Here is a 114,105-nt window from a genome sequence, read left to right as displayed (position 1 = left end):
CGTACGCCTATTCGATTTTGGGCTTGGGTTAGCACAAGGCAGCGTATTGGCGGGCCTACCGCATGTGAGTAGGAACCGCATCAATGCATGGACACCTGGATACGCTGCACCTGAGGTGCTGGCAGGCCAGCCGTTATCCGCCAAGGCTGATATATACAGTGCCGCGTGTGTGATCTATGAGCTGGCGGAAGGTAAACGCCCCTATCTTAGGCACACGGCAGCTGAGGGGCCTGGGCAGAATCGGCCTGAGCCCCGACGGCCCAAGCACCTTCCGCCCCGTTGCTGGTCAGCCCTGCGTAGGGCATTGGCGCCAGACCCTGCACAGAGAGCGGTCACCGCCCTGCAACTACACTGCGCGCTCTCCGCCCCAGCCTGGCATTTGAAAGGGTACTGGCACTAACACAGGTTATTACTACGCCGTACAAACACGGCGACCAGTCAAACCCCATCCTTCGGAAAGTCCGCCCCAACGCTGACCGCCTTAAAGTCCTCGATCTGCTTGAGCCGTGCTTTGCGGTCTGCCACCACTGCGTCATACCCCCAACTGCCCAGTACCAGGTGACGTGGCGGGTTCGGGTTTTGCGTCAGCTCGATCATTGCCTGCCCTGCACGTACCGGGTCGCCCGCCTGGGTGCCGCTCGATTGCTTGGTGGAGTCCAGGCGTTTTGCGGCGGTGTCCTTGTAGTCTTCGATACGTGACGGGGTCTGCTTCAACGAGCGGCCCGCCCAGTCGGTACGGAAGGGGCCGGGCTCTACGCACGTCACTGCAATCCCTAAGGGCGTGACTTCGGCGCTCAGTGCATCGGAGAAGCCTTCAACGGCATGCTTGGTCGCGGCGTAATAGCCGGAGCCGGGGAAGCCAATCAAGCCCGCCACCGAGGTGATGTTGATGATATGGCCGCTGCGCTGTTCGCGCATGATCGGCAGCACTTCGCGAGTGACTGCAAACAGCCCGAACACGTTGGCCTCGAACTGCGCACGGATTTCCGCGTCTTCGCCTTCCTCAATCGAGCTCTGATAGCCGTAGCCTGCATTGTTGACCAGCACATCGACCCTGCCAAAGCGGGTCTGCGCAGCGGCGACGGCGGCTTCTACCTGATCGGCCTTGCTAACGTCCAGGTCCACCGTCAGTACCTGCTCGCCGCCCAGTTGAACCAGGTCATCCAGGCGCGACCTGTCCCGAGCAGTGGCTACCAGGCGCCAGCCACGTTCAATGATGAGCTTGGCCAGCTCATGGCCAAAGCCGCTGGAGCAGCCGGTAACGAGCCAGACTGGGGTATGTGTTGTACCGTTCGACATGTCTTCCTCCATCAGTAGGGTCTGATAGGTGCGACAGGTCACTCTCGCGGTCGTTTCGTGAAAGGTGTGACCCTGGGTCAGAAGGGCAGGATTGGGCAAGTCGAGCAGGAGCAGCTAAAAGGTATTGAGCTGCAGAAGAGCATCTTGAGAAACGGCCAGCCCGTAGATCAAAGGGCCTGACATGCCCTTGAGCTGCGACTGAAACATTTCAACATAATTCGTTACAAGTCCAAGTTGTACGACATCATATGTATTGTGTTCGACTGTGGTGTCCCTAAAAAAACAACAATTGGAGATCACACAATGCCGAGCACTCCCTCCGCCGAAGGGCAGGTCATAGCACCACCGCAAAGCCGCCTCGCCCGAATGCTCAAGCTACTGGGCCCTGGCATTATCGCCGTGCTGTCGTGGTTAGGCGCGGGGGACTTGATCACCTCTTCCGTTGCGGGCGCGAACTACGGCTACGCCATGATGTGGGTGCTGGCAGTGTCGCTGCTGCTCCGGTACTTGATCGTCAACATCATCGCCCGCTTCCAGCTCTGCAATAACCAGGGCATGACCATCCTCCAGGGGTACGCCCAACTCAACCCTTTCTTTGGGTGGTTCCTGCTGGTGTACGCCTTGCTGATGGGGCATTTGATGAATGCCTACATGATCAAAGGCGCTGGCGAAGCCTTGGCCATGCTGCTGAAGATCGACTACCCGCTGCTGTGTTCTGTGGCCGTGGTGATTGCGGTCTGGATGCTGGTCGGCCGAAATATCTATTCGCTGATCGAAGGTGTGATGAAGGTTCTGCTGGCCGTCATGACGCTGGCGTTCATTGCCTTGGCAGTGATGTCCGGGCCGGACGTGACGGGCATTATCAAGGGCACCATTGGCTTCAGCATTCCGCCCGATGAGGGCGTGCATGGTGCCCTGTTGGTCGCCGTCTCCGTGATCGGTGCGGTCGCCGGCTCCGTTGCCAACTTCGTGCACCCGTACGTGATGCGTCAGAAGGGCTGGGTCGGCCCAGAGCACAAGCGCATTCAGCGCAACGACCTGCTGTTTGCCGTGTTCGTTGGCATCATCATCAACCTGGCAATCTGGATCGTCGGCGCGGAAATCTTGCGGCCCAATGGCATCGAGGTGAATACGCTGTCAGACCTGGGCAAGGCCCTGGAAATGTTCTTCGGCCCCATCGGCTGGTATGTGTTCTTCATTGGGGTGTTTGCCACGCTGTTCGCCAGTGTCTCCGGCAAAACAACTGCATTTCCCATGTTGATTACCGACGCCTTCCAGCACGTCAGGCCCGAGCGCCGCGCACGTTACGGCAAAGAATTTCACCACGACCCGATGCACAAATGGTTCATGTTGTTCATCCTGGTTACGCCACTGATCTGGTCGATGCCCGGCATGCCCGACTTCGTCACGCTCACCATTGGTGTAAGCGCGTTGAATATCATCGGCCTGCCTGTGATTTCTTTGGGTTTGCTGATTATGTCTAACCAGAAGTCCCTGCTCGACAAGCAATACCGCAACAACATCCTTGAGAACATCGCCCTGGTATTCGCAACAGGCCTCGCGCTATGGGTCGCGTTCCAACTGGGTGTGGATCTCTTTAGCTGATTCGCGTTTGTAGCGAGAGCAGGGTTGGGGGAGGGCTCGCTGTGATGGCGGGCCTTTTTTGTTCAGGTTTTACTAGGTTGAGTGTGAGCCTCTTCGAAGAGCATCATCTAGGTAAGCTGCTGGAACTTTTTAATGAAAATGGTCCACTCACTTGGCTTTTCGGAGTCTCGTGAACCATGCCTGCACCTATTCCCAATCTAAAGCATTCAGGGCTGCATCCTCATGTTGAGGACGCCTCCAAGCCACTGCAACATAAAGATATTTCTGTTGCTCCGCACCTTGTGCGCGGGGCCGGAGTGCGATTATCTGGTAAATGGTTAGATCAGCAAAAAGCACGTCTAAGCCCACATCAGCAACAGCTTTTGAGTACAGCACTGGCTGCGCTGAGCGGGCAGGAGGCAGTTAACGACATACGCCAAGATGACCTGGGTGGCCAGTTTAATTTGGCTCGCCCCAGCTATGCCGCTGCGAGTGTTTATTTTCAGCGAGATGAACAGGCACCGGATATTCTAGGTTTCATCAATGTGAAGGATTGCCAAGGCAATTCGTTACTAAAGATAGGTCGGGAACGTTCTGTTGCTTCGGCTAACGCAGCCCTTGAAAAGCTGCCGAGCCTTGCTAGTGAATCTAGCATTCTTGCCAACTCTCGACATGATCCCAAGGCTGCCTGGCAGAAGGCTATGTTCATAGTGCCGTTTTTCACCACTAGCGGTGAAAAAGCCAAGGTGGTAGGCGAGTATGTAAAAATGGATAAATCACGTTTTGAAGTCAAGAATAGTAATGGTGAGGCCTACGCTGTCCTCAAGCGTTCTCAACTAGATAGTGGTGAGCTTATATGGATGCTGCCTGAGCATGCGTCTATCGTCGGTGGAGCGGTAGGAAGTAGCTCCAGCCCTAGCGAAAGCTCTTATACACATAGTAGAAATGCTGTACTGAATGCGCTTTCTTTGATTCAGTCCCGTAGAGCTTCGAACATCCAAGCGGCCACGCCGCCATCGGCTCGGCAGGCCATTTACATGGTGAATGCCGTGATAGAAGTCATTCGTGAGAAAGTTTATTTAAAGCCGGGCAATTTGCAATCTAGTAATAAATACAATCCAGGTTTGGCAGGAGAAACACATAGAGTTGATCAGGCAGCAGATGCATTGGAGATTTCTAACAGAAACCCCGACCCGGTTGCCGCCGCATTAGAGGGGCGGGCCCACAACTGCGGGACGCTGGCGCATATTGCCCAGAGCATTCTGAGCGTGTTGGGCTTTAAAGCTGAGGTGTACGAGGAATTCGCCTCTGTCAATCATGCGGTAGTCATATGCAAGGCAGGCGAACTTGACTCAACTTCCCTGCCACTTAATATGAGGGCATGGCCTGCTGATGTATATATTTGCGACGCCTATTCTGCAATAGGGTGCTCAGCGCCTGATTTTGCCCGGGCAGCTATAGGCAGGATGAATGAATGGGCCGCTGCTGGCGAAAAACTCTATGTGGAGTGCGAGGAAGAGTCCCAGTCAGGTTGGATGGCAGCGAATGATTCACGCTGGATTGGAGGCCTCTTGGCTCCAAGGGAAGATTGGAGCGCTTATCGCGATTAAAAGATTAGTGAGGCACGGGCAAGTAAGGCAACGGCAGGCCCTTATCGGTCAGCACACAACAATCTCATAGGCCCTCACCGAAGAAAATCAACCAGGAATAACAGGGCGAACGGGCCAGGCAAGCGGGCCAAGGCTAACGCCTGCTCAGCCTCGTCCAGTTTCAATAGGTCTGTCATGGTTGATCCTTTAGTGGGATTTGCGACTACAGGCGTTCATTGGCTAAGCCGTGAGATCACGTCGTTCGAAAGCATGACGTCGGCATACTCACCGCCGAGTATCGCCAAGGTCAATTCATACACCGTTGTAGCATCCCAAGCCTTTCCATCAGCCCCAGCGACAGGCACGGCTGTCGTAGCGTCTGAGGGCAAGATGATGCTGTAGCCGAGTGCTTTTCCGGCACGGACGGTGGCATCCATGCTGTTGTGAATCACAACGCCTGTCAGCACCAGTTGCTTTACCTGCATACCTTTCAAGGCAGCGTCCAGGTCGGTGCCGATGAAGGCGCAGTTTTCCTGCTTGGTGATGACGGTTTCTCCCTGTATCGGCGCAACCTCTTTTTTTATGTTGTTCCACAGGCCATGAACGTAATAGCTGGACGTCGGCATCTGCTCATCATGCTTCACATGAATAACCGGCCAACCCTGTGAGCGCCAATGGGCGAGAAGACGTTGGATTACCGCTACATACTCAGGATTATTTTTGCCATCCCAGTTGGGCCAATCAATGGCCTCTTGGACGTCCAGAATAACGAGCGGGGTAGGGTCAGATTCATAGCTCATGTGAGTTGTCTGCTGGGTGAGGTTGTAAGTTGAGTGCTGTTAGCCATCGTGTGCAAGCCGACAATCGTACCTCTCCATCTGCCCGCGAGGCTTGGCTTCAGCGGGATTTTTTATTTGCATACGAAGGCGTGCGCAAAGGCGAGCGAGTCACTCGGCTTTCTAGATTGACTTATACGTTGTATTTTTCTGAATCATTTCAAATAAATTCTGCGCTACATGCGACAGCACTCGTCCACGACGTTTAGTCAAGCCCAGAGTGCGAGAGACCTGCGGTGATTCCAAGGTAATTGCACGCAATGCTGAGTGCGCGCCAACGGGGATTGCCAGCAACGGTACCGCTGCAATGCCGAGCCCGGCCTCAACCATATCCACCACGGTGCGTACATGGCGCGCCTCGTACACTGGCTGGGGCAAAACAGGGAATTCTGTAAGAGCCATGTCCATCAGAAAGCGATTACCGCTGGCCTTGGCCACGGCAATGAAGTCATATGTTTGAAGCTCCTTCCAGGTCACGGATATACGATGTGCCAGTGGATGATCATGCCGGCAGGCAACTACAAAACGCTCCTTGAAGAGAGCGTGAAAATCGATATTCATTTCCTGGGCACCAATGTAGTTGATGCCAAAGTCGGCTTCTCCTTTCACTACGCTTGTCAGGGCATGGCTGGCCCCCTCATCGATGACACGTACCAGAACCCTTGGGTAAAGAATTCGGTACTGACTGAGTACTTCTGGCAAGAAATGCATCACTGCCGTGGGCACACAAGCGATACTGACTTCTCCGTAAAGTTGATGGGAGCCGCCACCGATAGCCTGCAAGGAGGATTCAAAAAGGTTCAGGATCTCCCGTGCCTTCCGAGCGAAATCGCGTCCAGCAGTAGTCAGGTCGACGTGTCGCGTAGTGCGTTCGATCAAGCTCACGCCCAGACTATTTTCCAATTTGGCGATACGCCGAGACAAAGCGGGCTGTGACAGGTGCAGGTCCAGCGCAGCAGCGCTGAAGCTGCTACGTTCGGCAACAGTCACAAACGAACGCAAATCGCTTATGTCGATTTTATGTGCGCCGTGCATAAATTCATCCAATAGTTGCAATTAACAGATTCACTATGCTGCCTCATGATTGTTAGCACTGCCATACCGCTATGGCCTAACAATGACAATCATAAGGAGCACTGGCATGGACTCATTTGATCGCCGCAGTTTGCTTAAGGCTGGGGCCCTTGCATCAATCGCGGCTGCCACCCCGCGTCTGACGTTCGCTGCGCAGGAAACTCAGACTAGCAGCCTTTCTCCGCAGGTTAATAAGCTGGAAACGCCTGAGGTTACTCGTATTTTGGCGCGTTACATCGTGGGCGCGCGATACGAAGATCTTCCCGCCAATGTGCGCAAGGAGGGCGTGCGCACGTTACTCAACTGGGTAGGCGTTGCCGTGGGCGGCTCGCATCATGAAACCGTGCAGCGGGCGATTGGGGCGCTTATGCCTTTTTCTGGGCCGCCCCAGGCTAGCCTGCTTGGCCGCTCCGAGCGTTTGGATATCATGAATGCGGCTTTTATAAACGGCGTTGCCAGTCATATTTTTGATTTCGACGATACGCACTTAAAGACCATTATTCATCCCGCCGGGCCAGTAGTTTCGGCCATCCTCGCCCTGTCGGAGTATCAACCTGTTACCGGAAAGGAGTTTCTGAACGCGCTGGTATTAGGGGTTGAAACGGAGTGCCGCATCGGTAACTCGGTTTACCCCGAACACTACGATGTAGGCTGGCATATCACCGGTACCGCCGGCGTATTTGGCTCCGCCGCCGCCGTAGGCAAAATTTTGGGGCTGACTGAACAACAGATGGTCTGGGCGCTCGGTCTGGCGGCATCGCAGCCGGTAGGACTGCGCGAGTCGTTTGGGTCGATGAATAAAAGCTTCAATCCTGGCCGGGCCGCGAGCAATGGCCTGTTCGCCGCGCTGCTGGCTCAGAAGGGCTACACCAGCTCGGATGGGATGATCGAAGCCAAGCGCGGCTGGGCCCATACTATCAGTACCAAGCAAGACTTCACTCAAATCACTGAAGGTCTTGGCACTCGCTATGAGTCTTTGCTCAACACCTATAAACCCTTTGCCTGCGGCATCGTCATTCATCCAGCACTCGATGCTGCGATTCAATTACGTAATGAAAACAAGCTCGATCCTGACCAGATCGCTCGCGTGGCGTTAAAAGTCCACCCGCTTGTACTGGAATTGACTGGCAAAAAAGATCCAAAGATCGGCCTGGAAGGTAAGTTCAGCATCTACCATTCGGTAGCAGTGGCGATTATTCAAGGCGCCGCCGGCGAGCGTCAGTACAGCGACCAGGCGGTACGGGACCCCGCCGTCATTGCGCTCCGAGACAAAGTGATCGCCACGGTCGATCCCAGCATCAAGCCCCAGCAGGTCGACATGACTATTACTCTCAAGGACGGGCGGACCCTTCACAAGTTTATCCAGCACGCCATCGGCAGCCTGGAAGTGCCCATGACAGATAAACAGTTAGAAGCAAAATTTGTGGACCTTGCAAAAGGAATATTGCCTGACGAACGTGTTCAGGCGCTCATCGCACTCTGCTGGGACGTAGAGAAGCTGGACAGTGCTGACCGCATCGCTAAAGCAGCAACAGTTGCAGCCTTATAATAATGACCGGCTTGGCGCTAACAGGCGCCGAAGGCCTGGAGGTTTTATGTCTCATTCCACATTGTGGTCGCGCCGCCGTATGCTGCAAGGCAGCATGGCATTAAGTGCAGGATTAACACCTGTACGTTGGTTATGGGCTGACGAAAAAAATGGTGATATCACCGCTCAGCTCGCGCGATACATGGTTGCCTCGCGTTCCATGCCCCTACCCGTCGATGTCGCTACGGCTTGCAAAAATCACATATTGGACACGTTTGGCGCCATGTTGTCTGGATCACGTATGCGCCCAGGCCAGTTGGCCACTGCCTATGTGCAGAGCCAAGGCGGTACGGAGCAGGCAAGTGTGGTGGGATCGCACGTACGAACAACTATGGTCAACGCGGCATTGGCTAACGGCATGTGCGCACACTCCGATGAAACCGATGACTTCGAACCCGTGACCAAGGCTCATCCCGGTAGTTCGGTAGTGCCTGCCGCACTTGCAATGGCGCAATATCAACATCGTAGTGGCGAAGCATTCATGCGAGCCGTGACGCTGGGTTACGACACAGGCTGTCGGCTGTTGATGGCCCTGGGGCCAGACAGCGTGCGAGCGTCACATCGAAGCGCTGAAGGCACCTCTGCAACCTTTGGCGCTGTAGGGGCGGCGGCTGCCTTGGCCGAGCTGGACGAGCAGAACACACGTTTTGCCTTGTCATACGCGGCGCAGCAGGAGTCCGGTTTGTGGAGCTGGGTCAAAGACAAGGACCATATTGAAAAATCCTTCGATTTTGCCGGCATGGGCGCGCGCAATGGCGTACAAGCCGTCACCATGGTGCAAGCTGGGATGACCGGGGTGGCTGATGTGCTGGACGGTACTCATAACCTGTTGATCGCACTTTCTGCCAAACCACAGCCGCAGCAGATGCTCGCAGGGTTGGGCAGTCGATTCTTCATCACCGAGACGGCCATCAAGACGTATTCGGTGGGCTACCCGATCCAGGCCCCGCTCGATGCTTTATTGACCCTTCGCAGGGAGCACAATCTGACGGCTGATCAGGTACGGCATATCGAAGTCAAGGTCCCCAGTGACGCTTTCGGCATCGTGGGCGACAGTGCGATGCCTGATGTGAACTGCGCGCACATGGTCGCCGTGGCCTTAGTTAAGGGCGAGGTGTCGTTCACAGATAGCCACGACACCGCGCTTATGCGCGATCCGGAGATGATGAAGCAGCGGGCCAAGGTCGCTGTAGCGACTGACAAGGCATTAGACGATCCAGCAGCGCCTCGGGGCGCTATTGTGACGGTGACGCTCACGGACGGTCAGTCATTCACACATCACACCCGGTTCCCTTCCGGCACGCGCGAGAACCCCTTGAGTGTCGAATCAGTAAATGCCAAGGTGCGTGATCTGATAACCCCCGTGATAGGGCAGGACCGTAGCGAAAAGCTGATCGACCGCATCAATCACTTGGAACAGGTCAAAGACGTTGCTAGCTTAAGTGAGTTATTGCTCCCGCTTGGTTGAGGTACGGCGGTCGTTTGCCATCCAGCGTCAAACAGGCTGATTAGGCTACTGCGTCAAAGCCAAGTCACAGACCCATTGGGCGATCCATGGGTCGCCTGCTATGGATCATCCACGACGTACTCATACCGCCTAATTCAGGCAAATAGATCCGCCCCAGGAAGTCGGCCAGGCACGCCCGTATTGGCCGCATGCAGGCTTTCTGAGAATCCCGCTGTCTCAAGATCTTCAAACCGCTACCGTGTAGCTGCCCAGGGTCGCAATTGCACCTCCCAGACCCACCGCAACAAGCCTATGAATCGACATCCGTAGGCTTACATTTGGTCGTCAGAATGTCCTGCCGGGATGCGTGCCGATAACAATGTAGGCTCCACACGGTTCTTCCCGGCCCGCTTGGCTTTGTACAGTTCAGAATCCGCAGCCTTGAGCAAGGCACCCTGGTCGGCACCGCTCAAGGTGGTACAGGCCACGCCGAAGGAGCCTGTCACGTTGAACGACTGCCCCAGCTCGGTAACGCTCATGGTTTCTAGCGCATCGCGGAAGGCTTCGGCGCGAACCACTGCGTTTTCCAGCGAGCAGTCGGGCAGGATCACCATCAGTTCTTCGCCGCCAAACCGACAGGCGATATCCGAGGCCCTCAGTGACCGTAGCAGTAAAGCCGAGGTGGCCCGCAGCACAGCATCGCCGGCAGGGTGACCGTAGCGGTCATTCAAGGCTTTGAAGTTGTCCAGGTCCAGCATCACGATACTCAGGCACGTGCTGCCGCGCCGGGCGCGGGCCAGTTCACGCTCAAGCGTCTCTTCCATGAAGCGTCGGTTATACAAACCGGTGAGCGGGTCCTTAATGGATTGGGTCTGCAGCACCTGACGCATTCTGCCGTTGGCCAGTGCCAGCGCGGTCTGCTCGGCAATGGCTTCAGCAAATTGCAGGTTGGCACCGGACGTATCACTCATCGCGGCCTGGCGAATATGCAACAGGCCAAGCACCTCGCCATACGCCATCAGGGGCAGGCACCAGTGCACGGTCTCATCCGCCTCTTCTTCATTGGAGTAATGGTCGCAATGAAGGTCATGGCGATCTTCGGAAATGTGCCAGCGGCCTCGGCGTATCGCCCAACACTCTTTAGGGGTCAGTACCTCCTGCGGTTCGCGTTCTTGGCCCCAACTCGCAGCGCGCTGCAAAACGTCAGCAGAATTGCGGTAGAGGAAAAACGTGCCCGTGCTTGCTGTCAGCAGCTTGTGGCAGTAGGTACTGGCGAGTTGAAGCGTTTCCTCTTGGCTTAATTCGGTTTGCAGTAGCCTGGCCATCTCGGCGAGCAGGCCGATTTCCTTATTACGCTGCTCAAGGCGCTCCAGGCTCTGGCTCAACTTCGTACTTGAATCGATGGCAGCCGCTGCCGACTCGGTCTGGCGCAGAACGGTGCTACGCATGGACATATAGATAAACCGCCCAAGGGCCAGCGTGAGTAAGAAGCTCGCCACCGAGATGACCACGGCCCATCGCAGGTTGGTATGCAGTTGGTCATCCAGCACCGCGACCTTCTGCGTTTCCTCGAAGATCAAATCAGCGCTGATGGTGCGAACCTCATCCATCAGCTGTTTGCCACGGCCGGAACTTATTTCTTCCGCCGAAGCGTCGAACCCTTCCTCTCGCCTCAGCGTCACGACCTTATCTAAATGGCTCATTTTCAAGGCGGCATGTTTGAGCAGGTCATCGAGCTTGATGACGTGTTGGGGCGCCGCGTCCTGATAGCTCAACCGCAACTTCTTGATCGCCAGAGGCAATTGTGATTCAGCAATGTAGTACGGCTGCAAGAACACCTCTTTACCCGTCAGCACATAACCTCGCTGGCCTGTTTCCGCATCCACCAGCAAGCCTTGCACGGTACGCACGTTGCCTACCTGGTCTTCAACAAGGTTGCGCTCCACGCGTGTCTGGTTCGTCCAGAACAACGTGAATGGCCCAACCGCAGCGGTGATGGACATCACCAGGATGGCGGCACCGGCGGCAAACAGCAGGGTAGTTTTACGATGAGGCATAAGGGGGCACTCGCAGCGATCTCAAGGTTATCGGCCGACCGGCGAAAAAGGCGAGGTGTGCCAATACAAAGCCGCCATAAAAAAGCCCCGGCACACGGCCAGGGCTCTTGGTTTACTGCACAACGCTTACTTGTAAGCAGCCACGGCCTTGGTGATTTCGGCGCGAGCGGCGTCGGCGTTGCCCCAGTCCTTGAGTTTTACCCACTTGCCCGGTTCCAGGGCCTTGTAGTTCTCGAAGAAGTGCTGGATCTGCTGCAGCAGCAGGGGTGGCAGGTCGGTGTATTCCTTCACGTCCTTGTACAGCGCGCTCAGCTTGTCGTGAGGCACGGCCAGGACCTTGGCGTCACCGCCGCCTTCGTCGTCCATCATCAACACGCCAACCGGGCGGGCGCGGATTACCGAGCCTGGCACGACCGGGTACGGGGTAACCACCAGCACGTCCAGCGGGTCGCCGTCGTCGGCCAGGGTGTTGGGAATGTAGCCGTAGTTGGCAGGGTAGAACATCGGCGTGGCCACGAAGCGGTCCACGAACAGCGCGTCGCTGTCTTTGTCGACTTCATACTTGATCGGCGCGTGGTTGGCCGGGATCTCGATAACGACGTGAATGTCGTTCGGCAGGTCCTTGCCGGCTGGGATCTTGCTGTAGCTCATCAATAGTGCTCCCGTTAACAGTCGGATCGTTGGGCCAATGTCTGGCAAAAGTGGCGGGATTATAGGCACATCCCGAATCAGGCGCCACGCTAGGACCACCGCCTGGGCCCACGGTTGCACCTGCTCGGCAATCAGTGGCTACCTCTGGGAGCGCGGCACGTGTGTGCTCTTGGCGCCCGAGCGCGCCCGCACCAGGCCCACGATCATCGGCAGGAAGGATAGCGCCACGATCGCTAGCACTAGCAGGGTAAGGTTGTGCTGGATGAAGGGCACGTTGCCGAAGAAGTACCCCAGTGTCACCAGGCTGCCCACCCAGGCAATGCTGCCCATCAGGCTAAAGCCCAGGAAGCGCGGGTAGGGCATGTGCGCCACGCCTGCCACGAAGGGGGCGAACGTGCGAATGATGGGCAGGAAGCGGGCCAGCGTGACCGTTTTACCGCCGTGGCGGTTGTAGAACGCATGGGTGCGGTCCAGGTAGTCTCGGCGAAATACCCTGGAATCGGGATTGGAGAAGAGTTTTTCGCCCAGGGTGCGGCCCACGATGTAGTTGGTGGTGTCGCCCAGGACAGCTGCAGTCATTAACAGGCCCGCCAGCAGGAAAGGGTCCATGCCACCCCCAGCCGCGACGGCACCGGCAATGAACAGCAAAGAATCCCCCGGTAGGAACGGCATCACCACCAAGCCGGTTTCGCAGAAGATCACCGCGAACAGGATCAGGTAGATCCAGCTGCCGTAGTGGGTTACCAACTGGTTCAGGTAAACGTCCAGGTGGAGAATAAGGTCCAGCGGGTTGAAATCCATATACACCTGCGTGTGCGGCCAGAACGCCAAAAAAGCGGGCAGTATACGGGCCTGGGTGGGCCAGTAACAGGCACCCTGGAACAGGGTAGTGCCCCGGGCTGCGTGCCCCGGGCCGCCAGCAAGCTGGGCTGCTACAAAGCGTTATAGCGACCGAGCCCAACAGAGGGTGAGGCCCGGCCGGCCTGCTACGGCGTAGGGTTAGAAAAAGCCTAGCGGGTTGATGTCATAGCTCACCAGCAGGTTTTTGGTCTGCTGGTAATGGTCGAGCATCATTTTGTGGGTTTCGCGCCCTACGCCTGATTTCTTGTAGCCACCGAAGGCGGCATGTGCCGGGTACAGGTGGTAGCAGTTGGTCCACACGCGACCAGCCTTGATAGCGCGGCCCATGCGGTAGGCGCGGTTGATGTCGCGCGTCCATAAGCCGGCGCCTAGCCCAAACTCGGTGTCGTTGGCGATGGCCAGCGCTTCGGCTTCATCCTTGAAGGTGGTCACGCTCACCACAGGGCCAAAGATCTCCTCCTGGAACACCCGCATGCGGTTGTTGCCCTTGAGCAGGGTGGGCTGGATGTAATAACCCGTTGCCAGGTCGCCCTCCAGCTTCTCTACATGGCCGCCTGTCAGCAGCTCGGCGCCTTCGTCCTTGGCGATTTGCAGGTAGGAGAGGATCTTGTCGAACTGCTGCTCGGACGCCTGCGCACCCACCATGGTCTCGGTGTCCAGCGGGTCGCCGCGCTTGATTTGTTCAATCTTCTTCATCACCTCGGCCATGAACGCGTCGTAGATGGATTCCTGTACCAGCACGCGCGATGGGCAGGTGCACACTTCGCCTTGGTTAAAGAACGCCAGTACCACGCCCTCGGCGGCCTTTTCGATGAACGCAGGCTCGGCCTGCATGATGTCTTCGAAGAAGATGTTCGGGGACTTGCCACCCAACTCCACCGTGCTGGGAATGATGTTCTCCGCCGCACACTTCATGATGTGCGAGCCCACCGGGGTAGAGCCGGTGAAGGCGATCTTGGCAATCCGCTTGCTGGTGGCCAGGGCTTCGCCGGCTTCTTTGCCGTACCCTTGCACCACGTTGAGGACGCCGGGGGGCAGCAGGTCGCCAATCAGCTCCATCAGCACCGAGATCCCTAGCGGCGTTTGCTCGGCGGGCTTGAGTACCACGCAGTTACCCGCGGCCAGGGCAGGGGCGAGTTTCCAGGCGGCCATGAGAATGGGGAAGTTCCACGGGATGATCTGCCCCACCACGCCTAGCGGCTCATGGATGTGGTACGCCACGGTGTTGCCGTCAATCTCAGCCGCGCTGCCTTCCTGGGCACGCAGGGCGCCGGCGAAGTAGCGGAAGTGGTCAGCAGCCAGGGGAATGTCCGCGTTCAAGGTTTCACGCACCGCCTTGCCGTTGTCCCACGTCTCGGTAATCGCCAGCAGTTCGAGGTTTTGCTCGATGCGGTCGGCAATTTTCAGCAGCACTAGCGAGCGGGCCTGCACAGAGGTTGCACCCCAGCCATCAGCGGCCGCGTGGGCAGCGTCCAGTGCTTTTTCGATGTCTTCGGCGCTGGAGCGGGGAAATTCAGCAATAGGCTGCCCGTTCACGGGTGAAGTGTTGGTGAAGTACTGGCCGTTGACGGGCTCTACGAAACGGCCACCGATATAGTTGCCGTAGCGTGCCTTGAACGAAACCGTCGCGTCTTCGGTGCCGGGGTGTGCGTATCGCATAAAGTGTCTCCATGGGTCTTATTGTGTGGGAGGAGCCTCTCTAGCGTAGAGCAAACCGCTGCCCGCGGCATTCTCCTCTATGGCGCCGCTGCGGCAGCCCGAAGGCCCGGTGCGCAAGACGCACCGCAAAGCTGGCCGCACCCGCTCAGCTTGCGGGTGAAATTCTTCGTGGCCTGGGCTACCCTGCCTCGACGTTTTTCGAGGTCCACCATGCATATCCACATTCTCGGCATTTGCGGCACCTTCATGGGCTCGCTGGCAGTGCTCGCCAAGGCGCTGGGGCACCGGGTCACCGGCTCCGACGCCAACGTCTACCCGCCCATGAGCACGCAGTTGCAAGCCCAGGGCATCGAGCTCACCCAAGGCTACGACCCTGCGCAATTGAGCCCCGCCCCGGACTTGGTCGTGATTGGCAACGCGCTGTCCCGCGGCAACCCCGCCGTGGAGTATGTGCTCAACCAAGGCGTGCCCTACGTGTCTGGCCCCCAGTGGCTGGCCGATCATGTACTGCAAGGCCGTTGGGTGCTAGCGGTGGCTGGTACTCACGGTAAAACCACTACTAGCAGCATGCTTGCCTGGGTGCTGGAACACGCTGGCATGGCGCCGGGCTTTCTGATCGGTGGCATTCCGCAGAATTTCGACGTATCCGCGCGGCTTGGTGATACCCCGTTCTTCGTAGTGGAAGCGGACGAATACGACAGCGCCTTTTTCGACAAGCGCTCCAAGTTCGTTCATTACCGCCCGCGTACGGCGATCCTGAACAACCTTGAATTCGACCACGCCGATATCTTCCCGGACCTCGCCGCCATCGAGCGTCAGTTCCATCACTTGGTGCGTACCATCCCCAGTGAAGGGCTGATCGTTCACCCCACCGCCGAAACCGCCTTGGCAAAGGTCGTCGAGATGGGCTGCTGGACGCCGGTACAGACCACGGGGGAGGGCGGTCAATGGCACGCTCGCTTGCTGAGCGAAGACGGCTCGCGGTTTGAAGTGCTCTTCGAAGGCCAGGTGCAAGGCGTGGTGGCCTGGCCGCTCACCGGCCAGCATAACGTGGCCAACGCCTTGGCGTGCCTTGCGGCGGCGCGGCATGTGGGCGTCGTACCTGCCATGGGGATCGAAGGCCTGTGCCACTTCCGTAACGTGAAGCGGCGCATGGAAGTGGTAGCCGACGTAAATGGCATTACCCTGTACGACGATTTCGCTCACCACCCGACCGCCATCGCCACCACCCTGGACGGCTTGCGCAAGCGCGTGGGCAGCGCACAGGTGATCGCGGTGATCGAGCCGCGCTCCAATTCCATGAAGCTGGGTGCCCACCGCGACGGGCTGCCGGGCAGTGTGAGCCAGGCAGACCAGGTTATCTGGTATGCCCCGCCTAACCTGGGGTGGGATTTGGCCAGCATTGTGGCGCCTGGTCAGGTGCCCACGCTGGTGGCCGATAGCCTGGACGCAATCATCGCCAAGGTGAAGGCCGAGGCCGCGCCGGGGGCTCATGTGGTGATCATGAGCAATGGCGGCTTCGGCGGCTTGCACGGCAAACTGGCGGAGGCACTGCAATGACCGGCCCGGAACGCATTACCCTGGCAATGACTGGCGCGTCTGGTGCGCAATATGGTCTGCGCTTGCTGGACTGCCTGGTGCGTGAAGACCGCGAAGTGCATTTTTTGATTTCCAAGGCCGCGCAGCTGGTACTGGCCACCGAAACAGACGTCACCTTGCCCGCCAAGCCTCAGGCGATGCAGGCGTTCCTGACCGAGTACACCGGGGCCAGCGCCGGCCAGGTGCGGGTCTATGGCAAGGAAGACTGGATGTCTCCGGTCGCGTCGGGGTCAGGCGCGCCAGCGGCCATGGTGGTGGTGCCGTGCTCTACCGGCACCCTCTCGGCCATTGCCACGGGCGCCTGCAACAACCTGATCGAGCGCGCGGCGGACGTTACTTTGAAGGAGCGCCGCCCGCTCATCCTGGTGCCACGGGAGGCGCCTTATTCCACGTTGCACCTGGAGAACATGCTGAAGCTGTCGCGCATGGGTGTGGTGATTGTGCCAGCGTCGCCGGGGTTCTATCACCAGCCGCAGACCATCGACGACCTGGTGGACTTCGTGGTTGCGCGGATTCTCAACCTCTTGGACATCCCTCAGGACATGCTGCCGCGCTGGGGTGAGTACCACGTGAGCAACGATGAGTAGCGCCCGGCGGATGTTGGTGCTGGTGGGGGCCTTGGCCTTTACCGGGGCCAGTGGCTGCGCCAGCGTTAAAACCCTGGATGCTGCCAAGGCCGGAGCGCCGCTGATTTATTCAGGCACGCGCCTGGATTGGTACGCGTTGCAGGGCGGTTGCTGCCCCGTGGACCACTTTGGCACCGAGGCCCCCGCCTGGCCCGCAGCAGACCTGCCCGCCAGCGCCTTACTCGACACGCTACTGCTGCCCTTTGCATTGCTGGCGAGCGTGGGCATTGGCTATCAAGCCCATGGCGGGCTGTAGCGCGCCTGCAAACCTGGGTGTGGAGCTCAGCGCCCCAGTTTGCGTAGCTCGTCGGACTCTACTACCCGTACCCCTTCGCCTTCTTCCAGGGCCAGCCGCCACAACGCCCAGGCCAACTGGCAGGCCTCTATGCCGTGGTACTTGCCGGGAATCAACTTCGACAGCGGCGCAGCAATCTGTTCGGCCAGGCGCGGCTCCGCGCGGGCGCCTATCAGGATGGAGGGCCGTGCCAGGGTGAGTTGTGGCCAGCCCTGTTCACGCAAGGCCTGCTCCATCTCGCCTTTGACCCGGCTGTAAAACACTGATGATGCAGGGTCGGCGTCTATGGCGCTGATCACCAGCAGGTGGCGCGCGCCCAAGGCTCGGGCCCGCTGTGCGAAGGCCAGCACCAGGTCATGGTCGATGGCCCTGAAGGCGTCTTGAGAGCCCGCCTGCTTGATCGTTGTGCCCAGGCAACAGAAGGCGATGTCCACAGGCCCTTCGAGGTGGGGCAGCAGCCCCCCAAGTTCGCCCATGGGGTTCTCCAGCCGGGCATGTTCGGCCAGTGCGCGGCGGGTAGGGGCTAGCACTCGGCTGACCGTCGGCTCATTCAGCAGGCGGTCCAGCAAATGCTCGCCGGTGAGCCCCGTGGCGCCTGCCAATAGAATGCGTTGTGGTGTCAGGTACATCGTGCGTCCCTCCTGGCCCTCAATGGCTACGTGCCGTTTGCTTGTTGGCCCCTTGGCCAGCGTTACCGCTGTGCAGTGCATCGCTTGCTTGTTGCCGGCGCAAGCGGTGCCAGTGTTTCAACACACCCTTCGGGGCCCACATCTGAGGCTGCGAAGGTTCGAAATTTTCAGCCTGCTCGCGTTGCGCCACGATGGTGGTGGCCTGCGCGAATGCCATCTGCAAATCATCAGTAGTGGTCAGCGCTTGGGCAAACAGCGCATCACCGAAGTAGGTGAAGTCCGCCTCTTCCGAGCAGCCGAACGACACACGGTCTGGGCGCGACGCGGTAATCACCAAGGTACGCTCATTTTTCAGCGGTTCGATGAATCCGCCCGAATAACAGGCCGACACCACCACGATTTTGTCTCGGTCCTTGAGGGGCGCCAGCAGCGTAGCCATGTCCTGGGCCGACAGGTCGCCCAGCTGTAACCTAGGTTGTTCAAGCACCACTTCATGCTCCGGCGTGCCATGGCTGGTGAGGTAAATGAACACCAGGTCCTCCGGGCCGCTGCGTTTGGCTAGTGTGTCGATGGCCCGCGCAAAGGTCTCGCGTGTGGCCATCACGCGGTCTGTAAAGTGATCGCGATGATTGACGAGGGTAATGCCGCCCACCGCGCCAAAGCGGGTGGCGAGCAAGTCGCTGACATAATCGGCCTCGCGCATGAACACACTCTGCTCGCCGTCTCCACCCAGCGTAAGGCTATAGAGTTCAACGGCAGGCGTGGAGTTCGGCACCCCTTTCAAGGCCTTCTCGAGCAGGGCCCCTTGGGCCAACAGCCCTTGTTCGAGCGGGTCTGGCAGGGCGCGATCGTGCTCGTCGCGAACGCGGCGCCCATCCAGCCAGTAACCGGCCTGTCGGCTGCCATCCGCTAGGGTCAAGGTGCCTTTGCCCTGGTACGCATCGTTGATGAACCCACCTATATACAGGCTGCCGTCGGCTGAAGACAGCTGCCCCTCACCGTAGAAGTGCCAGTCTACGAAGTCGCCCTGATAATGGCTGCCGTCGTTGGCGAACAGGTCACCGGGGCCGTTGGGCGCGCCTTCCTTGAACTGGCCGATCCACACATCCCCGGCCTGGGTCTCATAGCGGCCATGACCATCGAGGCGGCCGTGGCGGAATTCACCCATGTATTTGTCGCCGTCACCGTTGCTGAACGTACCGCGGCCTTCCAGTTGGCCATCCACGAAGTGACCGCTGAACTGATTGCCATCGGCGTCCGTGCGCACGCCTTCACCATTGGGCTGGCCGTGATCGAAGTCACCTTGGTAGCTGCTGCCATCATCCAGGTCGAGGTGGCCGGCCCCGGCGTATTGGTCATTGACGAAGCCGCCCCGGTAGCTGCGCCCTGGCTCCTTGAGCAAGCCTTCACCTTCTCGCTTGCCGCGCTTGAAACCCCCGGTATAGGTAGTGCTGCCCACGGTCATGGTGCCTTGGCCGTCGAACAGGCCTTGGAGGAAGTCGCCTCGGTACACTTCGCCATTGGCGCCGTGCCACTCGCCACTGCCGCCCCACTGGCCGTCTTTGAAGGTGCCGACGTACCAGCTGCCATTGGGGTAATCCACGCGGCCCTGGCCTTGCAGCAACCCGTCCACCACCTTGCCGTGATACTGGCCACCGTCCGGCAACCGCGCGTCGGCGGGCAGCAAGGGTTTGCCTTCGCCGCACGCGGCAAGGAGCAGACACAAGGCAAGTGGAGCAAGTAAGCGCATGGCAAGGTCCGGGCAATCAAGGCGCCGAGTATGCCGTACAAACTCGCGCGGGATACAGCCTTGGACGGTCGCTTCGCGCAGCCTGTCACATGCTCGGCCCAACACAAGCCTGGCTCACGCACTTGACAGGGCTATAATACGCGCCGGTTCGCAGCTCCACGGGCCACGTGCACCCAAAAACGCTGAGCGATGGAGGCAGCGAATGTTATTGAAAGGGTTAACCTGGCTGATCGTGTTTCAACTGATTGGCACAGGCATCCACACGTTATGCCTGCCTATTCTTCCCGGCCCGGTCATAGGGTTGCTGGGCATGTTGGGTTGGCTGATCTACAACGGCGAAGTGCCCGAATCGGTTGAGATGGCGGCCTCGAGCCTCTTGCGCTACCTGCCTCTGCTGCTGGTGCCACCCGCCGCTGGGGTAATGGTGTATGCCGCGCTGATCGCGCAGCACGTTTGGGCGATCGTTGGTGCGCTCATGTTGTCAGCCATCGCCTCGGTTGCACTGGCAGGGTGGCTGATGAACCGGCTTATGGCCCGTCGCCTCAAGCAGAGCGGGGTGGATAATGCTTGATTGGCAGGGCGCTGTGGGCGCCATCATCCATCATCCTTTGTTCGGAATTGGCGTCACCTTGGCGGCATACCAAGTGGCTGCTGCCCTCTATGAGCGCTCCCGGTTGGTATTTTTGCAGCCCGTGCTGGTCTCCATGCTCCTGGTGATCGGTGTGCTGGTCGTATGTGGCGTAAGCTACCCCGAATACCGGCATGGCACTGAAATGCTCGCCACCTTGCTGGGGCCGGCCACCGTGGCGCTGGCCGTGCCGCTTTACTTGAACCTGCGCCGTATTCGCCAGCTGTTATGGCCTACGGTGGTCACCTTGGTGGTGGGTGGAGTGTTTGCCACAGGCTCAGGGATAGTACTGGGCTGGTGCTTTGGCGCCGACCATGAAACCCTCATGACCATGGCGCCAAAATCGGTAACCTCACCCATCGCCATGCTGGTGGCCGGGCAGTTGGGCGGTGTGCCTGCCCTGGCCGCTGTATTCGTGCTGGCTACCGGGGTAATCGGCGGTATCCTGGGGCCAGGTATCCTGGGGCTGCTCAAAGTGCAGGCACCTGAGGCCCGAGGGATCGCGCTGGGTATCACGGCCCACGCCGTTGGTACGTCCGTTGCGTTGCAGGAAGGGGAAGCCTGTGGCGGGTTCGCGGCGCTGGGCATGAGCTTGATGGGTGTGGCAACTGCGGTATTCCTGCCGTTGGCGGTGAGCCTGTTCGTATGAGGAAAGCCTGATGAAACTGCCGTTATTTCCACTCAACACCGTGCTGTTTCCTGGCTGCGTTCTTGACCTGCAGCTGTTTGAAGCACGCTACCTGGACATGATCGGCCGCTGCATGAAGCAAGGTGAAGGCTTCGGCATCGTCTGCATCCTGGAAGGCAGTGAGGTAGGTGAAGCCGCTACCTCACACGCAAGCCTGGGCTGTGAAGCGAAGGTGCTGGATTTCGAACAGCAGAATAACGGCCTGCTGGGCATCCGCATCGAAGGAAGGCGCCGCTTCGAGGTAGAGCGCGTAGAGGTGCAGCCCGACCAACTGATCGTCGCCGAGGTAACGTGGCTGGAGTCGCCGCCGGATACGCCCCTGCAAGACGACGACGCCGATTTGCTGGCCCTGCTGTCTGCGCTGGCGGAGCACCCCATGGTGGCAGGCCTTGGCATGGGCGACGCACCCGCCGGGCGCAGTGCCCTGGCAGATCGCCTGGCTTACTTATTGCCGTTTGAAAACCGGGACAAGATCGCGATGCTTGGAATCGACGACCCGGCCGCCCGCCTGGAGGCTATCCACGCGCTGTTGGAGCGCATGCAGGGTGAGCTTCAAGGTTAGGCCGAGGCCTGCACGCTCATGCCTGGCCTCAATAGGCATAGCGGGTGAGGGCGTTGGCCATGTCATGCCATGTGAGCCAGCCGAGCAGCAGTACACAGGGTATTAGCACCAAGGCCCATGTACGCAACCTCAAGGGCTCTAGCTTATGAACGCGCAGGGTAATCGCCAGGCCTGCAGTGCAGACGAACACCGCGAGTAGGGCCCCTGCCAATACGTCGGTGGGCCAGTGCGCACCCAGGTACACCCTTGACGACGCAATGGCCAGGGCGGGGATGCAGCCCATGAATATCCAGGCCATGCGCATGCGCGGCGGCTGACCCCGGCTGGCCAGTATCGCCAGCACCAGAAAGAACGCGAACGACGCAGAGCTGTGGCCGCTGGGCATGCTGTAGGTGGTAAGCGGCGTGCTTAGTACCTCGGGGCGGGTACGGGCGAACAGCCACTTGAGCGAGCCGTTGCCCAAAGCGGTACACAGCAGTACACCGCAGGCGAACAGCGCGTGGCGCCATTGCCGGGCGACCAGCAGCATCACCGTAAGCACCACCGCAGCCAGTAACTGGGTGCGGAAATCCCCTAGCCGGGTAACCGCTACCACGATAGGGTCCAGCGCCTGGCTGCGGTGTTCCTGTACCAGGGTCATCACCCCTTGGTCGAAGTGCGCCAAATAGGGCCAGCCCAGAAAGACCGCCATCAACGCCACGAAACTGGCAGTGCTGGTGAGCAGAGTGGCACTGGAGTGGCGCCGCACGTTGCTGTTGATAGCCAGGGCGATCAGGCCTACGAGGCCAACGGCGACCACTGCCGTCTGCGGCCAGAACCCTGGCGGCAATGGCAGGCGCACCGCAGCCCCGGTCATCCAGCCTGGCAGCAGGTACGCCACTGACCAGCCGGCAGCGGCCAGCAAGCTGACCAGAATAAACCTGGGCAGGGGCATTTCCAGCATGCCCGCCACCATTGGTAGCATGGGGCGTAGAGGCCCGATAAAGCGCCCTACCAACAGGCTTGCTATGCCATACCGCTGGATAAAACCCTCAGCCCCGGTGAGCCATTGGGGGTGGGTACGCAGCAGGGGCAAGCCGCGGATGTTTTGCTGCAAGCCCCGGCCGATGGCATAGGAAATGCCGTCGCCCAATAGCCCACCCGCGTAACCCAGTAATAGGGTGTCCCCAAGGCTCAAAGCGCCACCCCCGGCCAGCACCGCCACAGCAAACAACGCCACGGTACCTGGTACGATCAGCCCGGCAATGGCCAAGCACTCCACGCACGCGACAAGGAAGACGGTGGCGCCCAGCCACTGTGGGTTGGCAGCGAGCCATTGGTTCATTTCGCCCAGCCAGGCATGCATGGTCAGTTTCCTTGGGTCAGCAGGTAATAGTCGCGCCCTTCGACCTGGCCCCGACGTAGCGGATTGCGGGTACAAAAGCGAGCATACTCAGCATCGACAAAGCGGTACGGCAAATGTTCGTCGCGCCCGATGGGAATGCCCAGGCGTGTCGTCTGAATAACTGTTTTCACTGCGTTGCCTACGTCTTCGACGTAAAGCCCCTCAGGGTCGAACCGCTGCGCATTCCACCTCGCCACCTTGAGCCCCAAGGCACGACACAGCAGCGTCTGGCCAGCGCACAAGCGCGCCGGTGGGCGCGGCTGGCCTTTGGCGTCGGGGTTGTTGAGGGTCATGCGGGCCAGGGCGTTTTCGTCACTGAGTGTGTCTACCCAAGGGAAGCCTGACTTGATCAGCACGGCATTGCCGGGGCCCTGGGCGCTGAGGTTCAGGGAATCCCCGCCGCGTGCGTAGTACATATAGATGTGCCCACCGTCCAGGAACATGGCGCGCCGGCTTTCGGTGTAGCCTAGCGAGGAATGGCTACCTTTTTCGCGCTGGTAGTAAGCTTCGGTCTCGATGATGCGGGCAGCGAGCCACTGCTCGCCCTGGCGATGACGAATGACCTTGCCCAATAGGTCGCGTGCCACCTGCTGGGCATCGCGATCGAAAAAGGAATCTGGCAGGGGAGTGGTGGCTGGCAGGTTGCCCATTCGTGTAGCCCTCTGAATCAAAGGCGAATCATAGCAAGTGCCAGGGTAGGGTTTCAGCGTGCCATTGGCGCTTGTTTGTAACCATCTGCCCGTCACCGCTGTTAGTCGTTACCCGTCACGGCTATAATCAGCGGCTTTCCTCTTTTCCAAGCCGTGGAATCATGACTGAGCCAGTCCTCGACTACATGCACCGCCTCGGGCACGCCGCGCGCGAGGCCGCGCGGGTGATCGCGCGGGCCAGCACCAGCCTCAAGAACCAGGCATTGCTGGCCACCGCCGATGCGCTGGACGCTGCTCGCGAGGCGCTGGCAGCGGCCAACCAGCTCGACCTCACCCATGCCCGCGCCAACGGCCTGGCACCGGCGTTGCTCGATCGCCTGGCGCTTACCCCTGAGCGCATAAACGGCATGATCGCTGGCCTGCGCCAGGTCGCGGCCTTGCCCGATCCCGTCGGTGCCATTCGTGACATGAGCTTCCGGCCTTCGGGCATTCAGGTTGGCAAGATGCGCGTGCCGCTGGGCGTGGTAGGGATCATCTACGAATCCCGACCAAACGTGACCATTGATGCAGCCAGCCTGTGCCTGAAGTCCGGCAATGCCACTATCCTGCGCGGCGGGTCTGAGGCCATCCACTCCAACCGTGCGATTGCCGCGTGTATCGGCCAAGGCCTCCAGGCCGCCGGCCTGCCCGCCACCGTCGTGCAGGTCGTGGACACCACCGACCGCGCCGCCGTAGGTGCGCTCATCACCATGCCCGAGTACGTGGACATCATTGTTCCCCGTGGCGGCCGTGGCCTGATCGAGCGCATAAGCCGAGACGCGCGGGTACCGGTGATCAAGCACCTCGATGGCATTTGTCATGTGTACGTGTCGGCCCAGGCTGACCTGGCCAAGGCCCAGCGCATCGCGTTGAATGCCAAGACGTACCGCTATGGCATCTGCGGCGCCATGGAAACCCTGCTGGTAGATGCTGCAGTCGGTTCGGCGTTTCTGCCGCCGATGGCGGCCCAGTTCCAGGAAAAAGGCGTTGAGTTGCGTGGCTGCGAGCGCACGCGTCAGTTCATAAGCGCGGTACCTGCCACCGAAGACGACTGGCACACCGAATACCTCGCGCCTGTGCTGTCCATTCGGGTGGTGGATGGGCTAGATAACGCCATCGATCACATCAACCGGTACGGTTCGCACCATACCGATGCCATCGTCAGCGAGCACCAGGGCGAGGCGCGGCGTTTTCTTGCAGAGGTGGATTCCGCCTCGGTCATGCTCAACGCGCCTACCTGCTTTGCCGACGGCTTCGAATACGGGCTGGGCGCAGAGATCGGCATTTCTACCGATAAGCTGCATGCTCGCGGGCCGGTAGGTCTCGAAGGCCTTACTTGTGAAAAATACGTCGTGGTGGGTGATGGCCACCTGCGCGGCGAGTCGAGCGGTCATTGAGCGTTGAAACCCAGGCGCCGTTGAAGGCTTCGATGTCTGCGCCCCAACGCATCGGCCTACTGGGTGGCACATTCGATCCTGTGCACATCGGCCACCTGCGCAGCGCGCTCGAAGTGGCAGACATGCTCGGCCTCGACGAGCTACGCCTGGTGCCCAATGCCCGCCCGCCGCACCGGGGCCAACCCCAGGTCAACCCCGAGCAGCGGCTGTCCATGGTCGAGCAGGCCGTGCAAGGGGTACTGCCCCTACGGGTCGATGGTCGAGAGCTGCTGCGTGAGCGACCGTCCTGGACCATCGACACCCTTGAAGCCGTGCGGGCCGAATTGGATGACGGGGATCAACTGTTTTTGCTATTGGGCTGGGATGCTTTTTGCGGGCTGCCTACCTGGCATCGCTGGCAAGAGTTGCTCACGTACTGCCACATCACGGTGCTGCAACGGCCGGATGCCGACAGCGAGCCGCCCGATGCCCTGCGTAACCTGTTGGCCGCTCGCGCGGTCAGCGCCCCCGCCGCCCTTCAAGGGCCGGCGGGGCAGATTGCTTTCGTATGGCAGACACCCCTGGCGGTGTCCGCTACCCAGATCCGCCAGCTGCTGGCCAGCGGCAAGTCGGTTCGTTACTTGGTGCCGGACGCAGTATTGGCCTATATCGAGGCACACGGGCTTTACCGTGATGCCAATTGACCGGGCCGTCGCGGACTATCCCGCGCCCCGACTACACGAGTTGATGAGTTTTATATGAAGAAGCATTCAATGAAGAGCGAAGAACTGGTCCAGCTGGCAACGGCTGCCCTGGAAGACATCAAGGCCCAGGACATCCTCAGCATCGACGTGAAAGACAAAACCAGCATCACGGACTTCATGTTGATCGCTACCGGTACCTCCAACCGCCACGTCAACTCGATGGTCGAGCACGTGCGCGAGAAGGTCAAGGCACAGGGTGTGCAGCCCCTGAGTGAAGAAGGCAAGGGCGACAGCGACTGGGTACTGCTAGACCTGGGCGACGTGGTGGTGCATGTGATGACGTCTGCCGCTCGCCAGTTCTATGACCTGGAGCGCTTGTGGCAAGGTGCCGAGCAGAGCCGCGCCCAGCATGCGCCGGATTACACGAATTTCGACCCGCACACGCCCGAATAAGGGCCGTCATGCGTTTGCGTCTGATCGCCGTTGGTTCTCGAATGCCCAAGTGGGTAGAAGAGGGCTGGCAGGAGTATGCCCGCCGCTTGCCCGCCGAGCTGCCACTGGAGTTGGTCGAAATCCCCCTCAATACACGGGGAAAGAACGCCGATGTGGCGCGCTTGATGCGCCAGGAGGGCGAGGCCATGCTGGCCAAGGTTCAGCCGGGCGAGCGCGTGGTCACCCTTGAGGTGCACGGCAAGCCCTGGAGTACCGAGCAGTTGGCTACCGAGCTTGAGCGTTGGCGGCTCGATGCGCGCACGGTTAACTTCATGGTAGGCGGGCCGGAAGGCCTGGCGCCTGAGGTGTGCGCCCGAGCGGATCAACGCTGGTCACTGTCGGCGCTCACGTTGCCGCATCCACTGGTGCGCATCCTGATTGGCGAGCAGGTCTATCGGGCATGGACGGTATTGTCCGGCCATCCCTACCATAAATAAGCCTTTAAAGCCCTCGTCGATGTCCCAGCCGATCCGCCTCAAGGACCACGAAAAAGACGCCCGCCTGGTGCGAGGCCGCGTTGTCGTGGGTGCTGTGGTGGTGGTCGCCCTGATCGCCGTTCTCGTGGCGCGCTTGTACTTCCTTCAGGTGGTTCAGTACGAGTACCACTCCACGTTGTCTGAAAACAACCGGGTACATGTGCAGCCCATTCCGCCCAGTCGTGGGCTGATCTATGACCGGAACGGGGTCATCATTGCCAACAACCGCCCCAGCTTTAATTTGAGCGTCACGCGAGAGCGTGCCGGGGACTGGGAGGGCATCCTGGACCGCATCGTCGAGGTGCTGGAGCTCGCGCCCGAAGACCGCGCCCTGTTCGAGAAACGCATGCGCCAGGGGCGGCGCCCGTTTGAGCCGGTGCCGGTCATGCAGGAGCTGACCGAAGAGCAGATTGCGCGCATCGCGGTAAACCAGTTTCGGCTCCCAGGTGTAGAAGTGGTGGCTCAGCTCACCCGGTACTACCCTCAAGGGCAACATTTTGCGCACTCCGTCGGCTACATGGGGCGCATCAACGAGAAAGAGCTCAAGTCGCTGGACCCGGTGAACTACAGCGGCACCCACCAGATCGGCAAAACCGGCATCGAACGCTTCTATGAGCCTGAGCTCCACGGCCAGGTGGGGTACGAAGAAGTAGAAACCAACGCCAGGGGCCGCGTATTGCGAGTACTCAAGCGCACCGATCCCGTTCCGGGCAAGGATATTGTGCTTACCCTCGACATCCAGCTGCAACAGGCTGCCGAAGCTGCATTGGGCGGGCGTCGGGGCGCGGTAGTCGCCTTGGACCCACGAAATGGCGAGGTGCTTGCCATGGTGAGCCAGCCAAGCTTTGACCCCAACCTGTTCGTGACCGGCATTCCGTTCAAAGCCTATGCGGAGCTGCGTGATTCCATCGACCGGCCCCTGTTTAACCGAGTGCTTCGAGGCCTGTACCCGCCAGGCTCGACCATCAAGCCAGCGGTAGCCATCGCCGGCCTGGACAGCGGCGTGGTCACGCCGTCTACGCGGGTGTTCGACCCGGGCTATTACACCCTGCCCAACTACGACCACAAATATCGCAACTGGAACCGCAGCGGGGACGGGTTCGTTGACTTGGACACCGCCATCATGCGGTCCAATGACACGTATTTCTATGACCTCGCCCACAAGCTTGGGATCGATCGCCTGGGTGACTACCTCAAGCGCTTCGGGATTGGGCAAAAGGTTTCGCTGGACATGTTCGAGGAATCCCCCGGCTTGATGCCTTCTCGTGAATGGAAGCGCGTGACCCGTCGCCAGGTATGGTACCCAGGGGAAACCTTGATTCTGGGGATTGGCCAGGGTTACATGCAGGCCACGCCGCTGCAGTTGGCCCAGGCCACGGCATTGGTGGCCAACAAAGGCCGGTGGAATCGGCCCCACCTGGCCAGGACCATTGAAGACAAGCCGCCGGTAGACCCTTCACCCATGGCGGACATCGTGTTGCGCGACCCTAGCGACTGGGCGCGCGTTACCCATGGCATGGAGCAGGTGATGCAGGGCGCGCGCGGTACCGCCCGCAAGGCCGCCCTGGGTGCCATGTACCGTATTGCGGGCAAGAGTGGCACCGCGCAGGTGGTTGCCATTCGCCAGGGCGAGCGCTACGACCGTAATAAATTGCAAGAACGTCACCGGGACCACGCGTTGTTCGTCGGCTTTGCGCCTGCCGAAAATCCGCGCATCGTGGTAGCCGTGATGGTCGAAAACGGCGAGTCCGGCTCAGGGGTAGCGGCCCCTGTGGTCAGGCAGGTGCTGGACGCCTGGTTGTTAGGCCCCGATGGCCACCTCAAACCTGAATACGCCAGTGTGACGGCCCCGGAGACTACGGCCCGTGAAGAATAACTTTGATCGCATTCTGTCCAGCGAGGACGTAATGCGGCGTCGAGCGACGTTCCTGCAGCGCATTCATGTGGATGGGCCCTTGCTGGTGCTGTTGCTCACCTTGGCCACGGGCAGCCTGTTCGTGCTGTATTCGGCCAGCGGCAAGAGCTGGGACTTGCTTATCAAACAAGCGTCTTCATTTGGTATCGGGCTGGTGTCCATGTTCGTCATCGCCCAGCTGGAGCCGCGCTTCATGGCCCGCTGGGTGCCGCTGGCCTATGTGTTGGGCGTGGTCTTATTGGTAGTCGTCGATGTCATGGGGCACAACGCCATGGGGGCAACGCGCTGGATCAACATTCCAGGGGTAATTCGCTTCCAGCCGTCGGAGTTCATGAAAATCATCATGCCCGCCACCATCGCCTGGTACCTCTCCAAGCGCACCTTGCCGCCCCACCTTAAACACGTGGCTGTTAGCCTGGCGCTCATCGGCGTGCCGTTTGTGTTGATCGTGCGCCAACCCGACCTGGGCACTTCGCTGCTGATCCTGGCCTCCGGGGCGTTCGTGCTGTTCATGGCGGGGCTCCGCTGGCGCTGGATTCTCAGCGTGATCGCCGCCGCCGTGCCTGTGGCCGTGGCCATGTGGTTCTTTATCATGCACGACTACCAAAAGCAGCGGATCCTCACATTCCTGGACCCTGAAAGCGACCCATTAGGTACAGGCTGGAACATTATCCAGTCCAAGGCCGCCATCGGTTCGGGCGGGGTATTTGGTAAAGGCTGGCTGTTAGGTACACAATCGCACCTGGATTTTTTGCCCGAAAGCCACACTGACTTTATCATCGCTGTACTAGGCGAAGAGTTCGGGCTGGTCGGCATCTGTGCGTTACTGCTGATCTACCTCCTGCTTATCGGTCGCGGGCTGGTCATTACCGCGCAGGCGCAGACCCTCTACGGCAAATTGCTGGCGGGTAGCCTGACCATGACCTTCTTCGTGTATGTATTCGTTAATATAGGCATGGTAAGTGGCCTACTGCCGGTAGTTGGCGTGCCCTTGCCCTTCATTAGTTACGGCGGAACTTCGCTCGTGACGCTACTGTCAGCGTTTGGGGTTTTGATGTCGGTCCATACCCATCGCAAGTGGATCGCTCAGGTTTGATTAAGGTGATGATTTCAATGCAAGCAATGCGTAGCTGGGTCGCTCGATACGCTCCTTGGGTCGGCCTGGCGGGCATCCTTGGCACGCCAGGCACTTCGGTTGCCGGTGACTATGAAGGCTCCCCCCAGGTGGCACAGTTCGTGGGCGAAATGACCCGCGACTACGGCTTTGCCGGCGAGCAACTGATGGGGTTGTTCCGGGAGGTCGAGCGTAAGCAGGCAATCCTTGATGCCATTTCCCGGCCCGCCGAACGAGTGAAACCTTGGAAAGACTATCGCCCGATCTTCATCACTGATGCACGCATCGCGCGCGGCGTTGACTTCTGGCGCCAGCATGAGGCTGCCCTCACGCGTGCCGAGCAGGAATATGGCGTGCCCGCACAGGTGATCGTCGCGATTATTGGCGTCGAAACCTTCTTCGGCCGCAACACAGGTAACTACCGAGTGCTCGATGCCCTCTCGACCCTGGGCTTCGACTATCCTCCCCGTGCAGACTTCTTCCGCAAGGAGCTGCGTGAGTTCTTGCTGCTGGCCCGGGACGAGCAGGTTGACCCTGCTACCTTGAAGGGCTCCTATGCCGGGGCAATGGGTCTGCCACAGTTCATGCCCAGCAGTTTCAGGGCCTATGCAGTAGACTTCGACGGCGACGGTCATATCAATATCTGGAGCGACCCGGTCGATGCCATTGGCAGCGTGGCCAGTTACTTTTCCCGGCACGGCTGGGTCAGTGGCGAGCCTGTGGTAAGCCGCGCAGATGTACGCGGCGGGCGTGCCGACGAGGGCCTAAGCCCTGGTCTGGACCCTACGAAAACCGTTGGGGAGTTGCGAGCCCTGGGGTGGTCGAGTCATGATGCGCTGCGCGATGACCTACCGGTGGTTGCGTTCAAGCTCGACGGGGACGCAGGGCCCGAGTACTGGATGGGCCTGAAGAACTTCTACGTGATCACGCGTTATAACCGCAGTGCGATGTACGCCATGGCGGTCCATCAACTGTCGCAAATGCTGGTCCAAGCACGGGGCACCAATTAATGCGGGCTTTGCCGTTTCGCACACCACTGAAGCTGGCGTTCTATGGGGCAGCGGCCGTGCTCGTGGCAAGTTGCTCAAGTAGCCGTGCGCCGGAGCCTAGCTACACCTACTCCAACACCAACACGACGGTGCGTGCTCAGCCTGGCCTGGACATCAATCGGGCCCACAAGGATGGCGCACCTTGGTGGGACGTAGACGTTTCCCGCATTCCAGATGCGGTGCCTACCTTGCACACCGGGCCTTACAAGGCCAACCCGTACACAGTGCTTGGCAAAACCTATTTTCCGATTCAACAGGCCAACAGTTATAAGGCGGTAGGTACTGCCTCTTGGTATGGCACCAAGTTTCATGGCCAAAACACCGCCAACGGCGAAGTGTATGACCTCTATGGCATGAGCGCTGCCCACAAAACCCTGCCGCTGCCCAGTTATGTGAAGGTCACCAACCTCGATAACAACCGCAGCGTAATCCTGAGGGTAAACGACCGAGGCCCCTTTTATTCCGACCGCATCATCGACCTGTCCTATGCCGCCGCCAAAAAACTGGGCTATGCCGAAAACGGCACGGCACGTGTGCGGGTCGAGGGCATCGACCCTCAGCAGTGGTGGGCCCAACGCGGCGGGCAGGCGCCCATGGTGCTACAGCAGCCAGCCACCCAGGTAGCCCAGGCACGGCCGGCGTTTACGCCCAGTGCCGGTACCATCGAACAGTACACGCCACCCCCACAGCAACACGCCGTGGCCACGGCACCGGTCGTCCTCGACCCAAAAAAAAACGCTTCTGCGCAGGCAACTGGCCTCTATCTCCAGGTGGGCGCCTTCGCGAACCCGGACGCTGCCGAACTGCTCCGTTCGAAGCTCAGTACCATGGTAAAAGCCCCGGCGTTTACCAGCCCTACGATTCGCAACCAGCAGACGCTCTATCGCGTGCGGCTGGGGCCGATCGGAACTCAGGATGAAGCCCAGCAAGTGCAGAACAGCGTTCGCCTGGCCAACCTCGGCTCGCCGAGCATGGTGACGGCTGAATGACCAGCGGGTCAGCCTCGCTGAGTGCCCGGCGCGCGCGGGGCTACCAAGGACGGTTACACGTAAGCCCTGACAAGGCTTTAAGATTTGCCCTCAGGGCCTGTGCCATCAGTAATCTCGAGAGACGGATGAACATCACCAACTTTGCCAAACGTGTATGCCTGCTAGTCCCCTTGCTGCTGTCCCCAGCGGCCTGGGCCATCGACCAAATGGTCCCCGCTGCGCCTCAATTGGCGGCGAAAGCCTATGTGCTGATGGAGGCGTCCAGCGGCAATGTGCTGATCGATAACAACGGCGACGAGCGCTTGCCGCCGGCCAGCTTGACCAAGCTCATGTCGGCCTACATCGCTACCCTGGAAATCCGTCGTGGGCAAATCGGCGAGAACGACCTGGTAACCGTCAGCGAAAACGCCTGGCGTACCGGCGGCTCGCGGATGTTCATCAAGGTGGGCTCGCAGGTCACGGTCAGCGACCTCCTGCACGGGATTATCATCCAGTCCGGTAACGATGCCACCGTGGCCCTGGCGGAGCACATCGCAGGCAGCGAAGATGCCTTCGCCGACATGATGAATGCCACTGCCAAGAAGCTGGGCATGGACAACAGCCACTTCATGAACCCCACGGGCCTGCCTAACCCGGATCACTACGCCTCTGCCCACGACATGGCGACCCTTGCCCGGGCCATCATCCATGAAGACCCGGCGCACTACGCGATCTACTCCCAGAAAGAGTTCTTCTGGAACAACATCAAGCAGCCCAACCGTAACCTGCTCCTGTGGCGCGACAAGACCGTCGATGGTTTGAAAACCGGCCATACCCAGGAAGCGGGCTACTGCATGGTGGCGTCTGCGGTCCGTGATGGCACCCGCTTGATCGCCGTGGTCTTCGGCACCAACAGTGAGCAGGCGCGTGCTGCTGAAACCCAAAAGCTCCTGACCTACGGCTTCCGCTTCTTCGAAACCCAAACCTTCTACAAAGCCGGTACCGAGCTGAACAAGGCCCCGGTATGGAAAGGCACCACCAACGAAGTGAAGGCAGGCCTGGCTGAAGACCTGACCATGACTCTGCCACGCGGCCAGCTGAAAAACCTGCAAGCCAGTATGACCATGAACCCGCAACTTACGGCGCCTATCGAGAAGGGCCAGGTAGTGGGCAAGGTCGAAGTGAAGAACGGCGACAAAGTGGTAGATACCAAAGACCTCATCGCTCTGGATGCCGTGGAGGAGGGTGGCATCTTCCGTCGGTTGTGGGATAGCATTCGTCTATTCTTCTACGGCTTGTTCAACTGACGCATCGTCGGTTACACCTCCCCAGTCCCTGACTGCGGGAGGTGTAGCTTTTTTCCACGGCTTGATGAGGCCGTCATTGCCATGACAGACACCGATGTAAAGTCTCACATCATTGAATTTCCGTGCCCCGATTACCCGATCAAAGTGATCGGCGACACCGGGGTAGGGTTCAAGGATACGGTCATCGAGATCCTCGCCAAATACGCCAAGGTGGATATAAACACCCTGGCGGAGCGCCAAAGCAGCAATGGCAAATACACCACCGTTCAATTGCATATCGTTGCCACTGGCCAGGACCAACTGCGCGACATCAATAGCGCGTTACGTGCTACCGGTTTCGTGCATATGGTGCTGTGATGCAGGGTTGCCTGGGCTTTCGTGAGCTGGGCGTCCTGCCTTACGAGCCGGTATGGCAGGCCATGCGCCGCTTTACCGACGAGGCCCGCGAGCGCAAGCTAGGGGACGAAGTGTGGTTGGTGCAGCACACACCTGTGTTCACACAGGGCCAGGCAGGCAAGGCTGAACATGTACTGATGTCGGGCGATATCCCCGTGGTGCAGGTAGACCGCGGGGGGCAGGTGACCTACCACGGGCCGGGGCAACTGGTGGCGTACCTGATGCTGGACCTGCGAGAGCGTGGCTTTGGCGTAAGGGATTTGGTAAGCCGCATCGAAAACGCACTCGTGGCGTTGTTGGCCAGCTACGACGTGCCGGCCCAAGCCAAGCCCGATGCCCCCGGGGTGTATGTACAAGGCGCCAAGATCGCATCGCTGGGGTTGCGCATCCGTCACGGTCGGTCCTTCCATGGCCTGGCCCTGAACGTCGACATGGACCTGCGTCCGTTCCAGCGAATCAACCCGTGCGGCTATGCCGGCCTTGCCATGACGCAACTGGCCAGCCATGCGCCCGGGGCAGCACTCTCCGAGGTAGGTACCCGGCTGCGAGCGCAGCTTGTCGAACACCTCGATTATGTTGAGCAGACGACCCTCACGGGCGGAATCGACTGAATATGACTATTGCGCAAGACACCCTCGCCACTCCTGAGGTGGCCCTTCCCAAGCCTGCTGCGCCTAAAAAGGTCGAGGCTGGTGTGAAGCTACGAGGCGCCGAGAAAGTCGCCCGGATTCCGGTAAAGATCATTCCAACGGATGAGTTGCCCAAGAAGCCTGACTGGATTCGCGTGCGTATTCCGGTGTCACCGGAAGTCGACCGAATCAAACAATTACTGCGCAAGCATAAGCTGCACAGCGTGTGCGAGGAGGCCTCCTGCCCAAACCTGGGTGAATGCTTCTCCGGCGGTACCGCGACCTTCATGATCATGGGTGACATCTGTACCCGCCGTTGCCCTTTCTGCGACGTAGGGCATGGCCGTCCCAAGGCACTGGATGCAGACGAGCCTCATAACCTGGCTGTTGCTATCGCTGACTTGCGCCTCAAGTACGTGGTAATTACCTCGGTGGACCGCGACGACCTGCGTGACGGTGGTGCTCAGCACTTCGCTGACTGCCTGCGCGAAATCCGTAAACTGTCGCCAGGGGTTCAGCTCGAAACGCTGGTACCTGATTACCGTGGCCGCATGGACATCGCGCTGGACATCACCGCCCAAGAGCCGCCAGACGTCTTCAACCACAACCTTGAGACCGTACCGCGCCTCTACCGCGCCGCACGGCCGGGCTCCGACTACGACTGGTCCCTTACGCTGCTGCAGAAATTCAAGCAGCGTGTGCCTCACGTGCCGACCAAGTCGGGCTTGATGCTGGGCCTGGGCGAGACGGACGAGGAAGTCATCGAAGTGATGCACAAGATGCGTGAGCACGACATTGACATGCTTACCCTTGGGCAATACCTGCAGCCCTCGCGTAGTCACCTGCCGGTTCAGCGCTTCGTCCACCCGGACACCTTTGCCTGGTTTGCCGAAGAAGGGCAGCGCCTGGGCTTCAAAAACGTCGCTTCTGGCCCACTGGTACGATCGTCCTACCATGCGGACCAGCAGGCGCATGAGGCGAAGATCAAGCTTTGATCGGGCAGCGATCAACTGCTTCCCTGGGCACGCCCATACCGGCGTTGCACCCAGGGGACTGCCTGGGATTGATTGCCCCGGCGGGGCCTGCAGAGTTCGACCGAGTAGCCGCCCACGCCTGGGCACAGGCGCAAGGGTACCGGTTGCATATTTTCCCCGGCGTTGCGCGCACCACAGGCTACCTGGCGGGCAGCGACGACGTACGCCTCGCAGACCTGCACGCTGCGTTTTCAGACCCGTCCATCAATGCCATCCTGTGCGTGCGTGGCGGCTACGGCAGCCCACGCCTGCTCGACCAGATCGATTATTCGCTCATTGCGGCCAACCCCAAGCCGTTCGTGGGCTACAGCGACGTGACCGCCTTGCACCAAGCCCTATGGCAGGAGGCTGGCTTCGTGAGCTTTCATGGGCCGATGATGCGCCCAGATCTGCTTATCCCACGCCAAGCCCCTACGCACGCCCTGCTGCTGCAATGGCTACGGGGTGAGCTGAGGGCTGGGGATGTGATCGCGCACCCTGCCCAGTGGCCGCTCAGCACGTTACACGGTGGGGTTGCCCAGGGCCGCCTGGCAGGGGGCAACCTCACCATGCTCGGAGCCTCGCTCGGCACGCCATGGGCGCTTGATACCAGCGACGCCATTCTGTTCATCGAAGATGTGAACGAGCCCTTGTTCCGCATCGACCGCGTGCTCAACCAATTGCGCCTGGCTGGCAAATTCACCGGGCTGCGTGGCGTGCTGGTAGGGGACATTGCAAAGGTCGAGCCTGGGCCGCTGTTCGAGCTGATACAGGCCACCTTTGCCGAGTTGGATATTCCGGTGTTGGCAGGGTGGCGCAGCGGCCACTGCGACCCTAACCTGACGCTGCCACTGGGCGCCCAGGTGATACTGAACGCCAACAGCCAACAGTTGATACTGGCACAGGACGTTACACGTTAAAGCCCTGTGCCCGGTTGCCCGCCCCTACGGCTTGGCTTGCGCCACGCCGCTTTCGCGTAGGCTTTCCAGTAGCTTATGGGTAGGGTAACCATCGGCCGGCCAGCCACGTGTTTGCTGTGCGGCACGGATAGCCTTGCGGGTATTGGCCCCGATAATCCCGTCAGGCGCCCCCGCGTCAAACTGTGCAGCGCTGAGCAGGGTCTGCAGCTCTATACGCTCGGAACGGCTTAAAGGCAGGTCATCCTTTGGCCAGCTCCCCTGAACATAACCCCCTGATGAGAAACGTTGGGACAGCAGGCTCACGCCCAACGCATAAGAAGAGGAGTTGTTGTATTTGAGAATCGCCCGGAAGTTATCCAGTACCAGGAAGGCCGGCCCCCGATAGCCCGCAGGCAGAAGCAGGTTGGCGGAGGTTTGACTCAGGTTGGCGGGCAACGTGACGCCGGCCGGTAGTTTCACGCCTTGTGCCAGCCACTCGGACACCGGCTTGCGCAGGCTGCCGTCAGCCAGTGCGTAATCGAACCCCGAAGGCAGTTGAACCTCCATTCCCCAAGGCTGACCGTGCTGCCAGCCTGAGGCCTGAAGGTATTGAGCTGTAGAGGCGAGGGCGTCCACGGCACTGTTCCAGATATCCCGACGGCCATCGCCGTCGAAGTCCACCGCATGGGCGTTGTACGTGGTAGGGATGAACTGAGTCTGGCCCATGGCGCCTGCCCATGAGCCCAGCATGTGGGCAGGGTCGATGTCGCCGTTTTGCAAAATCTGTAAGGCGGCTACCAGCTGCTCCTGGGCGAATGCTGGCCGGCGGCCTTCGAACCCCAGCGTGGCAAGGGACCGAATAACTGACTTATCACCCTGGAACTGGCCGAAGCTGCTTTCCATGCCCCATACCGCCACCAGTGCTTGCCGGTCTACGCCATATCGCTGCTCGATGCGTTGCAGGGCGTCGGCATATTGGCCCAGCAGGGCCTGGCCTTTGCGAACCCGTACTGGCGAAATGGCGCTGTCGAGGTATTCCCAGACCGGCCGGCTAAACTCAGGCTGACTACGGTCGGCGTCGATGACTGCGGGGTCTGGGCTCACGTCATTGAAAGCGGTGTCGAACACGTCGCTCCGGATCCCCGACTGCAAGGCATGAGCCCTGAACGCCGCCTGCCATTGCTCGAAGCTTTGCATAGGCTCTTGCGTAGCAGTTACTGCCGTGGCTGCGGCGGGTGTGCCCGGCAACGCATCGGCCGCCGTGGGTGTTTCCGAACAGGCAGCAAGAAAAAACAGGCTGGAAGCGACAAGAGCTCGGCTAGAGCGGCGACGGCAGATACGGCGAAGAAACATGCAAGTGCCTAAGCATTCGAAAAAGGTGGCAAAACCTTAACACGGCACGGGGTTAGGCCGCCAAGGGCCTATTGCGCCGCCAGTGGAAAGCGCTGGCCTGCCATCAAGAGCGTAAGCCGCGAAAGCCCGGCCCAGACCGAGCCAGGCGCCTGCCCTTTGATTTGGGCATCCAGCGCCTGAGCATCCTGTAACAATTGATTCCAGCGTTGCGAAGGGTACCGGCGCATGGCCTTGCCCACCACGGGGCGGCGCTTGTCCCACACCGGGGGCTTCATCTGGCTGAAGGCTTTATCCAGCGGCACGCCTTGGCTGAACAAATAGGCCACGCTGGCCAGGGTTCTCAGCTCGCGGGCCAACGCCCACAAGATCACCGGCGCCTCGACACCTTCCCCCCGAAGCCCCTCCAGCACGCGCAACGCATGGGCTGCATCGCCGCCAAGGATGGCATCTACCAGCCCGAAGACGTCGAAACGAGCGCTGTCCGCCACAGCCGCCTGAACGATGTCCAGGGTCACCTGATTACCATCCGCCAACAGTTTGAGCTTCTCTATCTCTTGCGCCGCTGCCAGCAAGTTACCTTCGACGCGAGCGGCAATCAGCTCCACCGCTTCGGGTGCAGCGGCCAGGCCGGCCTGCGCCAACCGTTGGCTGATCCACTGGGGCAGGTGATGAGCGTCCACCGGCCATACCTGAATGAACTGCACGTGGGGGGCATTGATCAACGCGGATGCCCACTTGCTCTTCTGGGCGCTGCCGTCCAGCTTGGGAAGGCTGACCAGCAGGAGGGTGTCATCAGCCGGGCGCCGGCAATACTCTATCAAGGCCGCAGCGCCTTTATCACCAGGCTTTCCAGCCGGAAGCCGCAGCTCCAGCAAGCGCCTCTCCGAGAACAGAGACAGGCTGGCGCTAGCCTGAAGCAGGCTGCCCCAGTCGAAGTTGGCATCGGCGTTGAACACCTGGCGCTCGTCAAAACCTTGCTGGCGTGCGCAAGCGCGTATAGCGTCGGCGGCCTCTTGGCACAACAAGGGCTCGTCGCCACTGACCACATAGATCGCGGCCAGGCCCCCTTGCAAATGCTTGCCCAACTGGGCCGGCGCAAGTTTCATTGCGTGGCCCCTGTGCGGTTGATGCCAGGCCTCAACGGGTAGGCAGTTGCATGGGCGACTGCTGCGGCGTTGCGTCGCGAATGCGTTGAGCTTCGGCCTCGGCAGCGGCTTGGGCCTGAGCCTTGGCGTCTTCCTCGGCTTGACGCTGCTGGAGCTGGGCAGGTGTCAGTTGAGCCAGGCGCAGCAGCATGCGCTGGATCAGCTCACGACGCATCTCGGTACGTACGCGGCTGGATTCCTGGTCAGAGCCGGTCAGGTTGTTGCTGTCGTGCACGTACACTTTCTGCACGTCCATGTGGTCATCCAACAGCACCCGTTGCTGGTCACCGGTGATGGTGTAGGCCAGGCGCAGGCTGAGCTCTACTTCAGAGGCACGTGACGTACCGGTATAGGTGGCATTGCGGCTGTCTTCACTCTCACGGGTAAGCGTCAAGGTATAAGGTGCGCTGCCGTCGACTTTCACGCCATTACGCTCAAGCGCCGCGCGCAGGTCCTTGACAGTAGGGCCGTACGCATCACGGGCCTGGACGTTCATTTCCTTGACGGCCATTTCGTTAGTGCCGGTGCCGCGAAGGTGAAAGCCGCACGCACTTAGCAGCGTGGCCAGCCCCAGTACCAACAGGTTACGTTTGATCATGCTTGTTGCTCCTTCAAACCTTTTTAGCCGACGCACCCTGGAGCGCCGAAGCGCCCAGGGCCGGGATCAGTTAGCGACGATGTTGACCAGCTTGCCAGGCACCACGATGACCTTGCGAATGGTCTGGCCCTCGGTGAAGCGCAGCACATTCTCATTGGCGCGCGCCGCCGCTTCGACCTCCTCACGGGTGGCATCGGCGGGCATGTCGATCTGCCCGCGCAGCTTGCCATTCACCTGAATGACCAAAGTGAGGGTGCTCTGTACCAGCGCAGCTTCATCGTGGATAGGCCATGCTGCATCAATCACAGCACCAGTGTGGCCCAGGCGCTGCCACAGCTCATGGCACACGTGTGGCGTGATCGGCGCCAGCAGCAGGGTTACGGCTTCCAACCCTTCATGAAGCAGCGCGCGATCCTGCTCGCTGGCCTGCAGGGCTTTTTCAAGCACGTTCATCAAGGTCATCACCTGGGCAATGGCGGTGTTGAACTTGTGGTGCAGGCCCACATCCTGGCTGGCTTGGCGGATGGCCAAATGGATAGCACGACGTACCACCTTCTGCCCATCGTTGAGCGTTGCGCTGCCCAGTGGTGCTGGCAGGCCCTGGCTGACGTGGGCCTGAGCCAGGCGCCAGACACGCCGCAGGAACCGGTTGGCGCCTTCAACGCCGGTATCAGACCATTCAGCGCTCATGTCGGGCGGCGAGGCGAACATCATGAACAGCCGGCAGGTGTCCGCACCGAACTGGTCGATCATCGACTGCGGGTCTACGCCGTTGTTCTTGGACTTGGACATCTTCTCGGTGCCACCGATCTCGACCGGCAGGCCGTCGCTGCGCAACCGGGCGCTAATGACCTTGGCCTTGGCGTCGCGGTCCAGCTCCACATCGGCAGGGTTGAACCAGGTTTTGCCGCCGTTGGCTTCGGTGCGGTAGTAGGTTTCAGCGATGACCATGCCCTGGGTGAGCAGATTCCTGAACGGCTCGCTGGAGCTGACCAGGCCTTCATCGCGCATCAGCTTGTGGAAGAAGCGCGCGTACAGCAGGTGAAGGATGGCGTGCTCGATACCACCGATGTACTGGTCGACAGGCAGCCAGTGGTTGGCCGCAGCCGGGTCTACCATCCCCTCTTGATAGTGGGGCGAGGCGTAGCGGGCGAAGTACCAGGACGACTCTACGAACGTGTCCATGGTGTCGGTTTCACGACGCGCCGGCTCACCGCAGCGAGGGCATTGGCATGCATAAAACTCGGGCATCCTGGCGAGCGGCGAGCCTGCGCCGTCGGGCACGACGTCTTCCGGTAGCACCACGGGCAGTTGGGCTTCGGGGACCGGTACATCGCCGCAGGCGTCGCAGTGAACGATCGGGATCGGGCAGCCCCAGTAACGCTGGCGGCTGATACCCCAGTCGCGCAGGCGGTACTGCACGCGAGACTGCCCCAACGATTTCTTCAGCAAGGCCACTTCGATGGCGTCGAACGCACCCTCGAAGTCCAGGCCGTCGAATTCACCGGAGTTGATGAGCTGGCCGTGCTCGCCATAAGCAGGCTGCCAGGGCGCGGGCGTCATGTCGCCGGCGCTGGTGCGTACCACAGGCTTGATCGGCAGGCCGTATTGAGTGGCGAACTCAAAGTCACGCTCGTCATGGGCCGGCACGGCCATGACCGCGCCATCGCCGTAATGCATCAGCACATAGTTGGCAACCCACACCGGCAGGTACTCACCGGTCAGCGGGTGCTCAACGCGCAAGGTGGTAGCACGGCCCTTTTTCGCCTGGGTCGCTACGTCTGCTTCGGCCACGCTGCCTGCCTTGCATTCAGCGATGAAGGCTTGGAGCTCAGGGTCGTTCTGGGCGGCGAGGGTGGCCAGCGGGTGTTCGGCGGCCACGGCCACGTAGGTAGCGCCCATCAGGGTATCGGGGCGCGTGGTGAAGACCTTTAGTACGCCTTCTTCGCCAATGGAGGCCGAATCGTAGGGGAAGCGCACTTCCATCCCCTTGGATTTGCCGATCCAGTTGCGCTGCATGGTCTTGACCTGCTCCGGCCAGCCCGGCAGGTCATCAAGGCCCTGCAACAACTCTTCGGCGTAGGCGGTGATCTTGAAGTAGTACATCGGGATTTCCCGCTTCTCGATCACTGCACCGGAGCGCCAGCCCTTGCCGTCGATGACTTGCTCGTTGGCCAGGACGGTTTGGTCTACCGGGTCCCAGTTCACGGTGCCGTTCTTGCGGTAGATCACGCCTTTTTCGAACAGGCGAGTGAACAGCCATTGTTCCCAGCGGTAGTAATCGGGCTTGCAGGTCGTCACTTCCCGCGACCAGTCGATGGCCAGGCCCAGGCTCTTGAGCTGGGTCTTCATGTACGCGATGTTTTCGTACGTCCATTTGGCCGGGGCAACGTTGTTCTTCATCGCGGCGTTTTCTGCCGGCATGCCGAACGCGTCCCAGCCCATGGGCTGCAGCACATTCTTGCCGAGCATGCGCTGGTAGCGGGCGATCACGTCACCGATGGTGTAGTTGCGCACATGCCCCATATGCAGCTTACCGCTAGGGTACGGGAACATGGACAGGCAGTAGTAGGTCGGCTTGCCGGGCTCTTCACTGACTTCAAAGGACTTTCGCGCGTCCCAGAAGGCTTGGGCGGCGGCTTCGATTTCGCGAGGCTGGTAGTGTTCGTGCATGGCTACTTTTGGCTGGGGAAGTGAGTGAGTCCGGGCTCCGGCTGACGTATGCCGCGGCCATCGATCCAGTGTTTTGGTGAACGCCGTAGCATACATGACCCCCGGCGGGCCTGTGAAACGCTATTGCTGCTGCGTTTCCGTTGGTCGCGGCGACAGGCTGCCGTGGCACGCGCCGCTAAGCTATCGGGTGGGCACTGAAGTTTCGTCAGCACAAGGGGGAACGGATGGTAGAAACACACCTCGCGGCCGTCAACCCGGAGCTTTGCGAGCGCTTGATCGACCGCCTGGGGCTGGCCATGGACGTGGCGCGCACGTCGGTGCACCTGCGCCATGAAGCACCTGCGGAGTTAGAGCTTACGGGGTTGAGCGCTGCCGAATTCGATTGGCTTAGCGCTTATCTGCATGCTAACGCCGCGCCCAAGAAGACCCCCAGCCCACGACCGGAGCGTGAATTCGGGGCTAATGTCTGCTGGCTGAAAGACCGCCGTCGCCGACGTTAGCCCTGGTAGGCAGGTGGCGCACCGGGCAGACCTGTTAGGCTTTGGGGCTCTGCCTAGGAGGGTGCCCCATGCTGTCGCGTTTTTTCATCAAGCAGTTGTTGTTCCCACCAGGGATTTTGATTCTGTTGTTGCTGTGTGGCTGGCTACTGCGCCGTCGGGCCCCGCGCTGCGCCAACGCCTGCATGATCCTGGGGCTGGTAGGGTTGGTCGTGATGAGCTTACCCGTGGTAGTGCGGTCCAGCGCGCAGGCCTTGGAGACCGAGCCGCCACTGCCCGCCCAGGCATGGGCCACACTGGCGCAGAGGGCTGAGGCTATCGTGGTGCTAGGCGCTGGGCGGGAACGCGGCGACCCTGCCTGGGGAGGCGAGGATCAGCCTACCGGCGTAGCACTGGAGCGGCTGCGCTATGCCGCCCGCCTGGCCAAGGCCAGCGGTCTGCCTGTATTGGTTTCAGGCGGGTTGCACTACGGTGCGCCGCCCAGCGAAGCGCAGATCATGGCGCGTTCGCTGAGCGATGATTTTGGTGTCAGCACTCGCTGGCTGGAGCCCCGCAGCCGAACCACATGGGAAAATGCCCAGTTCAGTGCCGAACTGCTCAAGGCCGAGGGGATAGAGCGCGTCGTGGTGGTGACCCAAGCCTGGCATATGCCGCGCGCGCGCTGGAGTTTCGAGCGCGCAGGGTTGCAGGTCGTCAGTGCACCGGTAGGTTTTTTAGGGGGCAGCAGCGAGCGCCCGCTAGGGGGGTGGTTACCGGATGCCAAGGCCTGTTGGCAGACTGGCCAACTGCTGAACGAAGCAGTGGGCCAGCTGGGGTACCGTTTGTTTTACTGAGCCTTTGGCGCAGGTTGGCGCCGGTGCCAGAGTGCCCAGGCAAAGATGAGCGTACACAGGCCGATCAGGGGCCAGGAGCGCCAGTGCAGGTAGGGTGTAAGGCCACCCATGGGCACCACATCACCGTACATCACGCCCACTTCGAACGAGGGGAGCTGCTGGGTGATACGCCCCTGCGGATCGATCAGTGCCGTCACGCCACTGTTGGTGGCCCGGATCATCCAGCGGCCAGCTTCCAAGGCCCGCATTTTTGCCATTTGCAGGTGCTGCAACGGGCCAATAGAAGTACCGAACCAGGTGTCGTTGCTCACCGTCAGCAGCAGGTCGCTTCGGGCAGCCATACCCGCAGCGAACTCCGGGTACACCACCTCATAGCAAATAAAAGGCGCTATCTGGTACCCCTTGGCCTGTAGCAAAGGCTGCTCCGCGGGGCCTCGGGCGAAGTCTGACATCGGCAGGTCGAAGAAGGCGATCAGGCCCCGCAACAGGTCTTGCAAAGGCACGTATTCACCGAACGGCACCAGCTTTTGCTTGAGATAAGTGCCTTCGCCACTGCCGACCACGGTGATCCCGTTGTAATACCGACGTTGCTGATCCACTTCCTGACGAATAGGCACCCCGGTAATCAGCGCAGACTGCCGGCTGTTGGCGAAATCACCGATGCGGTCCAGATAGCCTTGGGCACTGTTCAGCAGCACGGGGACTGCGGTTTCTGGCCAGACCACCACGTCGGTACGCCGCGCATTCAGGGTCAGGTCACGGTACAGCGCCAGCTGAGCATCGATCTGGGCGGGGTCCCATTTAAGGCTCTGGGCGATGTTGCCCTGGATAGCCGCCACGCTAAGTGGGGCACCAGCAGGTGTTGTCCAGGCCTTGCCATTAAGCAGTTGCGACACTAGCCATGGCGCAATCAGCAACGCCAGCGCTGCCGTCAACCCTGCACGCGTTGCCCGAAAGCGCGGCAGGTTGCACACAATAGCGGCCGTCAGGGCCAGGCAGAAAGAGACCAGCCACAGCCCCCCGACGGGTGCAAGGCCTGCCAGCGGCCCATCCAGTTGACTGTAACCCATGTACAGCCAAGGGAAACCGGTGAGGAACCAGCCCCGGAACGCTTCCTGACCTACCCAGAGCGCAGCGAACCCCAAGGCGTCGGCCAGGGGAGCAGGGTTGCGCCTTACCCAGCGCGCCCATACCCAGGCAGGCAGCGCGAAAAACAACGCTACGCCGGAAATGAAACCGAGCATCAACAGCCCTGCCAGCAGCGCCGAGGCGCCGCCGTAGGTGTGGATGCTCACGTAGATCCAGCTGGTGCCGGCCGCAAAGGTACCAAAGCCGTAGCACCAGCCGCGCAGCAGCGCCTGGCGAGGGGAAAGTTGGCGCAAGCCAACATAGAACAAACCCAGCGACACCAAGGCCAGCGGCCACAGGTCAAAGGGTGCCAACGCCAGTGTAGTCAGCGCGCCGGCTACCACGGCCAGCAGATTACCGGGCCAGCCGGGGTGGGTGATCCAGCGCATGGTCTTCCTTAGCGGTTAATCGGGGTGAGTCGCAGCAAGTGTATCCGCCGGCTGTCGGCGTTGAGGATGCGGAACCGGTAGTTGCCGATCTCGGTGGTTTCGTTACGCTTGGGCAAGTGACCAAACGCGCTCATGACCAGACCGCCGATGGTATCGAATTCTTCGTCTGAAAAATCGCTTTCAAATGACTCGTTGAAGTTTTCGATGGGCGTCAGGGCTTTGACCAGGAAGTCACCGTTGGGAAGCGGCTTGATGTAGCTGTCTTCTTCCACGTCGTGCTCGTCTTCGATATCGCCGACGATTTGTTCGAGCACGTCCTCAATGGTCACCAAGCCTGCCACGCCGCCGTATTCGTCGATCACGATCGCCATGTGATTGTGGTTGGCGCGAAATTCGCGCAGCAGCACGTTCAGGCGCTTGGACTCAGGCACGAAGGTAGCCGGGCGCAGCATGTCCTTGATGTTAAAGCCGTTGGTGTGGCCCTGAAGGATCAGCGGCAGCAGGTCCTTGGCAAGCAATACGCCCAGGACTTCATCGTGGTTTTCGCCCATCACCGGGTACCGCGAATGCGCGGCATCGATGACGGCAGGGAGAAAGTCCTTGGGGGCTTGCACGGCCTTTATGGTAATCATCTGCGAGCGCGGCACCATGATGTCCCGTACTTGCAAGTCGGCCACCTGGATGGCGCCCTCGACGATACTCAGGGCTTCGCTGTCCAGCAGCTTGTTGCGGTGGGCTTCGCGGAGAAGCTCCAGCAGCTCTTGCCGGTTCTTTGGCTCATGGGCAAAAGCCTGGGTGATTTTTTCCAGCCAGGACTTCTGCCCGTTGCTCGATCGATCTTCGCTCATGGCGTTGTTACTCGTAATCCTTGATAAAACAGCTTAAAGGGAGGCTAGGCCGGGACGGTGTCGAGATAAGGGTCCGGGTGGCCCAGCTCTGTGAGCAGGTTGCGCTCCAGGCTTTCCATTTCTTCGGCTTCCTGGTCATCCAGATGGTCATAGCCCAGCAGGTGCAGGCAACCGTGGATGACCATATGCGCCCAGTGCGCCTCAAGCGACTTGCCTTGCTCTATGGCCTCGCGTTCCACGACCGCCGCACAGATCACCAAGTCACCCAGCAACGGAATGTCCAGCAGGTCATCGGGTACATCGGCCGGGAATGAGAGCACATTGGTCGCGTAGTCGCGCTGCCGATAGGTGTTATTCAGCGCTTGGCCTTCAGTTTCGTCTACCAGGCGCAGGGTGAGTTCAGAATCTGCCGTGCGCTGACGCAAGGCTAGCTCACACCACTGGCGAAACTGCACCTCTCCAGGCACAGGCCTGGAGCAGGCGTTTTGAAGGTCGAGCTCAACCACGCTGGCCGCCCTCGTTGGGTTTGGCCTCTTCGAAGCGCTCGTAGGCCTCGACGATGCGCTGCACCAGCGGGTGACGCACCACGTCCTTGGGCTTGAAGTGGGTGAAGCTGATCCCTGGCACGTCTTTGAGTACGTCCATTACATGGGCCAGGCCCGAGCGCGTGCCCTTGGGCAAGTCCACCTGGGTGATGTCCCCGGTGATCACCGCCGTGGAGCCGAAGCCGATCCGGGTCAGGAACATCTTCATTTGCTCGGTGGTGGTGTTCTGGCTCTCATCCAGGATGATGAAGCTGTTGTTCAAGGTGCGCCCGCGCATATACGCCAAAGGGGCGATCTCGATCACCTGACGCTCGATCAGCTTGGCCACGTGTTCAAAACCGAGCATTTCGTACAAGGCGTCATACAGTGGGCGCAGGTAAGGATCGATCTTTTGGGCCAGATCGCCCGGCAGGAACCCCAGTTTTTCACCCGCCTCAACCGCTGGGCGTACCAGCAGGATGCGCCGTACCTGTTCGCGTTCCAGTGCGTCCACGGCGCAGGCCACCGCCAGGTAGGTTTTGCCGGTACCTGCCGGGCCAATGCCGAAGTTGATGTCGTTGGCCAGGATAGCTTTGACGTAAAGCTGCTGGTTCACGCCACGTGGGCGGATCATGCCTTTGCGCGTGCGCAAGGTAACCGCCACTTCGTTGTTGGCCGGATTGCCTAGCGCTTCTACGGCGGATTCCTGCAGGAACAGGTGCACCATATCGGGTGACAGCTCTGTGGCCTTGGTTTCACGGTAGAGGCGGCGCAGCAGTAACTCTGCAGAATGGGTAGCCTCAGGCTCGCCGATCAGCTCGAACTGATTGCCCCGGTTGCGGATTTCTACATCCAGGCGTTGCTCAAGTAAGCGTAGATGCTCGTCGAATTGGCCGCACAGGTTTGCGAAGCGGCGAGCTTCAAAGGGTTCGAGGGTAAAGCGATGGGGTTCTATGGGTGCGTTCAAGGTCGTTTTAAGGCCGCTCTACGGCGAAGGGAATTGAAGCCAAGGATAACCCCGCTACAAAGAAGGTGAAAGCGCAACGCGTGAGGCTGGCGACCGAGGGTGCTGGTAGGCCTGAAAACCGCCCGTTACCCTCGATGGGCACCATGCTATGATCGCGTCCCTCTTTTCACACCCCATATGCCCACCGCCCACGATGACTAAGCGCGACGCTCCTATCTTTAAAGTGATTTTCCTCAACCAGGGCCAGGTGTTCGAGATGTACGCCAAGCACATTTATCAGAGCGAACTCTGGGGTTTCCTGGAAGTGGAAGAGTTTGTGTTCGGTGAGCGCAGTCAAATGATCGTTGACCCGGGCGAAGAAAAACTCAAGACGCAGTTCGAAGGGGTAGTGCGCAGCTTCGTGCCTGTGCATGCGGTTATACGGATCGATGAGGTAGAGCGTTTGGGCACTGCCAAGATTTCCGATGCGAAGGTGACCGGCAACGTGATGCCGTTCCCAATGCCGGTGCCTGACAAGTAAGCGTCAGCCCTCATGCAGCCGATGGTGGCCCTTCAGTGTGCGGCGCCTACGGCAGTGGCGAGAACGGCGTGCGCCCGTCTGCGGTCTGCAATTCCAGCAAGTATTTGCGGAAAATCTGCCCCAGTACCTGGGTCGCGCGTTCCAGGTCCTCAGGGCTCATGCTCGCCGTGACTTCGTCTGCCGCATCCAGCGCATCCTCGGCGCCGTTGACGGCCGCCATCTTCAAGACGATATAGGCCTGGATGTTATTGGCAGGTACGCCTTCGCCACGGGTAAACATCAGCCCCAAGTGGTACTGAGCCTCGGCATGCCCTTGTAGCGAAGCCTGTTCGAAGTAAGTAAGCGCCTGGTTAAGGTCGCGCTCGGTCTGTTTGCCTTCGTAGTAGAACCGGCCCAGCTCGTATTGCGCCTGAGCATCGCCGCCAGACGCCGCCTGCTGGCACTCCGCGACTGCTTGAGGCAGGTTGGGCGGCGTGCTGTCCAGGGTGCAGCGACTCGGCGCGGGCACTAACAAGGCGTTGCCACCTGCGTGGGCCAGGAGCGGCTCAAGAAGCAACAGGCAGCCCATGGCGAGGGCGCGGCCGGTGCGGTTCATGGGAATCGATTTACCTCTAAGCGGGTGGGGCGGGCCACCCTCGCGAAAACAATGCGCACATTATGAAATAAGCCGGTCGCACCTTACAAAGTCTTTACTCGGATTTTTCTGTAGTGCAACGCGAGTGCAACGCGCATTGGCCGCAGCCCTGTATGCCTGCCCAGTAGGCAGGCAGCACTTATACGGCTTAGAGCTTGGCGAATGCGCGCTCGGCGGCATCCAGGGTCAACTTGAGCTCCACCTCGCCATGGGCGATGGAGGTAAAGCCGGCCTCGAATGCACTAGGCGCCAGGTAGACGCCGCCGTCCAGCATAAGATGGAAGAAACGCTTGAATCGTTCCGCATCGCTGGCCATGACGTCCTGGAAGGTCACGATGTCGTCCGCCCCGCTGAAGTACAGGCCGAACATACCACCGGCCTGGGTAGTGACGAAGGGAATCTGCGCCGCGTCAGCGCGTGCCTGCAAGCCATCGAGCATCGCGCTGGTGTAGGCGGTTAGCTCGTCATGGAAACCGGGGCGGCTGATGAGGTTGAGGGTGGTCAGGCCTGCAGCCATGGCCAGTGGGTTGCCTGACAGGGTACCCGCTTGATACACCGGGCCCAATGGGGCGATGTAGGACATGATTTCGCGCTTGCCGCCAAAGCAGCCTACGGGCATGCCGCCACCGATGATCTTGCCGAAGGTAGACAAATCCGGGGTCACGCCGTAATGCGCTTGAGCACCACCCAAGGCAACCCTGAAGCCCGTCATCACTTCATCGAAGATCAGCACCACGCCATGGCGGTCGCACAGGGTACGCAGCCCTTGCAAAAAGCCAGGCGCTGGCGGCACGCAGTTCATGTTACCTGCCACCGGCTCGACGATAATGCAGGCCACTTCGTTACCGCAGTCGGCCAGAGTTTTCTCGACCTCGTCCAGGTCGTTGAATGACAGCGTAAGGGTATGCCGTGCAAAGGCAGCCGGCACGCCTGGGGAGCTGGGTACGCCCAGGGTCAGCGCGCCGCTGCCGGCCTTGACCAACAAACTGTCGGAGTGGCCGTGATAGCAGCCCTCGAACTTGATGATGCTGTCGCGCCCGGTAAACCCGCGTGCAAGGCGAATGGCGCTCATGGTCGCTTCGGTGCCTGAGCTGACCATGCGGACCATTTCCATGGAAGGCACCAGTGAACACACCAGGTCCGCCATGTGGGTTTCCATTTCGGTGGGGGCACCGTAGGACAGGCCATGTTCGAGCTGGTCGCGCACAGCCTGGAGCACATCGGGGTGGCTGTGACCCAGGATCATAGGGCCCCAGGAGCCTACGTAGTCCACATAGCGCTTGTCGTCTTCGTCGGTGACATAGGCCCCGGCGGCGTGTTTGAAGAACAGTGGTGTGCCACCCACGCTTTTGAACGCGCGAACGGGGGAATTCACACCACCGGGGATGTGTTTCTGGGCAGCGGCAAACAAGTTTTCGGAACGGGACATAGTGATTTCTCTATAAATCGAATCAGGCGCTGAACAGTGCATTGAATGCACGGGCGCGGCGGGTGACCTCGGCGGGGGTCTCGGCCGCAAACAGCCCGTGCACGACTGCCAGCAGGTCTGCGCCCCGCTCAAGCAGCGAAGGCGCGTTATCCAACGTAATGCCCCCGATGGCGCACACCGGCAGCGCCAACTGACGCTTGGCCTCGGTGAGCAGGCCCAGGCTGGCGGGCGGCGCGTCGGGCTTGGTAGCGGACGCGAAGAAACGGCCAAACGCGACGTAACTGGCGCCCTCGCTAGCGGCGTGATGGGCCAGCGCCAGCTGATCGTGGCAGGTCGCGCCGATAATCGCCGCAGGGCCCAACAGTGCGCGCGCCGGCGCCAGGGGGCCGTCGGTTTGCCCCAGGTGCACACCGGCGCCCAGCCGCGCCGCCAACGCTACATCGTCATTGATGACCAGGTGCGTGTCATAGGCTTCGCATAGGCGCGCCAGGGCGTCGGCCTCGCGTAGTCGGCCAGCCTCATCGTGCCGCTTGTCACGGTACTGGAGCAGGGTTACCCCCCCGTCCAGGGCTGCTTTCACGTAATCGAGAAAATGACCCTCAAGCAGGTGAGCGTCAGTGATGGCGTAAAGCCCGCGTGGTGTCATGTCAACCCTTCCCAATCGGTAAGCCTGCCGGGCCCGGCTCAGGAGCAGAAATCGAGCGGCAACCGTCGCGGCACGTACTGGCCCTGGCCCAGGCGCTCAGCGTCACGCAACGTTCGCCAGGTGTAATCCAGGGCAGTTACCACGGCGCTTGGCAAATGCTCGCCCAAGGCGAGGCGGCCCGACAAGGCGCTGGCCAAGGTGCACCCTGACCCATGATAGCTGCCCGGCAGCCGCTGGCAGGTGCGCGTGGCGCGTACGCCGTCGCGGCCGTACAGCCGGTTATGAATGGCGCTTTCATCGCCATGCCCGCCGGTGATGAGTACGTTGTGGCAGTGCAGCAACAAGACGTTGGCACACTCATCGGCAGAGCCTTCAGGCAGCTCGGCGAGGATGCGTGCTTCAGGCAGGTTTGGCGTGGTGATGGTGGCCAGGGGGAGGATATGCTCGCGGATGGCATAGCCTACTTCGTCCTTGCCCAAACGCCCGCCGCCGCCCGCGCGCAGTACCGGGTCACAGACCACCGGTACGCCAGGGTTGGCACGGATCAACTCGGCGACCGTGTCCACCATCTCCAGGGAGCCCAGCATCCCCAGCTTGATGGCGGCAATGGGTGAGTCGGCCATCACGGCCTGTGCCTGGGCCAATACCCACGCGCGGTCGAGTACGCGGAAGTCGATCACGTCTACCGTGTTTTGCACGGTCAGCGCCGTGACGGCAGGGGCAGCATGGCAGCCTTGGGCCAGGAGGGCTTCGATGTCGGCCTGAAGGCCAGCGCCGCCGCTCGGATCGTGACCTGAGAGGCAGAGAACGATAGGGCGAGAAGTGTAGGTATTCATGGGGGCGAGCTTATCACCAAACCGCCACGCAGGGGTGCGCAGCACACGGCCTATGGTAGGATGCGGGCAAAATTGATAACAGGTTGCCAGCACGTCGCGCCCTATGAAAGTAGGCTGTTTTTCGACGGTTGCCAGCGGCCTAGGCTGGGGCTGCATGCGCTACCTTTTTCTTTTGATGCTGTGCTGGTTGCCCTCACTGGCCACCGCGCTCGAGTTCGACGACAGTATCCGCACGCTCCCTCTGGGGCATGCGTTGTCCTACTTCGAAGACAAGACAGGCACTGCCAGCCTGGATCAGGTCATCAACCAACCCTTCGTGCCTAACACCACTGACGTGCTCAACGCGGGTTACTCCAGCTCGGCGTTCTGGTTGAAAGTGGACTTGCGCTACGCGCCTCGCCAAGACGCCAGCGGTGCCCGTCTCTGGTTGCTTGAACTCGCCTACCCGCCCATGGATCACGTAGACCTGTACCTGCCGGACGGCCAAGGCGGATGGCGCGTGGAGGCGCGTACCGGCGACGAACTCCCTTGGGCAAGCCGGCCCATCCGGCAGAACAACTACCTGTTTAACCTGGCATTCAAACCAGGGGAGGCGCGCACCGTACTGCTGCGAGTGCAAAGCGAAGGTTCGGTCCAGGTGCCTTTGTCGCTGTGGGCCGGGGATGCCTTTCTGGAGGCCCAGCCGGAGCGGTTTTATACGCTTGGGCTGATCTACGGCGTACTGCTGGTGATGCTGGTCTACAACCTGTTCATCTACCTGAGCGTGCGCGACACCAGTTACCTGTACTACATCCTTTATATCGCGTCCTTTGGCCTGTACCAGGTCTCGGTCAACGGTGCGGGTATACAATTCTTCTGGCCCAACAACCCCTGGTGGGCCAACGCTGCTACACCCTTCCTTATTGGCGCTGCGGCCTTCTGGGGGTGTCAGTTCTCTCGCTCATTCCTGCGCACTGCCAGCCATGGCCGGTGGCTTGACCGCCTGCTCAGGCTATTGATGTGGGCGGGCGCCCTGGTCATGGTCACGTCACTCATGGCCAGCTATGGCCTGGCCTTGCGCTTGGCCACGGCCCTGGCGTTGACTTTCGCTGTGGTGATCTTCGGCGCAGGGATCATTGCCTGGCTCAAGGGGTTGCGTCAGGCGCGGTACTTCATGATCGCCTGGTCGGCCTTCCTGATCGGCGGCATCGTCAACACCCTGATGGTGCTGGGGTTGCTTCCCAATATGTTCCTGACCATGTATTCAAGCCAGATAGGGTCCGCCTTGGAGGTCGCCTTGCTGTCCCTGGCGCTGGCCGACCGCATCAACGTGATGCGTGACCAGCAGGCCAAGGTACTGCTCGATGCAGGCCAGAAACTGGAAGCCTTGAACCAGCAGTTGTCTGAAAGCAACCGGCTCAAGGATGAGTTTCTGGCCACCATGACCCATGAGTTACGTACGCCCATGAATGGCGTGATCGGCTCGCTGGAATTGATGCAAACCCTGCCGCTTGCGGAGGAGTTGGCGACCTACCAACAGACCGCTTCGCGCTCGGCCCGCGACATGATGCGCATGGTGGACCACCTGCTGACCCTCACCGAACTGCAGGCCGGCCGGCTCACGCTGCGACCCGAGCCCTTCCGCGTGCAGGTGTTGCTCGACAGCCTGCACATGCAGTTCAGTGGCCAGGCCACTGACAAAGGCCTGAGCTTGCGTATCGAGGTGGTGCCAGGCGTGCCCGATGTCGTGATTGGCGACCTGAAGAAAATGGCGCTGTGCCTGGGTTGTCTGCTGGATAACGCGATCAAGTTTACCCGCGAGGGCAGTGTGACGTTGCTCATAGAAGCCACGGAACACCAGTACAGCGAGGTGCGCGTTGCGTTTCGAGTGATCGACACCGGCATAGGCCTGGAGCACGCCAGCGACGCGCTGTACCAACAGTTTTATCAAGCGGATGGCTCCACTACCCGTGAGCACGGTGGGTTAGGGATCGGGCTTGCCATTTGCCGAGGGCTGGCCACATTGATTGGCGGCACCCTGAGCCATCAGTCACTGCCCGCCCAAGGGAGCTGCTTCGAGTTGAGCGTCAATCTCGGCATTGAAGATACACCGGCCCCGCGCTACACACCGCTCGGCGGCCACAGTAAGGGTTGGCAGCCGGCACACTGCACGTTGGTGCTGATCGAGAGTGAGCGGGTGGATCAGTTGGTGATCCGCGCCATGTTGCTGCGCATGGGGTATCAAGTGCGCAGCGTTGACAGCGAAGCCACTGCGGTGGCCGTGCTGCAGGCACAGCCCCATGCGGCATTGTTGCTGGAGGGCGGTGCCTCCCTGGAGCCGGTGCTGGAGCAGGCGCGGCGTCTCCGTGAAACAGCAGGCCCGGTGTCCCTTCGCCTGCTGGCAGTGGTCGATACCACCCCCAGCGTTGAGCGTCGACGGTGGCTGGACGCCGGCGTGAGTGCGGTGATTACCCGCCCGGTTCGCTTCGAAAGCTTGCAAGCGCTGTTGGCCGAGGCCCTGTCCGTACAGCCCGTGCAACTGACACCCAGCCTAAATCCGCAGTAACCCTGGATCTACCTCGCGCCAGGCCCCTGGCTCCAGCCCTTCGAGGGTAAAGGGCCCAATGGCCACGCGGACGAGACGTAAGGTAGGCAAGCCCACCGCTGCGGTCATACGACGAACCTGGCGGTTGCGGCCCTCGCGGATAACCAGTTCCAGCCAGGCCGTAGGCACACTTTTGCGAAAGCGTACGGGCGGCTGTCGTGCCCAGAGGTCGGGCGTTTCAATCTGCCGTGCCTGCGCAGGCAACGTCGGGCCATCGTTGAGCACCACGCCTTCACTCAGTCGCGTTAACTGTTCGCTCTGCGGCTCGCCTTCCACCTGTACCCAATAGGTTTTCGCCAGCTTGTGTTTAGGGTCGGCAATGTGCGCTTGCAAGCGCCCGTCGTTAGTGAGCAGTAACAGCCCTTCACTGTCACGGTCCAGGCGGCCCGCAGGGTAGACGCCAGGCAGGTCGAGGTAGTCTTTGAGGGTCGGGCGGCCTTGATCGTCGCTGAACTGAGTCAGTACGTCGTACGGTTTGTTGAGCAGAATAAGGCGAGGCGTGACGGGCGCAGGCTTGGCCAGGCGGCGGGGTGGAACACGGCGGGTAGGGGCGGGCATGGGGGCAACACCGATTGCAGCGGGGCCGATAGCATATCAGCCCCGCTGGCCTCGATCAGCGGAAGGGCGGCTCGTCGAAGCTACGTAGCTTGCGTGAGTGGAGGGCGTTGAGTTGCGTACGCAGTAAGTCCAGGGCCGCGATCCCGATCGTCAGGTGCTGGCTAACTGCGCGGTTATAGAACGCATTGGCCGAGCCCGGCAGCTTGATTTCACTGTGCAAGGGTTTGTCGGAGACGCACAGCAAGGTGCCGTACGGTACCCGCAGCCGGTAGCCCTGAGCGGCAATGGTGCCGCTTTCCATGTCCACGGCAACCGCCCGCGACAGGTTAATCAGCGGGCGTTCCTGCGCCCAACGCAGCTCCCAGTTACGGTCGTCATAGGTGAGCACGGTGCCGGTGCGCAAACGCTTTTTCAGCTCGTCGCCGCGCTCGCCAGTGACCTGGGCAGCCGCCTCCTGCAAGGCCAGCTGCACCTCGGCCAACGCCGGGATAGGAATGTGCGGGGGCACCAGGCGGTCCAGAATACCGTCGCGGCGCATGTAGGCGTGGGCCAGTACATAGTCGCCAATGGTCTGAGAGGCCCTCAAGCCGCCACAGTGGCCGATCATCAGCCAGCAGTGGGGGCGCAATACTGCCAGGTGATCGGTGATGTTCTTGGCATTGGACGGGCCAACACCAATGTTCACCAGGGTGATGCCGTCCCCGTCCTCAGCGATCAGGTGGTAGGCAGGCATCTGGTAGCGGTGCCACACGACGGTGGCAACCATGGCCTGTGCCTCGTCGTGTGGCATGCCTTTTTCGATCACGACGTTGCCAGGCATGACCAGGCGCACGAAACGCGGGTCGGTGTGCAGCTGTTCCAGCCCGTGGGCCACGAACTGGTCTACGTACCGGTGGTAGTTGGTCAGCAGCACCCACGGCTGTACATGGCGCCAGTCACTGCCGGTGTAGTGCACCAGCCGGCGCAGGCTGAAGTCCACTCGGGCGGCATCGAACAGCGCTAATGGCAAAGGGTCGGCATTGGCCCAGTCGTACAGACCGTCGGCGATGTTGTCAGTGGCCGCCGAGAGGTCGGTACTGGGGAAGACCCGCGCCAGGGCGGCGGCGGTGATGCCGGTGCCGGCCAGCTCATCGCCCTGTTCCACCACATAGGGGTAAGGAATGTTCTGCTCGCTTACGCCCACCTCCAGCTGTACGTCGAAATCACGCATTAGCGGCACCAGTTGTTCCAGCAGGTACTTACGGAAGGCCGCAGGCTGGGTCACTGTCACGGAATAGGTGCCCGGCAGCTGTAACTTGGCATATGCGCGGGTGGTGCTAGGCACTTCACCGTGGGCCTGGTAGTTCAGGCGCAGTTCGGGATAGCGAAACAGTGCCCGTTCGTGTTGATCGGGCTCGGTCCGGTCTTTCAAGTAACGCTTGAGGGCCTGGCTGAGTGCGACGGTTGCGCGCTCATGGAGCCAGGCCAGGCGGTCCACAGCCTGTTCGGGGGTGGTAAAGGCTACGAATGCATCGGTGCTCACAGGCGGGTCCTTCTCTTCTGGCAAGCAGTCATCTTGCCTGTTCCGAAGGTTTTTAGCAGCCTTATGCGACATGCGCGTGACGGCGTTTAAGTGCGCAAGTGCGCCAGTGGCAGCTCCGAACTGGCCAACACCTGGTTGAGTACAAAACTGGAGCGCACGCTGGTCACGCCTTCAATACGGGTAAGGTGCCCAAGCAGCAGTTGTTGATAGTGGTCCATGTCCTGCACCACCACCTTGAGTTGGTAATCAGCCTCCATTCCAGTCACCAGGCTGCACTCCAGTACCTGCGGCAAATTACGCACAGCGGCCTCGAAGTTCTCAAAGCGCTCCGGCGTATGCCGGTCCATCCCGATAAGCACGTAGGCCGTGAGATTAAGCCCTAGCTTCTTGCGGTCTAGCAGGGCTACCTGGCGGGTGATATAGCCATCGTCCTCCAGTTGCTTGACCCGGCGTGAACAGGGCGAGGGCGACAGGCCAATACGCTCCGCCAATTCTTGGTTGGAAATCCGCGCGTCGCGTTGCAGCTCGGCGAGAATATTCAAATCGTAACGGTCCAGTTTGCCCATCAAGGCTGCTCGCAGTAGGTGAATTGCGGAGGATTATCCACAAACGGTTTTAAATTGCGCAATAGCCACTCGTAACCGCAATCTTCGCAATCCTGTGCTGCGGCTGTCGCTATATGCTTTACCTCAAGATCACCGCCCGGACATGAGTCCACTGCCCGCCGCCCAATCAGGCCGCGTGCGGCCACCGCCCCCATAGGGGCGAGCTGGCCACCGGGTCGACGCTGGCTCAATCAGGCTGGCGGTTGTGAGCCGTTGCCACAAGCGACGTGCCTGGGCTGTAAGGGAGGCCGAGGGCCTGATGCCAGTCAGTTATGCTGACTGGCATTTTTGTGTGCGGGGCAAAAGCGAGGCGGCTGTAGTAGATGTTTCTGAGCAAATGCTAGAGAGGTTCTCCTTCCTTGATGTTCATTATCGTGTCAACTTTTGCTCTGACGTACGGTACGTCTGGCGACAAATGAGACCTGATGAACTCAGCGACTTCTTCTTTCTTACCTCGCTTACAGAAGATATTTTCGTTCCAAACCTCCCAGCGTACATTGACGGCTTCACGGTTTTCGACGATAGCAAGCTGCGTTATCTCGTGCCATTCCATGACCGCAGTACCGTATTGGCTTTGCAGCTGCTGGTAAGTCTCCGAGTTGGCCATGGACAGGTAGCTAAGTGTCATACCCGCGGGGCCAACCAATGCGCCGAGCAGGAAGATAGGATCAATAGCGGCCAGGGCTAGGAATGTGAAAAGTGTGAGTACGGTTGTGACCTTCGCTAGAGTGAGGTGCCATTTCGGGGCGTCTTTCCACTCGCAGTGCTCCCACCCGCTTTTTGAAAAGCGATAGGCAAAGTTTGTGGTTTGGCCTAAGCCATACCACAGTAATAGAGTAGGCATCAGGAAAAAAATAATACTCCATAGCATACGACCGAGCACAGGCCCCCCTTCATCTATCGTGTACATAAAAATAGCGAAGGCTAGCGCCATAGAAGCCATTACGAAAAAGCCAATATTGGCGACAAAGGTACTGTAATTACGCGCACGCAGGGTCCAAGCCAGTAGCTCCGGTTCATCAGCGTATTTCCAACTTAGCTGAGGAGGTAGGGGGATAGGTTTGTCGAGGTTGAACATGTATAGGCTCATCGTGAATGTTTAGATTGAAGCGCGGGTTGTTAACAGCGCCGCGCTTCTAAGGGCGTGCTAGAGAGGTTCTCCTTCTTTGATGTCCATTATCGTGTCAACTTTTGCCCTAACGTATGGTACGTCTGGGGATAGGTAAGACCTGATGAATTTAGCGACTTCTTCTTTTTTACCGCGTTTGCAGAAAATATTCTCATCCCATACTCCCCATTTGACATTAACTGCTTCACGATTTGTGACAATGGCAAGCTGTTCGATTTTTTGCCATTCCATAGCAGCATGCCCGTATTGGCTCTGAAGCTGTTGGTAAGTCTCCGAGTTGGCCATGGACAGGTAGCTAAGTGTCATACCCGCCGGGCCCACCAACGCGCCGAGCAGGAAGATAGGATCAATAGCGGCCAGGGCCAGGAATATGAAAAGTGTGAGTACGGTTGTGCATTTCACCAAGGTGAGGTGCCATTTTGGGGTGTCTTTCCACTCACAGTGCTCCCACCCGCTTTTTGAAAAGCGGTAGGCGAAGTTTGTAGTCTGGCCTAAGCCGTACCACAGTAATAGAGTAGGCATCAGGAAAAAAATAATACTCCAAAGCATACGGCCGAGCACAGGCCCCCCTCCATCTATCGTGTACATAAAAATAGCGAAGGCTAGCGCCATAGAAGCCATTACGAAAAAGCCAATATTGGCGACAAAGGTACTGTAATTACGCGCACGCAGGGTCCAAGCCAGTAGCTCCGGTTCATCAGCGTATTTCCAACTTAGCTGAGGAGGTAGGGGGATAGGTTTGTCGAGGTTGAACATGTATAGGCTCATCGTGAATGTTTAGATTGAAGCGCGGGTTGTTAACAGCGCCGCGCTTCTAAGGAATGCTAGAGAGGTTCTCCCTCCTTGATGTTCATTATCGTGTCAACTTTTGCTCTGACGTACGGCACATCTGGCGACAGGTGAGACCTGATGAACTCAGCGACTTCGTCTTTTTTACCGCGCTTACAGAAGATATTTTCGTTCCAAACCTCCCAGCGCACATTGACGGCTTCCCGGTTTTCGACGATAGCAAGCTGCGTTATCTCGTGCCATTCCATAACCGCAGTACCGTATTGGCTTTGCAGCTGCTGGTAAGTCTCCGAGTTGGCCATGGACAGGTAGCTAAGTGTCATGCCCGCCGGGCCCACCAACGCACCGAGCAGGAAGATAGGATCAATAGCGGCCAGGGCCAGGAATATGAAAAGTGTGAGTACGGTTGTGCATTTCACCAAGGTGAGGTGCCATTTTGGGGTGTCTTTCCACTCACAGTGCTCCCACCCGCTTTTTGAAAAGCGGTAGCCGAATTTCGTGGTTTGGCCTAGGCCGCAATTCCATGTGAATAAAGTTGGAAGTATGAAGATTAAAAAGCTCGATAAGATCCGCCATGGTTCGCTTGTTCCTTCGAAAGCGGAATAGCAAAAAATCCCAACACTCATATTAAATAGGGTGAGTATTGAAAAGCCGATATTGGCGACAAAGGTACTGTAATTGCGCGCACGCAGGGTCCAGGCCAGTAGCTCCGGTTCATCCGCATATTTCCAACTTAACTGAGGAGGTAGGGGGATAGGCTTGTCGAGATTGAACATGTTTAGTCTCACTTGGAGTTCACCGGCACGCTGAGCGTCAATGCCTGAATAATTCGTTGAAGCTCGGGTTTTCGCAGTACGCTATCGCTTGTGCTCGCAAGTTCGTTGGTAAAGGCAGTGGTCATACGGTCTGCCTCACCGGAATGCTCGTCGATGGCCAGGCGGAAAAAATAACTATGGGGGTCTTCCTTTACCGTTCCCCTTGGGTACCTCACTTCAAGCTCCAGCGTAAGACGTGGAAGGGTGGTCCCTATCCACACTTGCCATACACGGTAGTCATGCTTATCGGTGTACTCGAAGTCCGCGTTTTGTGTACTTGAGCCCGGTGAACTTGGCAGTTTTCCAAGACGCTCAGGGTCTACCCAGTTGCCGGTCAGGAACTCGCGGCGCAGGTGTTCAGACATTTTCTGCAGTTGACTGTGGCCAAGGTTGTGGCCGTTGACTAAGGCGGGGCGCAGGTCGACGGTAGTGCCTACCAGGCACTTTGGAAGCTGGACCTGTACCCAGAAGCCTTTGGGCATCTCATAGCCATTCCCCCAGCGGTACACAACGGCTCTGCCCAGTACGCTAGGCCGCTGTAATGTTTCCACCAAGGCCTGCATCTGTCGGGCATGGCCGCCGTGCCCCTGCCAGTCAGCCAGGGGGCCTTGCCCCCAGTCGCACCGGTACAGCCACAGGCGAAGGCCTTCGCGTTTGTAACGGTTGGCCAGGACAGAGACCAAGAGATAAGCGATGCCCAGCAAGGCAATGATGATGGTTACCGGCGTGGACATCAGCCAGCCAAAGGTGAACCAGTAACCAAATGCAGCGCCCCCCAATTGGAGAGTTGCGCCCACAGACATTACTGCTACTACACCTAACTTCCATTTCAGCAACGTAGCTTCATCCGCCCCTGAAGCCCGACTAATATCCTCAGTCAGCTGCCAAGCCTCCAGCCCTGCGGCAATAGCCCCTAGCGCGGCCCATGTCCCCGTTCGTACCAACAGGCCTTTGGAAATATTCGCAAACTCGCTAGCCATTGCAGCTTCTGCACTTTGCCCACTCGCAGCGAAGCCTTTGGCTTTATCCAGCCACCTCGTATACCCCGCCTGTGCCACCCGCAGGGATTTGTCCTTGAACTCCATCACCCGTACCCCTGCCCGGTTCCATGCTGGCCCCACCCACAACGCTGCGATGGCATTGGCGGCGTAGGCGCTGTTGGCGCCCAGCGTGCGTAACTCGTCGGCGGTGAACAGGCCGTCGTTGCTCACCTGCTGGGCAGTGTTGTGGAGGTTCCAGAGGTTGAGCGCCATGGCGAGCACTGGCAGAACCGTGCCGAACTCCAAGGCGTTCCAACGCGTGAGGGCGTGCCTGTACCCCGAACTCTGTTTCAGTTGAAGTTGGCTGCTCACCTCGGCCTGGCCCAGGTCACCCAGCAGGGCATTGAGTTCGGGCAGCGGTGTGTTGAGTTGGCTGAACCCGGAGACGCTGGCGGTGATCTGTAGGGGGCGTTTGAGGAATAGGGCTTCCTGCTGCTTGTTGAGGTAGTAGCGCTGAATGCGCGCGGCCTGCTGGTCGTGGGCAGGGGCAGGGCGGTGCAGGACGGTGTCGAGGCTGTTGATTTTGTTCTGCAGGGTTCTGAGCTTCAGCGTCCAGGCCTGGTGCTCGCGTGCGTAATGGGGGTTGAAGATCAGGCGAGTGCCGCTGGACAGCTCGGTGGAGATCAGCACGTTGGGCAACGCCATCCCCAACGCGTTGGTGTGGGTCATGGCGCCCATCAGGATTGAGCCCATTCCATGCCAGGCAGCCCTTGCCTGGTTATTGGCCACCTGTAGCAAGGTGGTAAAGCTGGCCTTGGCCATCTCGCTCATGGCCTGGTACAGCGCGCTGTCGCGCACCCGTGGCAGGTCCAAAACTGCTTTTAGTTCATTGGCGCGGGTGCTCAGGTTGGCGGCGTCGCTTGCGTTACTCAGGTTCAGTGCAGGTGCGGTGCTGTCCAGGGTGCCATGGGCGCCGAAACGCTGCGCCACGGCCTTGAGCAGCTCGGCAATTTCAGGGTTGAAATTGAACCGCGCTAGGCCGAACAGCGTGGTCGGTTGCGCGCTTTGGCGCTTTAACCACACCTGCCCACTTTCGCACTGGCTCAGCCACAGGTAGGTGTCGTGGGCAGTGTCCATCAAGGCAGCGGATTGTGCAGGGTTGCAGGTGTCGTGGAACACGATGTCGCCGTAAGGGGCAAGCGCGTCTAGCCAGGCTTGCAGGTCATCTGCGCTGCGGTCGCAGTGGGCCTGGAGGCGCTGCCCTTGGCGCAGGGTCTCGTTTAGGTAGCGCCGTGCCTCATCAAAGCGCACGTCGCCACGCCACCAGTGCAGTTCGCCAAATTGCTTGAGGCTCTTCTGCCACCGCGGCCCCTCCGGCAGGCTCCCCCATATGGCCCTGAACCGCGCTTCGGCGTCTTTCACAGGGATCAGGCCATCCTCTGGGGCGGTGGGTACCTGGGGTTTCATGTCCTCGTGGGCTTGGAGCACCAGGTACAAGTCATCCGCATACGCCTGCCGCTGTACCGGGTCCTTGAGCGTGGTAGGCGTCAGTGCCTCGGTGTCGATCCCGCACAGTTGCTCCACCACTGCAGCGCTCTGCATCCGGTGCTGGTGTTCGTTTTGAAACTGCTGCAACTCCTGCACCCGGCCACTCAGGCTCATGGTCAGGTCGTCGATCAGGGCCAGGGGGTCGTCCAGGGCCAGGAACAGGGCGGTGTCCTGGTCAGGTACGCCGCCGCGAACCCAGCACTCTTCGACCCCCGCCTTGAACGGCCCATCCGGCGCGGTGGGCTCCGTAGGCAGCAGGGTGCTGGTGAAAAAGGGTGGTGTTTCGCCGAAGGCGAAGATGTCCGCCACGCACCGGCTCAGCTCGGTAATCATCGCGCCGTGCGGCACGCTGGCCTCGGTGCAGAACTGGGGCAGGCTCAGGCGTCTGGTCCAGTGCGCCTGCTCGGGGTGCTGGCGAAAGCGCTCGCACAGACGCCAGGTCCACTGCACCGGCGAGTAGGCCATGCGCAGCTGGCTGCGGCGGGGGTACAGCACGTAGGGCAAGGGCTCGCCGGGGTTGTGGCGCACGTCCTGATTGAGCTGGGCGTCGGTCCATTCGTGGCGGGTGAACTGGTGGCCCGTCACCTCGTACTCGTGGAAGGTCTCGTCGGTGCTGTTCCACACGTACAGCCAGCCGTCACGCAGTTGGCGCAGGGTGTAACTGCGGGTGACCAGCGCTGGCAGGTGGCTTGCCCAGCCTTTAGGCAGCGGGTGCGGGCCCTGTGGGCTGCCGGGCTGGCTGGGGGCTTCGTCCAAGGCATAGCGCACCGGGAAAATCGCCACCTCCGCCGATTGAAGTGGGCACAGGCCCATGCCGAAGGGGGCATTGCTGAAGGCTTGGTTGCGCCTGGCCCGGTGCAGTTGGGCGCGGTATTCAGGGTCGTTCATTGGACCTCCTTGGTCAGTTCGTTGCACAGGCAGGCTTTGTCCAGATGCTGGAGATAAGGCAGGCGAGGTAAGTGGGTATGGCCAGCACCTGTGGGTTTACGTCTGTGGATAAGTTGGTTACGTGTATTCAGCAGTAAGTGCTGCTCTAACAAGGAACATGCCACGAGGACGCGCGGCCGCAGGAAGTGAGGGGGTTAAGCCAGGACTGATAAAAATGACTACGGGGTTCAGCGAGTAAAACGTTTAAAGTTGCGCAATTAGTTGCGGGAAAGTATGCAAGTAATTGCGCACTACCTACGATGCCTTGATTAACAAGAGCTTCCAGTAAGTACCCACAGCGTTATTCACAGCGGGCTGTGCAACTTATTGCCATAGTTGTGGACAGGGTACGTCAAGCCCTCGGCCCTGCGGCTAAGCAGGCACACGTGATCGCCCGTCATGCCTGCATTTAGGAAATGCCCTTGCTTGCCGATACCCTGGCGAAGCGGTCACTGAGCGGGCCGCGAACCGCTTAGGGTTTTTCCAGTCCAAGCTGGGTGCCCGCACCTCCATGAGGAATGCCATGAAAACCCGCAGTTGGTGCCTCGCCAGTGCGTCCCTGTTGTGCCTGTGTGTCGGCACTGCCACGTTCGCGGACAATAATGCCAGTGACCAACTGCGAGGTAGCGCACCCAGCGGGCAGAGTGGTGGTGGCCGGCCTGCGCCAGAGCATGGCGGAGGAGGGCAAAACCCAGGGCGCCCGGGTAACCCCGGCGGTCACTACGGCGGGCCCAGCCAGCCATCCCCACGCCCCCCGCAACAACAGGGCCCGGCCGCCAGCCGCCCTAACCCTTACCTGCCAGACAAGTACCGGGCAGATGACTATCGCCCTGACAATTACCGGCCTGAGCCCAACCGCCCAGGTTTCAATCGCCCTGACCCGAACGATAACGACTACGGCCGCCCGGATAACCGCCCTAACCCTGGCTGGCATGGTGGCCCCAATGGTGGGCGTGAGCCGCCCACCAGTAGCCTGCCCCTTCAGCCCAAGCCTGACGAGGTACGCCAGACCGAGCCGCCTCTGCGTGGCAGCTATCCCGACCTGCCCAGGCAGCATGGCAACCGCCCTTGGGGTGACGGCCAAGGCTGGGATCACGGCCCAGGGCGATATGGCAACGGGCGGGGCCCCGGCCCGCAATACCGGCCAGGCCACCGCATAGACCGTTTCACCGACGACCCGTACCGCGTGCCCTATCGGGGCGGTGACTATTACTACTCCAGCGGTTACTGGTACCGCCCCAATGGGCCGGGGTATGTGGTCGTAACCCCGCCCAGGGGCATACGGGTTCGTTACCTGCCGGACTACGCCACACGGGTATGGATCGGCGGCGGCATGTATTACCAGGCGGCCGGCACCTATTACCAATGGGTCAACGATTCGCAGGAGTATGTGGTGGTCGACACGCCGTCGGCGCCGATCCAGTCGCAGCCCCAGCCGGTTCCGCAGGGCGGCGCGGCGCCCAGTGGGTACGACGTGACGTTTTATCCGGCCAACGGCCAGACGCCCTCGCAAATCGAACGCGACCGCTATGACTGCCAGCGTTCGGCGGCCCAGCTAACAGGATTTGACCCCGCAACCGCCACATACGCGCCGTCTGACCAAGTGGTAGGCCTGTATCGCCAGAACATGGCGAACTGCTTGGCAAGCCGAGGTTATGAGCTTAACTGAGGCCGGCTGACGGCGTCTTCCGGGTCTGCGTGTACCAGCACTTCGGCCTTGGGGAATTGCGCGACGATGGCCGCCTCAACCTGCTCGCACAGCGCGTGAGCCGCCGACAGGGTAAGCCGGCCCGGTAGCTCCAGGTGCAACTGCACAAACCAGTGCTGGCCAGACATCCGGGTGCGCAGGTCATGTGCGCCCAGTACGCCAGGCACACCACAGGCCAGCGCCAGCATCTGATCGGCAACGTCTTGTGGCAGCTCCTGATCCATCAGGATGGCCGTGCTCTCTTTACCGATCTGCACCGAACTCCACAGGATGTAAAAGCCAATAATCAGCCCGAACACCGCGTCCAACTGAGGGTAGCCCAGGTTGGCCAGCAGTAGCGCCACCAGGATGCTGCCGTTGAGCAACAGGTCGGAGCGGTAATGCAGGGAGTCAGCCCGCACGGCGGTCGAGCCGGTTTCGCGCACGACCTTGTGCTGCAGCATCAGCAGCCCCACGGTAAGGATCAGAGACAGCACCATCACCGCGATGCCGAGGCCCGCTTCGCCCAAAGGCTCGGGGTTGCGCAGGCGGCTGATGGCTTGCACGGTAATCAGCACCGCACTCAGCCCGATGAACAACGCCTGCCCCATGCCTGCCAAGGCCTCGGCTTTGCCGTGACCGTAACGGTGGTCTTCATCCGCAGGCCGTAGCGAGTAATGCACGGCCAGCAAATTGAGGAACGACGCTGCGCCATCGAGAATAGAGTCGGTCAAGCCTGCCAGCAGGCTGACCGAGCCGCTCAAATACCAGGTCACGGCCTTGCACACAATCAACACCGTCGCCACCCCGAGAGAGGCGCGAGTGGCCAGGCGTAACAGGCGGCGATGGCGCGCGTCGACGCTCATGGGATCAAGCGGCCGGGCGCAGGCCAAAGGCGGCCAGCTGCTCCACGCTGCCGTGGTGCTGGATCAGCCGCGGGTCGTCCAGTGGCAGGTGCTTGCCCAGCTGGGTTTCCAGGATGGCTTGCAGGCGCTTGTTATCGACGCTCCCGTCAGGGTTTACCGCACCTTTGAGCAGGTCTGGCGACACTTGGGCGTGCGCACCGCCTGGCAGGTAGATGGCGCCTGTGGCGAAGTCCACGCCGAACGCGATCAGGCCGGGGATGACGTAGAACAGGATGCCCACGGCATCGAGCACAGCAATGACCGGGTCAATCTTGCCATCGATTTGGCCACGGCGATCTGGCCAGAACAGCGTGCCGCAGGCAGTGAGCTGAGTCATGACCGAAATCACCAGAACACTGCCGATCACACGAGATGGTAAACGCATGAATTTCTCCTGGAAGTAAAGGGCTCAACCCTCTGCATAAGGGCCATAGCCGACAACTACGACCCTGGCTGGGCCGTTGCGGTTCGCAGTTATACGCTGCACGCGGTGAAGGAGCCAGGGCTAAGGACTCGGCAACTCTGAGCATAGCCCACTCCTCATCAGGTTCTAGAGAGGTTGGCACGCGGTTCTCGCCAGTGCCGCACGGAGAAGGCTATGAGTCCGAGCCTGCTTGCCCTCTATAATCGCGCCTCTGCCGCGGGAGTTACCATGAGCGTTTTACCCATCGAGGCCGCCCTTCCGGCCCTGCTTCAAGCCCTCTCTGATCGCGACGAAGTCGTGCTTGAAGCGCCACCGGGCGCGGGTAAAACCACGCGCGTGCCACTGGCGTTACTGACGCAGCCTTGGCTTGGTGGTAATACCATCCTCATGCTTGAGCCTCGCCGGCTGGCGGCGCGAGCGGCCGCGGAGCGCTTGGCCAGCCAGTTGGATGAACCTGTAGGCGAGACGGTGGGCTATCGCATTCGCCTTGAAAGCCGTGTAGGCCCACGCACCCGCATCGAAGTGGTCACTGAAGGCATCCTGGCGCGCCGCCTGCAGGACGACCCTGCGCTGGAAGGCGTCGGCCTAGTGATTTTCGACGAGTTTCACCTCAGAAACCTCGACGCCGACCAGGCCTTGGCCCTCACGCTTAATGGCCGGGAGCTGTTTCGCGACAAGGGTTCGCTCAAAGTGCTGCTGATGTCGGCCACGCTTGAGGGCGAGCGGCTCTCGCGCCTGCTCGACGACGCGCCCATCGTTACTAGCCAGGGGCGGATGTACCCCGTAGCGACCCACTGGGGCAAGCCATTCCAGCCCGGTGAGTACCTCGAGCCGCGTGTAGTTGCAGCCTGCCTTGATGCCCTTGAGCAGCAACACGGGAGCCTGCTGGTGTTCCTGCCAGGGCACGCCGAGATCCGCCGCGTGTATCAAAGCCTCCAGGAGCACCTCAGCCAAGGTGGCCTGGCGCAGTCACAATCTGTACTGCTGTGCCCGCTCCACGGTGAACTCGACCTGAACCAGCAGCGCGCGGCTATTGACCCTGCGCCACCGGGAACGCGGAAAATCGTGCTCGCCACTAATATTGCTGAAACCAGCATCACCATCGATGGGGTGCGCGTGGTGATTGACGCAGGCCTTGAGCGGGTACCGCGTTTCGATCCACGCAGTGGCATGACCCGGCTCGACACCCAACGCCTCTCCAGGGCCAGCGCCACCCAACGCGCCGGGCGAGCGGGGCGGCTTGAGCCAGGGGTGTGTTATCGCTTGTGGTCTGAAGCGCAGCACGACCAACTGGCCGCGTTCAGTGCACCAGAAATTCTTCAGGCCGACCTTGCCGGGCTGGCCTTGCAGCTGGCGCGCTGGGGCGTACAGCCGGCTCAGCTCAAGTGGCTCGATGCCCCGCCCACCGCAGCTTTTTCTCAGGCCTGTGAACTGCTACGCCGGCTGGGCGCCCTGCGGCTTGATGGGCAGCTCACCCAGCACGGCCAAGGCATGGCAGACCTCCCGGCTCATCCGCGTATCGCCCACCTGTTGCTGCGCGGGCATGATCTGGGCCTGGCCGCCCAGGCCGCTGACATCGCCGCGCTCTTGGGCGAGCGTGACATCCAGCGTGGCGGGGGCGCCGACCTGCACGGCCGCCTTAGCCTGTTGTCAGGGGAGGCGCGTGCGCAGCGCAGCGAACACAGTGGCGTCCAGCGAGCGAAACAACTGGCGCGCCAGTACCGCTCGTTTTTGCGCGGCACTCCGGCCCAGGCAGTTTCAGCCCCTGAGCACCCTAAATGGGTGGGCTGCCTCCTGGCGCTCGCCTACCCCGACCGCATCGCTCAGCAACGCCGGCCCGGCGGTGGCGAGTACCGGCTGAGCAACGGCCGGGCGGCGATGTTCTCCGAGCCCGACGCACTGATGAAGCACCCATGGTTGGTTATTGCAGACCTGGGCAGCCGCCAGGGGCAGCGTGAGGAGCGTATTTACCTGGCCGCAGAGCTTGCGCCTGCGCTCTTCGAAACAGTGCTGGCCGATCAGGTTACCCAAGTAGACGAGCTGGAGTGGGATGAGCGAGAGGGCGTGTTGCGTGCCGAGCGCCAAACCCGCGTTGGCACGCTTGTGCTGGCTACCGCGCCGTTGGCCCACCTGGATGAAGGGCTGCGTAGCCAAGCGCTGGTCAATTACGTGCGCCGTAAAGGCCTGGAGTTACTGGCCTGGACAGCCGAACTGCGCCAATGGCAAGCCCGCATCGCACTGCTGCGCAGCCTGGACCTGCAGCAACAGGGCCACAGTGAATGGCCCGACCTCAGTGACGCCACCTTGCTGGCGACCCTGGAGGGCTGGTTGATGCCCTACCTAGGGAACGTTAAGCGGTTGAGCCATTTCGCACAGCTCGACGTGTCGTCGATCCTACGCAACCTGTTGCCCTGGCCGCTACCCCAACAGCTTGAAGCCCAGGCCCCGCAAACCCTCCAGGTGCCTTCCGGATCGAACATTCGGATCGACTACAGCGAGCAACCGCCCATCCTGGCCGTACGCTTGCAAGAGCTGTTCGGGCTGGCGGACACGCCACGCATCGCCAACGGCCGGCAAGTGCTCAAGCTGCACCTGCTGTCCCCCGCGAGGCGGCCGGTGCAAGTGACGCAGGACTTGGCCAACTTCTGGCGCACCACCTACAGCGAGGTAAAAAAAGACCTGAAGGGCAGGTATCCCAAGCATTACTGGCCAGAAGACCCCCTCGTGGCCGAGGCCACTGCGAGGGCCAAACCGCGGGGGACGTAGGTTAAACAATGAAGAGTTGCCTGATTGCGCATCGAGACGTTCTATCAAGCTCCAGAGAAGCGTCCGCGTTTCCTGGTCTATGTCTGACGTATGCATTGGTGTGCTAACGACGCAAAGCCTCTCTAGCCGCAGATCAGGTCGATACAGGTTTCAAGGGTTCGTTTTCTAATCAAGATGTGAAGGCTGATTGGCGCACGTATACCTGCCCGTCAAATAACAACCGGGCTGTTCGTACTAAACCGCACCCGGCAAGTTGCCCATTTATCACACGTAGATGTACGCTGAATTCACCTGTTGGATGCTCTACTGACAACTGCTGCTCATCCAGGTCAGCCGTTCGGGCGAGCCCCTCTGCAACTGTTCCTTTGACAAGGCAGGCGGATGCTACGCTGACCGCGCCAAACACCCCAATCGAGGCATGACACTTATGAGGGATGAAGCTGCGGCTACTGATTGCCCCACCCGCAGCTGGGGGCGCAATCAGAACCATTTTCGGCACTGTGCGGTGAGTGACATCGCCTAGGTTCATCCGCATTCCAGCCTGTAGGCGGATAGCCTCTACACGACGTTTCAGGTCGAAGTTAGCATCCAGGCTTTCACAACTTTCATACCCGGTACAGCCAAGATCGGCAGCACGGATAAGCACCACGGGCATGCCGTTGTCGATACACGTCACTTCGATATGGTCGAACTGATCAATAGGGCTACCTGTTGGCAGCAAGGCCCCGCAGCTTGAACCCGCAATATCATTAAACTCGACAACAACCGGTGCAGCTGTCCCAGGGACACCATCAATCTTGACATCGCCGTCGTAATTCACAGTGTCGTCCGGTGTTTGAATAATCGCGGTTGCAGTTTGCCCGGTATTTTCCATAAAAATGCTAACAGCAGTATGTTGTCCCTGAATGGCTACCAAGCCGCGCTCAATGGCAAAAGGGCCAACGCCAGAAAGAATATTGCCGCAGTTTTGCCCGTAGTCCACGCGCGCATCACCCACCGCGACTTGGGCAAACAAGTAGTCAACGTCCACACCTGGTCGATGCGAGCGCCGGATAATCGCTACTTTGCTGGTCAATGAGTCCGCGCCGCCAATCCCGTCAATCTGTCGCACGTCTGGCGACCCCATGGCTGCTAGCAGTACGCTGTCCCGTATCTGAGAATCGGCCGGTAGGTCATCCGCCAGAAAGTAAGCGCCCTTGGAAGTACCGCCGCGAATCAGCAAGCAAGGAATACGGGCCTGGGCCATCGATCAGTCCTCCAGTTGCTCAAGCCTGTCGACGTACTTCAGGCCTTTCTCTGCTAGCCGTTCACGCATCTTATAGATGTCCAGCCCTAGCTCACCTGCCGCCAGGCGCAGACGCTTTTGCTCTTCGAGGTCTGCTCGTTTGCGGCTACTGTCGACGACACGACCCAACTCTCCACGGCGGACCACTACAACCCCATCATCATCGGCCAGGACCACATCACCCGGGTTGACCAGTTGCCCGGCGCAGACCAAAGGGATGTTTACCGAGCCCAGGGTTTCTTTAATAGTGCCTTGAGCGTGAACTGCTCGAGACCAGACGTGGAAACCCATCTCACGCAATGTTTTCGTATCACGAACGCCCGCGTCGATAATCAGACCGCGAACACCGCGGGCCTGCAGCGAGGTTGCGAGAAGGTCTCCAAAAAAACCATCGGTGCACGGAGAGCTTGGAGCCACGACCAGAACGTCGCCAGGGTTACATTGCTCAACTGCCACATGGAACATCCAGTTGTCACCGGGCGCGACAAGCACGGTTACTGCCGACCCACTCATGGCGATGTCACGCTGTATTGGACGAATCTCGGAGGCGAATAACCCTTTGCGACCTTGCGCTTCATGTACTGTAGCGACGCCGTATTGGGTCAACTCATCGATAAGAGCTGGATTGGCGCGTTGAATGTTCCGTACCACAACGCCAGTTTTACCTACCAGGTTACTCATCCCAGATTCTCCGTTACGCGCGGGAAGATACTTTCATACCCCTCGCCATAAATGATGTCCTTGTTAGCGGTAATACCGATGTTGCGTTTAGCCTGCACGCCGCGCTGTAAAGCCACGCGGGTATAGTACTCCCACAGGTGCTCCTGGCCTGCCATGCACTGGATCGCAGCGTACTTTTTGTCCCATACGGAGGTAATGTCCAGCAGCACGTCGGGCTTCCACTCACACTGTTCAGGTTGGTGAGGTTCGAAACTGTAAACAGGAGGTGCGCCCACGATTTTTTCGCCTGGCTTGTAGCCTTCGGCCTGGGCAATGATTCGCGCTTCCTGAGCCAAATGTATCGCCAATGGATGATCGTAGTTGTAAGGGTCTTTTAACGAATGACTCAAAACGAACTCAGGTTGTACCTTCCGGAATACATCGGCCAGACGAAATAGCGTCTCTTTGTCGGCTCGCATCGGGTAGTCGCCAATGTCGAAAAACTCAACGGTAGCGCCCAGAATGTCGGCGGCCGCTTGAGCCTCCTCTCTTCTGGCTTCCTTCACCCTGCTCTCCGTCATATCAGCCCCTTTTCGCCAAAGCTTTGCCGACTCACCCCGTTCACCAAATGACAAGCAAACGATATGCATGGCATACCCCTGTGAAGCATGCAGTGCGATGGCACCGCCGGCACGCCAGACAAAGTCCGCCGAGTGAGCGCTCACGACCAGCGCGGATTTTTGGATTGTATTATTCATAACGGGCAGGCTCCCTTATTCGTCTGTAGAGATGCTGACAGGCTTGCCAAAAGGGGACTAATGCGTAAGGCTGGTGCATCCATGCGTTTTCTTTATTGAAGATTCTTCAGTGGCGAGGCGGAAATGTTAGAAACAACACTTCCACATTTGATGCAAATTCGAGCATTTATCCGCATTGCCGACGAGGGAAGCGTGTCGCGTGCGTCTGAAGGCCTGTTGCGAGCGCAGTCTGTCGTGACCCGTGCAATTCGCGATCTGGAACAAAGCCTCACGGTGCCTCTGTTCGAACGCCATGCCAGCGGCATGCTACTTACCCCTTATGGCAAGGCCATTTTGCCGCGTGCCCGGCGAGTCATGTTGGAGCTTGAGTCGATACCCGCAATACTTGGACATGCGCCCCACGAGCCGCTTTATCTTCTAAATACCCGACGCTTGCAGATTTTCGTAAAGCTATGTGAAACGCAGCACATGCAAACAGTCGCGCGGTCCTTCAATCTCACTCAGCCGGCGATTAGTGCGGCGCTGAGAATGTTGGAAGATGGCGCTGACAAGTCCTTGTTCGAAAGAACCGCCAGAGGTTTGCGACCCACCCGAGCCAGCAGTGAAATTCTCTATCCGATACGCCGAGCCTTGAATGATCTACGCCACGTTCGTGCCGATGTGGCCATGGTCAAAGGCTCTCTTCAAGGGTTGGTCACGGTAGGCGCGCTACCGTTGGGGCGCACGCGTGTACTCCCGGAGGCTTTCATCCGCTTGTTATCCGATCACCCTGGCATTCGAATTTCCACAAATGAAAGTCCTTTCAATTTGTTAGCCTTGGAATTACGCGCCGGGGATGTGGATTTCATCTTTGGTGCGCTGCGTGGGCAGGATTACGCGAGTGATTTACATGGCGAAAAATTGTTGACTGAAGAAATGGTTATCTTGGCTGGGCGTAACCATCCGTGGTTGAGTCGACCCGTAAGTTTGGATGATCTGAGTAAGGCCAGATTGGTACTGCCGAGAGCCGATACACCAGCCAGGCTATTGCTGGAAACCCATTTCGCCCAATTGGGCCGAAAGGCGCCAGAACCCGTCGTAGAGACGGGTGATATGGCAATTATCAGAGGGCTACTTATGCGCTCGGACCTGTTGGCGATCGTATCCGAGCACCAGTTGGAGTACGAAATCGCTTCTGGTGAACTGCAGCGGCTGAATTTGCAGCTACAGGACACCCACCGTTCCATCGGGCTCATATACAGAACCAATGGCCTGCATTCACCTGCTGCGGAAGCACTCATCAAAAAAATCCGCGAGGTAACTCAAGAGGTACAGGACAGCAGTTAAAGTACTTTGGTCGGCGTCTTTCCAGCCACTGAGTACATTACCTGCTGATTCCGAGTTTTCTGGAATTCATCCAAGGTCATTCCTTTCATCGCCGCATAGATGTGCAAATTGGAAATACCAATAACCGCACCTAGCTTTTCCAGTAAAAAGAAAATGACGCCATAGTGAATCAGGCCTCGCCAATCCCGGGTTTGAACCAACTGTTGCTCTTCTTCGGATAATTGATGCTCGTCGAACAGTGCCTGCGGCTCCTGGAGGAACCGCTCGCGCCAGCACGGATCAATAAGGTTATGCAGAAAACGATTCAGTCGATAACCTTTATGGCTACGCTCCAGCGTGAACGGGTAGGTGCCTTGAAGTTTCTCCACGCCCGCCAATTGGTGGTTAATGTGATCGCGGTGACGCTGCATTGTGTCCACGGACGCTTGGCGAGATTGATTCTCCAAGAGCAGTGTAGCGATTCCCGTCATGGACGGCAGATAGTAATCCTTATGCAAAACCTTGACATTGGCCGATAAGGCTCCACGCATGATAAGCCACGTAATTACTTCCGAACCCTCCATGCCGCCCAGCGTGGCATATTCTGCAAGGGTAATTTCAGTAAGTCGCTCTGGATCATTAACGAACAGATCGACGAACTGCTCGTCCCACTCCGGGTTGTTGAAGCCACAGCGTTCGCCGTGCACCTGATGCGAAACCCCGCCCGTGGCAACGATCGCGACACTCAAGTCGTCCGGGAAGCTCTCGATGGCTCGGCGCAATGCTTTACCGAGGTTGTAACATCTCTTTGCTGAGGGAATCGGAAATTGCAGCACGCCAACCTGTAATGGGACCACTTCTACCGGCCAGCCATCCTTAAACTGCATAAGCGCGGACATCGGTGAAAATAGGCCGTGATCCACTGGTTTATCACGGAAAAAAGACATGTCGAATTCATCAGCCATCAAACTGTTACCAATGTGACGTGATAAGGCTGCATGTCCACCAATTGCCGGGAGGTCGCGCCTACCTCCTCCTTCGTCCGCTACCTCATAGCGTTCATCCACTCCCAGCGCAAAGGCGGAATAGTGATCGAAAAAGAATGAAGTGACGTGATCGTTAAAGATGTAGAAAAGCACGTCTGGCCGCTTATCGGTCAACCAACGCTTGATGGGCTTGAAGCTTTCAAAAATGGGCGACCAAGCAGCTTCTTCCTGTTTGTCATGATCGACAGCGAAGCCGATCGTCGGCGTATGTGAAACGGCTAGTCCGCCGATGATTCGAGCCATGTCAGGCCTCCGGGATTAAAGGTGTAACCCTGCGCGCTTAAGACGCTGGGCATGTTTAATGGCCCAGTTGAGCGCTCAACCGGCCCGAATTTACTTTAGGCCCTGTCATGATGGCGATAGCGGCCAATACGGCAGGGATACCGAGTACGGCAAAAATCACATTCATTGGCAGTCCCAGGCTTAACAAGGCGCCACCACTTAAGGATGCCAGGATACCGCCTGTTCTACCTACGCCTAGCATCCAGCTAACACCCGTCGCTCTAAACTCGGTTGGGTACTGGCCAGGCGCAAATGCATTTAGCCCTGTTTGTGCACCATTGATACAGAACCCGGCAGCGAATACCAACGCGCCCAGTGCGGTGTCCCCCACTTCAACAAAACTCAATGCAAAGGGCACCGCTTAGGTATGCGACAGCAATAACGGCTTTAGGGTTGAACCGATCCAACGCCGCGCCTACGAGGACAATGCCAATAAGCCCTCCAAATTGAAACATGGCTGTAACGATGGCAGCTCGCTCAAGGCTCACTCCGGCATCTTTGATCAACGTAGGCATCCAGCCGGTCAAAAGGTAGATGACCACTAGCCCCATGAAATACGTACACCACAAACTCAGGGTACGGCCACGGTAGTGAGGGGCAAACAAGCGCCCGACCGCATTCCCTGATTTTTTGTCCGATACAGAATTTTTTGAGAACACTACCGTTTCCGGAAAGGCCCCACCCATGCGTCGCAGTACTGCCATGATACGCGGCCTTGGAAATTCGCGGTTGATCATTAGGTCTACGGATTCCGGCAGTAGGAAGTAGAGAACCGGCAATAGCAGGATCGGCAAAATTCCCCCTAGCAACAGTACAGCGTGCCACCCAAATTGAGGAACCACCCAGGCAGAGACAAACCCGCCTGACGCCGATCCTAGACCGAACCCCATGAACATCAACGTAATTAATAAGCCGCGGAGACGCTGGGGGATATATTCTGATAAAAGCGTCGTGCTGTTTGGCATTGCCGCACCCAAGCCAAGGCCGGTTAGAAATCGTAATGCAGCCAATTCTATTGGCGTAGTGGCAAACGCACTTAGGCCGCTGAAAACAGCAAAAGCGGCGACCGAGCAGAGTAGCACACGTCGACGTCCAAAACGATCCGAGTAGGGGCCTGATACAAGCGCGCCTACTGCCAGACCCACCATCGCGGCTGCCATGATGGGACCAAAGGCTGCACGCGAAATACCCCAGTCCTGAACAATGGATGGTGCGATAAAACCCATGATTGCAGCATCTAACCCGTCAAACGTAACGATAAGAAAGCATAGGATCAGGATCATCCACTGATAGGATGTAACGGGACGCCCATCGATCCACTGCTTGATGTCAACGGCAGAACTGTTCATGGATTTGCCTATTATTTATTATTGAGGTGAGTCTGCTTTCGTGATAAAGGCCTTATCTGTAGCCATATTTTAAAATCAAATGTGGCCAGGCTTCGTGTGTCAATTTTTTAGATCAAAAATCGCTTTTATTTATTGGCCATATGTATGGATTCGTTACTTGGGTATAGAGCGTCTACCAGGTGCTGCCAGTTGAAGGGCTCCTTGTAGCTGATTCGCTGAGCCGCCATTGCGTCGACCAACCCCCGCTGAGTTGCGACGATGGCTTGGCTCATGGTTGGCGTTACTCCAACATCCGAGGCGGTCTTCGCTACTTCTTCCATCTCCTCTGCACGCCGTCTGCCGTGCTCGGCAACCCGGCTAATTAAATAATGCGGCTGTGCGGCATTCCACCCCATCTCCGGGAAGCTCTTATGCAGCGATGCGAGCACCATCTCTTCGGCGTCATATTTCCGCGCAGTGGAGAGACACTCGGTGGTAAGTGCCTCCAGGCCCTTGATCATAATGCTCCGGCACATCTTGATAGCCGATGCGACCCCTATGCGATCAGCCACGACTCGGGCGTTGAAACCTAGTGGCTCAAGCCATTCTGCCAATACGGCCGCTTCCTTGCCGCCGAGTAAAATTGGCGTTTGTAGTCGCTGAGGCGGGACCGGGGCCATAACCGCCGCGTCTATGTAATGAGCACCGCTAGCCTTCAGCGCTGCCTCAGCGGCCTGCTTGGTCGTGGGTGCTACAGAATTGATATCCATGAACAGCTGACCCGGTTGCAGTACGTTGGCGAGCCCCTGTGCAACGGACAATGCAGACCCTGCGGTCACCGCCGAAATCACCAGCTGTGCATTCTGAACAGCCGAAGCAGCGGATTCACAGACTTCAACTTTAGCCATTTCCGCCTTCGCGTTGACTGTATCGCGCCGGGCCGGGTCGTCGAGTAGCCGGTCGTAAATTCGAACATGAACGCCCTTTACAGCCAGATCCTCGCCAAAAATGCCACCGGCTTCGCCAAAACCAATTAACGCGACGCGCTGTAATAAGTTGGTCATAGTCATTTTGCAATGTTCTCCACGGGCTCAGAAGCTCTTTCAGGTACAAGTTGATCGGGGATCAGGCAGGCATTGAAACGCTGCTGGTCAAAAAGTTTTTCCCAGCGGCAAATTACAAATACTGCAACGCTGTTGCCGATCACATTGGTTGTCGAAGTGGCGATGGCAAGCACCCTGTCAATCCCGAATAACAATCCAAGTGAGCCCAGAGGTAGAACCCTGACCGATTCGAGGGTCGCGGCCAATTTGATCACTGCGCCGCCTGCCGCGCCTGCGCCGCCTTTGGATGTCAAAAGCATCACGGCAAGCAGGCTCAGTTGTTGTTCCCACGTCAAGGTGGTGTCGGTAGCCTGAGCCAGGAATCCCAAGCCACAGGCCATGTATAGGCAAGCACCATCAATGTTGAAGCTGTACCCGGCCGGTAAGACAAAACCCACGACAGCTTCATCGCAACCTGCCTGGGTTAGCTTTGTCACCAACTTTGGAAATGCAGCTTCGCTAGAGGCAGTGCCCATGGCGATCACGGCTTCCTCTTTGATTACCCGAAGTATCTTGATGATGGAAAAGCCGGCCAGGGCCGCCACGCTGCCTAAAATCAAGAATATGAAGATAAGTACGCTAGCGTAATAGGTGAGGATGTAGCGAATCAGATAAAGCAGAGTCTCGGACCCAAAGCTGCCTACAGCCGCCGCCATAGCGCCAAAAGCACCGATGGGGGACAGCCGCATGATGTAGGCCAATAACTTGAAGGTGACGGTCTGCCCCTCATTCAACAAGCGCATCCCAACCCAATCTGGCTTGGCGCAGCGCGCCAGCGCCAGGCCTGCCAGAATCGAGATGAATAATATTGGCAAAATGTCGCCCTCGACGAAGGCGGAAACCAACGTCTTGGGAATGATCGAAAGGAAAAAATGTTCAAAACTGAAGCCGCCATTTGACATGGCCGCGTTCACGCTGGCGGCCTGGCTAGCCGCTAGGCTATCGCCCATGCGTGCGTGCAGTCCGTCACCAGGGCGCACCAGCGAAACCACTGTGAACCCCACCAACATCGCCAAGCTGCTAACTACCTCAAAGTAAATCAACGTTTTGATGCCAATTCTTCCCAGCCGACGGAAGTCACCAATGTGGGCGATACCATGAACGACAGTGAAAAAGATTATTGGCCCCAGTAGCATTTTCAGGAGAGCAATGAAAGCTGTCCCAAGGGGCTTCATCTTTATGGCAACTTCGGGAGCAAGCAGGCCGAGTGCGATGGCTAATGCCATTGCGATAAGTACCTGTATATAAAGCTTTGCGAGTAGTTTCATAGAGCTCTCGACATTTATTTTTTTTGTCGAGGACAAGGGTGGCACGAGCGGCCACCCGAGGATAATGCGTTCAGCTTGTAGTGCTATACCTTTCACTTATCGCAGTGTTGGCTTCGGAGGGGCTTGGCGCCATAGTGTCAGCGGCCGTCAGGTCTGCGCCTGTGGCGTTGGGTAGGCAAAGCGCTGCAATAAAGCCTATCAGGTAAGAGCTGATTGCGAAGGTGCCCATCGCAGCAGGCAAACTCATATGAACAGAGGCGAAACCTACCGCGGCAGGCATGATCGACCCGAAGCCGCGGCCGAAGCTTGTACAGAACCCTGCGCCATTGGCACGCATACGGGTTGGATAAAGCTCTGAGAAGGTCAGGGGTAAGCCGGAAGCGAGCCCTCCCTGGAACGCGCCTAATAGTAGGCCCATCGCCAGAATGACATTCATGGGAAGACGCGCAAACATGTAAATCGACACGACCACGGCCTGACAGAAAAGAAACACCATGAAGGCTCTGCCCCGGCCGATCCGATCACTAAGCAGGCCGTAAATAAAGGGCCCGATCAGGGAGCCGATGATGTTCACTGCCAGATAACCAGATGTGGAAGCGATAGGAAGATTCAATACAGTACGCATATAAGTGGGAAGCCAGGTGATCATGATGTAAGCCCCACCAAAGATCCCGCTGGCCAAGATGGTACTGATGATTGTTACTCGACGATGCTCTTTTGCGAAAATGGCCTTGATGTCAATACCTGTGGAGGTTTTGCGACTTTGGTTGAATGCTGAAGACTCAGGAACCAGCCTGCGGATAAACCAGATCAGCAGCGCAGGGAGCAACCCAATCGCAAAAAACGCACGCCAGGCAATATCTTCAGGCAGAAAATTGAACAATACCGGCATGGTGGCGAGGGAGATCGCATAGCCAACCGCATACCCACTCTGAACCGAAGCCGCGACTCGGCCGCGTAAAGCGGGTTTGATTGCTTCGCTGATCAGCACTGCGCCTACGACTGCTTCGCCGCCATAGCCAATGCCTTGTAAAAAACGAACAGGCAAAAAACTCCAGAAGCCCGTGCAGAGCGCGCCCATGCACGTGAATATCGCAACCCAAAGCACAGTACCCTGCATCACTTTGATGCGCCCGTAACGGTCAGCCAGCATCCCCGCAACCCAGCCACCTAGTGCACTACCAATCAGCGATACGGAGCCAAGAAGGCCAGCGTCGGACTTGGTTAAGCTTAGGACGGTCATGAGTACTGGCATCATTAACGCGAAAATCGTCGCGTCCATGGAGTCGAGTGTAAATCCGCCAAAACACGCCCAGTAGGTACGCTTTTCGGTGGAGGTAAGATCGGAATACCAACCTAGTCGCATGTGCTCATTCCTTGTTTTTATGGCAATGAGGACAAGCTATAGGGCCGCGGCTGAATACATGGCTTGAATGCTTTATCGAGCGAACGCTTCTTTTTATAAGGGGATAACTCGTCCGCTCTCAACAGAGCCTGTGGATGACCCACTTCTACAGGTCGAACTCGCCCCGATCTTGCGCAGCCTGTTGGTTAGCCCGATTCCCTGGCACAAGCGGCGCTACACCTGCTTCGACGATAAGGCCATCGCCCATTTGCCTGATGGTGCTGGCCACGTCAGTGTCACGTCAATCCAAGCACCCCTAGAAAAAACTGAACTCCAAGCCAGACGGTGCCCCCTAACGCAGTGAATAGATTACAAGCGCTGGTACATGGCTGCCTCTAGGGCCCACAGGGCCGTCCACTTGGGAGATACACGATGACTGACGTAAACAAAGAAAACATCAGCGTACTGAACGACCTGATCGAAACCTCTAAAGATGGCGAAGCCGGTTTCAAGGATCTGGCCGAACACACCAAGAACCCTGAACTGAAAGCGATCTTCACCAGCGCTGCTGGCGACACCGCTGCCGCTGCGGCCGAGCTACAGGGCCTGGTTCGTCAACTGGGCGGCGATCCCGAGACCACCACCAGCGTGGCCGGTGACCTGCACCGCCGTTGGGTAGACCTTAAGTCGGCCGTTACGGGCAAGGATGACGAAGCCCTGCTGAACGAAGCCGAGCGCGGTGAAGATGTGGCCAAAAAGAGCTACAAAAAAGCACTGGAAAACACTGATATCACTGCAGACGTCCGTGCTGTTATCCAGAAGCAATTCGACGGCGTGATGCGCAACCACGACAAGGTTAAGGCGCTGCGCGACCAAGCTCGCGCCCAGAAGTAAGCACCCTTGCGGGGCGGTACCCTATGGGCTGCCCTGGCCTTCCTCCCGAGACACAAGCCCTTCCCCCGCCACAGACTTCGTAGCAACACGTCGCCGCCTAAACCCGCTAAGTCATTGCCCTTCCCTCTGTCGCATGTGCCGCTGCCTTGGAGGCAAATAACCGTATCCCCCCCAGGTAACGGTTCCGTAGAACGCTATTTATAAAATATAATCGATCTCATTCACATTTGAGGATGGCGATGATGATCGATCTTGCGGGGTCGAACGCTCGGGCGTTCAACACGCTGTATCACGACAACCGCGGCTGGCTTGAGCAGTGGCTCAGCCGCCGCGTAGGCAGCGCCTGGGATGCGGCCGACCTCAGTCAGGATACCTTCATTCGCGTGTTGGCCAGCCCCCAGCCGGTTGCCGAGCTGCAGGAGCCGCGTGCCTACCTCAAGACCATCGGCAAGCGCTTGCTGGTCAATTACTACAAGCGTCGCAGCCTGGAGCAGGCCTACCTGGAAACGCTTGCACAGTTGCCGGAGCACTGTGCGCCGTCGCCAGAGCAGCATTGGCAAGTGCTTGAGCAGCTGCATGCGCTGGATGAACTGCTCGATGGGTTGCCAGTGGCGGTGCGCCGGGCGTTTCTGCTCAGCCAGCTCGAAGGCTTGGGGTATCGCGAGATCGCCGAGCGCCTGGCGCTCAGCGAGCGCACCGTTAAACGCTACATGGCGCAAGCCTACGAGCACTGCCTGCTGGTAGAGCTGTGCTAGCGCTTGATCCTGCCGAGGACGCCAAGCGTGTCGCCCGGTCAGCGGCCCGCTGGCGGGTGTGCCTGGAGGCCGGCGAGGCCACTGAGCAGGAGTTGGCACAGTTGCAGCGCTGGCGTGAGGCCAATGAGGCCCATGAGTTGGCCTGGCAGCGGGTGTTGGCGCTCAAGGGGCGGTTCCAGTCATTGCCGCCGGCCTTGGCGATGGCCAGCCTCGACCGGCCACCTTCCAGCCGCCGTCAGGTACTCAAAGGCGTGTTTGGCTTGGCCATGGCCCTGCCCGCGGGCTGGCTGGTAACGCGCGAGCTACCACTCGATACCTGGCGAGCGGATGTCACTACCGGCACCGGCGAGCACCGCCTCATCACGTTGGCAGACGGCAGTGTCGTGCAGCTCAATACGGCCACGGCCGTGAACATCGACGCGCAACAGCGCCGCTTGACGCTGCTACGTGGCGAGATTGCCGTGCGCAAGGTCGGTACAGCGCCCATCGGCATTCGCACCGTCGCGGGGGAGGTGCTGCTTCACGAAGGAGAGGTTGGGCTTTACCAACAGGGCGACCACTGCCAGTGCTCGGTGTTTTCGGGTTACGTGGACATTCAGCCCACCGGCGCTGCGCCGCGGGTGGTACGTGCCGGGCAGCGTGTGCGCCTGTCTAACGCCGGCGCAGGCCCTATTACCCCCTTCGATGTCAGGCGCCCTGGCTGGCGCGACGGCGTGATCGTGGCCCTGGATCAGCCATTGGGTGATTTCCTGCGGGAGCTGGACCGCTATCGCCCCGGCGTGCTGCGCTGGCGGCCCGAACTGGAAGCCTTGCGCGTGACCGGGAGTTTTCGCGTGGATAACCCCGACCACGTACTGCACCTGTTGGCCAGTACCTTGCCGGTGACGGTGCAGTGGCGCACACGCTATTGGGCCACAGTGATGCCGCGAGAAAAAATTGCATGAAGGCTGTCCCCTTTTTTCGACTCGCTTGTCATGGGGAGGTAAGCACATCCAAAGAGCCTCCGTTCATGCCCGCACGGCCCCCTTGTTCGTTACCGCTTCCTGGCCGCAAGCCTTCGGCGTTGTCCAGCCGTACCTTGTACCTCAGCCTGCTGCTCGGCCTTATGCCCTTACCGTTACAAGTGGCGTTTGCCGAGGCCAGCGCCCGCCCTTACAGCGTGCCCAAAGGCGACCTTGCCTCGGCTCTTACCCGGTTTGCCAGCCAGGCGGGCGTCAGCCTGTCGGTAGACCCTGCCTTGGTCAATGGTCGCCAGAGCGCCGGGCTTTCCGGTGAGTACAGCGTGGAAAGCGGCTTCGCTACGTTGCTGGCCGGCACTGGCTTGCAGTTGCAGGCCGTAGGGCAGGGTGCGTATACGCTAGTAGCCGTGCCGCACCAAGGCGATGTGGTTGAAATTGCCCCTACTACCGTCACCGGGGCCTACGGTGCTGCCAGCGACACGGCCGGTATGCCCTATGCGGGCGGCCAGGTGGCACGCCGTGGTTCACAAGGGCTGCTAGGGGCGCGGGACTTCATGGACACGCCCTTCAGCATGACTACTTACACCAGCGACACGGTCAAGAACCAGCAGGCACGTACCTTGGGGGACCTGGTTGCCAACGACCCGGCCGTGCGCACCACCAACCCTGCAGGCGGGCGTTACGAGCAGTTCACCATCCGTGGCTTCAGCCTGTTCAACAGTGACGTAGCGTATAACGGGCTGTATGGAGTGTTGCCGACGTATTCCATCGACATGGAAATGGCCGACCGGGTAGACATCCTCAGGGGCCCGAGCCAGCTCATCAACGGCATTTCCCCGCGCGGCAGCGTAGGCGGCGGTATCAACGTAGTGCCCAAGCGCGCTACCGATACGCCCATTTCCGAGTTCACCGGCAGCTACGCCTCGGGCAGCCAGGCGGGCGGTGCCGTGGACATAGGCCGCCGCTTCGGCGAAGACAACCAGTTCGGTTTGCGCCTCAACGCCGTCAAGCAGGCAGGTGATACCCGCTGGGGCAACCAAAGCATCGACCGCGAGATGGCGGTACTGGGGCTGGATTTTCGCGGCGACCGGCTGCGGCTGTCGGCCGACCTTGGGCATACCGAGCGTGACACCGACGCGCCTCAGGAACGCGTGCAGGTAGGCGCCAACGCCCGGGTGCCAGGCGCCAACCATGTGCGGGACAACTACGCTCAACGTTGGAGCAAGGCGCAGACCGAAGACACCTTCGGCACCTTCAGCGGCGAGTTCGACGTCAGTGATTCCATGATGGTGTACGGCGACGTGGGCGCCCGTGAGAGCGACCATGATTTCCTGCGGCACAATGTGTCGGTCACCAATGACGCCGGGGATTTCCGCGTACAGCCGCGGGACTTCGCACGTGACGAAAGCGTCCGCACCGCCACGGCAGGTGTGCGCAACAGGTTCCAGACCGGCCCGGTCAGCCACGAGGTGAACCTGGCCGCCAGCTACTTCTACATGGACTTCACCAACGGCGGTGCCCGCTATGCCGAAGGAGCCAGCAACCTTTACGACCCGGTAACCACACCAACCCCGGGCGATATCACCAAAAAGGACGCCAAGGTCTATACCGAGAACCGCTTCACCGGGGTGGCGCTGTCCGACACGCTGGGCTTTTTCGATGACAGGCTGCTGCTGACCCTGGGCGGCCGCTGGCAGCGCGTGAAAGTGGACGACTGGAAAGACGGCGTGAAAGGCGATACGGCCTACGATGAAGAAAAATTCTCGCCGTCGGCGGGCGTGTTGTACAAGGTCACCGATGAGCTGTCGCTGTACGCCAACTACCTGGAAGGCCTGAGCCAGGGCAAGATCGCGCCCTCCACCTCGAACAACGAAGATGAGATCTTCCCACCCTTCATCAGCCGCCAGGTAGAAGTAGGGGCCAAGTATGACCTGGGCGCCCTGGCCATCACCGCTGCCGCGTTCCGTATCAAACAGCCCGCGTATGAAACCAACGCCGTTACCCGTACCTTCGGGCCTAATGGCAAGCGGGTGAACGATGGCGTCGAGCTGAGCCTGTTCGGCGAGCCGTTGAAAGGGGTTCGCCTGCTCGGCGGCGTGATGTACATCGACAGCGAGCTGACCCACACCGCCGGCGGCACCTACGACGGTAACCGGGCGCCTGCCACGCCCAAATTCAATGTCAACGTGGGCGCAGAATGGGACGTACCTGCCTTGCCAGGCTTTACCCTTACCGGCCGCGGGATCTTCTCCAGCTCCCAGTACCTGGACCAAGCCAACACCAAGGAAATCGACAGTTGGCAGCGGCTGGACATCGGCGCTCGCTACGCCTTCAAGGTGCAGGGCAAGGCCGTCACCCTGCGTGCCAGCGTAGAGAACGCGCTGGATAAGCGCTTCTGGGCGTCGGCCGGTGCATCGGATGACAGCGAGCCAGGCCTCACCCTTTCTACCCCTAGAACCTACCTGGTGTCTGCCACTGTGGGCTTCTGAGCGTTAAACGCCCCACGCGGGGCAGCCTAATGGAATAAACAAAGGCTCAAGGATGACGGGGGCGCCGCTGAGGCGCTCCGCTTGTTACGTGATGTATCACCTACTGATGAGTGCATGACCCATTTCCGGAGGCTGCTGATGGCCTTCGAACAGAAAGAGGAACGCACCATGCTAAGTGAAAAAATTGCCCCGCTTGCTCACCCCGAGCCAGCGGCGGCTGTGTTGAACAATGCCCATTACCTGGCACGCCAGGCCCGCTTTGAATCGAACGTGCGCAGCTACCCACGCAAGCTCCCCTTGGCCATCGCCAAGGCCCAGGGTGTGTGGGTAACGGATGTGGAAGGCAAGCGCTACCTTGATTGCCTCGCAGGCGCCGGCACCCTTGCGCTGGGCCATAACGCGCCCGAAGTCATCGAAAGCCTGACCCGCTTCCTGGCCTCCGGTACACCCTTGCATACCCTGGACCTCACCACGCCGGTGAAGGACCGCTTCAGTGAAGCCTTGCTGGCCCTGCTGCCAGGCCAAGGGCGCGAGTATTGCCTGCAGTTCTGCGGGCCTTCAGGGGCCGATGCAGTCGAGGCCGCGCTCAAGCTGGCCAAAACCCTCACCGGGCGCAGCAACCTCATTGCCTTTAGCGGTGGGTACCACGGCATGACCCACGGCGCCTTGGCAGTGAGCGGCAACCACGGCCCTAAAAACGCTTTGGGGCCCTTGATGGCGGGCGTGCAGTTCATGCCCTACCCACACCTGTACCGTTGCCCTTTGGGTGTGGGAGGCGAGGCCGCTACCAAGGTAATGTGCGAGTACTTCACCCGCTTTATTGCGGACGTGGAGAGCGGCGTGTGCCTGCCTGCGGCCGTCATCGTCGAGGCCGTGCAAGGGGAAGGCGGTGTCAACCCGGCCCCCGATGCCTGGCTGCGTACCCTGCGTGAGGTCACCCGGCGCCACGGTATCGTGCTGATCCTGGACGAAGTGCAGGCAGGCTTTGGCCGTACCGGGACGATGTTCGCGTTCGAGCATGCCGGTATCGAGCCTGACATCGTGGTGATGTCCAAAGCGGTCGGCGGCGGCCTGCCGCTGGCGGTACTGGGCATTCGCCGTGAGCTGGACGCCTGGCAACCCGGTGCCCACAGCGGGACCTTCCGGGGCAACCAGATGGCGATGGCCAGCGGCCTTGCCACCTTGACCATCCTGCAACGCGACGGCCTGGCCGAGCGTGCCCGCCAGCGCGGCGAACGCTTGATGCACGATTTTGCGGCCCTGGCCGAGCGCTACCCGGCGATTGGTCAGGTGCGCGGGCGCGGCCTGATGCTGGGCCTTGAGATCGTCGATGAGCGTCAGCCCGCCGATGCACTGGGGGCCTTCCCCATGGACGCCCACCTGGCCGCCCTGATCCAGAAGCATTGTTTTGAACACGGGCTGCTTCTGGAGCGAGGAGGGCGCGAGGGCAGCGTAGTGCGCTTGTTACCGCCGCTGGTCATCAGCCCACAGGAGTGCGCCGAAGTGCTGGTGCGTTTCGAGCGGGCGCTGCACGTGGCGCTGGGTGAAGCCCGTGGTTAAGCCGGCGCGGCTGCACGCCGCCACCGATTACGCCTTGCTCGCTCCCGTGAGTGACGCACCCGTGTCTCTACCCGACGATAACCTGGCCAGAACAGCTCAAGTGGTCGCAGAGCTGGCCGCCACCCATGGGCTGCTCAACTGCCTGCTCAAAGAGTTTGCCCTTCCCGAACACCGCGTCACCTATGCCTGGCCGGCCCACGTACGCGGCATTGCGCCGGTGGGGTACCTGCGAGCGACCCAGGGCGGTGGCCTGCCCCTGCTCATCGACCTGCCCGAGCAACGGCAATTCTTCGTGCTGGTGGACCGCAAAAGCCCCCTTGGTAGCCAGCGCTACCTCAGCGATGTGTACTCGCGCATCAACGATGGCCCGTGGGGCTGCCCGCCATTCGCCGAGTTCGCCGCGCAACTGCTGGACGCTTGCCAGTGCATGGCGCATGCGCAAAACCCTGAGCTGCGCGAGCAGGTAATGCAAAGCCAGGCGGTGATCACGGCCATTGTGGCCCATCAACTGGCGGGCCAGGCAGCGGCCCCCTGGCGCGATTACCTGGCCAGTGAGCAGGGCCTGTACTTTGGCCACCCCAATCACCCCGCGCCCAAGGCACGGCAATGGCCGGCCCACTTGGCCCAGGAAACCTACGCCCCCGAGTTTGGCGCTCAGGCGCGGTTGCACCTGTTCGAGGTGCCCCGCGCCGGCCTTGAGGTTCACGCCAATGGCCTGGACCCTAGCCACGCACTGGCGGGCGTGGCCGATCAGCGCCTGGCCGCCGAGGGCCGCGCAGTGTTAAGCCTGCACCCGGTACAAGCTCAGTTGTTCATGGCCGACCCGCGGGTGAAGCAGCTACTGGCCAGCGGGCACCTGACCGACCTCGGCGCTCAAGGCGCCTTGGCCAGCCCCACGGCCTCCATGCGCACTTGGTATGTCGAAGGCCAGCCCTACTTCCTCAAGGGCTCGCTGAACGTGCGCATTACCAATTGCGTGCGTAAAAACGCCTGGTACGAGCTGCACAGCGCACTGGTGATCGACCGGCTGTTCCTGCGCCTACAGGCCAACGAGGCGGCTACGCTCGGGGGCGCCGCGCTGGTAAGAGAGCCCGCTGCGGTCAGTTGGGCCCCGGCCGATGCCAGCCCTGATGACGCCCAATGGTTTCGTGAACAAACCGGGGCGATCCTGCGGGAAAACTTCTGCCAGCAGATACCAGCCCACACCTGCCTGATGGCTGGCACCCTGTTCGCCCGCGACCTGCGGCTGCGCCCGCTGGTTCACGCTTTCCTGCACCAGTACCACGGGCAGCCGGTCACGGACGCGCACCTGCTGGCATGGTTCAATCGCTACCAGGCATTGCTGTTGCGCCCTGTGCTGTGCTTGTTCTTTAACCAGGGTGTGGTGATGGAGCCGCACTTGCAGAACACCGTGTTGGTCCATGCCGAGGGTGAGCCTTCGCACCTGCTGCTGCGCGACTTCGAAGGCGTGAAACTCACCGACGACTTAGGCGTGCGCCACCTCGAGCCGGGGCTGCCCGAACAGGTGCAGCGCTCGCTTACCTATAGCCGGGCGCAGGGGTGGAAACGCATCAGCTATTGCCTGTTCGTCAATAACCTGGCCGAAGCGGTGCTGGCCCTGAGCTGGGAGCGGCCGTCACTGGCCCAGGCCATGTGGGCCTGTGTGGAGCGCCAGTTGATTGCCCTTCGCGCCGAACTCGTACAGCCGGCGCCCGAGCTCGACGCCTTGCTGGCCGGCGGCGTGATTGCCTGCAAAACCAACCTCAAGGTACGCCTGGCGGCTCAGGCAGACCGGCATGCCGCCTACGTGGACCTGCCCAGCCCGTGGGCCACGGGAGGCGTTAATGAATAAGCTGCCCGCAAGCGTGTTAAGTGCTATCACACAGGCCAAGGCTGCACACAGTGATCCACTGGCCGCGTTCGTGTACGACCTTGATGCACTGGTTGCCCATGTACGCGAGGTGATGGCCGCTCTGCCGTCTGGCGTAGAGCTGTATTACGCCATCAAGGCAAACAGTGAACCCCCCGTGCTCAAGGCCCTCGCCCCGCTGGTAAACGGCTTCGAGATTTCCTCGGGGGGTGAGGTGGATCGCCTTCAGGCGGCGGCCAGTGACCGGCCTTTCGTGTTCTCAGGGCCCGGCAAGCTGGACTCGGACCTGCACCGTGCCTTGGCGAAAGGGGTCGAGGCGATTCACCTGGAAAGCCTGAGCGAAATCGAGCGCGTGCAGCGCATTGCCCACGCGCTGGGGCGGGTACAGGGGGTCTTCATCCGCATTAACCCCGAGCTGCCGCCGAACGTGTCCAGCCGCCTGGCCATGGCCGGTGCGCCAACGCCCTTTGGCCTGGATGAACGCGACGTCGTCGAGGCGGTGCGCCGGGTCGAACAGTGCAGCCACCTGCGCCTGCAAGGCTTCCATGTGCATGCGCTGTCTCATCAACTGGACGTCCACCGCCACGAGCAGTTGCTCGACCTGTACCTCACGCGCTGGTCGCAATGGAAGGCGTTGGCCAGCAGGCCCGAGTGCATCACTCATCTCAACGTAGGTGGCGGCATTGGCGTGGATTACCTCAAGGGCGAGCGTTTCGATTGGCCCAGGCTATGCCGTTACCTCGGGCAGCGCCTGCAGGCCGAGGCCGATGCGCCCGTGGTGCGCTTCGAGCCGGGGCGTTTTATCAGCGCCTACTGTGGTTACTACGCCATTGAAGTACTGGACACCAAGCACAGCTATGGCAAAGGCTTCGCGGTGTGCCGGGGCGGCACCCATCAGTTCCGCCTGCCGGTGGCGCAGGGGCATGACCACCCGGTGATTCACCTCCCAAGCGCTGGCCGAGTCACCACGGGCCAACCCACGCCATGGACGGTGGTGGGGCAGCTGTGTACCCCCAAGGACGTGCTCAGCCGGGACTGGCCGTTGGCGGACGTGACCGTGGGTGACCTGTTGGTACTGCCGCTGGCCGGTGCCTATGGCTACAACATCTCCCATGCCGACTTCCTCTGTCACCCGAGGCCTGAGCTGCTGTTTGTGGGCGGCCAGGGCGGTGAACGATGACGCTACCGCGTCTGGCGCCGCGCTGGCTGGTGGTGGTCAACGTACTGTTGGGCACCGTCACGGTGAGCTTGAACAACAGCGCCCTCAACCCTGCGTTGCCAGCGTTCATTAAGGCGTTTTCGCTGGGCCCGGTACTGGCCACCTGGATCGTGGCCGCGTTCATGGTCAGCATGGGCATGGCCATGCCTTTGACCAGCCACATGGCGCAGCGGGTAGGGCGCAAGCGTTTGTACCTGTGCGCGTTGGGGCTGTTCGTGGCCGGCTCGCTGTTCGGCGCGCTGGCGGGCTCCATCGAGGCGGTGATCGCAGCCCGCGTGCTGCAAGGCGTGGCCAGCGGGCTGATGATTCCGTTGTCGCTGGCAATCATCTTCGCGGTCTACCCCAAGGGCGAGCGTGGGCGGGTAACCGGGCTTTGGGGCGCGGCTGTGATGCTTGCCCCAGCGGTTGGCCCGCTGTGCGGCAGCCTGGTACTGGCGGGGTACGACTGGCGCGGATTGTTCCTGGTGAACGTGCCTATCGGCCTGCTGGCCTTGGGGATGGGCAGCCGGGTATTGCCCGACAGCGATGCCGGTGCGCCCACGCCGCTGGACCTCAAAGGCTACTTGCTGGTAGCAGGGGGTATCGGCGTGCTGATGCTCACAGTAGGGCAGCTGCGCCACCTTGAGGCGCTGGCAAGCCCCCTGAACCTGGCGGGCCTGCTGGTGGCGCTTGGTTGCCTGGCCGCGTTCGTTCGCCATGAGTTGCGCCACCCGGCACCGCTCTTGGAGCTACGTATCTTTAGCCTCCAGGGCTACCGCTCAAGCGTGATCATCGCCGTCGTGCAATCGGTAGGCATGTTCGAGTGCCTGGTGCTGGTGCCGTTACTGGTTCAGATCGTAATGGGCCACAGCCCGTTCTGGACGGGTATCGCCCTGTTGTGCACCGCGCTGTCTGCCAGTGCATTTGGTCACTGGGGCGGTCGCCTGCTGGACCGCCACGGCCCGCGCGGCGTGGTGTCTGCCGGGCTAGTGCTCACCGGCGCGGCCACCTTCGCGCTGGGCACCCTCGACCACGACATCGGCATGCCACTGGTGTGTCTGCTGATGGCAATCCGTGGCGCCGGGCTTGGGCTGTCGTACATGCCGGTGACCACCGCCGGGCTGGAGGTGCTACCCGAGGCGCTGGTGACCCAGGGCGCTGCGATGAACAACATCTCGCGCCGGTTGCTGTCCTCGCTGGCCATCGTGCTGGCCTCGCTCTGGCTTGAGGTGAGCGCCGGCGATACTTGGTCGGCTGGCCAGGCCAGTACTGCCACGGCCATCGGCCAGGTGTTCTTCGCCACAGGGGTGTTGATCCTGTTCACCCTGCCACTGGCGTGGCGTTTTCCTCTTCCTTCTTCTCAAGGCACGGCCGCCCTGCGGCAAGCCGTGCCCGATCACCGTTCGTGAGGTCCCTTTCTATGACGTCTTTAACTGCCTTCCACCGCCCCGTTACGCCCGCACCGGCCTACGCCTGGTTAACCCTGGCAGCCCCCGGCCTATACCACCAAGTGGCGCAACGGGTCATGGGCCAACTGTTGCAAACCTTGCTCTACGAAGAGGTGCTGGAGTACCAGATAGACGCGATTGGCCCAGGCCGCCACCTGTTCACCCTGGCCGGGCAAGACGCGGCACTGGCGCCGGTGCGCTACCGCTGCCAGGGGCTGCGCAGCGACAGCTTCGAGATCATCCGGCTGGACCCAACCACCCTGGAGCGTATCGATGCGCAGGGGCAGGTCACTTGGCCTAGCCTGCACCTGGCCCTTTCCGAGTTGCTCGGTGAGGCGGGGCACAGCCCCCACATGGCGCGGTTCACCCAAGAGCTGGAGCACACCCTCATCAAGGATGTGCAGTCCCGCAGCCAGCATTACCAACCGGTGGCGCCTGCTCATACCCTGGGTGCCGATGCGCTGGAGCGTCACTTCATGGACGCGCACAGCTACCATCCCTGCTACAAGTCGCGCATAGGGTTTTCCCTGGAGCACAACCGCCGCTACGGCCCTGAGTTTGGAGAGCCGATCGCCGTGGTGTGGCTAGGCATCGCACGTGAGTACGGGGCTGCCGGCTTTTCCAGGCACCTGGACGCAACCGCGTTCAGCCGCGAGGCAGTGGGGGAGGCGCAGTGGGCACAGATGACGGCAGCCTTGGCCGAGCAAGGGCGCACCCTGGCCGACTACTGGCTGATACCGGTCCACCCGTGGCAATGGGAGGAGGTGATCGTGCCCACGTTCCACCCCGAGCTGGTGGCCGGCTATCTGGTGTATTGCGGGGTGTCGAGTGCCGACTACCGCGCGCAGCAGTCCATCCGCACCCTGGCGAATGTGAGCCAGCCCGCCGCGCCCTATGTGAAGCTGGCGTTGAGCATCACTAATACCTCCAGCACGCGCATCCTGGCCCACCACACCGTACTCAATGGCCCGATCATCACCGATTGGTTACAGGGCTTGATCCGCTCCGACGCCACCGCCCAGGCCCTGGGTTTCGTGATCCTGGGCGAGGTGGCCGGGGTCAGCTTCGACTACAGCCGGTTGCCCGCCAGCCGGCAGGCCCAGGCCTACGGCACGCTGGGGGCCATCTGGCGGGAAAACCTCGCCACCTACCTGCGGCCTGGCGAGCAGGGCGTGGCGTTCAATGGGTTGAGCCAGATAGAGCACCGTTATGGGGGCGGCGAGGCCTCGCCGTTCATCGATCACTGGATCGGCCGTTATGGTTTACACGCCTGGGTTGCACAGCTGTTGCGGGTGAGCATCGCGCCCATCGTGCACATGCTGTACGCCGAAGGCGTGGGTATGGAATCGCACGGCCAGAACATCGTACTGATCCATCGCGACGGCTGGCCTGAGCGCATTGCCCTCAAAGACTTCCACGACGGTGTGCGCTACAGCCCAGAGCACCTGGCGCGGCCTGAGCGTGCGCCCGAGTTGGTGCCGCTGCCTGAGAGCCATGCGCGTATCAACCGTAACTCCTTCATCCTTACCTGCGACCTGAACGCGGTGCGTGATTTCTCCTGCGATGCGTTTTTCTTCGTGTGCCTTGGGGAAATGGCCATTTTCCTGCGCCAGCACTATGACCTGGCGGAGCATGATTTCTGGGCCATGGCCGCTCAGGTGGTGCTCGACTACCAGCACCAGCACCCTCAGCACGCCGAGCGGTTTGCGCTGTTCGACCTGTTCGCCCCCTCCTACGAAGTAGAAGCGCTGACCCAACGGCGCCTGCTGGGGGACGGCGAGCGCCGGTTCAAGGCTGTGCCCAACCCGCTGCGCCCCCACGGACCGCAGTCATGCTGAGAACCAACCGGCTTAAAGCCCAGTTGGCTGCTGGCGAAACCGTGCATGGGCTGATCGCGTCGATGCCGTCTGCCGTTTCCATCGAGCTGATCGCCGAAGCGGGGTACGACTTCGTGATCATCGACCTGGAACACGTGCTCATCAACCCAGAAACCGTGGAGCATATGGTCCGCACCGCGGAGAGCTATGCGCTCACGCCCCTGGTACGCGTACCCGACCTTGACCCCAAACACCTGCTGCGCCTGCTCGATGGCGGCGCCCAAGGCATCGTGCTGCCCAGGGTGGAGGGGGTAGAGGCGCTGGCCGCCGCCGTCAGGGCCTGCAAATACCACCCTCTGGGCGAGCGCAGCCTGAACGCGGGCAGGCCCGGTTCCTTCGGCAAGGCCCGGTTGGTCGATTACGTGGAGCGCGCCAACGCGCAGACGATGGTGGTGGCGATGATCGAAAGCGCCGAAGGCGTGCGCTGCGCCGCAGCGCTGGCCGCCGTTCCTGGGCTGGACATGATCCTCGAAGGGGCGGCCGACCTGTCGCAGTCACTGGGCATGCCCTGGCGTATCGACCAGCCCCAGGTGCAGGAGGCGCTGAGTGCAACTTGCCTGGCCGCACAGGCGGCGAACGTGCCGTATTGCGCCATTCCCCGCAAGCCCGGTGATTACGCCCAATGGCGTGCCCGTGGCGTCACTGCTTTCGTACTGGGCGACGAGCGCGGCATCGCGTTCCGTGCCCTTCAGGCCACCTTGGCCGCGACCTCGGACAGAGGACTTCTGACATGAACACGGCTCACGCTTCAATCGCCGCTGACCTGGTGATGCAAGACCTTATCGACTGCCTGCTGGCCGAGCACTTTTTCGGCGACATCACGCCCGGCCTGCTGACCCTCGACCGCTGGCACGCCGCCCACCCGCGTTCCCCGTTCGCCCTCAGTGATCCACGCCAGCGCGTGTGGGAATGGTGCTACGACGATATGGAGCAACGTTGCCTGGCCATCGCGCTGCGCCCGGGCATTACTCAAGCGTGGGAGAAAGTCCCTGACACCCACGTGTTTGCCATGCAAGGGGACAGCGCCGTAGGTTTGACGCCCGAAGCCTTTATGGCACTGGCGCTCAAAGGCATGAAGCTGGATCAGGCCGGCCCGGGTATTGCCTTGTTCATGGACGTGCTGCAAACCAGCGTGCGGCAGACCGCCATGGCGTTGGCCCATAACGTCAGCCCTGAAGGCCTGTTGGCCAAGACCGGCGCAGACTTTTTCTTGACCATGGAGCGCTGGGCTTCGCTGCGCGACCGCCCTTTCCATCCGTTGGCCAAGGCCAAGCAAGGGCTGGACGATGCTCAATACCAGGCCTATCAGGCCGAGTTTGCCCAGCCCGTGCGCCTGAACTGGGTGGCGGTGGACAAAGGCAGCCTGGTATTTGGCCAGGGCGTCGATAGCCTGGCCGACTGCCTGCCGGCGGCTCATATCCTCACCCCCGCGCAGCAGGCGCGGTTAGCTGACGAGCTACGGCACGCGGGCCTGGAGCACAGCCATGTGGCGTTGCCGGTTCACCCGTGGCAGCTGACCCATACACTCCCAGCGCTGCTTGGCCAGGCGTTCGAGCAGGGCCACTGCCGTACGCTGGCGTTCAATGAGGGCGAGTTCTACCCCACGTCCTCGCTGCGCTCCCTGGCCTGCGCTGCCTCGGCCACCGACCAGATCAAGCTGCCGATGAGCGTGTATTCCCTCGGTGCTTCCCGCTACCTGCCTGCGGTGAAGATGATCAACGCCGACAAGAGCGAAGCCCTGCTGCGCCAGGGGCGAGAGCGTGACTCGGTACTGCGCGACACCTTGCACCTGTGCGACGAGAGCCGCTGGTGGGCGTACATGCCTGCGGGGGCTACCTTGTTCGACGAGGCGCCTCGGCATTTGTCTGCCCTGGTGCGGCGTTACCCTGCCGCACTGCTGGAGAGCGATTACCGCTTGATCCCCATGGCCGCGCTGGGCTCGGTGTTGCCCGGTAGCGACCGGCATTTCTTCGACGACTGGATGCACTGTCGCGGGCTGGCACCCACGGCCGCGTCGGTATTGCAGCTATTGGGCGAGCTGTGCACGACCTTCTTCGACGTGAACCTGCGCATGTTCCGCCTGGGCATGTTGGGCGAAGTGCACGGGCAGAACGCGGTCTTGGTATGGAAGGGCGGCCACGCACAGGGGCTGCTGTTGCGGGACCATGATTCACTGCGGTTGTATGTGCCCTGGCTCGAACGCAATGGCTTGCTCGACCCTGTCTACCGGATCAAGCAGGGCCATGCCCAGACCCTGTACCACGACCGCCCCGAGGATTTACTCTTCTGGCTCCAAACCCTGGGCATCGAGGTGAACTTGCGAGCCATCGTGGAAACCATCGAGCGTGTGTATGCCGTACCGGCCTCACAGGGCTGGCGCGTATTGCGCGATACGCTGGAGGCGCGGATCAACGCCATTGCCTTCGATGACGCTACCCGCGCTTTGCTCCACGATCACCTGTTTACAGCCACCGACTGGCCACAAAAACTGCTGCTGCGCCCCATGATCGAGCGAGGTGGCGGCCCTGGCAGCATGCCGTTCGGCAAGGGGCGCGTGGTCAACCCGCTGCGCAGGCTTGACCTTGAGGGGTGAGGTGGCCGCCCGCGTGCCACGCCGCCACCTCTTGCGCGTGGCGGCGGGCCTGGCGGGCGCTGCGTGGCTGCCGGCCTGGGCGCAAACGCCGCAGCGGGTGGTCACCCTGTTCCAAGGCGCTACCGATACAGCGGTGGCGCTTGGGGTTACCCCCGGCGGGGTGGTGGATTCATGGAGCGAGAAACCCATGTACCGGTACCTGCGCCCTGCCTTGACGGGGGTGCCCCACGTAGGGCTCGAAACCCAGCCCGACCTGGAAGCGATCGCGTGGCTGCGCCCCACCCTGATCGTGGGGTCGCGGTTTCGCCATGAGCGGGTGGCAGGCGTGCTGTCGCGCCTGTGCCCTACGGTGATGCTCGACGAAGTATTCGAATTCCAGACCACCCTTTCAGTGATGGCCGACGCCCTGGGCTTACAGGTAGAAGCCTCAGCGTTGCAGGCCGCGTGGGCTACGCGAGTGGCCCACCTGAAGGCGCGCCTGCAGGCCAGGTACGAGGCGCACTGGCCGTTGACGGTGGCCGTGCTGGACCTGCGCGACGACCACCTGCGGTCCTACCTGCCCAGTAGTTTTGCAGGCACGGTGCTCAGCCAGCTTGGGTTTGCCTGGCGCCCGTACAGCGCAAACGCGCCTGGGGTGTCGGTAAAAATCACCAACCGCGAAAGCCTGCCTGCGGTGAACGCCGATGTGTTTTTCGTGTTCGGTCATGGCGATGCGGCTTCAGGCCGCCGTCAATACCAGGCACTGAGCGCTCACCCGCTGTGGCAACGCCTGGACGCACCACAAGCAGGGCAGGTGTGGTGGGTAGACGGCGTTGCCTGGGTGCTGTCCGGCGGTATGCTCGGTGCCCACCGTATGCTTGATGACATCGAGCGCTCCCTGCTGGCCGAGCGTGCCGTATGAACGTTGCGTTCAAGATGACCGTTTGCCTCGCCCTGCTGATCCTATGCGCCGGCCTGAGCCTGTCGGTAGGGCCGGTGTGGATTTCCCCTGCCACCGTGTGGGCGGGGCTCTTGGGCAGTGACCCGCTTGACCTGCAACAGGTGCTGGTGACCACCAGCCGGTTGCCACGCACCCTGATCGCCATGGCGGTGGGCGCCGGGCTGGCGGTCGCCGGTGCCTTGATGCAAGCCATGACCCGCAACCCGCTTGCCTCACCCGGCCTGTTTGGCATCAACGCCGGCGCCACCTGTGGGCTCATTCTGTGTATCTCGCTGTTTGGCCTGAATTCGCCCCAGCACTGGCTGTGGGTAGCGTTTCTGGGCGCTGCGGTCGCCGGTGGGTTGGTCTGGGCAGTGGGCTCGATGGGGCACGGCGCCCAAGGCCCGCTTCGCCTGGTGTTGGCGGGCGCAGCCATCAGTGCGCTGTTCACGGCGCTCAGCCAGGCGCTGCTGGTCATTGATCAGCAAGGCCTGGACACCGTGCTGTTCTGGCTGGCCGGCTCGCTGAGTGCCCGAGCCTTGGCCAGCGCCGCGCCTTTGCTGCTGTGCGTTACCTTGGGGTTGATGGTGGCCTGCCTGTCGGGTGGGCAGGTGAACGTATTGAACGCCGGCGCGCAGATCGCCACCGGGCTGGGCCAGCGCACGGGGCTGATCCGCCTGCAACTGGGCGCGCTGGTAATCATCCTGGCAGGTAGCGCGGTGGCACTGGCGGGGAGCATCGGTTTCATCGGCTTGATCGTGCCGCACATAGCGCGGCGGCTGGTATCCATTGACCACCGAGCACTGCTGCCTGGCTGTGCCTTGCTCGGCGCCAGCCTGTTGTTGCTCGCCGACATAGTCGCACGCGTTGTCATCCTGCCTCAGGAGGTGCCGGTGGGGGTGATGACCGCGCTGCTGGGCGCCCCGTTCTTCATCACGCTTGCACGCCAAGGGGGCCGTCATGGATAAGCTCACGGCGGTGCGCGCCGGTGGGTTTTCGCGGCCACTGGCCTGCGCGTCCCTGGCGCCCTTGTGCCTGGCGGGGCTGGTCACCCTCGGCGTGATGCTGCTTAGCCTGAGCCTGGGCTCCGTCTCTGTTTCACCCGTTACCCTGTGGTCAAGCCTGATGGGGCAGGGCGATATCAGGCTGGGCTTTATCATCGAGCAGCTGCGGCTGCCTCGGCTGGCGCTGGCCGCGCTCATCGGTGCTGCGTTGGCGGTGTCGGGGTTGATCCTGCAGGCGGTGGTGCGTAACCCGCTGGCGTCACCTGACCTGCTGGGCTTGAGCAGTGGAGCCAGCGCGGCGGCCGTAGGGTACATGGGCACCTTGGCTGGCAGTTGGGGGTTGGTGTATCTGCCCGTGGCGGCCATGCTCGGGGCAGGGGCCGCCGCTTTGGCGGTGTATGGCCTGGCCTGGAAACGGGGCGTATCACCGTTGCGGCTGGTGCTCATCGGTATTGGCGTGTCTGCGGTGCTGGGGGCAGCGACTACCTTCATGCTGGTGTTCGGCACGCTTACCACCACGCTGTCTGCGTATGTGTGGCTGACCGGGAGTGTCTACGGTGCCGACTGGGCCGCCGTGAAAGGCCTGGCCCTGTGGCTACTGATCGGGTGGCTGGCGCTGGTGCCTTTGGCACGGCACGTTATGGTGCAGCAACTGAGTGAGCCCCTGGCGCAAGGCTTGGGTGCACGGGTGCAGCAGGTGAGGGCGGCCCTGCTGGGCGTGAGCGCAGTGCTGGCCGGCGCGGCCATTGCCTGGGGCGGCGCCATGGCCTTCGTTGGGCTGATCGCACCGCACATTGCACGGCGGCTGGTGCCCCCCGGCTTCGTCAGCCAGGCGATCATGGCCGCCCTGGTAGGGGCGAACCTGGTGATGCTGGCCGATGTGGTGGGCCGGACGTTCTGGTCACCGCTGGACGTGCCCGCCGGTATTTTCGTGGCCGTGTTCGGCGCGCCGTATTTTCTTTATTTATTGATCAAACAGCGACACTGAGGCGCTTTACCCATGACCTGTATCGCAAGCCGCGACCTGACGTTGGCTTACCCAGGCCGCTCCATCATCGAAGGGCTTGACCTGAGCCTGCCGCGCGGGGAGGTCAGCGTACTGATTGGCAGCAACGGTTGCGGTAAAAGCACCCTGCTCAAGGCCTTCGCCCGCCTGATCGCCCCGGCGGCCGGTTGCGTGTTGCTCAATGGTCAGGACATCCAGCGCAAGCCAACCGCTGCCGTAGCGCGGGAGCTGGCCATCCTTCCGCAAATGCCCTTGGCACCCGAAGGCATTAGCGTGCGGCAACTGGTGAGCCTGGGGCGCTACCCGTATCAAAACTGGTTGCAACAGTGGTCGGCCGACGACGAGGCCGTAGTGAACAGGGCGCTACAACGCACCGACCTGTCAGGCCTGGCTGCGCGCCCAGTGGATGAGTTGAGCGGTGGGCAGCGCCAGCGTGCGTGGATCGCCATGACCTTGGCCCAGGAGACCGACATTCTGTTGCTGGACGAGCCCACCACCTTTCTGGACCTGGCCCACCAGATCGAGGTACTCGACCTGTTGCGTGAGCTGAACCGGCGTGAAGGCAAAACGGTGATTATGGTGCTGCATGACCTGAACCTGGCGTGCCGGTATGCCGACCACATGGTGGCAGTCCATGGCCGTACGGTGTGTGCCCAGGGCAAGCCTCAAGAGATGCTCACCGAAGCACTGGTGCGCCAGGTATTCGACCTGGAATGCCGCATTATCCCCGACCCGTTTTTCCACACACCCCTGTGTATTCCGTTTGGCCGGCACATTCCCCGATGAGCCAGGAGGTTGGTTTTACCGAACCGCAATGGACGCTGCTCACCGAGGGGCTGAGGCTGCGCAGCTACGCTGAGCGCGATTCGCTGCACAGCCTGCCCGCCAGTGCGTTGTTGGACGAGGACACCTGTAGCACGTTGCTTGATGCCTTGGGGCCTGTGATTGGCTCCCCCACCCGGCGCATCACGGCGTCACTGCTGGTCAAGCGCCTGTCATTTTTGATGACCGGGGCCTGCCTGTATGCCATGTCGGCTTACGACCGGGGCCTAGCACTTACATTGAGCAATACGGTGGTCGAATACGGTCACCGCGAGGGTGCCTGGGTGTCCTGCCTGCCGCTGAACGACCTGGCCGCCAGCCAGCCTGTGCCTCACCAGCGCGATGCCTGGCGAGCCGCAGTGGTCACCGACCTGTTCGCCGGCTTGATCCAGCCGTTGTGGCACACCCTGTACCGCGTGACCGGGTTGCCGCGGCGCATCCTCTGGGAGAACACGGCAGTACGGGTGTATTCGCTGTATGAGCGCCGCCTGGCCAAGGAACAGGCGCCCGAGGTGCGTGCACGTTGTGAGGCCGACTGGCACTGGCTGGTGGCTGAAGCCCCAGGCGAGGTGTTTGGCCTGGACTACAACCCGCTCCAGCACTTCTGTCGCCCGCCCACTGCACTGCCGGGCACCGACCGCTGCGTGCGATTTCGCCGCACCTGCTGCTTCTATTACCAAGCCAGTACCCCCGTGGAATATTGCTCCACCTGCCCATTGATCCGCCCAAAAGGTACACGATGACTGCCCACCTTCACCCAACGCCCGCCAATGCCCTCGTCGATAACGCCCTCGTGGAGGCCTACCGAGGCATCAGCAGCTCGACCATCGGCCATGCCGGCCGGCAAGGTCATCTCCCCGGCGTGTTGCCGCTAGGGCAGGCGGTGAAGGTGGTGGGCCGTGCGTTTACGGTAGAGGTAGTCGCCCCGGATGGGGCCATTGTGCGAGAGGCCCTAATCGCCAGCCAGCCGGGTGACGTACTGGTCATCACCTGCCAGGGCGACGCCCATTGCGCCTGTTGGGGAGAGCTGCGCACGTTGGCCGCACTGGTCAAAGGCTTGGCAGGCGTGATCATCGACGGCCCGATTACCGACGTGCAAGCGCTAAGGGCGCTGGCATTGCCTATCTTTCATGATGGCGTCAGCGCCTACACCACACGCCCCATCGGCCAGCAAGGTCAAATGAACGTGCCCATTTCGGTGCGCGGCACACCGGTCAATCCGGGGGATTTGGTGGTGGCGGACGACGATGGGGTGCAGGTGCTGAGCCCAGAGCGTGCACGGGCTCAGTTATCCAGCTTTCAAAGCAAGCAAGCCGCCGACCTGCGCCGGCGTGACGAACTGAACGCGCGGCTTCACGCCATAACCACTTGAGGGCATGTCTATGCAAAACGCGTCTGTTACCCCCGTGATTTTGATAACCGGCGGAAGCCGGGGTATAGGCGCAGCCACCGCACGGCTGGCCGCTATCGAGGGCTATGATGTGGCGATTAGCTTCATCAACGATGAAGCGGCTGCCCTGGCGGTAGTGGCAAGCGTCGAGGCCGTTGGTCGCCAGGGCCTGGCCGTACGTGCTGACAGCGCCGACCCGCAGCAGGTGATTCATCTGTTCGAGGCTGTTGACCGCGCCTTTGGGCGCCTTGACGTACTGGTCAACAATGCCGCGATGCTGGCGCCGCAGTCTTCGCTTGAAGGCCTGGGCTTTGAGCGCATGCAACGGATATTCGCCGTGAACGCCATTGGCCCCATTCTGTGTGCCCAGCAAGCGGTCAAGCGCATGGCCTACCGGCACAATGGCCAAGGTGGCGCGGTGATTAACCTCTCGTCCGCCTCGGCAAAGCTCGGCAGCCCCCACGAGTACATCGACTACGCGGCCTCGAAGGGGGCGGTTGAAACCTTCACCTCAGGGTTGGCCAAGGAAGTGGCGCAGCAAGGCATACGGGTCAACTGCGTTCGCCCAGGGCATATTTATACGGACATGCACGCCAGCGGTGGCGAGCCAGGCCGGGTCGATCGGGTCAAAGGGTCAATTCCCATGGGCCGTGGCGGCCAGCCTGAAGAAGTGGCGCGGGCAATCTTGTGGCTGGCCAGTGCCCACGCCTCGTTCATCACAGGCACGTTCCTGGATGTGACCGGAGGTAAGTGAGTCAAGTGCTGCGGTGGCGAGTTCTAGCCTGCTTGTCCTCTACTTAAGGTGTGCTATGGTTGACCTTAAATTGTTTAAGGTTAACCTTCGTGAGTATTACAAGTAGCTTTTTCCCGGTTATCTGTGCCGATGCCCTGATCAGGATAGGCCTGCTGGTGAAGGCCAGGCGCCTCGCAATGCGGATGCGTCAGGCTGATCTGAGGAGTGCCATAGGGGTGTCTGCCCATACGCTTCGAAAAATCGAATCAGGTTCGGAATCGGTGGACCTACGCTCTTTCATGCTGGTGCTGTGGCGCCTGGGCCTCACGGACACGGTGTTTTCTTCGCTCGAAGGCATTGAGCAGTCTTCTCTGGTCACACGCTATGCAGACGAGGGCGCATCAATTGATAGCCTTGCCTCCAAACGAGTGCGTTTGCCCAAGCCTAAACCGGAAGCCTTTTGATGACGCGTGCCTACATTTATATGGAGCATCCTGAGACAAGGGAGGTGGTAACGCTTGGCAGGCTGACCCTCAAAGGTAAGTCTGGTGAGTTCATTTATGCTCCGGGTTACGTCGCATCTGAAGGCTGGGTGCCCGATCCCATCAACTATCCATTACGAGCCGAGGCCTATACCGGTATTACCAAGAACCGTGGAGTGCCAGGTTTTATCAGTGACGCTATGCCGGACGGTTGGGGCGAGCGCGTGCTGCACCGCACGTACGGTCAAGAACTGGCGCCTTTGGATTACTTGCTCAAGTCCCCTAACAACGACCGTGTCGGCAATCTTATGGCAGGTATTACGGTAGCGCCTCCGCTTGGTTTGGGTGACACCCCTGTACCTACCCTGAAAGGCTTGCCGAAGTTTATTGAGGCCTGTGAGGCGGTCTATGACGGTCAACTTGATGAAGCGTCGGCCAGCCTGCTCAACATCCGCCAGCAGCGTTCCTCCCTTGGCGGAGCCAGGCCAAAACGTACGCTGCAAGATAACGGTATGTTGATTTTGGCTAAGCCGCGTGATCGCTTTGACCAGTACGACTTCCCCTCGGTCGAGTACGCCTGCATGACCTTCGCCTCTATGAAGGGGTTGACGGTGGCCAGAACCGCGTTACATGCACACGACCCCTCCACGCCGTTGGTTGAGCGCTTTGACCGAACGCCTATTGGCCAGGGCGCACGGCGTATCCCGATGCTGAGCGCACTGACATTGCTGGATGCAGATTGGAATGGCCCACACCATCACGATTGGCAATATGCAGCGGTCGCCGATGAGATGCGCCGTCGGGGCGTTTCCGAGGAAGACCTTCAAGAGCTGTTCAAGCGCATGTGCTACAACGCGCTGGTGGGTAACGCAGACGATCATCCAAAGAACCATGCGATTCTCTGGGTCGATGGCAGATGGCGCTTATCACCTATGTACGACGTGCTACCGATACTGGACGAGGGCCCCGCCAAAACGCTGGCCATGGCCGTTGGGCGGGAAGGCAAGAGGATCACCCGTTCCAATCTGCTCAGCCATCACGAGCACTTTGGATTGTCGCGTGACCGGGCGGAACACATGCTTGAAGAGGTCGCGAGTTGGGAAGAAGAATTGAAAACCTACTACGGCCAGTTCCTCAAAGGCGACGCGCTTCATATGGCACAAGAGGCGGTAAGTTCGCAGCGAATGCTCAGCTAAGGTATAGCGCTCGATCCTTACTCGTCATTCGCACTGCTACCTTGTTTATCAGCGCTCACCCCTATTAGCAGGCAACAAAAACCGTCCTGTCAGCGGCAGGTGGGTGGAAATACCCAGGGTGTCCTCTTGGCGCACGCGGGCGTCGAGTTGGCGCAGCTTGGGGCTGTGCACCAAGTAGTCCAGTGTGCGGTCGGGGCCATTGGCGCTGGTGGGAAAGTGAGTGAACCAGTCGGCGCGCTCAGCGCCGCCCGCCTGGGCGTTGCTCGGGATGATAGGGTAGCGTTCCCACAGCAAGTGCAGGTCGTCGTCAGGCGAGTAACGGCCTTGCTGGCTGGGCTCCAGCCGAGGCAGTTGGCCCAAAGGCAACAGATTGAAATCCCCGCCGAGCAACCACGGCGTACCCTGGCTTTCAAGGCGGTCTACCCGCGTGGCCACGGCTTGAAGCTGCTGCGCCTGGGCCATGCTGCCCGAATGGTAAGGCTCTAGCCGCGTATTGAGTACGGCCAGGTGTTCACCGCCCTGTACGGGCAAGTAGGCAGCCAGCAATACCCGTTGTGGCCGGAACAGGCTAAGCCAGCGCGCCACCCCCGGCAGTTGCCAGCGCTCGGCCTGGTCGATCTGGTACCGGCTGAGGGTGGCCAGCTTGCGCCCCACACTGCCAAACACCTGCGGGCTAGGGACGAAGGCAGCCTTCCAGTCGAAGGCTTGTACGCTGCAGGGGTACAGGTCTACCAGGCGCTCTTGGAGCAGTGCCAGTTGGTTCTGATAACCCGTGGCCTTCGCGCCGTCATCCAATTCTTGCAGCAGCACCAGGTCGGGCTGCTCGTCCCGGATAATCCGCACCACTTCATCCAGGCTGTGCGCCATGTCTTCCGGCGTAGGGCGGGCGTCTTTATCGTCACGCTCCGGGGCGTCGTACCAGAACAGGTAGCGCTTGCCTGCCAGGAACTGCACGTTCCAAGTCATGACTTTCAAGGTTTGGCCAGGCCTCAACGCAGGCGGGCTGCCTTGGCAGGTAGGGGCCACCGCCGCGTGGGGCGAAGGCCGCCACGACAGCTGCCAGGCCAGCACGGCCAAGGCAATAGCAGCGAGTATCAGGGCCAGCAGGGCAATACGCAGTCGTCGGATCATCAGGCTCGGCTAACGGCAACGCGGAGCCTGTGAGCATAGCTGAGCGCATGCATTCCCCCAAGCTATGGACGGGGGGCGCGCAACGTAGGGTCGGTTACCAACATGAACACGCGGAACAGTACCACCGTAGTCATCAGTTGCAGCAGGCCATTGAAACCGTCCAAGGCGAGCAACAGCAAGGGGCTGTCGTTCTCGGGCCAGAGGCTCGCGGTAGCGAAGTCGATCACCCACAGCGGCACCAGCACCGCCAGTACGCAGCCCAGTACTTGCCAGAACGGCCCCTTTGTCAGCTCCAGGCTTTGTCGGATGGCCGCCAGCGGACCAAGGCCCCTGAGCACCATTAAATATTCCGCGAACGCCAGCCGGGCCATGAGCCAGAGCCCTGGCAGCACAAACAACGACATCCCCAGCAGCACTGCCAACGAACAGATAGCCGCCAGCAGCGCAAAGCGTGGCCATAGCCTCAGGCCCATGCTCAATAGCAGCCGCAGCGGCGGGTGTTCGCCGCTACTGCGCGAATCCATGTAGAGGATCAGCGCTGCAGTATAGATGGGGTAGAACAGCAGCCCCACCAGGATGTCGAACGCTCCACGGGCATCGCTGTGAATCTGCGTGTCTACCAGTTGTTCGGCAAGGGACTGCAGCACGAGCAAGGGCAAGCACAGCCCAATGATGGAGAACAGGTGGGTGCGGAAGAAATAGAGTGAATCTTGAAGGACAGTGAGCGGGTTCATCGTGCCGATGTCTTGGGCCAGCGGGCCTATCACTGTACCGGATGGCCCACGCATGGCAAACGGCGGTTAAGCGATTAACAATCTTTCATGGCCCGGGCCGGTTGAATCGACAAACGCGAGCCTCATAATGGTTCGCACACAGCCCTCAGGGGCTACACCCAATGGTAATTGACGAGGTCGTCATGAACAGCGAAGAACAAGGCCTGATCGACGGACTGTTTTCTCGGCTCAAGCAAGCCGAAGCGGACGGTGGCCCACGCGATGTTCAAGCCGAACAGCGCATCCGCGAACACGTGACCGCCCAGCCGGCCGCGGCGTACTACATGGCTCAGGCTATCCTGGTGCAGGAAGCTGCAGTCAAACGCCTGGACCAGATGAACCGCCAGCTTAAGGGTGAACTTGAACAGGCGCGTGCGGGCGCGAGCAAGGCCCCTGCGCAAAGCGGTGGCTTCCTGTCTGGCCTGTTTGGCGGTGCTCGCGATCAAGCGCCAGCCGCGCCCGCGCCGTCTACGGGGGGTTGGCGCGAGCCTGCTCGCGGTTATGCACCACCGCCTCCGCCTCAATACCAAGGGGGCGGGCAGCCTGGCTACCAACCCGGTTACGGTCAGCCCCAGCCTGCAGCCGGTGGCGGCTTTATGCGCGGCGCGTTGCAGACCGCTGCTGGCGTAGCGGGAGGCATGATGCTGGCCGAGGGCCTGAGTGGGCTGTTCCACCATGACAACCCTTCCCAGGAAATCGTCGAAATCATCCGTGATGAGCCCGCGCCGGCTGCGGATCACGCGTCCGAACAGGGCGATTGGGGCAACGACAACCAGCAGTTGGTGAGCGATAACGACCTCGGCAACGACCAGGGCGGCTTCTCCGACACCGATTACAGCGGTGATAGCGGAGGGTTCTTCTCGGATGACGATGAGTACGTCTGACCTCGCCAATGCGGGCGGTAAGCACCGCATCGCGCTGTTTGCCGATGTGCAAAACCTCTACTACACCGTGCGCCACGCTTACGGGTGTCACTTCAACTATGCCGCGTTGTGGGGCCAACTGGCCGCGCGCGGCAACATCGAGCTGGCCTTCGCGTATGCGATTGACCGCGGCGACCCTAAGCAGCAGCAGTTCCAGCGCATCCTCAGGCAACTGGGGTTCGAGGTAAAGCTCAAACCCTACATCCAGCGCAGCGATGGCTCGGCCAAGGGCGACTGGGATGTGGGCATTACCATTGATGTACTGGAAGCCGCTGACCAGGTCGATGAAGTAGTGCTGGCGTCCGGGGACGGTGATTTCGACCTGTTGCTACAGCGCATCAACCAGCGCCATGGTGTTCACACAACGGTGTATGGCACGCCTGGCCTCACGGCGGGCTCGCTGATCAGGGCGGCCACCCAGTACGTGCCTATCGAAGGTGAATTATTGCTACGCCATTGATTGGCGTACTAAAGCCTGGACGTTAAGCGCGGCACTCGTACAATGGATCCCCCTCCGTCGATGCCGAGCGCCCGTCCATGCCTTCCCGCCCCGTGCCCTTGTTGCTAGCAGGCGCCTTTCTGGCGCTGTATCTGGTGTGGGGGTCCACTTACCTCTTCATTCGTATCGGGGTCGAATCCTGGCCACCCCTGACCATGGCGGGTATCCGGTTTCTGGTAGCAGGGGCCATTCTCTACGGCGTCTTGCGCCTGAGAGGGGCGCCTCGGCCCACCGCCCCCCAATGGCGCGCCGGTGGCTGGATTGGCCTGCTGCTGCTGGGGTGCGGCAATGGCGGGGTAACGCTTGCCGAGCATTCAGGCGTCGCCTCCGGCGTAGCCGCCCTGGCGGTGGCGACCATGCCGCTGTTTACCCTGCTGTTTGGGCTGTTCTGGGGGCAGCGTAACTCGGCTCTGGAGTGGGGCGGCATGTTGCTGGGCTTTGCAGGTATCTGCCTGCTTAACCTGGGCGCTAACCTTCAGGGCAGCCCAGGCGGGGCCGCGTTGCTCTTGTTCGCCTCGGCGGCCTGGGCGTTTGGCTCAGTCTGGAGCCGCTACCTGCCACTGCCCCCCGGCGGCATGGCCAGCGCCGTGGAGATGCTGATTGCCGGTGCCGCCTTGCTGGCAACCGGGTTGATCAGCGGCGAACGCATCACCGCCTGGCCAAGCATGACCGGCTGGTTGTCTCTGGGCTACTTGATCCTGTTCGGCTCCATCCTCGCCTTCAACGCCTACATGTACCTGCTCAAGCACGTGCGCCCGGCGGCGGCCACCAGTTACGCCTACATCAACCCGGTAGTGGCAGTGCTGCTGGGGATCGCCTTTGCCGGTGAACACATTGGCGGCTGGGAGGTGATGGCGATGGTGATCATCATTGGCGCGGTGGTGTTGATCGGCCTGCCGCAGTGGCGGCGTCGCTAGCCTTCGTACGCTGTCAGATCCGGGGTAAACTGCGCGCCTTGCCAGTTATTACCAGGTACATCCGATGACGTTTGCTTCACTGGGTTTGATCGAGCCGCTACTGGGCCAGTTGCAACGCCTGGGCTACGACACGCCTACGCCTATTCAGCAACAGGCGATACCTGTGGTGCTCGCAGGCCGTGACCTGATGGCCGCCGCGCAAACCGGCACGGGTAAAACCGCAGGCTTTGCCTTGCCGCTGTTGCAGCGCCTAACGCTGCAAGGTAGCCAGGTGGCACCTAACAGTGTGCGGGCGCTGATACTGGTGCCTACCCGGGAACTGGCCGAGCAGGTGCACGTGAACATCAAGGCGTACGCTGAAGGGCTGCCGCTGCGCACCTACGCGGTGTATGGCGGTGTGAGCATCAACCCGCAAATGATGGCGCTGCGCAAAGGCGTGGATGTGCTGGTAGCCACCCCTGGCCGATTGCTGGACCTGCACCGCCAGAATGCGGTCAAGTTCAACCAGGTCGAAACCCTTGTGCTCGACGAAGCCGACCGCATGTTGGACTTAGGCTTTGTGGACGAGCTACGCGCGCTGTATGCCGCGTTGCCCGCGCGGCGGCAAACCCTGTTGTTCTCGGCCACCTTCTCCGACCCCATCCGCCTGCTGGCCGGGCAGATGCTGAACGAGCCGCTCACCCTCGACGTCAGCCCGCGCAACCAGGCCGCAACCTCCGTGCGCCAATGGGTGGTGCCGGTCGACAAAAAACGCAAGGCAGAGCTGTTCTGCCACCTGCTGCGCCAGAACCGGTGGAAGCAGGTGCTGGTGTTTGCCCGCACCCGCAATGGCGTTGACCAATTGGTCGAGCGCTTGCAAGGGCTGAGTATCGCGGCCGACGGCATCCACGGAGAGCGGCCACAAGCGACGCGTCAGCGTGCGCTGGACAGCTTCAAGGCCGGCGAGCTGCGCGTGCTGGTGGCCACGGACGTCGCGGCACGCGGCCTGGACATCCAGGACCTGCCCCTGGTGGTCAACCTGGATTTGCCCATCGTGCCCGAGGACTACGTGCACCGCATCGGCCGTACTGGCCGGGCCGGCGCCACGGGCGAAGCGCTCTCACTGGTGTGCGCCGACGAAGTGGAACAACTGGCCGCCATCGAGGCGCTCACCCGTCAAACCCTGAAGCGGGTGGAAGAGGCCGATTTCGAGCCCGATCACCGCGTGCCGGAAACCACCGCAGGTGGGCAGGTACTGAAAAAGCCGAAGAAGCCTAAAAAGGCCAAGGCCACGGGGGGCAAGGCTGCCCTGGGGCGGTGGACCGAAAGCCGGGACGCGCCAGTAGCGGAGCCCACGGTCAAGCCGGTGCGCAAAGTGCCTGCGTTCAATACCGGGCCACGTAAGCGCAAGCCCTGACCTAGGCTCTGTACGTAAAGTATTGGCACTCGGTGATGCTGCGTTAAAACCGGCTCGGAATGCTCATTTACGACCAGTAAACTGGATCGCCAGCCCGGTCCGCTTCCCCGCCGGTTTTTGCCTTGCCTGCGAGGCCCGGCCTGACCTTCGTTCCAAACCTTTTCGTACAGAGCCTAACGCTCTGGGGTTACTGGCGGGCCAGGTACTGCAACACCCCCTGCGCCGCCTGCCGCCCGCTGGCAAAGCAGGCGGTGAGCAGGTACCCGCCGGTGGGGGCTTCCCAGTCCAGCATTTCTCCGGCGCAAAATACCCCTGGCAGGGCCTTGAGCATCAGCGCCGGGTCCAGGGCATCCTGGCGCACACCGCCAGCGGTGCTGATGGCCTCGTCCAGCGGGCGAGGGCGAACCAGGGTCAAGGGTAAAGCCTTGATCACCTTGGCCAGGTGCCCCATGTGCAGAAAGGCCTCCGCGCCCGCCAATTCATGCAGCAGGGCCGCCTTCACGCCCTCCAGCCGTAATTGGCCTTGAAGGTGACGCGCCATGGAGCGCGCGCCGCGTGGTTTATTCAAGGCGGCCTCAACCTGAGCAAGGCTGCGGGCGGGCAGCAGGTCCAGGGCTACAGAGCAGTGACCCTCACGGTTGATGGTTTCGCGAATACCCGCGCTTAGCGCATACACCAGGCTGCCTTCCACCCCAGTGGCGGTTACCACGCACTCACCCAGGCGGGGCGTACTGCCCGCGAGGTTTAGCGCAATGTTCTTGAGTGGGGCCCCCGCGAAGCGTTCCCGGATAAAGGGGCTCCAGGCGCTCACGTCAAAGCCGCAGTTGGCCGGCTGCAGCGGCGCGATACCTGCGCCGCGCTCGGCTAGCCAAGGCAGCCAGGCACCGTCCGACCCCAAGCGCGCCCAACTGGCACCCCCCAAGGCCAACACAGTGGCGGCCGGGTGAAGCGCAAGGGTAGTGCCGTCATGTTGTTCTATCCACAGGCCGCCCTCTGGCGCCCAGCCCTTCCAGCGGTGTCGGGTGTGGATAACCACACCGCTGTCGCGCAGCCGCTTGAGCCAGGCGCGCAACAGCGGGGCTGCCTTCATGTCAGCGGGGAAGACGCGGCCTGACGTGCCAACGAAGGTCTCGATGCCTAAGCCGTGAATCCAGGCCCGGAGGGCAGTAGCATCGAACGCCCCAAGCCAGTGGCGTACCCAGTCAGCACGCTCGGCATAGCGGCCGATAAAGGCTGACGCGGGCTCGGCGTGGGTAATGTTCATGCCCCCAACCCCAGCCAGCAAAAACTTGCGCCCCACCGACGGCATACGCTCGTACAGCGTCACGGCCACACCTGCCTGGCTCAAGACTTCAGCCGCCATCAAGCCTGCGGGGCCGCCGCCAATGATCGCTACGCCTGAAGAGCAAGGGGAGACCGTCATGGACACATCGCCGGGTTTGAAAAAGGGGCCGTAGTGTACCGGAGCGCTCCACGGCTGCCCATGTTCTGTACAAAAAATAACCACATCTAGCGCAGGCGTGTGATTACAGGGCGATGAGGCGTTTCCCGCAGGTTATCCACAGGCGGTTCCACAGCCATTGTGGGTAACGCGACGGTTATGCCTCGGGCAGGCGCCATATCGTAGATGCCCAGACCTGCTCGGCGGCCTGGTGCAGCAAACCATGGCGCCTGGCCAGGGCGTTGCGGTCCTTGCTGTACCCACCGCCAATCACCGCCATTACCGGGATATCCCGCCTCAGGCAGTGACGCAGCACGCGGTCGTCACGGGCGGTAACCCCTGCATCCGTCAAGGAAAGGTAGCCCAAGGCATCGTCTTTATGCACATCCACGCCTGCGTCGTAGAGCACCAAGTCTGGCTGATACAGCGGTAGCAGGTAGTTCAGGGCGTCATCTACCGTCCGCAGGTAATCCTCATCGCCCATGCCCAGCGGTAGCGGAATGTCCCAGTCGCTGTCGGCCTTGCGCACCGGGAAGTTTTTCTCGCAATGCAGCGACACCGTGATGGCGTCGGGAGTGTCGGCCAATATCCGCGCAGTGCCATCACCCTGGTGAACGTCGCAGTCGAAGATCAATACCCGTTGCACCCGGCCAGCCTCCAGCAAGTAGCGGCTGACCACCGCCAGGTCGTTGAAAATGCAAAAGCCTGCCGGGTAGTCGTAATGAGCATGGTGAGTGCCACCGGCCAAGTGGCAGGCCATGCCGTGATTCAAGGCTAATTCGGCCGTGAGCAACGACCCACCCACCGCCCGCACGGTACGCCGGGCCAGCGCTTCGCTCCAAGGCAGGCCCAGCCGTCGTTGGTCTTCGCGCGCCAGCTCGCCGGCCATGTAGCGCGCGATGTAATCCGGCGCGTGGGCGAGGGCAAGCACCTCGGCCGGGCACAGCGACGGGCGGTGTAGGTTTTCAGGCGTCGCCACGCCTATGGCAGCCAGGTGATCGTGCAACAGGCGGAATTTTTCCATCGGGAACCGATGGTCCAGCGGGAAGGGTGGGCTGTAGTCGTCGTGATACACCAGAGGTAAGCGCATGGGGGCCCGCTTGCAGGGAGTGGAAAAGGCACACGTTGCAGTAGAAACCAAAACGGTGATGGGGTGCCATCAACCCGGTGTATCGCTGCGCCAGGACAGGCCGCTGGCGGAGCATCAAGGTATGATGGCCACTTCTGGTATTTGTAAGGCGAGGTAATACGAATGAGCCATGTCTTGGACGATCTGGTAGATCTGCTCAGCCTGGAGCCCATCGAAGAAAACCTGTTCCGTGGTCGCAGCCAGGACTTGGGGTTTCGCCAGCTGTTTGGTGGGCAGGTGCTGGGGCAGTCGCTGTCGGCAGCCAGCCAGACCGTGGAAGATGATCGGCATGTTCACTCGTTGCATGGTTATTTCTTGCGCCCCGGCGACGCCAGCCAGCCGGTGGTGTACATGGTGGATCGGGTTCGCGATGGCGGCAGTTTCTCCACGCGCCGGGTGACGGCAGTGCAGAAGGGTAAAACGATTTTTACCGCGTCGGCGTCGTTTCAGCATGACGAAGAGGGGTTTTCGCACCAGAGCCAGATGCCACAGGTGGTAGGCCCTGACAACCTGCCCACCGAGCTTGACCTGATACGTCAGGTGGGGGACATGATGCCGGCCCAACTGCGGGAAAAACTGCTGTGCGCCAAGCCCATTGAAATGCGCCCGGTGACCGAGCGCGACCCCTACAACCCCACCCCTGGCGATCCGGTGAAGTATGTGTGGTTCCGGGCCGACGGCGCCCTGGCCGATACCCCAGCGCTGCACAAGTACGTGATGGCCTATGCCTCGGACTTCAACCTGCTGACCACTGCCTTACTGCCACACGGTAAAAGTGTCTGGCACCCGGACATGCAGATCGCCAGCCTCGACCATGCGGTCTGGTTTCACGGTAACCTCATCGCCGATGACTGGCTGCTGTATGCCCTCGACAGTCCGTGGGCTGGCAACTCCCGTGGGTTTTGCCGTGGCAGCGTGTACAACCGCGCAGGGCAATTGGTCGCCTCTTCCGCGCAGGAAGGGCTGATTCGCCATCGCAAGGACTGGGCGTGATGCTGACCGACATTCGCCATTGGGTATTCGACATGGACGGCACCCTGACGGTGGCGGCCCACGATTTCGCCGCCATCCGCGCGGCCCTCGACATCCCGCCGGAGAGCGACATCCTCGGCCACTTGGCCTCATTGCCCGCAGCTGAGGCCGCTGCCCGGCATGCCTGGTTACTCGAGCACGAGCGCGAACTGGCCCTGGCCTCGCGGCCTGCGACGGGCGCGGTGCAATTGATCCGTGAGCTGGTGGGGCGCGGCTATCAGTTGGGCATCCTTACGCGTAACGCCCGCGAGCTGGCCTTCATTACCCTGGCTGCTATCGGGATCGAAGACTGCTTCCCTGCGCACAGCGTGCTAGGCCGTGACGAGGCCGCGTTCAAGCCCGACCCTGAAGGTTTGCTCAAGCTGGCCAGCCAGTGGGGCGTAGCGCCACAGGCCATGGCGATGGTGGGAGACCACCACCACGACCTGGCCTGCGGCCGCGCCGCCGGTGCCCGCACCGTGCTGGTCAATACCCCAGGCAACCCCTGGGCCGCGCTTACCGATGTAAACGCGCAGGATTGTGGGGTGTTGTTGGGGATGATTGGCTTGAGCTACAACCGTTTATGAGAGCGTAATCCATATCATCTCCGCCATATCGGCTGAGGAAAGCATCTTGCTCGGAGTTTTCTTAGCCGACTACAGGTCGCTTCTTCTCTACTTCAGCGGGGGCTTGCCAAAAGTTTTTCAATCGCTAGTTCTAAAGATTCTACCGATTTAATATTGGAGCCCTGAGGGGGGTTTATTGATTTTTCGCAGAGGTCCGTTTTATTTCGATATTAGAAGCCGCCGCATTGGTTTTGGTATCTCCATTTAGCTTATTGTAAGCTTCCGATCTTGCTGAAAGATTAGGCGTCACCGGCTCGGTTGCGGTGTTTTCAGATATTTTTTTATTAAGCTCATTATTAAGCCTATTAATAAGATTTTGCCCCATAACACCACCAGCGTGACGGTCAGGGCCTTTTCCATCTCTCTTCCTATTAGGCGCTTTAAACGTTCCTAGATGTTCTTCATGAAAACGATAAAAAGATTCTTTTGGGAACTCATACTCCAAGCCTTTAGGTATTCGTTTTTCAAGGGTGATAAGTGATACTTTTTGTGCTTGGGGTGAGTTCTTACCGATGACCTTGGCAGTTGTTGCTTCGCGAAGCTCTATATGGGCACGCAGCCCAGCGGAAACCTTACTAATTCCTTGGTCCTGCGCTTTGGCAATCTTGGCTGCCGTCGGCTGGATAGGGGCGGGGGCGGGACGGATAGAAGTAAAATTAGCTACCTTACCTTCGGCTACCGGGGCTCCCACTTCAGATTTTGACGAACTTGTTTTTGCGCTGCTATTTACTTCCTTTAGGTCCTTAGCATTCTCAAGCGCAAGGATTACCACCGGGCCAGTTTCACGGTTCAAATCTCGCGCTTTTAGAAAACCTATGGCAGCTAATTCCAGGCTGTTGCCGTGAGCCCTGAAGTTTGCCATTAATACCCCATCTTGCCCCTCCAGCTTCGAAGCCATACCAAATTGCTGAACAGGTAACTGGGTAGCCGGATTTGGGATAAATGTTTCATTATTCAAGGCATTAAGGGTACTGCTAGCCAATTGCTTTTGCTGTGATGTGCCATGATTGAGCATATGCATCAAATAATCTTTTGAGCGCGACGTTATAAGATTTTTCAAGTCTTTAGGTGAAACTCCACCTGACTTGGTAGTGGCGGCCTGCGCTGGTAGGGGATGTCCTATAACATGAGGATTGGTCGTAGAATGGATTTTCATAATTCACCAACAAAGGAAAAATCTGGATTGCTATAAGTGGTCTGCAAGCCGCTTCGGTTCCCTTTTTCTTCGTTGCTTTGGAAAACCGCAGTGCTGGTCAATACCCCAGGCAACCTCTGGGCCGCGCTTACCGATGTAAACGCGCAGGATTGTGGGGTGTTGTTGGGGATGGTGTGAACGGAAAGGCCCTGCGCGCATCGCAGGGCCGCGCCTCTAACGGAGGACTTACAAACCTTTATCCGCGAACGTATCGCAGCGCTCCAGTTGACCGTTCTCGAAGCCGGTCTTGAACCAGCGCACGCGCTGCGCCGAGGTGCCGTGAGTGAAGGAATCCGGCACGACATGGCCACGGCCTTGCTGCTGCAAGCGGTCATCGCCAATAGCGTTGGCCGCGTTCAGGGCTTCTTCTACGTCACCCGGCTCCAGCCAGTTCAGGCGCTGCTGAGCGTGGTTGGCCCATACGCCGGCAAAGCAGTCCGCTTGCAGTTCCAGGCGAACAGACAAACCGTTTGCGCCTTCCATGGGTTGGCCTTTCTGGCGTGCAGCGTCGACCTGGTGAGAAATCCCCAGCAGGTTCTGCACATGGTGGCCCACCTCGTGAGCGATCACATAGGCCTGGGCAAAGTCACCGGCGGCGCCGAACTTCTGGCTCATCTCGTTAAAGAACGCAGTGTCCAGGTACACCTTATGGTCGGCCGGGCAATAGAACGGGCCCACGGCCGACGAGGCCAAGCCGCACGCCGAATTCACCTGACCGGCGAACAGCACCAGCGGTGGCTCTTCGTATTGACGGCCGGACTCTTTGAAGATGGCCTTCCAGGTGTCTTCGGTATCGCCCAGGATGGAACGCACGAATTCGGTCTGGTCATCGGTGGCAGGGGTGCTGCGCTGCTGGGTAGGCGCCGGTGCGCTGCTCTGGCCGGTAAGCTGCCCCAAAATCTGCATAGGGTCTTGGCCCGTGAGCAGGCCGAAGCCTACGATCAGCACCACGGCCCCCAGGCTCAGGCCCTTGCCGCCCATCCTGAAGCCACCGCCGCCGCCACTACCGGTGCCATCGCCACGTGCGTCTACTACGTTGTCACTACGTCGGCCTTTTTTCCACAGCATCCTGGGTTCTCCTCATTGTGTTCATAACCTCTTGGCTATGTAAGCGCCGCGTAGGTTCAAGCTCGGACCCTTCGACAACAATCTCGCACTTAATTTCAATGGGCGTATTCGTTCACGCACGCGTGGGTCGCAATTGGAGTACCGGCCGGCGGTACACCTGCGCTACGCTCAGCGCTGTAACCTTTCAAGCACCTAAACGGATTTAACGCGTACTGGAACGCTTTTACCGATGAGCAAAGACCCTCTGTCGCTGACCGGAACCAGCCAGCCGCTCAAAGGCATGCTGTTGATTATGATCGCGACGCTGTTGTTCGCCAGCCACGACGTGC

At 60.5% G+C, this 114,105-nt stretch carries 102 protein-coding genes and 2 pseudogenes (2 of these 104 cut by a window edge); 58 read left to right on the top strand and 46 right to left on the bottom strand.

Features of this window, described 5'->3' with window-relative positions:
- Positions 1-400: pseudogene (locus AC4LE2_RS18080) on the top strand (serine/threonine-protein kinase); its annotated part reaches 479 nt to the left of the window's first position; the annotation flags it as partial.
- A gap of 38 nt (positions 401-438) precedes the next feature.
- Here AC4LE2_RS18080 and AC4LE2_RS18075 read toward each other — a convergent pair.
- Positions 439-1,299, bottom strand: coding sequence for an oxidoreductase (locus tag AC4LE2_RS18075; protein ID WP_491827154.1), 861 nt, complete (start codon positions 1,297-1,299; stop codon positions 439-441).
- A 303-nt stretch (positions 1,300-1,602) separates the two neighbouring features.
- Here AC4LE2_RS18075 and AC4LE2_RS18070 point away from each other — a divergent pair, with 303 nt between their 5' ends.
- Complete coding sequence (locus AC4LE2_RS18070) at positions 1,603-2,904, top strand: Nramp family divalent metal transporter (protein WP_491827152.1); 1,302 nt, start codon at positions 1,603-1,605, stop codon at positions 2,902-2,904.
- A 176-nt stretch (positions 2,905-3,080) separates the two neighbouring features.
- Positions 3,081-4,493, top strand: a complete 1,413-nt coding sequence (locus AC4LE2_RS18065) for a hypothetical protein (protein WP_491827150.1) — start codon at positions 3,081-3,083, stop codon at positions 4,491-4,493.
- A 212-nt stretch (positions 4,494-4,705) separates the two neighbouring features.
- Here AC4LE2_RS18065 and AC4LE2_RS18060 read toward each other — a convergent pair whose 3' ends face one another.
- Positions 4,706-5,272 (bottom strand): isochorismatase family protein, encoded by a 567-nt coding sequence (locus tag AC4LE2_RS18060; RefSeq protein ID WP_491827148.1) that lies wholly within the window; start codon positions 5,270-5,272, stop codon positions 4,706-4,708.
- A 159-nt stretch (positions 5,273-5,431) separates the two neighbouring features.
- Positions 5,432-6,364 carry a LysR family transcriptional regulator gene (locus AC4LE2_RS18055; protein ID WP_491827146.1) on the bottom strand — a complete coding sequence of 311 codons (933 nt, stop codon included), beginning with the start codon at positions 6,362-6,364 and terminating at the stop codon, positions 5,432-5,434.
- Between the two features lie 85 nt (positions 6,365-6,449).
- Here AC4LE2_RS18055 and AC4LE2_RS18050 point away from each other — a divergent pair, with 85 nt between their 5' ends.
- On the top strand, positions 6,450-7,931 hold the full coding sequence (locus AC4LE2_RS18050) for an MmgE/PrpD family protein (RefSeq protein ID WP_491827144.1): 1,482 nt from the start codon (positions 6,450-6,452) through the stop codon (positions 7,929-7,931).
- Positions 7,932-7,977: 46 nt separating this feature from the next.
- Positions 7,978-9,438, top strand: coding sequence for an MmgE/PrpD family protein (locus tag AC4LE2_RS18045; protein WP_491827142.1), 1,461 nt, complete (start codon positions 7,978-7,980; stop codon positions 9,436-9,438).
- A gap of 311 nt (positions 9,439-9,749) precedes the next feature.
- Here AC4LE2_RS18045 and AC4LE2_RS18040 read toward each other — a convergent pair whose 3' ends face one another.
- The 4 genes from AC4LE2_RS18040 to exaC form a co-directional block, all read right to left on the bottom strand.
- Positions 9,750-11,474 (bottom strand): diguanylate cyclase, encoded by a 1,725-nt coding sequence (locus AC4LE2_RS18040; RefSeq protein ID WP_491827140.1) that lies wholly within the window; start codon positions 11,472-11,474, stop codon positions 9,750-9,752.
- Positions 11,475-11,600: 126 nt separating this feature from the next.
- Positions 11,601-12,125, bottom strand: a complete 525-nt coding sequence (gene ppa / locus AC4LE2_RS18035; protein WP_483830439.1) for an inorganic diphosphatase — start codon at positions 12,123-12,125, stop codon at positions 11,601-11,603.
- Positions 12,126-12,263: 138 nt separating this feature from the next.
- Positions 12,264-12,926 carry a DedA family protein gene (locus tag AC4LE2_RS18030; protein WP_491827138.1) on the bottom strand — a complete coding sequence of 221 codons (663 nt, stop codon included), beginning with the start codon at positions 12,924-12,926 and terminating at the stop codon, positions 12,264-12,266.
- A 198-nt stretch (positions 12,927-13,124) separates the two neighbouring features.
- The gene (gene exaC / locus AC4LE2_RS18025; protein WP_491827136.1) at positions 13,125-14,645 is read right to left on the bottom strand and encodes an acetaldehyde dehydrogenase ExaC; all 1,521 of its coding nucleotides are present in this window, start codon (positions 14,643-14,645) and stop codon (positions 13,125-13,127) included.
- A 210-nt stretch (positions 14,646-14,855) separates the two neighbouring features.
- On the opposite strand from exaC, the gene mpl reads away from it, so the two are divergent.
- From mpl to AC4LE2_RS18010, 3 genes are read left to right on the top strand one after another with little or no spacing between them, the layout of a single operon-like run.
- Positions 14,856-16,205, top strand: a complete 1,350-nt coding sequence (gene mpl, locus AC4LE2_RS18020; protein ID WP_491827134.1) for a UDP-N-acetylmuramate:L-alanyl-gamma-D-glutamyl-meso-diaminopimelate ligase — start codon at positions 14,856-14,858, stop codon at positions 16,203-16,205.
- Positions 16,202-16,831, top strand: coding sequence for a flavin prenyltransferase UbiX (gene ubiX, locus AC4LE2_RS18015; RefSeq protein WP_491827132.1), 630 nt, complete (start codon positions 16,202-16,204; stop codon positions 16,829-16,831). The genes mpl and ubiX overlap by 4 nt, the downstream gene beginning before the upstream one ends.
- Positions 16,824-17,126: a YceK/YidQ family lipoprotein gene (locus AC4LE2_RS18010; protein WP_491827131.1), complete on the top strand. Its 303-nt coding sequence runs from the start codon at positions 16,824-16,826 to the stop codon at positions 17,124-17,126. The genes ubiX and AC4LE2_RS18010 overlap by 8 nt, the downstream gene beginning before the upstream one ends.
- A 26-nt stretch (positions 17,127-17,152) precedes the next feature.
- Here the strand turns inward: AC4LE2_RS18010 and AC4LE2_RS18005 are convergent, their stop codons facing one another.
- A complete protein-coding gene (locus AC4LE2_RS18005; protein ID WP_491827129.1) occupies positions 17,153-17,794 on the bottom strand; it encodes an oxidoreductase in 642 nt (213 codons plus the stop codon).
- A gap of 19 nt (positions 17,795-17,813) precedes the next feature.
- The gene (locus AC4LE2_RS18000; RefSeq protein ID WP_491827127.1) at positions 17,814-19,544 is read right to left on the bottom strand and encodes a C13 family peptidase; all 1,731 of its coding nucleotides are present in this window, start codon (positions 19,542-19,544) and stop codon (positions 17,814-17,816) included.
- A gap of 202 nt (positions 19,545-19,746) precedes the next feature.
- Between AC4LE2_RS18000 and AC4LE2_RS17995 the strand changes: the two genes are divergently transcribed.
- The 3 genes from AC4LE2_RS17995 to AC4LE2_RS17985 are packed head-to-tail and all read left to right on the top strand — an operon-like array spanning position 19,747 to position 21,422.
- On the top strand, positions 19,747-20,115 hold the full coding sequence (locus AC4LE2_RS17995) for a CidA/LrgA family protein (protein ID WP_491827125.1): 369 nt from the start codon (positions 19,747-19,749) through the stop codon (positions 20,113-20,115).
- Entirely contained in the window at positions 20,105-20,821 is a 717-nt protein-coding gene (locus AC4LE2_RS17990) for an LrgB family protein (RefSeq protein ID WP_491828174.1), read from the top strand. Before AC4LE2_RS17995 ends, AC4LE2_RS17990 begins: the two co-directional genes overlap by 11 nt.
- Positions 20,822-20,831: 10 nt before the next feature.
- Positions 20,832-21,422, top strand: a complete 591-nt coding sequence (locus AC4LE2_RS17985) for an LON peptidase substrate-binding domain-containing protein (RefSeq protein ID WP_491827123.1) — start codon at positions 20,832-20,834, stop codon at positions 21,420-21,422.
- Between the two features lie 28 nt (positions 21,423-21,450).
- Here the strand turns inward: AC4LE2_RS17985 and AC4LE2_RS17980 are convergent, their stop codons facing one another.
- Positions 21,451-22,767: a bifunctional DedA family/phosphatase PAP2 family protein gene (locus tag AC4LE2_RS17980; RefSeq protein WP_491827121.1), complete on the bottom strand. Its 1,317-nt coding sequence runs from the start codon at positions 22,765-22,767 to the stop codon at positions 21,451-21,453.
- A 2-nt stretch (positions 22,768-22,769) separates the two neighbouring features.
- Positions 22,770-23,456 carry a DNA-3-methyladenine glycosylase gene (locus AC4LE2_RS17975; protein ID WP_491827119.1) on the bottom strand — a complete coding sequence of 229 codons (687 nt, stop codon included), beginning with the start codon at positions 23,454-23,456 and terminating at the stop codon, positions 22,770-22,772.
- 161 nt (positions 23,457-23,617) lie between these two features.
- On the opposite strand from AC4LE2_RS17975, the gene AC4LE2_RS17970 reads away from it, so the two are divergent.
- The 13 genes from AC4LE2_RS17970 to AC4LE2_RS17910 all read left to right on the top strand — a co-directional run bounded on the left by AC4LE2_RS17970 (position 23,618) and on the right by AC4LE2_RS17910 (position 35,854).
- On the top strand, positions 23,618-24,892 hold the full coding sequence (locus AC4LE2_RS17970; protein WP_491827118.1) for a glutamate-5-semialdehyde dehydrogenase: 1,275 nt from the start codon (positions 23,618-23,620) through the stop codon (positions 24,890-24,892).
- Between the two features lie 32 nt (positions 24,893-24,924).
- Positions 24,925-25,575 carry a nicotinate-nucleotide adenylyltransferase gene (nadD, locus tag AC4LE2_RS17965; RefSeq protein WP_491828173.1) on the top strand — a complete coding sequence of 217 codons (651 nt, stop codon included), beginning with the start codon at positions 24,925-24,927 and terminating at the stop codon, positions 25,573-25,575.
- Positions 25,576-25,629: 54 nt separating this feature from the next.
- A complete protein-coding gene (rsfS, locus tag AC4LE2_RS17960; protein WP_491827117.1) occupies positions 25,630-26,028 on the top strand; it encodes a ribosome silencing factor in 399 nt (132 codons plus the stop codon).
- An 8-nt stretch (positions 26,029-26,036) separates the two neighbouring features.
- On the top strand, positions 26,037-26,504 hold the full coding sequence (gene rlmH, locus AC4LE2_RS17955) for a 23S rRNA (pseudouridine(1915)-N(3))-methyltransferase RlmH (protein WP_491827116.1): 468 nt from the start codon (positions 26,037-26,039) through the stop codon (positions 26,502-26,504).
- A 19-nt stretch (positions 26,505-26,523) separates the two neighbouring features.
- A complete protein-coding gene (mrdA, locus tag AC4LE2_RS17950) occupies positions 26,524-28,419 on the top strand; it encodes a penicillin-binding protein 2 (RefSeq protein ID WP_491827114.1) in 1,896 nt (631 codons plus the stop codon).
- 31 nt (positions 28,420-28,450) lie between these two features.
- Positions 28,451-29,554 carry a rod shape-determining protein RodA gene (gene rodA, locus AC4LE2_RS17945; protein ID WP_491828172.1) on the top strand — a complete coding sequence of 368 codons (1,104 nt, stop codon included), beginning with the start codon at positions 28,451-28,453 and terminating at the stop codon, positions 29,552-29,554.
- A 17-nt stretch (positions 29,555-29,571) separates the two neighbouring features.
- On the top strand, positions 29,572-30,582 hold the full coding sequence (gene mltB / locus AC4LE2_RS17940) for a lytic murein transglycosylase B (RefSeq protein ID WP_491827112.1): 1,011 nt from the start codon (positions 29,572-29,574) through the stop codon (positions 30,580-30,582).
- Positions 30,582-31,610: a septal ring lytic transglycosylase RlpA family protein gene (locus tag AC4LE2_RS17935; protein ID WP_491827110.1), complete on the top strand. Its 1,029-nt coding sequence runs from the start codon at positions 30,582-30,584 to the stop codon at positions 31,608-31,610. Before mltB ends, AC4LE2_RS17935 begins: the two co-directional genes overlap by 1 nt.
- A gap of 125 nt (positions 31,611-31,735) precedes the next feature.
- A complete protein-coding gene (locus AC4LE2_RS17930) occupies positions 31,736-32,896 on the top strand; it encodes a D-alanyl-D-alanine carboxypeptidase family protein (RefSeq protein ID WP_491827108.1) in 1,161 nt (386 codons plus the stop codon).
- A gap of 81 nt (positions 32,897-32,977) precedes the next feature.
- Positions 32,978-33,253, top strand: coding sequence for a DUF493 domain-containing protein (locus tag AC4LE2_RS17925; RefSeq protein WP_491827107.1), 276 nt, complete (start codon positions 32,978-32,980; stop codon positions 33,251-33,253).
- Positions 33,253-33,903 (top strand): lipoyl(octanoyl) transferase LipB, encoded by a 651-nt coding sequence (lipB, locus tag AC4LE2_RS17920; RefSeq protein ID WP_491827105.1) that lies wholly within the window; start codon positions 33,253-33,255, stop codon positions 33,901-33,903. Before AC4LE2_RS17925 ends, lipB begins: the two co-directional genes overlap by 1 nt.
- A 2-nt stretch (positions 33,904-33,905) precedes the next feature.
- Positions 33,906-34,916 carry a lipoyl synthase gene (lipA, locus tag AC4LE2_RS17915; protein ID WP_491827103.1) on the top strand — a complete coding sequence of 337 codons (1,011 nt, stop codon included), beginning with the start codon at positions 33,906-33,908 and terminating at the stop codon, positions 34,914-34,916.
- A gap of 23 nt (positions 34,917-34,939) precedes the next feature.
- Positions 34,940-35,854 (top strand): S66 peptidase family protein, encoded by a 915-nt coding sequence (locus AC4LE2_RS17910; protein ID WP_491828171.1) that lies wholly within the window; start codon positions 34,940-34,942, stop codon positions 35,852-35,854.
- Positions 35,855-35,878: 24 nt separating this feature from the next.
- Here the strand turns inward: AC4LE2_RS17910 and AC4LE2_RS17905 are convergent, their stop codons facing one another.
- The 4 genes from AC4LE2_RS17905 to leuS all read right to left on the bottom strand — a co-directional run bounded on the left by AC4LE2_RS17905 (position 35,879) and on the right by leuS (position 41,602).
- Positions 35,879-37,186 (bottom strand): lytic murein transglycosylase, encoded by a 1,308-nt coding sequence (locus tag AC4LE2_RS17905; RefSeq protein ID WP_491827101.1) that lies wholly within the window; start codon positions 37,184-37,186, stop codon positions 35,879-35,881.
- Positions 37,187-37,254: 68 nt separating this feature from the next.
- Positions 37,255-38,292, bottom strand: coding sequence for a DNA polymerase III subunit delta (gene holA, locus AC4LE2_RS17900; RefSeq protein ID WP_491827099.1), 1,038 nt, complete (start codon positions 38,290-38,292; stop codon positions 37,255-37,257).
- A gap of 31 nt (positions 38,293-38,323) precedes the next feature.
- Complete coding sequence (locus AC4LE2_RS17895; RefSeq protein ID WP_491827097.1) at positions 38,324-38,929, bottom strand: LPS-assembly lipoprotein LptE; 606 nt, start codon at positions 38,927-38,929, stop codon at positions 38,324-38,326.
- Between the two features lie 66 nt (positions 38,930-38,995).
- Positions 38,996-41,602, bottom strand: a complete 2,607-nt coding sequence (leuS, locus tag AC4LE2_RS17890) for a leucine--tRNA ligase (protein ID WP_491827095.1) — start codon at positions 41,600-41,602, stop codon at positions 38,996-38,998.
- Between the two features lie 224 nt (positions 41,603-41,826).
- Here leuS and AC4LE2_RS17885 point away from each other — a divergent pair, with 224 nt between their 5' ends.
- Positions 41,827-42,102 carry a hypothetical protein gene (locus AC4LE2_RS17885; protein ID WP_491827093.1) on the top strand — a complete coding sequence of 92 codons (276 nt, stop codon included), beginning with the start codon at positions 41,827-41,829 and terminating at the stop codon, positions 42,100-42,102.
- 68 nt (positions 42,103-42,170) lie between these two features.
- The gene (locus AC4LE2_RS17880) at positions 42,171-42,932 is read left to right on the top strand and encodes a YdcF family protein (RefSeq protein WP_491827091.1); all 762 of its coding nucleotides are present in this window, start codon (positions 42,171-42,173) and stop codon (positions 42,930-42,932) included.
- Here AC4LE2_RS17880 and lnt read toward each other — a convergent pair.
- Genes lnt through AC4LE2_RS17860 form a run of 4 tightly spaced genes read right to left on the bottom strand, consistent with a single transcriptional unit; the run spans position 42,926 to position 46,788 of the window.
- On the bottom strand, positions 42,926-44,449 hold the full coding sequence (gene lnt / locus AC4LE2_RS17875) for an apolipoprotein N-acyltransferase (protein ID WP_491827089.1): 1,524 nt from the start codon (positions 44,447-44,449) through the stop codon (positions 42,926-42,928). The genes AC4LE2_RS17880 and lnt overlap by 7 nt on opposite strands.
- An 8-nt stretch (positions 44,450-44,457) precedes the next feature.
- Complete coding sequence (locus AC4LE2_RS17870; protein WP_491827087.1) at positions 44,458-45,297, bottom strand: CorC family transporter; 840 nt, start codon at positions 45,295-45,297, stop codon at positions 44,458-44,460.
- A gap of 44 nt (positions 45,298-45,341) precedes the next feature.
- Complete coding sequence (ybeY, locus tag AC4LE2_RS17865) at positions 45,342-45,803, bottom strand: rRNA maturation RNase YbeY (RefSeq protein ID WP_491827085.1); 462 nt, start codon at positions 45,801-45,803, stop codon at positions 45,342-45,344.
- The gene (locus AC4LE2_RS17860) at positions 45,796-46,788 is read right to left on the bottom strand and encodes a PhoH family protein (protein ID WP_491827083.1); all 993 of its coding nucleotides are present in this window, start codon (positions 46,786-46,788) and stop codon (positions 45,796-45,798) included. Before AC4LE2_RS17860 ends, ybeY begins: the two co-directional genes overlap by 8 nt.
- A 193-nt stretch (positions 46,789-46,981) precedes the next feature.
- On the opposite strand from AC4LE2_RS17860, the gene AC4LE2_RS17855 reads away from it, so the two are divergent.
- Positions 46,982-47,308, top strand: a complete 327-nt coding sequence (locus tag AC4LE2_RS17855) for a DUF1820 family protein (RefSeq protein WP_491827081.1) — start codon at positions 46,982-46,984, stop codon at positions 47,306-47,308.
- Positions 47,309-47,354: 46 nt separating this feature from the next.
- Here the strand turns inward: AC4LE2_RS17855 and AC4LE2_RS17850 are convergent, their stop codons facing one another.
- From AC4LE2_RS17850 to AC4LE2_RS17835, 4 genes are all read right to left on the bottom strand, one after another.
- Positions 47,355-47,903, bottom strand: a complete 549-nt coding sequence (locus tag AC4LE2_RS17850) for a tetratricopeptide repeat protein (RefSeq protein WP_491827079.1) — start codon at positions 47,901-47,903, stop codon at positions 47,355-47,357.
- Positions 47,904-48,090: 187 nt separating this feature from the next.
- Positions 48,091-49,371 (bottom strand): glutamate-1-semialdehyde 2,1-aminomutase, encoded by a 1,281-nt coding sequence (gene hemL, locus AC4LE2_RS17845; RefSeq protein WP_491827077.1) that lies wholly within the window; start codon positions 49,369-49,371, stop codon positions 48,091-48,093.
- A gap of 22 nt (positions 49,372-49,393) precedes the next feature.
- A complete protein-coding gene (thiE, locus tag AC4LE2_RS17840) occupies positions 49,394-50,017 on the bottom strand; it encodes a thiamine phosphate synthase (RefSeq protein ID WP_491827075.1) in 624 nt (207 codons plus the stop codon).
- Between the two features lie 38 nt (positions 50,018-50,055).
- Positions 50,056-50,853 carry a bifunctional hydroxymethylpyrimidine kinase/phosphomethylpyrimidine kinase gene (locus tag AC4LE2_RS17835; RefSeq protein ID WP_491827073.1) on the bottom strand — a complete coding sequence of 266 codons (798 nt, stop codon included), beginning with the start codon at positions 50,851-50,853 and terminating at the stop codon, positions 50,056-50,058.
- Between the two features lie 154 nt (positions 50,854-51,007).
- Here AC4LE2_RS17835 and AC4LE2_RS17830 point away from each other — a divergent pair, with 154 nt between their 5' ends.
- Positions 51,008-53,398: a hybrid sensor histidine kinase/response regulator gene (locus tag AC4LE2_RS17830; protein WP_491827071.1), complete on the top strand. Its 2,391-nt coding sequence runs from the start codon at positions 51,008-51,010 to the stop codon at positions 53,396-53,398.
- Here AC4LE2_RS17830 and AC4LE2_RS17825 read toward each other — a convergent pair.
- From AC4LE2_RS17825 to AC4LE2_RS17795, 7 genes are all read right to left on the bottom strand, one after another.
- On the bottom strand, positions 53,384-53,959 hold the full coding sequence (locus AC4LE2_RS17825) for a pseudouridine synthase (protein ID WP_491828170.1): 576 nt from the start codon (positions 53,957-53,959) through the stop codon (positions 53,384-53,386). The two genes, AC4LE2_RS17830 and AC4LE2_RS17825, sit on opposite strands and share 15 nt — an antisense overlap.
- A gap of 91 nt (positions 53,960-54,050) precedes the next feature.
- Positions 54,051-55,517 carry an AMP nucleosidase gene (gene amn, locus AC4LE2_RS17820; RefSeq protein ID WP_491827069.1) on the bottom strand — a complete coding sequence of 489 codons (1,467 nt, stop codon included), beginning with the start codon at positions 55,515-55,517 and terminating at the stop codon, positions 54,051-54,053.
- An 86-nt stretch (positions 55,518-55,603) separates the two neighbouring features.
- Positions 55,604-56,083 (bottom strand): Lrp/AsnC family transcriptional regulator, encoded by a 480-nt coding sequence (locus AC4LE2_RS17815; protein ID WP_491827067.1) that lies wholly within the window; start codon positions 56,081-56,083, stop codon positions 55,604-55,606.
- A gap of 379 nt (positions 56,084-56,462) precedes the next feature.
- Positions 56,463-57,200 (bottom strand): hypothetical protein, encoded by a 738-nt coding sequence (locus tag AC4LE2_RS17810; RefSeq protein WP_491827065.1) that lies wholly within the window; start codon positions 57,198-57,200, stop codon positions 56,463-56,465.
- Between the two features lie 69 nt (positions 57,201-57,269).
- Positions 57,270-58,007 (bottom strand): hypothetical protein, encoded by a 738-nt coding sequence (locus tag AC4LE2_RS17805; protein ID WP_491827063.1) that lies wholly within the window; start codon positions 58,005-58,007, stop codon positions 57,270-57,272.
- A gap of 68 nt (positions 58,008-58,075) precedes the next feature.
- Entirely contained in the window at positions 58,076-58,816 is a 741-nt protein-coding gene (locus AC4LE2_RS17800; RefSeq protein ID WP_491827061.1) for a hypothetical protein, read from the bottom strand.
- Between the two features lie 8 nt (positions 58,817-58,824).
- Positions 58,825-62,271, bottom strand: coding sequence for a T6SS effector BTH_I2691 family protein (locus AC4LE2_RS17795; protein ID WP_491827059.1), 3,447 nt, complete (start codon positions 62,269-62,271; stop codon positions 58,825-58,827).
- A 562-nt stretch (positions 62,272-62,833) separates the two neighbouring features.
- Here AC4LE2_RS17795 and AC4LE2_RS17790 point away from each other — a divergent pair.
- Complete coding sequence (locus tag AC4LE2_RS17790) at positions 62,834-63,979, top strand: DUF6515 family protein (protein WP_491827057.1); 1,146 nt, start codon at positions 62,834-62,836, stop codon at positions 63,977-63,979.
- On the opposite strand, the gene AC4LE2_RS17785 is transcribed toward AC4LE2_RS17790, so the two are convergent.
- Together AC4LE2_RS17785 and AC4LE2_RS17780 are read right to left on the bottom strand one after the other, a co-directional pair.
- Positions 63,964-64,863, bottom strand: coding sequence for a cation diffusion facilitator family transporter (locus tag AC4LE2_RS17785; protein WP_491827055.1), 900 nt, complete (start codon positions 64,861-64,863; stop codon positions 63,964-63,966). The two genes, AC4LE2_RS17790 and AC4LE2_RS17785, sit on opposite strands and share 16 nt — an antisense overlap.
- A gap of 4 nt (positions 64,864-64,867) precedes the next feature.
- On the bottom strand, positions 64,868-65,287 hold the full coding sequence (locus AC4LE2_RS17780; RefSeq protein WP_491827053.1) for a polyribonucleotide nucleotidyltransferase: 420 nt from the start codon (positions 65,285-65,287) through the stop codon (positions 64,868-64,870).
- Positions 65,288-65,554: 267 nt separating this feature from the next.
- On the opposite strand from AC4LE2_RS17780, the gene hrpB reads away from it, so the two are divergent.
- Positions 65,555-68,092 carry an ATP-dependent helicase HrpB gene (gene hrpB, locus AC4LE2_RS17775; protein WP_491827051.1) on the top strand — a complete coding sequence of 846 codons (2,538 nt, stop codon included), beginning with the start codon at positions 65,555-65,557 and terminating at the stop codon, positions 68,090-68,092.
- Between the two features lie 169 nt (positions 68,093-68,261).
- Here hrpB and AC4LE2_RS17770 read toward each other — a convergent pair whose 3' ends face one another.
- The 3 genes from AC4LE2_RS17770 to galB are packed head-to-tail and all read right to left on the bottom strand — an operon-like array spanning position 68,262 to position 70,795.
- Complete coding sequence (locus AC4LE2_RS17770) at positions 68,262-69,338, bottom strand: 4-oxalomesaconate tautomerase (RefSeq protein ID WP_491827049.1); 1,077 nt, start codon at positions 69,336-69,338, stop codon at positions 68,262-68,264.
- 3 nt (positions 69,339-69,341) lie between these two features.
- The gene (locus tag AC4LE2_RS17765) at positions 69,342-70,058 is read right to left on the bottom strand and encodes a 4-carboxy-4-hydroxy-2-oxoadipate aldolase/oxaloacetate decarboxylase (protein ID WP_491827047.1); all 717 of its coding nucleotides are present in this window, start codon (positions 70,056-70,058) and stop codon (positions 69,342-69,344) included.
- Positions 70,055-70,795 carry a 4-oxalmesaconate hydratase gene (galB, locus tag AC4LE2_RS17760; RefSeq protein ID WP_491827045.1) on the bottom strand — a complete coding sequence of 247 codons (741 nt, stop codon included), beginning with the start codon at positions 70,793-70,795 and terminating at the stop codon, positions 70,055-70,057. Before galB ends, AC4LE2_RS17765 begins: the two co-directional genes overlap by 4 nt.
- A gap of 123 nt (positions 70,796-70,918) precedes the next feature.
- On the opposite strand from galB, the gene AC4LE2_RS17755 reads away from it, so the two are divergent.
- The gene (locus AC4LE2_RS17755; RefSeq protein ID WP_491827043.1) at positions 70,919-72,121 is read left to right on the top strand and encodes a LysR family transcriptional regulator; all 1,203 of its coding nucleotides are present in this window, start codon (positions 70,919-70,921) and stop codon (positions 72,119-72,121) included.
- Here the strand turns inward: AC4LE2_RS17755 and AC4LE2_RS17750 are convergent.
- The 5 genes and pseudogenes from AC4LE2_RS17750 to AC4LE2_RS17730 form a co-directional block, all read right to left on the bottom strand.
- A complete protein-coding gene (locus AC4LE2_RS17750; protein ID WP_491827041.1) occupies positions 72,118-73,389 on the bottom strand; it encodes a gallate dioxygenase in 1,272 nt (423 codons plus the stop codon). The genes AC4LE2_RS17755 and AC4LE2_RS17750 overlap by 4 nt on opposite strands.
- A 55-nt stretch (positions 73,390-73,444) precedes the next feature.
- Positions 73,445-74,777 (bottom strand): annotated as a pseudogene (locus AC4LE2_RS17745) (MFS transporter).
- Positions 74,778-74,902: 125 nt separating this feature from the next.
- Complete coding sequence (locus AC4LE2_RS17740) at positions 74,903-75,826, bottom strand: DUF1932 domain-containing protein (protein ID WP_491827039.1); 924 nt, start codon at positions 75,824-75,826, stop codon at positions 74,903-74,905.
- Positions 75,823-77,127, bottom strand: a complete 1,305-nt coding sequence (locus AC4LE2_RS17735) for a cation:dicarboxylate symporter family transporter (protein WP_491827037.1) — start codon at positions 77,125-77,127, stop codon at positions 75,823-75,825. The genes AC4LE2_RS17740 and AC4LE2_RS17735 overlap by 4 nt, the downstream gene beginning before the upstream one ends.
- Positions 77,128-77,197: 70 nt before the next feature.
- Positions 77,198-78,493: an MFS transporter gene (locus tag AC4LE2_RS17730; protein WP_491827035.1), complete on the bottom strand. Its 1,296-nt coding sequence runs from the start codon at positions 78,491-78,493 to the stop codon at positions 77,198-77,200.
- A 411-nt stretch (positions 78,494-78,904) separates the two neighbouring features.
- Between AC4LE2_RS17730 and AC4LE2_RS17725 the strand changes: the two genes are divergently transcribed.
- From AC4LE2_RS17725 to AC4LE2_RS17630, 20 genes are all read left to right on the top strand, one after another.
- Positions 78,905-79,366 carry a PA2169 family four-helix-bundle protein gene (locus AC4LE2_RS17725; RefSeq protein ID WP_491827033.1) on the top strand — a complete coding sequence of 154 codons (462 nt, stop codon included), beginning with the start codon at positions 78,905-78,907 and terminating at the stop codon, positions 79,364-79,366.
- A gap of 242 nt (positions 79,367-79,608) precedes the next feature.
- Entirely contained in the window at positions 79,609-80,121 is a 513-nt protein-coding gene (locus AC4LE2_RS17720; protein WP_491828169.1) for a sigma-70 family RNA polymerase sigma factor, read from the top strand.
- Positions 80,115-81,065 (top strand): FecR domain-containing protein, encoded by a 951-nt coding sequence (locus AC4LE2_RS17715; RefSeq protein WP_491827031.1) that lies wholly within the window; start codon positions 80,115-80,117, stop codon positions 81,063-81,065. Before AC4LE2_RS17720 ends, AC4LE2_RS17715 begins: the two co-directional genes overlap by 7 nt.
- Positions 81,066-81,130: 65 nt before the next feature.
- Positions 81,131-83,569 (top strand): TonB-dependent siderophore receptor, encoded by a 2,439-nt coding sequence (locus AC4LE2_RS17710; protein ID WP_491827029.1) that lies wholly within the window; start codon positions 81,131-81,133, stop codon positions 83,567-83,569.
- Positions 83,570-83,737: 168 nt separating this feature from the next.
- Positions 83,738-85,129, top strand: coding sequence for a diaminobutyrate--2-oxoglutarate transaminase (locus tag AC4LE2_RS17705; protein WP_491828168.1), 1,392 nt, complete (start codon positions 83,738-83,740; stop codon positions 85,127-85,129).
- 82 nt (positions 85,130-85,211) lie between these two features.
- The gene (locus tag AC4LE2_RS17700) at positions 85,212-86,981 is read left to right on the top strand and encodes an IucA/IucC family protein (RefSeq protein WP_491828167.1); all 1,770 of its coding nucleotides are present in this window, start codon (positions 85,212-85,214) and stop codon (positions 86,979-86,981) included.
- On the top strand, positions 86,974-88,179 hold the full coding sequence (locus AC4LE2_RS17695) for a type III PLP-dependent enzyme (RefSeq protein ID WP_491827027.1): 1,206 nt from the start codon (positions 86,974-86,976) through the stop codon (positions 88,177-88,179). Before AC4LE2_RS17700 ends, AC4LE2_RS17695 begins: the two co-directional genes overlap by 8 nt.
- On the top strand, positions 88,176-89,606 hold the full coding sequence (locus AC4LE2_RS17690; RefSeq protein WP_491827025.1) for a DHA2 family efflux MFS transporter permease subunit: 1,431 nt from the start codon (positions 88,176-88,178) through the stop codon (positions 89,604-89,606). The genes AC4LE2_RS17695 and AC4LE2_RS17690 overlap by 4 nt, the downstream gene beginning before the upstream one ends.
- Before the next feature lie 11 nt (positions 89,607-89,617).
- The gene (locus tag AC4LE2_RS17685; protein WP_491827023.1) at positions 89,618-91,483 is read left to right on the top strand and encodes an IucA/IucC family protein; all 1,866 of its coding nucleotides are present in this window, start codon (positions 89,618-89,620) and stop codon (positions 91,481-91,483) included.
- Positions 91,477-92,256, top strand: coding sequence for an HpcH/HpaI aldolase family protein (locus AC4LE2_RS17680; RefSeq protein WP_491827021.1), 780 nt, complete (start codon positions 91,477-91,479; stop codon positions 92,254-92,256). Before AC4LE2_RS17685 ends, AC4LE2_RS17680 begins: the two co-directional genes overlap by 7 nt.
- Positions 92,253-94,115 carry an IucA/IucC family protein gene (locus AC4LE2_RS17675; RefSeq protein ID WP_491827019.1) on the top strand — a complete coding sequence of 621 codons (1,863 nt, stop codon included), beginning with the start codon at positions 92,253-92,255 and terminating at the stop codon, positions 94,113-94,115. Before AC4LE2_RS17680 ends, AC4LE2_RS17675 begins: the two co-directional genes overlap by 4 nt.
- 13 nt (positions 94,116-94,128) lie before the next feature.
- Entirely contained in the window at positions 94,129-95,016 is an 888-nt protein-coding gene (locus tag AC4LE2_RS17670; RefSeq protein ID WP_491827018.1) for an ABC transporter substrate-binding protein, read from the top strand.
- Entirely contained in the window at positions 95,013-96,002 is a 990-nt protein-coding gene (locus AC4LE2_RS17665; RefSeq protein ID WP_491827016.1) for a FecCD family ABC transporter permease, read from the top strand. Before AC4LE2_RS17670 ends, AC4LE2_RS17665 begins: the two co-directional genes overlap by 4 nt.
- Complete coding sequence (locus tag AC4LE2_RS17660; RefSeq protein WP_491827014.1) at positions 95,995-97,026, top strand: FecCD family ABC transporter permease; 1,032 nt, start codon at positions 95,995-95,997, stop codon at positions 97,024-97,026. Before AC4LE2_RS17665 ends, AC4LE2_RS17660 begins: the two co-directional genes overlap by 8 nt.
- A gap of 12 nt (positions 97,027-97,038) precedes the next feature.
- Positions 97,039-97,830 carry an ABC transporter ATP-binding protein gene (locus tag AC4LE2_RS17655; RefSeq protein WP_491827013.1) on the top strand — a complete coding sequence of 264 codons (792 nt, stop codon included), beginning with the start codon at positions 97,039-97,041 and terminating at the stop codon, positions 97,828-97,830.
- Positions 97,827-98,609 carry an IucA/IucC family C-terminal-domain containing protein gene (locus AC4LE2_RS17650; RefSeq protein ID WP_491827012.1) on the top strand — a complete coding sequence of 261 codons (783 nt, stop codon included), beginning with the start codon at positions 97,827-97,829 and terminating at the stop codon, positions 98,607-98,609. The genes AC4LE2_RS17655 and AC4LE2_RS17650 overlap by 4 nt, the downstream gene beginning before the upstream one ends.
- Positions 98,606-99,238: an RraA family protein gene (locus AC4LE2_RS17645; protein WP_491827011.1), complete on the top strand. Its 633-nt coding sequence runs from the start codon at positions 98,606-98,608 to the stop codon at positions 99,236-99,238. The genes AC4LE2_RS17650 and AC4LE2_RS17645 overlap by 4 nt, the downstream gene beginning before the upstream one ends.
- A gap of 10 nt (positions 99,239-99,248) precedes the next feature.
- Positions 99,249-100,010, top strand: a complete 762-nt coding sequence (locus AC4LE2_RS17640; RefSeq protein WP_491827010.1) for an SDR family oxidoreductase — start codon at positions 99,249-99,251, stop codon at positions 100,008-100,010.
- Positions 100,011-100,099: 89 nt separating this feature from the next.
- On the top strand, positions 100,100-100,453 hold the full coding sequence (locus tag AC4LE2_RS17635; protein WP_491827009.1) for a helix-turn-helix domain-containing protein: 354 nt from the start codon (positions 100,100-100,102) through the stop codon (positions 100,451-100,453).
- Complete coding sequence (locus AC4LE2_RS17630) at positions 100,453-101,667, top strand: type II toxin-antitoxin system HipA family toxin (RefSeq protein ID WP_491827007.1); 1,215 nt, start codon at positions 100,453-100,455, stop codon at positions 101,665-101,667. Before AC4LE2_RS17635 ends, AC4LE2_RS17630 begins: the two co-directional genes overlap by 1 nt.
- A 48-nt stretch (positions 101,668-101,715) precedes the next feature.
- Here AC4LE2_RS17630 and AC4LE2_RS17625 read toward each other — a convergent pair whose 3' ends face one another.
- Complete coding sequence (locus tag AC4LE2_RS17625; RefSeq protein ID WP_491827005.1) at positions 101,716-102,798, bottom strand: endonuclease/exonuclease/phosphatase family protein; 1,083 nt, start codon at positions 102,796-102,798, stop codon at positions 101,716-101,718.
- 62 nt (positions 102,799-102,860) lie between these two features.
- Positions 102,861-103,586 (bottom strand): hypothetical protein, encoded by a 726-nt coding sequence (locus tag AC4LE2_RS17620; protein ID WP_491827003.1) that lies wholly within the window; start codon positions 103,584-103,586, stop codon positions 102,861-102,863.
- A 128-nt stretch (positions 103,587-103,714) separates the two neighbouring features.
- On the opposite strand from AC4LE2_RS17620, the gene AC4LE2_RS17615 reads away from it, so the two are divergent.
- From AC4LE2_RS17615 to rhlE1, 4 genes are all read left to right on the top strand, one after another.
- Positions 103,715-104,455, top strand: a complete 741-nt coding sequence (locus AC4LE2_RS17615; RefSeq protein ID WP_491827001.1) for a DUF2076 domain-containing protein — start codon at positions 103,715-103,717, stop codon at positions 104,453-104,455.
- Positions 104,442-104,954 (top strand): LabA-like NYN domain-containing protein, encoded by a 513-nt coding sequence (locus AC4LE2_RS17610; protein ID WP_491826999.1) that lies wholly within the window; start codon positions 104,442-104,444, stop codon positions 104,952-104,954. Before AC4LE2_RS17615 ends, AC4LE2_RS17610 begins: the two co-directional genes overlap by 14 nt.
- 77 nt (positions 104,955-105,031) lie before the next feature.
- Positions 105,032-105,910, top strand: coding sequence for a drug/metabolite exporter YedA (gene yedA, locus AC4LE2_RS17605; protein WP_491826997.1), 879 nt, complete (start codon positions 105,032-105,034; stop codon positions 105,908-105,910).
- A gap of 64 nt (positions 105,911-105,974) precedes the next feature.
- On the top strand, positions 105,975-107,306 hold the full coding sequence (rhlE1, locus tag AC4LE2_RS17600) for an RNA helicase RhlE1 (RefSeq protein ID WP_491826995.1): 1,332 nt from the start codon (positions 105,975-105,977) through the stop codon (positions 107,304-107,306).
- 187 nt (positions 107,307-107,493) lie between these two features.
- On the opposite strand, the gene AC4LE2_RS17595 is transcribed toward rhlE1, so the two are convergent.
- On the bottom strand, positions 107,494-108,735 hold the full coding sequence (locus AC4LE2_RS17595) for a TIGR03862 family flavoprotein (RefSeq protein ID WP_491826993.1): 1,242 nt from the start codon (positions 108,733-108,735) through the stop codon (positions 107,494-107,496).
- A gap of 169 nt (positions 108,736-108,904) precedes the next feature.
- On the bottom strand, positions 108,905-109,837 hold the full coding sequence (locus AC4LE2_RS17590; protein WP_491826991.1) for a histone deacetylase family protein: 933 nt from the start codon (positions 109,835-109,837) through the stop codon (positions 108,905-108,907).
- Between the two features lie 162 nt (positions 109,838-109,999).
- Here AC4LE2_RS17590 and tesB point away from each other — a divergent pair, with 162 nt between their 5' ends.
- Entirely contained in the window at positions 110,000-110,869 is an 870-nt protein-coding gene (tesB, locus tag AC4LE2_RS17585; protein WP_491826989.1) for an acyl-CoA thioesterase II, read from the top strand.
- Positions 110,866-111,474 carry an HAD family hydrolase gene (locus AC4LE2_RS17580; RefSeq protein WP_491826987.1) on the top strand — a complete coding sequence of 203 codons (609 nt, stop codon included), beginning with the start codon at positions 110,866-110,868 and terminating at the stop codon, positions 111,472-111,474. Before tesB ends, AC4LE2_RS17580 begins: the two co-directional genes overlap by 4 nt.
- A 172-nt stretch (positions 111,475-111,646) precedes the next feature.
- Here AC4LE2_RS17580 and AC4LE2_RS17575 read toward each other — a convergent pair whose 3' ends face one another.
- A complete protein-coding gene (locus AC4LE2_RS17575; RefSeq protein WP_491826985.1) occupies positions 111,647-112,669 on the bottom strand; it encodes a hypothetical protein in 1,023 nt (340 codons plus the stop codon).
- Between the two features lie 225 nt (positions 112,670-112,894).
- Positions 112,895-113,776: a KPN_02809 family neutral zinc metallopeptidase gene (gene ypfJ / locus AC4LE2_RS17570; protein WP_491826984.1), complete on the bottom strand. Its 882-nt coding sequence runs from the start codon at positions 113,774-113,776 to the stop codon at positions 112,895-112,897.
- 229 nt (positions 113,777-114,005) lie between these two features.
- Between ypfJ and AC4LE2_RS17565 the strand changes: the two genes are divergently transcribed.
- Positions 114,006-114,105: the 5' end (the start) of a DMT family transporter gene (locus AC4LE2_RS17565; protein ID WP_491826982.1), read on the top strand. 800 nt of this gene lie beyond the right edge of the window; 100 of the gene's 900 nt are visible here — the first part of the coding sequence; the start codon lies at positions 114,006-114,008; the stop codon falls past the right edge of the window.

The organism is Pseudomonas sp. 9.3L (assembly GCF_058536285.1).
The sequence above is the reverse complement of the archived record's forward strand: the minus strand, read 5'-3'. Positions and strand labels throughout refer to the sequence as shown.

Bases quoted from the DNA above. Each gene is read 5' to 3' on its own strand.
- AC4LE2_RS18075 (WP_491827154.1), bottom strand. From the start codon at position 1,299: ATGTCGAACGGTACAACACATACCCCAGTCTGGCTCGTTACCGGCTGC.
- AC4LE2_RS18070 (WP_491827152.1), top strand. From the start codon at position 1,603: ATGCCGAGCACTCCCTCCGCCGAAGGGCAGGTCATAGCACCACCGCAA.
- AC4LE2_RS18065 (WP_491827150.1), top strand. From the start codon at position 3,081: ATGCCTGCACCTATTCCCAATCTAAAGCATTCAGGGCTGCATCCTCAT.
- AC4LE2_RS18060 (WP_491827148.1), bottom strand. From the start codon at position 5,272: ATGAGCTATGAATCTGACCCTACCCCGCTCGTTATTCTGGACGTCCAA.
- AC4LE2_RS18050 (WP_491827144.1), top strand. From the start codon at position 6,450: ATGGACTCATTTGATCGCCGCAGTTTGCTTAAGGCTGGGGCCCTTGCA.
- AC4LE2_RS18045 (WP_491827142.1), top strand. From the start codon at position 7,978: ATGTCTCATTCCACATTGTGGTCGCGCCGCCGTATGCTGCAAGGCAGC.
- AC4LE2_RS18040 (WP_491827140.1), bottom strand. From the start codon at position 11,474: ATGCCTCATCGTAAAACTACCCTGCTGTTTGCCGCCGGTGCCGCCATC.
- ppa (WP_483830439.1), bottom strand. From the start codon at position 12,125: ATGAGCTACAGCAAGATCCCAGCCGGCAAGGACCTGCCGAACGACATT.
- AC4LE2_RS18030 (WP_491827138.1), bottom strand. From the start codon at position 12,926: ATGGATTTCAACCCGCTGGACCTTATTCTCCACCTGGACGTTTACCTG.
- exaC (WP_491827136.1), bottom strand. From the start codon at position 14,645: ATGCGATACGCACACCCCGGCACCGAAGACGCGACGGTTTCGTTCAAG.
- mpl (WP_491827134.1), top strand. From the start codon at position 14,856: ATGCATATCCACATTCTCGGCATTTGCGGCACCTTCATGGGCTCGCTG.
- ubiX (WP_491827132.1), top strand. From the start codon at position 16,202: ATGACCGGCCCGGAACGCATTACCCTGGCAATGACTGGCGCGTCTGGT.
- AC4LE2_RS18010 (WP_491827131.1), top strand. From the start codon at position 16,824: ATGAGTAGCGCCCGGCGGATGTTGGTGCTGGTGGGGGCCTTGGCCTTT.
- AC4LE2_RS18005 (WP_491827129.1), bottom strand. From the start codon at position 17,794: ATGTACCTGACACCACAACGCATTCTATTGGCAGGCGCCACGGGGCTC.
- AC4LE2_RS18000 (WP_491827127.1), bottom strand. From the start codon at position 19,544: ATGCGCTTACTTGCTCCACTTGCCTTGTGTCTGCTCCTTGCCGCGTGC.
- AC4LE2_RS17995 (WP_491827125.1), top strand. From the start codon at position 19,747: ATGTTATTGAAAGGGTTAACCTGGCTGATCGTGTTTCAACTGATTGGC.
- AC4LE2_RS17985 (WP_491827123.1), top strand. From the start codon at position 20,832: ATGAAACTGCCGTTATTTCCACTCAACACCGTGCTGTTTCCTGGCTGC.
- AC4LE2_RS17980 (WP_491827121.1), bottom strand. From the start codon at position 22,767: ATGCATGCCTGGCTGGGCGAAATGAACCAATGGCTCGCTGCCAACCCA.
- AC4LE2_RS17975 (WP_491827119.1), bottom strand. From the start codon at position 23,456: ATGGGCAACCTGCCAGCCACCACTCCCCTGCCAGATTCCTTTTTCGAT.
- AC4LE2_RS17970 (WP_491827118.1), top strand. From the start codon at position 23,618: ATGACTGAGCCAGTCCTCGACTACATGCACCGCCTCGGGCACGCCGCG.
- nadD (WP_491828173.1), top strand. From the start codon at position 24,925: ATGTCTGCGCCCCAACGCATCGGCCTACTGGGTGGCACATTCGATCCT.
- rsfS (WP_491827117.1), top strand. From the start codon at position 25,630: ATGAAGAAGCATTCAATGAAGAGCGAAGAACTGGTCCAGCTGGCAACG.
- rlmH (WP_491827116.1), top strand. From the start codon at position 26,037: ATGCGTTTGCGTCTGATCGCCGTTGGTTCTCGAATGCCCAAGTGGGTA.
- mrdA (WP_491827114.1), top strand. From the start codon at position 26,524: ATGTCCCAGCCGATCCGCCTCAAGGACCACGAAAAAGACGCCCGCCTG.
- rodA (WP_491828172.1), top strand. From the start codon at position 28,451: ATGCGGCGTCGAGCGACGTTCCTGCAGCGCATTCATGTGGATGGGCCC.
- mltB (WP_491827112.1), top strand. From the start codon at position 29,572: ATGCAAGCAATGCGTAGCTGGGTCGCTCGATACGCTCCTTGGGTCGGC.
- AC4LE2_RS17935 (WP_491827110.1), top strand. From the start codon at position 30,582: ATGCGGGCTTTGCCGTTTCGCACACCACTGAAGCTGGCGTTCTATGGG.
- AC4LE2_RS17930 (WP_491827108.1), top strand. From the start codon at position 31,736: ATGAACATCACCAACTTTGCCAAACGTGTATGCCTGCTAGTCCCCTTG.
- AC4LE2_RS17925 (WP_491827107.1), top strand. From the start codon at position 32,978: ATGACAGACACCGATGTAAAGTCTCACATCATTGAATTTCCGTGCCCC.
- lipB (WP_491827105.1), top strand. From the start codon at position 33,253: ATGCAGGGTTGCCTGGGCTTTCGTGAGCTGGGCGTCCTGCCTTACGAG.
- lipA (WP_491827103.1), top strand. From the start codon at position 33,906: ATGACTATTGCGCAAGACACCCTCGCCACTCCTGAGGTGGCCCTTCCC.
- AC4LE2_RS17905 (WP_491827101.1), bottom strand. From the start codon at position 37,186: ATGTTTCTTCGCCGTATCTGCCGTCGCCGCTCTAGCCGAGCTCTTGTC.
- holA (WP_491827099.1), bottom strand. From the start codon at position 38,292: ATGAAACTTGCGCCGGCCCAGTTGGGCAAGCATTTGCAAGGGGGCCTG.
- AC4LE2_RS17895 (WP_491827097.1), bottom strand. From the start codon at position 38,929: ATGATCAAACGTAACCTGTTGGTACTGGGGCTGGCCACGCTGCTAAGT.
- leuS (WP_491827095.1), bottom strand. From the start codon at position 41,602: ATGCACGAACACTACCAGCCTCGCGAAATCGAAGCCGCCGCCCAAGCC.
- AC4LE2_RS17885 (WP_491827093.1), top strand. From the start codon at position 41,827: ATGGTAGAAACACACCTCGCGGCCGTCAACCCGGAGCTTTGCGAGCGC.
- AC4LE2_RS17880 (WP_491827091.1), top strand. From the start codon at position 42,171: ATGCTGTCGCGTTTTTTCATCAAGCAGTTGTTGTTCCCACCAGGGATT.
- lnt (WP_491827089.1), bottom strand. From the start codon at position 44,449: ATGCGCTGGATCACCCACCCCGGCTGGCCCGGTAATCTGCTGGCCGTG.
- AC4LE2_RS17870 (WP_491827087.1), bottom strand. From the start codon at position 45,297: ATGAGCGAAGATCGATCGAGCAACGGGCAGAAGTCCTGGCTGGAAAAA.
- AC4LE2_RS17855 (WP_491827081.1), top strand. From the start codon at position 46,982: ATGACTAAGCGCGACGCTCCTATCTTTAAAGTGATTTTCCTCAACCAG.
- AC4LE2_RS17850 (WP_491827079.1), bottom strand. From the start codon at position 47,903: ATGAACCGCACCGGCCGCGCCCTCGCCATGGGCTGCCTGTTGCTTCTT.
- hemL (WP_491827077.1), bottom strand. From the start codon at position 49,371: ATGTCCCGTTCCGAAAACTTGTTTGCCGCTGCCCAGAAACACATCCCC.
- thiE (WP_491827075.1), bottom strand. From the start codon at position 50,017: ATGACACCACGCGGGCTTTACGCCATCACTGACGCTCACCTGCTTGAG.
- AC4LE2_RS17835 (WP_491827073.1), bottom strand. From the start codon at position 50,853: ATGAATACCTACACTTCTCGCCCTATCGTTCTCTGCCTCTCAGGTCAC.
- AC4LE2_RS17830 (WP_491827071.1), top strand. From the start codon at position 51,008: ATGCGCTACCTTTTTCTTTTGATGCTGTGCTGGTTGCCCTCACTGGCC.
- AC4LE2_RS17815 (WP_491827067.1), bottom strand. From the start codon at position 56,083: ATGGGCAAACTGGACCGTTACGATTTGAATATTCTCGCCGAGCTGCAA.
- AC4LE2_RS17810 (WP_491827065.1), bottom strand. From the start codon at position 57,200: ATGTTCAACCTCGACAAACCTATCCCCCTACCTCCTCAGCTAAGTTGG.
- AC4LE2_RS17805 (WP_491827063.1), bottom strand. From the start codon at position 58,007: ATGTTCAACCTCGACAAACCTATCCCCCTACCTCCTCAGCTAAGTTGG.
- AC4LE2_RS17800 (WP_491827061.1), bottom strand. From the start codon at position 58,816: ATGTTCAATCTCGACAAGCCTATCCCCCTACCTCCTCAGTTAAGTTGG.
- AC4LE2_RS17795 (WP_491827059.1), bottom strand. From the start codon at position 62,271: ATGAACGACCCTGAATACCGCGCCCAACTGCACCGGGCCAGGCGCAAC.
- AC4LE2_RS17790 (WP_491827057.1), top strand. From the start codon at position 62,834: ATGAAAACCCGCAGTTGGTGCCTCGCCAGTGCGTCCCTGTTGTGCCTG.
- AC4LE2_RS17785 (WP_491827055.1), bottom strand. From the start codon at position 64,863: ATGAGCGTCGACGCGCGCCATCGCCGCCTGTTACGCCTGGCCACTCGC.
- AC4LE2_RS17780 (WP_491827053.1), bottom strand. From the start codon at position 65,287: ATGCGTTTACCATCTCGTGTGATCGGCAGTGTTCTGGTGATTTCGGTC.
- hrpB (WP_491827051.1), top strand. From the start codon at position 65,555: ATGAGCGTTTTACCCATCGAGGCCGCCCTTCCGGCCCTGCTTCAAGCC.
- AC4LE2_RS17770 (WP_491827049.1), bottom strand. From the start codon at position 69,338: ATGGCCCAGGCCCGTATTCCTTGCTTGCTGATTCGCGGCGGTACTTCC.
- AC4LE2_RS17765 (WP_491827047.1), bottom strand. From the start codon at position 70,058: ATGAGTAACCTGGTAGGTAAAACTGGCGTTGTGGTACGGAACATTCAA.
- galB (WP_491827045.1), bottom strand. From the start codon at position 70,795: ATGAATAATACAATCCAAAAATCCGCGCTGGTCGTGAGCGCTCACTCG.
- AC4LE2_RS17755 (WP_491827043.1), top strand. From the start codon at position 70,919: ATGTTAGAAACAACACTTCCACATTTGATGCAAATTCGAGCATTTATC.
- AC4LE2_RS17750 (WP_491827041.1), bottom strand. From the start codon at position 73,389: ATGGCTCGAATCATCGGCGGACTAGCCGTTTCACATACGCCGACGATC.
- AC4LE2_RS17740 (WP_491827039.1), bottom strand. From the start codon at position 75,826: ATGACTATGACCAACTTATTACAGCGCGTCGCGTTAATTGGTTTTGGC.
- AC4LE2_RS17735 (WP_491827037.1), bottom strand. From the start codon at position 77,127: ATGAAACTACTCGCAAAGCTTTATATACAGGTACTTATCGCAATGGCA.
- AC4LE2_RS17730 (WP_491827035.1), bottom strand. From the start codon at position 78,493: ATGCGACTAGGTTGGTATTCCGATCTTACCTCCACCGAAAAGCGTACC.
- AC4LE2_RS17725 (WP_491827033.1), top strand. From the start codon at position 78,905: ATGACTGACGTAAACAAAGAAAACATCAGCGTACTGAACGACCTGATC.
- AC4LE2_RS17720 (WP_491828169.1), top strand. From the start codon at position 79,609: ATGATCGATCTTGCGGGGTCGAACGCTCGGGCGTTCAACACGCTGTAT.
- AC4LE2_RS17710 (WP_491827029.1), top strand. From the start codon at position 81,131: ATGCCCGCACGGCCCCCTTGTTCGTTACCGCTTCCTGGCCGCAAGCCT.
- AC4LE2_RS17705 (WP_491828168.1), top strand. From the start codon at position 83,738: ATGCTAAGTGAAAAAATTGCCCCGCTTGCTCACCCCGAGCCAGCGGCG.
- AC4LE2_RS17695 (WP_491827027.1), top strand. From the start codon at position 86,974: ATGAATAAGCTGCCCGCAAGCGTGTTAAGTGCTATCACACAGGCCAAG.
- AC4LE2_RS17690 (WP_491827025.1), top strand. From the start codon at position 88,176: ATGACGCTACCGCGTCTGGCGCCGCGCTGGCTGGTGGTGGTCAACGTA.
- AC4LE2_RS17685 (WP_491827023.1), top strand. From the start codon at position 89,618: ATGACGTCTTTAACTGCCTTCCACCGCCCCGTTACGCCCGCACCGGCC.
- AC4LE2_RS17680 (WP_491827021.1), top strand. From the start codon at position 91,477: ATGCTGAGAACCAACCGGCTTAAAGCCCAGTTGGCTGCTGGCGAAACC.
- AC4LE2_RS17675 (WP_491827019.1), top strand. From the start codon at position 92,253: ATGAACACGGCTCACGCTTCAATCGCCGCTGACCTGGTGATGCAAGAC.
- AC4LE2_RS17665 (WP_491827016.1), top strand. From the start codon at position 95,013: ATGAACGTTGCGTTCAAGATGACCGTTTGCCTCGCCCTGCTGATCCTA.
- AC4LE2_RS17660 (WP_491827014.1), top strand. From the start codon at position 95,995: ATGGATAAGCTCACGGCGGTGCGCGCCGGTGGGTTTTCGCGGCCACTG.
- AC4LE2_RS17655 (WP_491827013.1), top strand. From the start codon at position 97,039: ATGACCTGTATCGCAAGCCGCGACCTGACGTTGGCTTACCCAGGCCGC.
- AC4LE2_RS17650 (WP_491827012.1), top strand. From the start codon at position 97,827: ATGAGCCAGGAGGTTGGTTTTACCGAACCGCAATGGACGCTGCTCACC.
- AC4LE2_RS17645 (WP_491827011.1), top strand. From the start codon at position 98,606: ATGACTGCCCACCTTCACCCAACGCCCGCCAATGCCCTCGTCGATAAC.
- AC4LE2_RS17640 (WP_491827010.1), top strand. From the start codon at position 99,249: ATGCAAAACGCGTCTGTTACCCCCGTGATTTTGATAACCGGCGGAAGC.
- AC4LE2_RS17630 (WP_491827007.1), top strand. From the start codon at position 100,453: ATGACGCGTGCCTACATTTATATGGAGCATCCTGAGACAAGGGAGGTG.
- AC4LE2_RS17625 (WP_491827005.1), bottom strand. From the start codon at position 102,798: ATGATCCGACGACTGCGTATTGCCCTGCTGGCCCTGATACTCGCTGCT.
- AC4LE2_RS17620 (WP_491827003.1), bottom strand. From the start codon at position 103,586: ATGCGTGGGCCATCCGGTACAGTGATAGGCCCGCTGGCCCAAGACATC.
- AC4LE2_RS17615 (WP_491827001.1), top strand. From the start codon at position 103,715: ATGAACAGCGAAGAACAAGGCCTGATCGACGGACTGTTTTCTCGGCTC.
- AC4LE2_RS17610 (WP_491826999.1), top strand. From the start codon at position 104,442: ATGAGTACGTCTGACCTCGCCAATGCGGGCGGTAAGCACCGCATCGCG.
- yedA (WP_491826997.1), top strand. From the start codon at position 105,032: ATGCCTTCCCGCCCCGTGCCCTTGTTGCTAGCAGGCGCCTTTCTGGCG.
- rhlE1 (WP_491826995.1), top strand. From the start codon at position 105,975: ATGACGTTTGCTTCACTGGGTTTGATCGAGCCGCTACTGGGCCAGTTG.
- AC4LE2_RS17590 (WP_491826991.1), bottom strand. From the start codon at position 109,837: ATGCGCTTACCTCTGGTGTATCACGACGACTACAGCCCACCCTTCCCG.
- tesB (WP_491826989.1), top strand. From the start codon at position 110,000: ATGAGCCATGTCTTGGACGATCTGGTAGATCTGCTCAGCCTGGAGCCC.
- AC4LE2_RS17575 (WP_491826985.1), bottom strand. From the start codon at position 112,669: ATGAAAATCCATTCTACGACCAATCCTCATGTTATAGGACATCCCCTA.
- ypfJ (WP_491826984.1), bottom strand. From the start codon at position 113,776: ATGCTGTGGAAAAAAGGCCGACGTAGTGACAACGTAGTAGACGCACGT.